Here is a 115,343-nt window from a genome sequence, read left to right as displayed (position 1 = left end):
CCGAGAAATCTTCTAGCAATACAGGAACCGGTTTACTTACAACTTGCTCAAATTCAAACCGCTGTTCAAATTCAGTAATATCTAACGCTCGTTGTATTTCCCCCAGCTTTGTTAGCAACGGGATGCTTTCACCTTGCTCATCCAAAAGCTCTAGCTTAAAAGGAATATGCAGTGGCGCTTTTACGGGGTCGCAATCGGCATGGCTTTGGCTCACCGTAATTGCGTATGTTTGTGCCAGTTCGTCATACTCGGTAGCCACTTTTACTCTTGGCGTGCCGAATTGCTCATACCATAGTTTAAATTGCGTTAAATCAACACCAGAAGCATCCATCATTGCATTAACGAAATCATCGCATGTCACAGCTTGTCCGTCATGACGATCAAAGTAAAGCTTCATCCCTTTTTGGAAGTTTGCTTCCCCCAATAAGGTATGCATCATACGGATCACTTCAGCGCCTTTGTTATAAACAGTCACGGTATAGAAGTTATTCATTTCAATAACTTGCTGCGGCCTTATTGGGTGTGCCATTGGCCCCGCATCTTCCGCAAACTGATGCGTACGCATCGCCATTACTGCGTCGATACGGTTTAGTCCACGAGAACCTAAATCGCTGCTAAATTCCTGATCTCTAAATACAGTTAGGCCTTCTTTTAAACTAAGCTGAAACCAATCACGACAGGTAACCCGGTTTCCAGTCCAGTTATGGAAATATTCATGTCCAACTATCGACTCAATGGTGTGAAAGTCTCGGTCTGTCGCAGTCTCTTGGCTTGCCAACACACAGGCACTATTAAAGACATTCAGCCCCTTGTTTTCCATTGCCCCCATATTGAAAAAATCAACCGCGACAATCATGTATATATCGAGATCGTACTCCAAATCAAACCTTGACTCATCCCATTCCATGGACTTTTTTAGTGACGTCATAGCATGGGGCGCTTTATGTAAGTTGCCTTTATCAACAAACAGCGCCAACTTCACCTCTCTACCCGATTTAGTGATGTAGTTATCCTCTAATACGTCAAAGTCGCCGGCAACTAGTGCAAACAAGTAGCTTGGTTTTTTATGCGGATCGTGCCATTTTGCAAAATGCCTGCCATCACTTAGGCTCCCTTCTTCAATTTTATTACCATTTGAGAGTAAGTAGCGATACTTAGACTCACCGATGACAGTGACCGTATAGGTCGTCAGTACATCAGGTCTATCCATGAAGTAGGTGATTTTTCTAAAACCTTCCGCTTCACATTGCGTGCAGTAAGCCCCATCAGAGAGGTATAAGCCTTCTAGCGACGTGTTTGTTTGCGGCGAAATTTTAGTGACAATTTTGAGCTCAAAGGTCTCTGGTAAGTTGGAAAGTATCAGTTTAGAATCTGATTTTTCAAGACTTTGCCACTCTTCACCATTTATCTGACAAGACTCTAGCTCTAGATCAACGCCATCTAATACCAGTTGTGTCGCCCCGCTCACCGCGACAAACTGGCTTACAGCAGTCACGATTGTATTTCTTGGGCTTAACTCAAAGGTCAAACAAAGCGCATCAACAGTATGGCTTGGTGCAAGGTAATCTTTAAGAAATTTAGCTTGTGGTTTTTGAGTCATATATAGTCCTTACAAAAACGCCCCAATAAGGGGCGAGTGATAAAACAAATTTGATACCGCCAATGCTAATGATAGGCGTATTATTTCTATTTGACCTGAGCGAAAGCGCCTGAGCGAGATAGCAAATGCGATATTTTACGCTCGGTCCACTTTCTCATTTTGATTCTTCCGCGTTTATCGTCGGTGGCGTTATCTTAAGGATCTTGATACCAAGATACGCGTAGATGACAGCCAGCACAGGATTGATCAAGTTAAAGAATGCGTACATGGCATAATCAAACGGATTGATCAGTAGTACACTTTGCATATATGCGCCGCAGGTATTCCAAGGGATCAATGGACTAGTGATTGTGCCACCATCTTCCAGCGTACGTGAGAGGTTTACACTCTTCAAACCGCGCTTTTTGTATTCTTCTTTGAACATACGACCAGGGACAACAATCGCGATGTACTGATCCGCTGCAACTAGGTTTGTACCAATACAAGTTGCGATAGTCGAAGCAATTAATGAGCCCGTGCTCTTTGCAATTTTAAGAATGCTGCGTACGAAGACATCAAGTAAGCCGGTTTTTTCCATAATGGCACCGAACATCAATGCTGTCATCACCAGCCAAGTTGTCGTTAGCATTGATGACATGCCACCACCACTTAACAGGTCGTCCATTTTTGCATCGCCTGTTTGCAACGCAAAACCGTCAAAGAAAGTCGCCCACACCAATTTAACGTAGCCCACTAACTCACCTTGGCTAGCATCGATTTGACTTGCAATTAGATCACCTTGGAACAACACAGCCCATATCGCTCCCATCACCGCGCCGATTGAAATTGCAGGAAAAGCAGGCATTTTCTTGATAGCTAGCCCAAGCAGCACCAGCAAAGGAACTAGCATTAACAGATTAATGTTGAAATTAGTTTGAAGTATCGAAACAATTTCATCTATTCGCCCCGCCTCGCTTGACGCTTCAGCATTAAAGCCCATGACAATAAATATAATAAGTGCGATTACAAAGCTAGGTACAGTGGTCCAAAGCATATGCTGAATATGATCAAATAAATCACTACCAGCGACTGCAGGCGCTAAGTTTGTGGTTTCAGATAATGGGCTTAACTTATCACCAAAATAAGCACCTGAAATGACTGCACCCGCGGTTACGACCTGATCTAAGCCAAGCCCCGTCGCCACACCTAATAGCGCCACACCTATGGTTGCGGCCGTCGTCCATGAGCTACCTATACTCATCGCCACAATCCCACAAATCAAACAACTCGCGGCATAAAACCAACTTGGATTGATAATTTGTAGTCCGTAATAAATCAGTGTGGGAACTGTGCCAGACAACAGCCAAGTACCTATTAGGGCACCTACCATCAATAAAATGATAATGGCGCCAAGAGAGATAGTTATCCCCTTTATCATCGCTTCTTCAAGCGTCTTCCATGTAAAACCATTTTTTAAACCGACGAGTGCAGCTGTGAATGTCGCAAAGAGCAAGGCAATTTGGTTTGGGCCAGATGACGAACTGTCACCATAGAGATACACCGCGGCACCGAGCAAAGCGACCAATAATGTGATCGGAATAAGAGCGTCAATAAATGACGGCTGTTTTTGTTGTTTCAAAAGGAATACTCCTACGCACGACGACCCATGCTTATAATTATTTTATTTGCAGTATACCGTTTTGAGCCGTTTTGAGTAGTTAGGTTGCCAGTGGTCGAGCCACGCACCATTCTCAAAAAGCCTCAAAAGAGTATTAGCTTAGAAAATCTGGCTGATGATAACAAAATTTGTAAAGTAAAAGTAAGTGTAAAAGGCATAATAAAAGGCGCTTGAAGCGCCTTTTATTATTTATTAACTTCGTTTTTGGCTATCCGCCCGTATGAAATTAGATCCTGCGTGATGAGCGCGGCCTCTTCAAGGTAAGGGTCTAACTCCGAAATAACCTCTGGTGCATCGTCCAAATCTTTAACTGGCTCTAAACCAAGGCGCTTCAACCTTTCGTTTGTTCGTTTCAATACGAGGTCATCGCGCTCTTCACGCTCTTTAATACGCTCGGCTTCAACTAACGAGATCGCCTTATCGTCTTTGCGCGCTTTGTATTCTTCAATATCTTTATAAATATATTCGAATTCTGGCTCTGCTTTTACTCGCTCATCATGGCGCTTGCTCAAGTATTGGATAGTTGGCGATAAGTTATCTAGACTCGCGTATTTTGCACGAACAATACTATCCCAAGGTAACGCATTATCCTCTTGGCTCTCTCCCCACTCTTCAGGGTTGATTGCCGATGGTAGCAAGATATCAGGGATCACGCCTTTATGTTGTGTACTGCCTCCGTCGATACGATAAAACTTCGCAATAGTATAAGTTACACTTCCCAAGGGATTTTCGAATAAATCGTAGTTTTTACCGAGGCCACGATGTTGTTGCACAGTGCCTTTACCAAAGGTTTGCTCACCAATCACCACTGCTCGGCCATAATCTTGCATCGCAGCAGCAAAAATCTCGGATGCCGACGCACTGTAGCGGTCAACTAACACAGTCAAAGGTCCATCATAAAAGGTAATACCATCTCTATCTTGCTGACTTTCAACACGGTTATAGGCGGTATGGATCTGAACAACTGGACCTTGGTCAAAGAATAAACCGGATAGTTGGGTCGCTTCGTAAAGCGAGCCACCACCATTTTGGCGTAGATCTATAATAACCCCGTCTACTTTGGCTTCTTTAAGTTTAGCAATTTCAGTTTTTACATCTTGAGAAAGATTATTGTAGAAACTGGGGATTTCTATCACGCCTATTTTGCTTTGTAGCTCAGAATACTTGGCTTCAAAGACAGAAGACTTAACTGCGCGATCTTCTAATTTTACTTTGTCACGGACAATTTCAACGACTTTAGGCGTACCGTGACTATCAGTGCCTTTAAGGTATTGAAGTCGAACTTTGGTCCCCTTAGGGCCTTTGATGAGATCGACTACATCATCTAAACGCCAGCCGATAACGTCTACAAATTCTTTATCATCTTGTGCTACGCCGATGATTTTGTCGTCTGGCTTAAGCTTTTCGGTTTTGTCCGCAGGGCCGCCAGGAACTAAACTCCGGATCACGGTGTAATCTTCGTCGTAACTTAATACCGCACCAATACCTTCAAGCTCTAAGTCCATATCCATTTTGAACTGTTCAGCACGGCGTGGCGAGAGATAGGAAGTGTGTGCTTCAATACTGCGTGCAAACGCATTCATGATGACTTGGAATGCATCTTCACTATTCGTTTGAACTAGACGTTTCTGCGCATTTTTATAACGCTTGGTAAGAATTTCCTTAATCTCTTCCCAATTTTTGCCAGTCAACTTTAAGCGCAGCGCATCAGATTTCACGCGCTGGCGCCAATATTCATCAAGTTCACTTGTCGCGGTTGCATAACTTTGCTCTTCTCTGTCAAAAATGAATTCATCCTTTTTGTCAAAATCCATTTCTTTGTCGAGTAAGCCAATCGCAAAATCATAGCGCTCAAAGCGACGCTTCATGCTTAGATTAAACATATCATAAGCAAAACCCAGTTTTCCTGAGATCAATGCATCATCAAATTGTTTACGATATTGTTGAAAACTATCGATATCCGACTGTAGAAGCAAAGACTTGTTATAGTCGATGGCTTCTACGTAACGATCGAAAATTTTATCTGATAAGCTGTCATCAAAGCTGAAGCGTTTATAGTGTTGTCGAGTAAATAGGTTAGTCACTCGTTTACTAGCCGTTGTGTGTTGCGCTTCTGGTTTGAGAACCGGCAAGTCCTTAATAGTGACTGTGCTTGTTGAAGCTAAAGTAACACTCGATACGAACGCGGCGACTAGGGAAATGAGTGGTAACTTTTTACTCATATACAACTCCTTACTGGATATATAGGCTATCTGCTTTAGTTTTAACTTGCATTCCTGTTACAAGCTCTACGTGCACTTCGTCATTTTTGACTTCTGTGATAGTAGCGTTAACAAGCGCTTGACCAAGTTTAACTTTAACTTTGTTATTAACCTTGACCTGTTCAGCCGGTAAAGGTTCAACTTTACCACTACGCTTTGGCTTAACTTCAGCAGGTTTATTACTCATTTTAGGGCGTTTTTGGTCTTGGCGATCCCTAGAGTGAGGTTTCTTTTTGTAAGATTTTGTTTCGCCATCGCGATTGTTTGGACGCTGGGGCTTTTTACGTTTAGCCATTTTTGCACGGCTCTCGGCCAGTGCTTTTTCTGCGTGCTCAACGTGCTCTTGCTCAACCTTTTCTGCTTGATTGCCGTCTAGGTCTACACGAAACTCGTTCTTGGTTACTGCTTCTAGATAACGCCAGTTCGAAGTGTACTTACGAAGCGCCTGACGCACTTGAGTTTTACTGACTTTGTCAGAGCCCTCAATACGCTCAGCGATATCTTTGAAAATACCGACTTTAAGTGGCCTAATCCCATCCTTTTGCTTGAAGCAGTTAGGAAATTCTGAAAATAAGAAGTCTAATACTTCATTTGTGTCTTTTAGCTTGTTTGTGGTTTCCATTTTTAAACCTATTAATTACATCTGCTCATCGAGCGACGAGTTTATATAGTGTGTAACCCAGTCAATTAGCTCTTCTATATCTGCTTCAAGAAGCGCTAAATCACCGCGAAGATGTTCCCAAATACCTTCTATGAGCCTATCTATTGTGTCACAGTCTAAATCTTCGGGAAGTAAATCCCATGCGTGATGAATAAGTTCATTTAAGCGTTCTGCAACAACTTCTTCTTCGCCTTCCCAATCACCAACATCAGCGTAGGAAAACAAATAATCTTGTACTTGAAGCATATCTTTCATTAAAGCGTTTCCTCAAACACTTTAACTAACGCTTCTAACCCGATCTTATCCTGCTCGTCAAATCTTGCCAGACTAGGACTGTCGATGTCTAGCACGGCAATCACTTTATTGTCTTTAAAAACTGGGATCACGATTTCTGAATTTGATGCTGCGTCACAAGCAATATGGCCAGCGAATGCATGAACATCCTCAACCAATTGCGTCTCACAAGTTGCAGCTGCCGTGCCACACACACCTTTACCTACAGGAATTCGGATGCAGGCTGGATTGCCTTGGAATGGCCCAAGAACCAACTCTTCAGCGCTATCCATAAGATAAAAGCCTGCCCAGTTGATATCTTCAAGCGTTGTAAATAAAAGCGCACTCAAGTTTGCCATATTGGCAATCACATTGTGTTCGCCACTGATTAACCCTTGAGCTTGTTTAACTAAAGTCTGATAAAAGTCTTGCTTTTGCATTACCATCAAATTCACGAATTGAACGACAAAAGCTAAAGGTACTCTTTCGGAGAAATAATTAAAACCTTTTCGGCTGAAAAAGTATTAATTATCTGTAAAACTGACACTGCTCGCTTAATTATCACCCAGTTTTATGATTACCTACCCTTAAACCAAACAGGAAAAGCCCAGCAGCGAGCATTGACATTAAGGTGTTAACAATAAAACCAACACCAGATTGTGCAGCAAAAAGATAGCTGAATACGGCACCACCAAGTAAGCCCAATGTTAACAATCCGCCATATTGTACCCTGTTGTACCTGAACATAAGGATATATCCGGGAACAACGAATAGACACATAGCAAGACCAACGATGTAAGCGTTCGAAATTGCGCTAAGTAGTAAGTTAAAAAACATCTCACTACGACCGAGTGTAAAGCTGTAGTAAACCCCAAGCACACCACCCACGATTAATGGTGACAGTAAAGAGAACCCTACCCCTTTGCCAACTTGCTTCATATTCAACACTCTCTACACTTAATATTAATTCTACAATATTGAGTATTGTGCAAGCAGTGCCTCGGCACTAGCCGACTTTGGTCTAATAGGTATTTTTACCGTGAGTATATCGGTGAAATCGCAAGACGGGAGATTTTTGATATCAGAAACAAAAAAGCCCTCAAACTTGAGGGCTTTAAATGTGGCGGAGAGATAGGGATTTGAACCCTAGATACGCTATTAACGTATGCCGGTTTTCAAGACCGGTGCTTTCAACCACTCAGCCATCTCTCCAAAACCTTTGTTCCACGCTTAACAGCGTGAATCTAAAATAAGTGGCGGAGAGATAGGGATTTGAACCCTAGATACGCTATTAACGTATGCCGGTTTTCAAGACCGGTGCTTTCAACCGCTCAGCCATCTCTCCGCAGCGGGGCGAATAATAGAGAATCCCCATGCGCTTGTGAAGCTTTTTTTTCAATTATTTGATCGTTTGCGTAAAAATTAGCTCAATCGTCTAAGAACCAGTCAAAATCATGCGTATTTTTGATATTTCAGCGAACTTTTGAAAATATTCAAAGTCTTAGAAAACAGCTGCTATTTATAGAGGCAAGCTAAATATCGACGATATTGATCCAGAAATCATTGCCCCAACATATAACAATTGATACTCTTATCTCAGTTATTTTTGGGATCAGCATGTTTTATTAAGGAGCTTGAATCATGGCATTCAATCATTCATACAACACTGCAAAACCTGTCATGTCGACAATGGAAACAAACAAAGTGTTGAAAAACACTTACTTCCTATTGGCAATGACATTAGCGTTCAGTGCAGTAACAGCCGCAATTTCAATGACAATGGCATTACCAGCGTTTACCGGTATTGTTTGTTCATTAGTTGCATTTGGTTTGCTATTTGTTATCGGTAAAAAAGCAAACTCATCTTCTGCTATCGGTCTTGTATTCTTATTTACTGGTATTTTAGGTTTCGGCCTTGGGCCTATGCTTAATCACTATGCTGCACTACCAAATGGTGGCATGTTGATAGCGCAAGCACTTGGCACAACAGCGTTAATTTTCTTCGGTTTATCAGCTTATGCACTAACCACGAAAAAAGACTTCTCGTTTATGGGCGGCTTTTTAACGGTTGGTTTAATCGTGGTTATTATCTCAAGCCTAGTAAACTTATTCATTGGATCTAGCATCGCGTTTATGGCAATTAACGCGGCAGTCGTTTTATTAATGTCTGGCTTTATCCTTTATGATACAAGCCGCATCATCAACGGCGGCGAGACAAACTATGTGCTTGCAACTGTGAGCTTATATTTAAGTATTTATAACTTATTTACCAGTATCCTTGCCCTTTTAGGCGCCTCGGATGACTAACTCAGAATTTCTGATAAAATAAGCCCCATTACGGGGCTTTTTTTATGAGTAAAATTTGAGTCAAATAGCCATATCAGTGCACTTTGGCGTTGCTGCACAGTCAAAGTTAACGTTACTAGAACGGTATGTCGATGCCGTTATTGCAAGTGACCATCACATCGCGTGCATCTTTCTATATCAAGATGGTGTGTATCACGCCAGCCAAAACATCGTACACGCTTCTGACGAATTGCAGGTCAACGCGCTTTGGCAACGCATTAGAGATAAAGGGATCCCCCTGTTGCTGTGTGTCACCGCTGCGGAAAAGCGCGGCGTTAATATCGAAGACGTTAGCCCTTTCACCATTGCCGGCCTTGCGGAATTTGCCATGATCTCGAGTAAGTCTGATAAATGGATGCAGTTTAAATGAGTAAAAACGTGTTAATTATTTCTCAAACCAGTCCTTTTGACCAAAATAGTCTGAAAGAAGCGCTCGATGTCGCATTAATCTATGCGGCGATTGATCAACAAGTAAGCTGGCTTTTTACTGGTCCTGCTGTGCTATCACTCCAGAAAACCCTCAATGCTCCACTACTGGGTTTAAAAGACATGTTTAAACAATTAAAAACTCTGGAAATTTATGATGTCGAGCGGGTTTATGCCTGTCAGTCAGCGATGGATGAGTTTAACATATCGCCACACTCCCTTGCTGTTGATACTGAAGTCAAAAATCAACAGGAAATCCTTGCATTAATCAAACAACATGACTTTGTGGTGACACTATGAGTACGCTACATATTATTTCTAGTATCAAAGCATGCGATCAGCTGCAGTTTGTATCCCATCAAGACACTATTTTGTTATGTAATGATGGCTGCTTTGGCCAAACACGTATCTCAGCTGGGGATGCAAATGTGGTGATGCTGCAAACCTGTGCAAGTGCCAGAGGCATTGTCCCAGAAGCCGGAGTAAAGCTTATTTCTGACAAAGATTGGGTTGAGCTGACCATCAACATGAAAAATTCAATTACTTGGTAATCATCATGCTAGAATTTAACAACCAAACTATCGAGACAGATAAACAAGGCTATTTGCTAGATCATACTCAATGGACTAAAGATTTAGCACCACTTCTTGCCGCAGAAGAAAATATTGAGCTTTCAGATGCACATTGGGAAGTCATTGAGTTTGTGAGAGGTTTTTATCTCGAATACAACACCAGCCCAGCGATCCGCATGCTGGTAAAGGCAATGGCTAAAGCACTAGGCGAGGATAAAGGTAATAGCATCTATTTATATAAGTTATTTCCAAAAGGTCCAGCCAAACAAGCAACAAAAATAGCAGGATTACCAAAACCCGCCAAATGTATTTGATAATACTTGATAAAAAATATGAAGCTTATTACTCCATAAGCTTCATATTTAATCATAATAAGTTAAAATTAGTTTGAAGCAATTAGCCCATCAAAAACTTTATCAATCATTACTTGAGCCAACCGTTCATCTATAGACAATGGTTCAGGCACTGCATAGTCAATATCCACAACGCCATTGTCCGTCAATACCAACTTAGATGCTATTTGATATTTTGAAAAGCTTCGTGAGCTATAGTCATAGACATACACCTTTTCTCCTAATTGTCCCTTATGTGCTTTGATTGCCTCACTTTGTTTTTTTAGCTCGGAGCACATATGACAGCTGGTTAAGACATTATATTTAGCTTGAAAACCACAGTATGCTATAAAGCTCACTAATGAGAGAAATATTAATAGTAGCCCTAAAAGGTATTTTTTCATACTAGCTCCTAATTAAGCATTTGGAATCAGTTTTCTTAGTACGTTTCCAACACGTTATGCTGGCTATCGTAAGCTTTAAGTACTTTAAAATCCTCGCCGTCACTTTGCTCACTTTCAACCGCAAGCACATAACTTCCATCGGTAAACACTAATTTATGAAGGAGCTTTAAATCTACAAGTTCATTGCTATCCATATCCAAAATATCTCTAATTGAAATTAGCAAAGGCTTGATACGATTTTTTAGATTAACAATAATTTCCTTATTTAAGCTACTTCTCATCGCCGATGTTAAGATAAAATCATTTGCATTATCCTTGCTCCACTCCCCTTCAACCTGATGAGCTGCTATCAAGTAGGGAGACTCGCTCAAATAGCTACCATAATTCAAGCTTTCCAGAAATAATGATTCTAGTGGTTGAAGCGCCATTGACTCTTTTTCAGTTAATGAAAGCACTCTGTATTGTGGTATGTACACTTGCTCACCCTCAACACTCGCTTTATCATGATAAATTTCGACCTTGCTCAAGTTTCTATTTACAAAATCATAAATAAAAACAATGCCATTATTGCCTATACCTAATATTTCTATTGCAACACTTCTAGCCTCAGTATCTTGGCATCCATGGCAACCACCTAATAATCTAAATTGATTACTATTCAGTTTCTCTGTGCTTGAATGGCAAATAAAACTGAAAAGTAAGATAAATACAAATGAGATCTTAAAGCTAATATTCATAATTATTCCTTTTTATATATAATATTAATGAGTCACAAAGTCCCTGACTAACTACAAACCGCTAAACAGGTCATCCGACTATTGTCAGAGGAAATAGAGCAAGTCGTCTTTATTCTCGGGCAAGAACGAGACAATTCAGCTTGTCGCATTCTTAGGCCTAGCTCTGACATATACTCTTTAAAATTTTCATAACGAGCCCATTGCCTATGATGATAATACTGTGGTGTATTAGGGGGCGTGACAGGGATGGTGTTGCCGTCTCCATCTTTAACTTCAACTATGTTATAGGTTTGTCTATGTAGGATAGGTTCAACTTTTACATATGAGCCATCTGGAAAAATGATATTAAAATCAAACTTCTCTGAAAGTATAGCAAACCTTTTTATGTTTAGAGCAGAAGTAATCCTATTAACTAAGGTTGACACTCTATTGTATCCAAGCCGAAATTGCGTATCAAATAACTCATCTCGCATTTGTGAACTCCGAACAAAGTCATAAGCGTTATTACCATAAGGACTCGAACTAACAACTATATCTGTATGGAGGGCACCTTGGTAAACTTCATAGGTTAATGAGCGCTCTTTAAAATTATTAAAGACTTGAACAATATTTTGTCCATACTCTCTTTCTCCAGACGATAATACTTCAGCTCTCACTCTTTTTATTGGGACTCGCTGGTAAGGGTCAACTTGGAGCCACTCATAATATACATAATACTTTTTAAGTGTTCTTGCAGGGTAATTAAATACGAAAACAGTGCCACTGTCCCCCGGCTCCCATGCACTTTTAGCGGCCGATTGACTAGACCTTTCATTACATCCATGGCAGGCTGTCATAAGATGTTTAAGATCAGTGTTTAGTTCAGAGTTGGCCTGAGTATTACAGCTGAAGACTAATGCAAAAGCAAACTAATGCAAAAGCAAAGTAGATTAAAAAATTATTGATTTCAAATGTTTTTTTCATATTTTATCCTTAAATATTTATTTTAAAATCAGATTAAAAATAACTCAAAAACCAAACAGCGCCAACATTAATAAAAAGAGAAAATTAAAGGTTTGTTATTTTTATTTTTATTTTTATTTTAGTTTACACAATAATATGATTAGGATGGATATTTAAACTCTTTGTCGCGACGCCTAATAATCTCAATCTAAAATTCGCTATATACTAATAACAAAAAGAAACAGGCACCTATATAGTTGCTTTTCAGGCTAATGGAAAAGTGCGCAAACTGGGAGGAAAGTCTAAGCAAATTGCGCACATAAAACAGGCGCTCAATGCAAGGCCGAAAAAATATCTAGAGTTTAGGCAACCAGCGGTAATATTCTATGAATTACGCAAAGCAGCCTAATTTAGCGAGTAGTGCACTTCGGACTTGAATTCGCGAGTACAAAAATCTGTTTGAGAAATAGCAACACCATGCAGAGTTATTCATAATTTAAAAAAGCCTAAAACCTTAGATGATTTTAGGCTTTTTAAGCTACTCTTGACGACGTTACTTCGTATACGCTCTTGGCATATCAGAATCTGTCGTGTATCTATCTCTTAGTTTATCGTGGCGTGATTCAGTAGACACTTCCTCACCGTTAATCCAGATTTTATCGATAGTGGTGCTGAATTCGAAAGGATCTGCACTCCACATTACAATGTCTGCACGTTTACCTGCTTCAATCACACCACCATCAATACCCAATGCTTTCGCAGGGTTAGCGGTAACTGCCTTAAGTGCACCTTCATGGCTCATGCCATTTGCGACAGCAACACCTGCATCAAAGCGTAGCTGATAAACATTATGACTACTGTCTCCACCAATTGATAAAATGACATCGACACCCGCTTTCTCAAGCTTACCTGCGTTATCTAGACTTGCATGCATTGAGTCAAAGCTAGCAGGCAGGTTTGACACCGCACTCAAAATGACGGGTACTTTCGCCTCAGCTAGCTGCTCAGCTACCACGACCGCATCGTCAGCACCCTTGATGATCAGATCTAAACCAAACTTTTCTTTTAGCTTGATTGCTTCCAGAATATCTGACGCTCTTGAAAGCGTTGCAATCACTGGCATATCCCCGCTAACACTTGAGTTAACACTTGTTCTTCTGAACTCGGCTTTCCCTCTTCTTTTTTGTCTTTCTTAGCGAGCTTTTCTTGCTGTGCTTCAAGTTTTTTAACGACATTATCCAGCGCTTTCGCACGAGACCCTTTGCTTTTGGCACCTAGATGGATAATTAACGCCGTTTGCTTGTCGGTCACGCTGTTAAACTCACCAGATAAATCAACAACAAAGCCAAGCCCTGCAAACTCACTTTTACCACCCCAAGGTGCGACAAAGTTTTGCGTTATTCCGCCTTTTCTTGCATAGGCAATTAGGCTACTGCGTGGATTAAACGCGGTACTTGCGTCAAAATCTACGCCAGCATCGTCATCACCAGCATCACGAGACGCCGCAACAGCACCAACTTCAACTAAGCCTAGTTGGTTCATTGAGCCGATAAAACCTGGAGTGACAACCTTACCGCTGGCGTCAATCGTTACATCAGCAGATACATTATCTGGGTTAATCGCTTTTATTTTACCGTTTTCGATAACTAGGGTCGCACCTTCCAATACGCCAGCATCCGTCGCGGTATGGATAGTCGCATTGGTAATTGCTGTAACATTGGCAAAAGCAACAGAGTGAGCTAGCAATGCGCTAGTGATCATGGTTAGTTTCATGGTTTTCATCTCATCAACTCCTTACTTTTGACCTAACATAAAATCACTAACCGCTTGATATTTTTCATCATGACGATCATAGACTTTACCACCATCCACAAAAACCTGCTCTGCACGAGAGTAAACGCTAAACGGGTTGGTGTTCCAAATTACGACATCGGCTTGTTTACCTTGCTCGAGCGATCCTGTTTTATCCTGAATGCCTAACGACTTCGCGGCGTTTGAGGTGATCCACTTAATTGCATGCTGCTCGTTGATGTTAAAGCCGGACTGGTTAGCCGTGTTCATCACTTTTGCGGCTTCATGATTCAATCGTTGGATTGTGGTATCTGAATCAGAGTGAACAATTGCACATGAGTTTTTCACTGCATCGACAATTGCAACATTTTCCTGAACCATATCATAGGCTTCCATCTTAAAGCCCCACCAATCTGGCCAAAGCGCAGCACAGTTCCCATTTTCACCCAATAGATCTGCAATCTTGTATGCTTCAATACCGTGGTGGAAAGTCCCTGCGTGATAACCAAACTCTTTAGATAAGTCGATCATCATTGCCATTTCTTCCGCTTTGTAACAATGGTTATGGATCAAGATTTCGCCATCTAGCACACCACGAAGTGTGTCAAATTTGATATCGCGTTTTGGTGCATCCGGATTCAATCCAGCAGCGTATTCGGCTTCGTACTGTTCCCAGGCGCGCTTATATTCTCCAGCTTCGATCCAAGCTTCACGATAGCCAGCCATGTTACCCATACGAGTATAAGGGGCTACACCTTTTGAGCCATATACACGTTTTGGATTCTCACCACATGCCATCTTTAATCCATATGGAGCATCTGGGAATTTCATTGCTTGCATCGTTGGTGCAGGCACGTTCTTTAAGGTAACACCACGACCACCAAATAGGTTTGCAGAACCAGGTAAGATTTGTAGCGTGGTGATACCACCCTCTCTAGCTCGGTTAAAACCTGGGTCTTGCGGCCAGACAGAATGTTCAACCCATACTTGAGAAGTATTAGGGTTAATCATTTCATTGCCATCACTGTGAGATTCTACACTTGGGCTGGGGTATGCCCCTAAATGAGAGTGTACATCGATAATACCAGGTGTTACCCACTTACCTTCAGCATCAATGGTAACATCGGCCGTTACAGATAGATCCTTTCCAACTTGCTTGATTTTACCGTCAACAATAAATACATCACCTTGTTCTATCTTTTCACCCGTTCCGGTCAAGACGGTAGCATTGGTGATTAAGGTTGATTGAGAAGGTACAGGCTTGTAAGTGCTTGGGTATGGGTTTTTCTCTATGGTAACTTTTTCTTTTTGTGGGCCGTTATCCTGACAACCCATCAAAGCTGCGGCAATGCCAGCTACGACTATGGAGGGAGCAAATTTATACATTTTTGTCATCTCTTTTGTTTTTTGTGACTTTAACTTATGCGCTAACAATTTACGCAATTATGAGCTTCAGCCACAAGTAATTACGACGAACGTCTGGATATTATAACGCATGTGGTCATCAGTGAGTAATTTGAAAAGGCTTGGCTGCCACTGCAAAGTGTAAATTGGAATCAATATTGACACGTTTTGACACATAGTGATGCACAAGTAGCAGATAAGAAGTAAATGTAAGAATGAAGTGTTAAATTATCGATAATAGTATTTTGTAGTGAAAAAAGTTTTTGCTATTTGTATCTATAGAAACAAAATAACTTAATGTTTTACAGATAGATAGAAAACCTGTACACATTTGACATACTCTATTACATTCGGAATTACTTGATTTACAGCATTACGCGACGACTTTAGCAATACTAAGAACGTGTCCTAGAGATAGCCAAGGAGCTAACCATGAAACTGTTCAATTTAGTATGTGCAACCTCGCTTCTAATCGCAGGTACGGCATCTGCGGCAGACTTTGTTGCTGCCGATAATAGTAAAGCGACTAAAGTTTGTATGTCGGTAGTCAAAGACAATAAAATTCACTTGTTCCACACCATTAAAGACAATCACCTAAAAAGACGTGTTGTAGAAGAAAAACTACACTGCAATGATATGCCAGTCGGAAAATTTGCAGCAACCTACGGGTTTAATAAAGCTGCGGACTTCCTTGGTATTGAGAGTAATGTAGAAACCAGTATTAAAGACATCGCTAAACTAGATAAAAAGACCATTTTTGTCTCAGGTTCTAAGTAGTCGTGTCGACCTGTTTGTAAACACAAAGCAAGGCGCAGCAATCCCTGACTGCGCCTTTTTCTCAGCTCAACTATATAACTGCGGCCAATAACCCGAATAGGCCCCCAAAGACCCCCCCCCACACAACTAACCAGCCTAAATGGGTCTTAATCATGTTTTGTACAATTTCCTTTACCATTTTCGGCGTTAATTCATTAAGTCGCTCATCTACCGCTTTTTCAATGGTTTGATGTAAATCATCACCAAGTAAGCCATTACTGAGCGCCTCACCAACTGCAGCGTCAAATTCAGGCTGCTCGCCGAGCTCCACTATTGCCAATCGCATTTTCTCAATAAATGGCTCTCGCAGCGGTTGCACAGCTTCAGCTCCACCAAACATCTGCAGCATCGCACCAAATTGCGACGCTTCAATCACACTTAACAAACGATCGAATGCAGGATTTAAATCGACTTTGTTGGCAATCGGCGCCAAGTCAAACTTTGGATGTTCCTTGCCAAGGAACTTTTCTAGTTTTTCTTTACTAAAAAACTCGCTCAAAATGAGCGCTCTAATCGACGCTTTAAACGATTCGAATTTGAGCGTAATAATCCCCGAGCCATAGAGGAAAGGCACTTTCTCAAATAACATATGTACCGCTAACCAATTCGTCATAGCGCCAGATAGAGCAAACAATCCAACCGAAAACAACACGTCGTTTTCTAGTACGAATCCAGTACCTGTGAGCAGTATCGCGAGTAAATTGGTGATGATATTTTTATGCAATGTACTTCCCTTGGATAAAATGACAGACGCGATATTTTATTTTTTTTATAAAAAGGCCTCAAGTATTTGTGATCTTGAGAATTTCAACCATATTTTAGAGTAAGTGAATATGTTGGATCTAACTTATGTGGAACAAAGTCAACCAACAAATCTCTGAATCTCTCCATGACGCTTTTGAGTTTTCTTCAAAGCAAACCTTAAAAAGTTATGGGTCTAAAAAACTTTATAAGATTGCAGATGATACCCATCAATTTTTGGTCAAAGTAGCGCCTATTCAAGCTTTAGAGCGATTTGAGTGTGAAGCATCTAATCGTGAAAAGCTTATTCGCGACTCTGATTTTCTCGTTGCCGATACAATAACACTGGGTACGAGTGTCGAATTTTGTTTTATCGTGCTGGAATGGTTAGAGCTTGATCATCGCAATGAAAACTGGCTTGAGTGCGGTCAAAGCCTCGCTAAAATGCACCAGCGCCATGAGCAAGAAATGTATGGGCTAGAAGAAGATAATTACATTCACGAACTTCCGCAACCAAATCAATGGCACAAAAAGTGGGAGGTCTTCTTCGCCGAGGAAAGAATTGGTTGGCAACTTCAACTGCTTGCCGAAAAAGGCATTAGCCTCACTGATATTGACACATTTGTGGAGCAACTTAAGCCTCTTCTGCCACACCAAGTTCAACCCTCTCTGGTTCATGGTAATTTTTGGCATGGCAACATTGGCTTTAGCCATCAAAAGCCCGTACTGTTTTCTCCTGCTTGCTATTATGGTGATAGAGAAGTTGATATTGCTATGGCTTCGTTATTCGCTCCGTTACCAAATGACTTTTATCGTGGTTACGAGTCAATATACCCACTCGTAGAAAACGCTTCTAAGCGATTAGATATTTACCGTTTGTACCCACTTCTGGTTCAAGCAAATTTGTTTGCTGGCAAGTACATACGAGATGCTGCTGAACAAGTGCAAGCACTGCTCAAATAACTGCAATATTTTTGTCACGATGCGCTATAGTTAAAGGGTATTTAGTTTGGCCAATTCAGGTGGAGGGCCAATGAAAAACCTATATCAACAACGTATTGAATGTCCTCATTGTGGACACCATATTTTTGTCAATCTCGATACCAGTGAAGGCGATCAGGACTACTACGAGGACTGTGCAGCTTGTTGCAATCCAATACACCTAAATATGCACTTAGACCAACTGCACAATAAGCTTGAGCTTAGGGTTGATAGCGACGACGAACAAGTGTTTTAGTCAAAGCAGAAGTACCATATAGGCAGCTCATTTGCGAGCTGCCTATCAAGTTGACAAAAGCTCAGCTTACACTTTTTGTTTCTCGAGATAGGCAAAGAAGGTTCTACTAGGGCCAACTGTCCCTTAGCTATGCTTTAATAACGTTTGCTTCTTCATATAGTTTTCAACAGTATTAATAATTGTGTAAGTCTGTTGATCAATCTCAATATTCACACTATCCCCCACACGCATCGAACCCAAGTTTGTAAGCGCTAGTGTTTCAGGTATTAGGTGTAACCAAAAGCCGCTGTGATCAAGCTCCCCTACTGTCAGACTTGCGCCATTGACCGCGATAAAACCTTTGTACATAACATACTTATGCCACGCTTCTGGCAACGCTAGATGCATCCTACAGTTGCCTTCGTTCCGATGTATTTCACTAATCTTTGCGCTTGTTTGAATATGGCCTGAAATAATATGTCCGCCGAGTTCTGTACCGAACGTCATCGAGCGCTCAAAGTTTACCTGTGACCCTCTATGTACCTCACCCAGATTAGTAAGCCTCAACGTTTCATCAATCACATCAAAACAAACTTGCCCTACCACATCATTTTCTGGTTGTTCGAAGTGAACTACCGTTAGACAACATCCGTTAATTGCTATGCTCGCGCCCAAGGTAAGTTTATCGAGATATTCAGCACCAACAGAAATAACTAATTTTAAAATATTGTCGACCTGTTTTGCGGACACCACCGTCGCTTTTGTTTGAACAATTCCTGTAAACATATCTACCCTCTTAATTTATCCTTGAGATTGTAGCGAAATTGCACTAGGAGATGTACTTAATTTGTATCGTATATCCGATTAAGTCAAAATGGTTGAGGCTGCTGGCCGCAAAATTTTGCTAAAAACAAAGCACTAAAATAAACTATCGCTTTTACGCCTTAAGTAGTATCTCACCATGAATTTTTCAACTTGGGAAGCCAGACGCTTGCTTCAACTTGCGATCCCCGTTTTTCTCGCTCAAGTTACTTTAGTCTTAATGACCGTCGTTGATACGATGATGGCGGGCCAAGTCAGTGCTGAAGACTTGGCTGCACTTTCGATTGCTACAGGTGTTTGGAACCCTTTGATTTTTAGTTTACAAGGGATATTACTAGCACTTACAAGTATTGTTGCCCATTGCCATGGTGCTAATGATACCGCAGGGATCAAACGATTTTTCCAACAAAGCTTGTATCTTGCTTTGGCGCTTTTTTCTGTCGGTTTGATTTTAGCAAACTTTACTTCTGTGGTTTTTTCAAATATTGGGGCTAGTGAAAATGTTCAGACCCTTGCCCAAGGCTATATTGATTTTGTGAAATGGGGTCTATTGGGCTTTTTGATCTTTACGGTGTACCGTAATGTAACAGAAGGGGTAGGACAAACAAAACCTGCTTTTTATATCAGTATTGTTGGTCTTTGTATCAATGTCGTTGCTAACTATATTTTCATCTATGGTAAATTTGGGGCGCCAGCGCTTGGGAGTGCGGGCTGCGGCTTAGCTACATCCATCGTGCTCTGGTCAATGGCGGTTGCACAGTGGGTGTACAGCTTAAAGAGTAAGCACATAGACGGAAAGACGCTCATTAGCAGTTTTACCAAACCAAGTCTATCGATAATGAAATATGTTGCAGCACTTGGTTTTCCAATTGCACTTGCAACCTTCTTTGAAGTTACACTGTTTGCTTGTATTCCATTATTTATTGCTGATTTGGGGCCTATTTCTGTATCCGGTCACCAGATTGCGGCCAGCGTCACCACAATGTTGTTTATGATGCCATTAAGTTTGTCGATGGCTATCGCCATACGGATCGGTAACCTAACTGGGCAAGGCGCCTTGGACCAGCTTAAACTTTCAGTGAGTACTGCGTTTATTTTGGCCACCTTAATTGCACTATTTGTGGCTCTCGTTACGTATATAGGAAGAGACCAAATTGTTTGGCTATATACAAACAATACCGAAGTCGCCGCACTTGCAACCAGTATTATGGTGTCGGCTTGTTTGTATCAATTACCCGATGCGTTACAAGTCTCAGCGAATGGTGTGTTAAGGGGGCTCAAATATACTAAACCAATATCTTGGGTTACGTTTGTGTCATACTGGCTAATTGGGTTTTCATTAGGCTATGTATTAGCGAAAACCGATTTGATAACGCCAGCGATGGGTCCTCAGGGCTTTTGGATTGGTATTATTATTGGTTTAAGTACAGCGGCAGTATTATTGGTGACATGCGTAAACAAACGGGTGAAATTTGAGATTAGTCAAGCGAGTAGCTAGTGCTCTATTACTTTTTACTATGGCCGGCTGCAGCCAGCAGCCGAGCGATATAGCTATTGAATATCAACAACGACTGGCGAGCGCAACTGACGTGGAGAGAGTACACCCCGCGCAACTTCACAATTCGGAAATTCAAAAAGTGCCATTACCTACAAGTGAGCTAACTATCTCTATGTTGGACATCGCAACCGCCGGACACTGTAAAGTCACAAATCTTATCGCTGCGCAAAATAATCAATTAGGTAAAGTAAGTTACCCAAGCGAGCGCTTGAAATACAACATCTCATTTATTCAGCAAGCGCCTCTCTGCATCCAACACCCAAAAACGAGCGATGAGCTGAAACAAACGTTAATCCAAGCAGTACAGGAAAAGAAACAACAGCTTTCACGTTACTTCCTTCATATGATGACATTTGAAAGAGAGCTGACCGGTTTGAGCTTGTTAATCGCTGAAGAGGTGCCGCTTGAGCTACCTGCAGCGCACAGTCGTATGTTAGAAGCTGTTAATGAGCTGGCAGAGCTGGCAATAAACATGGATACGCCAGAAAATCTCAGCCCAGACACGCTCACACCCGCTTTAAAAGTGCTTTCTCAGCGATTTGTCTCATCTTTGGTTACAAGCGTTCGTAAACAGACTCAGCTGAATAATGCGACTACACGCCAATTACAACAACTTAGTCTAAGAGACGATATTTGCAAAAATGGCGGAAATAAAAAGCAGGCAGAGATCATAAACAATATCTTCAACAAATATTATTTATCCATTCTTCAACCTTATCAAGCGATGCTCTCTCTTTCCATGGAAGAATTAATCAGTGCCTGGCAACCTATTCACCAGTTGTATCAAAAAAATAAAATTGTCGATCCGCTTACCCTCCAGCAACACCTAGATAACCTTAAAGATTCAGCTAAAACACACGTAAAATGGTGGCAAAAATTTTACGAGTTGTGTGAAATCCCTCCAGTATGAACAAAAAAAAGGCAAACAATCAAAAAATTATGGAAAGCCGCTTGATCCATTGACTGAGTCACTATATATTACAACGCGTTGACAGGAACAGACCTGAAAACAATCAATAAGCAAATGTTATTGTACGACCGTAGCTCAGTTGGTTAGAGCACTACCTTGACATGGTAGGGGTCGGTGGTTCGAATCCACTCGGTCGTACCAAAACCATATAATACAACCGTAGCTCAGTTGGTTAGAGCACTACCTTGACATGGTAGGGGTCGGTGGTTCGAATCCACTCGGTTGTACCACTCTTAGATCTTTACAACCCAACTAAATTCGAAAAAAGAAAAAGCACTACCTACTCTCTATAACCCGCACCAAGGGTCGGTGGTTCGAATCCACTCGGTTGTACCACTCTTAGATCTTTACAACCCAACTAAATTCGAAAAAAGAAAAAGCACTACCTACTTTCTATAACCCGCACCAAGGGCCGGTGGTTCGAATCCACTCGGTCGTACCAAAATTATATTATACAACCGTAGCTCAGTTGGTTAGAGCACTACCTTGACATGGTAGGGGTCGGTGGTTCGAATCCACTCGGTTGTACCACTCCTAAATGTTCAGTCTTATCTAATAAGAATCCATTCGATTGTACCAACCTTATACCAATTAGCTTAATTAAGTGATCTATTTTGAGGCGAGAAAATCTTGTTGATAACTAGGCGAAAATTTTGCTATTTAGTTGTTCTAAATGAGAAATTTTTAACGCAGTTAGCGTCAGATTTGTTCCTTCAAATTGAGCAAGTATTAAGACTAATTGGTATTAGATCTAATTCAAATAAAGAAAAAGCACTACCTACTCTCTATAACCCGCGCCAAGGGTCGGTGGTTCGAATCCACTCGGTTGTACCACTCCTAATCCAATTTAATCTGCTAAGAAAAAGTACTACTCCTTTATGTTCCAAGCAAAGAGTTGATAATTCAAATTTTAGAGCTTTTGACGTGATCTACTGTGAACTTCTTTGTCATTCCTTGATTCGCTAGTGATACTAAGCGGTAACCCAGTTTTTCATAAAAAGCTGGCTCGTCTGCAATCATTGAAACATAAGAGCCCGGCAAAACAGTTGATGCTAAGTAACCATCAATATATTCCATTACCATGCGCCTCAATCCCTGCCCTTGATAATGTGGATTCACAGCAACGTCAACGATTTTGAAATTGCACGCTCCATCTCCAACCACACGGCCCATCGCCACAAGCTGTTCGTTATGTCTAATGACAACCCCATACAGTGAATTAGACAGGCCTTGGGTCGCTGCTTCTAGAGGTTTTGCAGATAATCCTGCAGCTATTCACAAACCACAATATTCCTCTGGCCAAGGTACCTTTTCTTCAATCTTGAATTCCAAGATGTTTACTCCTTTACTGCTTAAGAAGCATAAAGTAACAACTGTATAAATAAACACTCAACTAACTGTAACGATAACCTTGCCGAGATTCTGATTGTGCTCGAGAATATCGTGGCCTTGCTCAATGTCATCCCAACATAGCGTCTTATATATCGGAATTTTCATCGTTGGATCCGAAAGGTCTGCACCAAATTCGTTCAGGAACTCTTTCACTAATTCCCTTTTATATTCCACGGAGCGATTTCTTAACGTGCTACCATGCAAGTTAAATCTTTTCGCGAGTAACTTGGCAAAATCTAGTTCGGTATATCTCCCGCCTAGCATTGCGAGCATCACACAGTGGCAATCCATTGCTGCGACTCTCAGATTTGCTCTGAGGTATTCCCCGCCTACTGGGTCAAGAATAACATTTGCCTTCAATCCTAGCTTTTTCATTTCTTCAGCAAAGTCACAGTCTAAATAATTAATCGTGTGGTCAGCCCCCAGAGATTTTGCATACACAGCCTTTTCCTGGCTACTTTGAGTGGTAATGACCGTTGCACCTAGTCTCTTTGCAATTCTAATTGCGGCACTACCAACACCTGAAGCACCTCCATGACATAGTAAAACTCCATTAGCGTCTAGCTGCCCGGTTCTTACAATTGCATCATAGGCCGTAAGATATACTTCTGCTAAGCCTGCGGCATAGCTCAGTGACAAGCCTTCAGTGAGTGGCATGAGTAACTCACTTTCCGCTACCACATATTCAGCATAACCACCACCAGAGGTTAAACAAAACACTTGATCACCAAGTAGATGTTCAAGCTCAGAAGACGCCACTTGAACTATCGTTCCAGACACTTCCAAGCCCAATATCTCACTATCGCCTTCAGGCGCCGGATACTTCCCTTGTTTTTGCAAGATATCTGCTCTATTTACCCCAAATGCATGAACTTTGATTAGCACTTGCTGTGCACTCAGGGTTGGTGTTTCGGTATATTGGATTTGAAGATGAGAAGATGCGTGACTAATATAACGCATCTTCTTTGGGATCACTGAACTTTTCTCCATACTTCCTTCTCGACGAACTTACCATCTTCATATAATTCATGATGCCATAAATTACCATCAATTTTGTAGCTAAATGTCATCGTTCGACCGAGTAACGTAGCAACATTTCCATATTCATAAGTTTCGATAAATCTATCCCCCTCTATTTTATAACTACCTCCACCAGCATACTTAAACTGGCCTTCACTTTGCGTAATGTAGCTATGATGAGTTGGAGTGATTAGCTTTATCGACGTCAAGCTGGGCGCTTGAGCTGATACGATGCCATCAACGGTTGCATATTTTCCTTCAACAAACTCCCAAGTACCTAAAAGTGGATTTGCCAATGTGACTGGACTCAATAACAATAAACTAAGCGCGGTGACTTTCATCTTATTTCCCTTTAACGTTGTTTTATTCAGTTTTACACAATCACCCAGTGAGGTCAGTTGAGATAATCTCAACATCAAGAATGAAATGATGCCTTCTCGGGTCTATTTACGAAGTAACCCTTGTAGAGAAAATAATGAAATTATTAATGCTAGTACTGTTATTCAGTTTAATTGCATCCACACAGGCAACCGAAATTGAAATCGAATATAAGAGCTGGATAAGTGACAGTGATAGACAACATGTGGAAACTTGGCTAAAACGCGGTGTTGAAGCAACTGAGCATTCCTTGGGAATACTACAACAGCAAAAGCTCATGTTTACCATTGAACCGAGTTTATTCGCATCTGAGCCAGTGCCGTGGGGCACAGTTCAACGTGGCAAACCCGATGCCATTTTACTGCAAATTAAACGATTTACCTCAAGCCGAGTGCTGATTAAAGATTGGACCTTATACCATGAAATTGCTCACCTTTATCACCCTTTACTTGATTACTCAGATTTCTGGCTTGCAGAGGGACTTGCTACCTATTTACAAAATATCATTATGCTAGAGAACGATATTTTTAATGTTGGAGAGTTTCACACAAGATTAATCTCAGGGCTCAGCCGAGGCGCAAAAAACACACTAATTAATAAGGGACCGCTTAAAGCAGTGAGCGAACAAATGTGGACATTAAACGCACATCAAAGAGTCTATTGGAGTGGAGTTGCATTCTTTATAGAAGCAGAAATTGCACTAAAGGATAGGGGCAATAAGAACACAATCAGAACGCTCATTTCTTCATTTCAACAATGCTGTAAAAACAGTGTAATATCGGGAACCAGTCGCAGTGGACGCTTATTTATTACGAGCCTAGATAAACTATCCAAAACGACCATATTTTCAAATCTATATGCTAATTATAAGCAGCGGAAGGATTTCCCCAACTGGACTAAGGATCAAATCTATGGCCTGCAGCCATTAAGATAAAGTGTTTTATAGAATCCTTGAACGACCACCCTATCTGTTATTAATATCGATTAGGCGTAGAAAACTAAGCTTGTTTTGTTTCCTGCTTTTCTGACTCAATCGCAGCAGTCATCGCGTTGAGTAATTCTGTTATTCGTTCGTCGATACACTCAAGTTGCTTGTTCTTTAATTTAACATCCAACTCGTTTGCTATCTTATGGATATCGATGCAATCAAACATTGCGGCTGTACCTTTAATTGCATGAATGGTCTTTGCCAAAGCTTCGTAATCCTGATACTTAGCTTGATTCTTTATCTGAATGATTTGCTCATGCAGCCCGGAAATATACTGGTGTTTTAACTGATAAAACTCGGCTTCAGGCAGATCAACGTCCTCATCAACCTGGATATCCAAATAATAGGCTATTTTTTGGCTGAACACGACTCTATCAATAGGCTTTGCAAGATGATCACTAAATCCAAGTTTTAAATAACGTTCAATTTCATGCTGCATGGTGTTAGCTGTTAACGCGATCACAGGCGTGCTACACCCTGTTGCTTGAATAAAACTAAACGCCTGCTCACCATCCATTACCGGCATTTGGATATCCATTAATATCAAATCAAAATCACCATCTAGTATTGCCTGTACCGCTAGTTGACCATTTTCAACCGCCGTCACAGATAACCCCATACGCTCTAAAATACGCTTAATAAGCTTACTATTGTCTGTGTTATCTTCAGCTAATAGCACCTCTCCTTTAAGCTCTTGATTTATTTCGTCGGATACTGGACCTTGTTCACGAACATCGCCAATTTGAGCGAGACTTTGCACCCACTTCGTTTTCTCGGTGGTATATAGGCCCACGGTAAGAGTAAAAGCAGTACCTGAGCCGACTTCACTTTCTACCGAAATATCGCCATCCAGCTTTCTCGCTAAGCTTTTAGAGATATTTAGTCCAAGTCCAGTCCCGCCATATTTTCTTGAAGTAGAAGAGTCAGCTTGATAAAACGCACTAAATAATTCTTTTTGCTCGTTAGCTGTCATCCCTATCCCAGTATCTCGTACCGTGATCATCAGACGCTCGTTCTGACACGCCACATCAATTGAGATTTTACCAACCGTCGTAAACTTCATCGCGTTAGATGTGAGATTTAGTAATATCTGTCGCAATCGAGTGGGATCAATAACCACAAAATCAGGCAACGGAAAGTGATAATTCAACGAAAACTCAAGCCCTTTATCTCTAATTTGTTTACCCAATAAAGAATCGACATGCGCAATCGCTTGAAATAGGTTTGACTCCACCAACTCGACTTCTAGTTTATTGGCCTCAATTTTGGACATATCCAGAATGTCATTAATTAGTCCAAGTACATGACGCGAGTTTTGTAAGATAACTGAGATGGCGTGATTACGCTCATGTGGCTTAATATCTCCGAGCATAATGCCATCGGCATAGCCAATAATTGACGTCATTGGTGTTCTTATTTCATGACTCATGTTCGCCAAAAACCGACTTTTTGCTTCGCTAGCATCTCTAAGCTCAGAGGCCACCTGCTCTAACTCATAGGTACGTTTTAACACTTTTGCTTCAAGGTTTTTATTGAGCTCTATATTTTCTTCACTGGTAATTCTAAACTTGTCCGCAACCGCGAAAGCCAGCAGTAATGCATCAAGCGCAGTCCCTATTAGACCGTAAAGATATAAGTTACTCGACGATTCAGGCAGCAAACTTAAGTTAGTTAAATTGCCCACCATATTTGGGATCGCCATCGCAACATATGCCATTACAAAATAACGAGCGGGTTTAAAGCCCTCACTCCAACGCTTAATACCTACGAATAGTCCGAAACAAAGTGCTAACCCCGTTACTAAAGTCGCCCAAATGAAGCCAAAACCAGGGAAGAGAATACAAAACGGTAGCCCAAGCGCAGCAATCACTCCGAGCCAGATTGAAATCGACACATAGCTAGGGTGAACATCCTTGAGTTTTAAAAGATGGATATAAAATAACGCGTTAGTTAATGGTGCAAGAGCAAAACCTAACCAATGTAAGTTTGCAGAGTAAAATCCGAATAGCTCGTCAGGAATATGAAAGAAATGGCTCCATGCAAATACCCACACGCAAGTGAATAATGCGTAATAAAAGTGAGTGACATCTTTAGAGCCGATGTAGATTAATAAATTGTATAGCCCTAAAACAACGCCAACACCAAAACACAGCGTCATGATAAGGTTTTCATAAACCACTTTCTGCCGAAAATCTCTCAGAGGCTCGATAGTCAATTTTACTGGAGTGTAAAAGAAATCACTCTCGAAAAGCGTAACGATATAATAGTCTTGGTTAGGTTCTAACGTGACTTGATTACCATAGTGAAATGCAAATTCATTTTCTACCTTACCTCCAGAAAAGACTCGATGAACCGCTTCCGGTGTATATATCCTCGACTCAATTTTGCTTAATACCGTATTGTATGGATAAAGCACAAATTCATTCAATGGCGTTTCATTTCTGACTTTCGTCACCAAGAAATAACGACCAGAAAACAGCGCTCTCTTCTTTAGTGGTTCATGAATAGATTCCCACGTACTCAACTCATCCCAGCTTTGAGGAAACCTTGTGCTGGAACTTGCTTTATACGCCTTTCCGACATGGTGTAAATTTTGATATTGCCAAGGCTGCGTCAATTTCAACACAGTTGGATCTGAATAGGCAGAACTAGAAAACAGAATGATGCTGAAAATGATCAGTAGTAAACGCATTCTAGCCAGTTACCTTAGCAAAGTTACCTGTGGTTCGGTATTTTATCTGCAAGTTTTCTACTCCCAAATCAGGTGACTTATCTCTGTATTGTGCCTAAACAAAATCAAAAACGATATGTTACATCCATGCCTATCCTTCTTCCCTCACCTTTAAAGTCTTCCAACATTCCCAAAAAGCTACTTAGGTCAAATTTAAGATGGCTATACTCTTTGTCTAAAAGGTTTTTACCCCAAATTCCTAGCTTCCAATCTCTATACTCCACCTGTAGATTGGCACTCCAAAGCATATAACTGGGTTGCTTCGCATAGGGCGATTCGTTTTGGTCAAAGTAATATTCGCTTTGATAATCAAATGCTATTTTACTTTTTATACTAACTTCATCCCAATTAAATGCATAATTTATATGCCCAGATATATTCCATTCAGATGTAAATGGTAAGCGGTTGTCGGTCAATACAACGCCAACTGGATCGATAAACTCCTCAAAATTAGCTTCTGGTATATAACCTATGTCCAACCCTATCTGAGTTTGTTCCGATAGATACCAAGTGTTTTCTATCTCAGCGCCATAGATTTTTGACTTACCTACGTTCTCAAGTAATTGAAAAGGTGGTGCGCCAGGTACCTCAGAGGCCTGATTCATAAATACCTGTTGATCTTTATAATCATAGTAAAAAGCTGCAAAATTTGTACGAAGTTTAAGATCATTAAATAACAGTTTGCCTCCTACTTCATGAGCGATTAGTTCTTCGGGGCCATAACTCGCCTGTATCGCCGCATCCTTTGAAATAAGGAACCCACCATTATAGCCGCCGCTTTTTACACCATTAGATAAGCTATAATAAACACTTTTATCCGGTTCAATTTTATGGATAACCGATAATTTTCCAGACAAATTACTATCGGACTCTTTTCCCTCAATGTCGTAGGCAGGAACTAAAATGCCAGCGAGATTATCGCCAAACGGCACATTTAGATAGGAGAAAGAGTCATAATTCACCTCTTCATCGCTGTATCTTACTCCCACAAGTACATCTGTATGCTCGCTAACTTCATATTCATATTGACCAAAAAAGGCTTGCGACTTTACTTTGATATCATTGTCGTAGAAAAAGGTCGCCGCACTGGCACCATTAGGAGTTCCCCTAAAATCGCGTAGTAAATCATTGAAATTATCTTGATAAATACGCTCTTCTAGCTGAAATAAGCCTATCGTTAGAAAGCCAGCCTCTAGACTTTGTTCAAACCTAAGCTCATTCACTAGCTTTTCATTTTTAAGCCCTAGCTCACCTTCACATAATGAAAATGGACTTCCGTCACAATTAAATCCATGTGACCTATCTAAGCGATTGAAAGCCGAAAGATAAATAAGTTGAGACTGTTCATCCAACGCATAGGTAATTTCTGTGGTAACGCCTTTGCCTATGCTATGATGTTTTTGATAATTATTGACCCGCACCGCCCAAAAATCGTCACTGCCAATATTAAAACCAAGTGCATCAACGCAGTTGCTTGTACCCGCTTGCGCTGGAGAACACAATGAACCATCCAAAGGGTTAGAGAATAATCCAATATTCCCTACCGGCTGAACCTGTCCATTCCAATGACCATAGTCTAATTTCACAAAAACACTGAAGTTATCAAACTCGCCAAAATAACTTAATCGAACATCATTTTGTTCCATATATGCTTCAGGCGCGTCTGGCTGGAGGTTATAAGTCGTGTACTCATAGTGATTGTGGCCAGCTGCAAGTCGCACCGCGCTATTTTGATCTAGACTATAATTGAGCGTTGTCCGTGCTCTTGTTAAAGAATCAGAACCAACCCCCACACTGATGGAAGCAAAGTCACCATCTGTTGGGCGCGCCGTGCGCACTAAAATTGCTCCCCCAGTGGTATTTCTACCAAAAAGTGTACCTTGTGGACCTTTCAATACTTCAACCTGTTCAATATCAAACAAATTGATAATTTGGTTATTCGCCGATCCAACTGATATACCATCTAAATACACCCCAACTGGAGAAGTGTTCGCCGTATTGTAATCAACTAGCCCAACACCTCGGATGCTGACTGCTGGAGGGGTCCCCTCGGCTGCATTTTGACTGATTTTTACATTCGCAACTAAACTACCCAGTTCAGTTGTATCCTTCAGTGCGGCGTCAGTGATGACTTGTCCGGATATAGGTTTAACAGCGATAGCAACATCATTGATAGATTGCTTTCTTTTTTGAGCGTATACCTCAATGACTTCGATTTCTTCTTCGACTTGTGCTGATGTTTCCGTCGAGACTACAGAGAGTAATGTCAGTGTTATCGTATTTAACAGCACATTTGGATGTGGCATAGTTTGAATCCCGAGCTATATCATGCAATTACACTATCAGTATAGCTGAATTAAAAAGACCTCCAAACAAATGAGCCTGATTACCGTTTTAAGGTTCAAGTTATTGATCACAACACATGCAAATTATACTAATGTAGGATTCAAGCCCTACATTTTGTATGGCTTGAAACGTGGTTAAGCTATTCAATCAGTAAGGCTGACGCTCAAAGATAAAGCGCTTATTTAAAGCCTAAGAAGTGATAATCAGGCTAGTTAAACGGCTCAAACCCCAACTCTCCACTAATGCTTTGAGGATATCCAGTGATGGCTCTACTTGTTTGCATGCCAGCCATCACAGCAGCTTCAACACAACCTGCATTGACACCAGTTTTAATCCAATCTCCGGTAATGTAGAGGTTATTGAACGCGCTGCCGTCAGTCGGCAGTCGAAATTGACTGCTATCAACAACGCTTAACACATACCGCTCACTGGGGTCGACATTCACCCTCCAATACTGAGTATTGAACCTAACTTCGCCTTCATTATCAGCGATATCAAACAATACGTTCCAGTCGAAGTCATCGTCATGATAAGCCTCTGGCCACAGAGGCTGCATCTGCAATTTAAGTTTTTGCAATGCGTTTTCTTTTACCTGAGCTTTCATTCGTTCAGGAAACTCATGATCGCTCGGAGGTGGGTAATCTGCGCAAGTAAAAGCACTGCAAAAATATGCGATGTTCTTGGGCTGTGTATTTGGCCAATCTTCAACCTCAAGTAAATTAGACATCGCAGCCCAAGTGTCAAAAGGTTGAGAAAATGCGCTTAATATTGGTCGTTCAGTACTGCCTGAAGGGTCGTGAAAACCCAGCTCACTGTTGGTTTTCGTGAGCCACAACTGTAAGGCTTGAGTCGCAACGGTTTTGACCTTTTCAGCTTGCAGTTTTAACTTGCCATCCACAGCCAGCAATTGTTGGCATAGTAGCTCAAGACCCGCTACTGAGATCCCAAAAATCACTAAATCGAAATCAGCGCCTTTATTGAGTGTTTTTCTCGGTAACATCTGTCCGAATGCTTGTTGGTAAACCGCCTCCCAATTAGACCAGTAAGACTCTAGATTAATGTCATGCTTTTTAAGCAGTTCCACTTGCTGCGGGTCAATTTGCTGCCACAGTGGCGAGCTTGGCCAACATGGCAAACCTTTTACTAATTCCAGAGGCTCGTAACATTGCGCCTCTTTTAGCGTGACCTGTTGAATTAGTTGAATACTATCAACATGATGACCGTCGTCATCTTGTGCACAGTGTAGCGACTCAACCTGATGAAAAAACGCAAACTTAACGCCTCGGTGCTTGAGTAGCTCATAGATAGGAGAGAAAATAATATCTCCCATACCCGCTTGCATTTTCCACATCACACCACCGCGATAACACAACATAATCCGAAGCATAGCCAAAGCCGCAACTCCTGCTTCAACATTCGGCTTTTTAAAATCACCATCCTCATAGCCAAAAACGAGGTCATAAAAGCCGCGAACAGGCGCAGACTCCACAGACAGCGATTCATTTGCGCCATTGCGCTTGAGCCACTGTTTAAAATCGTATCGATCAAGATAACCAAACCCACGTGAATAGACCTTGTCACGCAGCATGCCTATGGTCATCGCAACGCCTAAATCTATGCATATATACAGACGTCTAATGACTGGGTTGTCATCAATTAAGTCGTTTACTTCGGACTGCAACCAGCGCCTAATTTTTCGAACCATATACCAAACGACTAAGTGATCTTTCTTATTTTCTAAACGATGATCAGCTTCACGTACCGTTAAAAAATTACTGAGTTGCGTTATTAACAGTTTTGGTGTGGATACGACCTCTTGGACATGGTTTTCAGCGTCATCAAATAAGGTCTTGGCTTTATCTTCGATACTATCAAAAAAGCTTTTAACTTCCTGCCCCAAGTGAGCAAGCAGCGTTTTATCTCTTTCTTTTTTAGTTTTGAGTTGTGTGGATTTGTGCGTTTTCTCTACCTCGCACTCTAAATCCTCAACCCACTTGCGTAGCCAAGCTGCAAGCAATTTTAAAATCTGCCAAAAATGCAAATCGAGTGTGCCATTTGCTGGATTGCCTGGGATCTCTGGGAAATCTACCGACCAAGTTTGCCATTGCTGGTCGATATACTCTTGCAATACGACCAAACTATGCGGCTTTAGTGCCTGTTGCCAAGTGTGAATGGGGATATCACTTGAGCGTTCAAGCTTATTATAAACGGTCTCTATCGCCCTAAAAGAATTGACATAGGCACCAAACCATACGTGAAGGCCGTGCTCCTCGATACGTTCACCGTATTGCGCATTACGACCACTCGCCCCCTTGCCTCCCAAACGCCAACCTTGCTGATAAACGGTAATATCATAGCGCTTTTGCCAATCTTCTTGTTCAGTCATGTATACCGCAGCTGTCATCGCCGAAACGCCGCCGCCAAGTATTGCTACTTTTTGTTTACTCATAAATCTTCCTTTTCTAACATGTTGACGAGCAACATCTAAAGCCACATAGGAAGACAACTAAACATGCAAATATCGCTTTAGTAAAAATCGTGATTTTTATGCCAAAAATACACTAACGATGGAGATTAGCCATACTCTGAGCACTGGAAACAATTTCTTCCACTCCTGCCTGATCGAAGTCCATTTTCACAAAGTAAGGGAGTTTGACCTCGCTTTTGCCTAATGGAATGCCAAACATTTTATCGAGTGGAAACGCATCCATTCGTTGTAGAATCAGGCTTAAGTCATCTTTGATAAAACCAATTTTGTGGATTTTCTTGACCTCTGAAGGGGAATGTACCACCGCCGAATATACAGACTTCTCGGCATGGCCATCTGGAAACTGCTTAAATAGTATTTGATCCATTTGCGGGTGGGTAAACCCCGATAAGAACTGCTTAAGAAATTGGCTATCGACGTTTAAATCAGACATTGAATCTTTGAAAAGCTCAGCAATTTCTTCACCCACTTCCAACACTTCTTTTAACCATGACTCCCCGTCATCCTCAGGTTCAATGGATAACAATTCATGCCATGCCATTTTGACATTGGGCTCAAACTCCTTAAAGGTTTCCAGAGAGAGGGAAAAATTCAGTCGTTCGCCAAAGCTATCAGGCATTTCGTAGCGACATAAATATTTGTTGTAGCCCCATATTTCTCGACCATTTATCAGCGCGTTAACGTTGTTGACCGAGATAAAGGCAGGATACCAATACAGATGCTCAGCTTTTAACGTTTCGAGATTGACTTGCAGAATTGGCAACCAGATAATGACATCGGTTTCTTGCATATATCCATAATTACTAAATGGCGGCACTTTTGATGCGATATTTTCAATATCTGTAAAGGTCAGTAAGCACCAATCCGTTAAGGCCCTGAATACAAATTCACTACTAGAAACCGAATTAAGCGTTTTATCAACATAGGTTTGGATTGTTGATTTCTTTCCTTTGACAAAAAAGCCATACATTTGTGCATTTAACATTCTGCATGGAGGTTTGGCGATCGGATTACTATAAAAATGTTGATAATCAGGCAACTCGGGATACATCTTTCACTCCTTAAAGTATGATAAGCTAGTGTTTAGTGTAGTTCGCTCAAGCCGCTTTTGCGTATGTTGTTATGAAAACTCCGCCTCTCGTTGCACAACCTCGATATAGTTACGTGCCTCTCGCTGGCAAAAATACTGATAATGCGAGTATGCGTACTCATCAAAGTTACCCGAAAGCTTGTTCATAAAACCGTGTAAATATCGCGTACGGATACAATCTAGCCCTTTTTTATCTTTTATATGTTCAATGACAGGTTCAACATCAAAATGAGATTCAACTTGAGCAAAGAAGATAGACACATCGCAGCTGGGCTTAATATTTAGGTGGTTACGTATTTGACTAGGATAAAATGCGATAAGTTGCTCAACGGAGTTAGATGCACCTTGTTCGGACAATGCAACCCATGCAGCTGCCCCGCCTGCACTAAACCCAATAATGAGTTTTGGCTGGAGTTCAGCAACCGCTGCTGATACTTTGTTAGCATATACGGGATGGCCACATTGTGCCAAAAACAGCTCATAGCACTCCGACTCAGAGACACTGTTTGGTTCTTCTATAAATGGTGAAAGCACCTGCACGTTGCTTCCAAGCGATTTCGCAAAACGGTCAATGTGATCCGTATGACCGAAAATATCAGTAACGATTAATATAGCCATTGGTTTTCCTTATTAATAATTTATAGTTATTGGCTTGTATGACTTTCCCTGCCATGCGGCCTTATATACTTATGTCTGGATGAATCAAACACTGCATTCAAACTCAATGTTCAATCGCTCCATCGGGCGTTAATTAGCGCTCTTTTACCCAAAACTAAAACCTCTTTTAAAGCTAGCATAACGCCAACCTCTGTAAACATTAAAGACAAATTAAATAAACATTAATTTAATCACCAATATCGCAATCAATGCTAAGCTTATTGTAAGTTCAGCAAGAGTGACCCAATTTGATCAAAATCACCTTACTCCTCTTCATTGCCTTTCAATCCAATTTTATATTTGCAAAGCAAATAACTTGGATTGCGATAGACTTCGCGCCTTATTATATCCTTTCTGACAATTTGGAAGGACAAGGACGTGACGAGTTATTGATAAAACTCATTCAACAACAGATGCCTGACTACACCTTTAATTATAAAGTGTTCCCCGCTTCTAGGGCGATACATGAGCTCTCTAATTTCAACAACCAATATTGTATGATCTCCCTCTATAAAACACCCGAGCGCCAAAGACATATCGCTTTTAGTGATGAGTATTCTACCATTGGATTGTCAACCTCTGCCGCACTAAGGAAAGATGTCGCACAGTCGCTTGGCATTACCAACAGCGCAATTGATTTGGAAAAGCTCGTAACTGAGCATGGGCTAACCGTAGGTGTGGCGGCAAATCGGTCGTTTGGTCATGAAATTGATGCGTTATTGGCGAGTTTGCCTACCAAGCAAGTGCTTGTAAGACCAGGAAGAGATACGTTAGAGAGTTTAACCATAATGCTACTCAAAAAAAGAGTCGATGTTATACTTGGATACCCGAGTGAACACCACTACCACAAATTACATGTAGATAAGCAAGATGAATTGACACAAGTCAGATTGAGTATCGCCTCGCAGATAACGCCTGGATATGCGGGCTGCAATAATAATGCGATTGGTAAGGAACAGATAGCTGCAATTAGCAAAGCGTTAATAAAAGCACATAAAAACGAGCAGTTCAGACTCGCGATGTCTCGTTGGTTACCAGAACAATTTCAACCACAGCTAGCCAGTATTTTTCAAAACTGACTTTCTAAAACTTATCTTTTGATTGAAAAAGTGGACTCCATCTAGAATATAAAGCACAGCACCACGTGTGTAGTAACACGTGGTGCTAGTAGAAATTACTTACGAATACCTTCCAAGTGCAAACCAATAGTAACATGCGTTGATGCCGGGCCTAGATCATAGTCGATATTATAATCAGCAAGTTTTAACTGGGTTTCACCTTCAAAGCCAACTCGGTATCCACCCCATGGATCTTTACCCTCACCCACTTTTTGAACATCAAACTCGATATTCTTTGTTACCCCATTGAGTGTGAAACTTCCTTTCACCTTCGCATTTGTATCATCGCTAAAAGTAATCGAGTCACTCTTGAAAGTCGCCTTAGGGTTTGCTTTTACGTTTAAGAAGTCGTTACCGCGCAAATGTTTATCGCGTTCTGCATGATTCGAGTCAATAGAAGCAGTATCGATCACTACATTGATTTTTGATGTATTTGGATTTTTTGCATCATAGCTGAAGTCGCCTTCAAAGCTATTAAATCGACCATGCAACCAGCTGTATCCTAAATGTTTAATTTTAAAGTTTACAAAGGCATGTGCACCCTTAGTATCAATTACATAATCCGCAGCATTTACTCCGGCTGATAAGGTCATAGCCGCCATGCTTAATGCAATGATTGTTTTTTTCATGTTTTAATCCTCAACTTTTGTAGCGTTTGGTACCTTGAGCATTCGAACTAAGGTACGATCTTTATTAATAAAGTGGTGTTTTAGCGCTCCCACAATGTGTAGCGCTACTAATCCAATGAGTCCCCATGCAATGTATAAATGCACAGTGCCTGCAATATCGCTTTGTTCTTCAAACAGCTCCCCGAGACCTGGAACAGAAAACCAGTTAAATACCTCGATTGCTCTGCCATCCGAGGTAGAGATTAAGTAACCTGTGACAAACAGCCCAAACAAGCCAAGATACAAAACGACGTGAACGACATGCGCTATTATGTTTTGCAATTTATCCATGGGAGTTGCTTCGCTTTCGGGTCTCACTTTAGGGTTAGTGAACTTCCAAATCAGCCTAAGTACTATCAAAGCTGCCAGCAGTATCCCGATGCTTTTATGAATGTGTAAGCCGTCACGGTAGAAAGGATCGTAATAACTGAGTTCGACCATGTACAACCCAAGGCCAAACATGCCAAATACCACGAGCGCACTGAGCCAGTGAAAGATGATGGCTAACAAACCATAGTTTTGTGATGTATTTTTAAACATAATATTCAGCTAATAAAACTCATTCTCAATAAGAGTAAGCTTATATGCTAAAAGTTCAGAGAGAAAGCCATAAATTTAGCGTCAGATTGTGCATATATGCACACAAAAAAGGCGCTTCATAATCCAAGCGCCTTGAGTCGGGAGGAGTGTAAACTAATTTTTATAGAAGTAGCTGTCCTTGGTGATGCTAATCTTGGCGTCTTGCTGCGATTCTATCGTGAATTGGATTGGAGTCCGCTTACCTTTTAGCTCATAGCCATCAGCTGTCACCGTTACTGGGATTAATGCCATATCGCCGCCGGCGATATGCGTAGTGATTGGGGCTGTTAGTTTCGCATCTGGTAGTCCCTTTAAGCTCACGGTGTAAGTTAAATCATGCTGTGTTTTGTTTATTACACTTAAGGTATATGGATTCTCGACTAACCCCTCATAATTAACGCGATAAAGCGCATTTCGGTCGCGAATGACAGAGGCTTCTATTGGCGTACGATTGAATGCCCAAATCACCATAGTGACTATTATCAATACGGTAATTGCACCATAGCCTACTATTTTTAACCTAAATGGATTGGACTTTTTACCTGCTTGTTGATGCTCACTTTGATACTTAATCAAATCTGGCTGATAGCCGAATTTATTCATCGTTTCGTTACACGCATCGATACATAAACCACAGTTAATGCATTCATATTGCAGGCCATTACGAATATCAATACCAGCAGGGCACACTTCAACACATAAATTACAGTCTACACAGTCCCCAAGCCCCAGCTGTTTTGGATCTTCTTTGCGTTTGCGACGACCTCTATTTTCACCACGTTCACTGTCATAGGTAACGACCAATGTATCTTTGTCAAACATGACCGATTGGAAACGAGAGTATGGGCATGCCACGGTACACATTTTTTCTCGCAGAAAGCCCGCGTTTCCATAGGTGCAAAGTGCGAATAAAAATACCCAGAAGGAAGTAAGGCCTGTCCACTCGAGCGTAAACATGTCGAGATACAGTTCTTTTGCAGGAATAAAATAGGCCATAAATGAAGTGGCGGTAAACACCGAAATTATCAACCAAATAGCGTGTTTGGCTGTTTTCTTAGCGACTTTTTTGCTATCCCAGTTTGATTTGTCCAACTTTATTCTTTGGTTACGAGTCCCCTCCACTCGGTGCTCAACCCAAGTGAACATCAGCATCCATATCGTTTGTGGACAAGTATAACCGCACCAAACGCGACCCAACCAAGTCGTAACAAAGAATAGAGCAAAGGCACCCACCATAAAAATCCAGGCTAGAATCATAAAGTCTTGAGGGAGAAAGGTGGCACCAAATATCCTAAATTGCTGCTTACCAAAATCAAGCAAGATGGCCTGCTGCCCGTTGTACGGGATCCAAGGAATGAGAACGAAAGTTAACATTAAAAACCAGCCAAGGTTTCTTCTTATTTTTTGGAAAAACCCTTTTTGCTCTCTGACGTATATGGGCCCCTCTTGTTTATAGGGCTTAATGATCATGTCTTCTTCTTTGATATCAAACTTCATGTTATTTGCTACATTGGTAATACACGAACTTGATACTGCAACTTTCAGACCAATCTGAAACTTTATAAGACTATGTTTTATATGGAATTTATTTCACGAAAAATCAATGTATCGCGAAATATCACGATTACTCGCGAAATATCACGAAAGTTTGGCAATTTTTAGTTTTTTCATTTTCGACCTCAGCGTACTTTCGGGTAATCCTAACTTATCAGCCGCCCCATTGCTGCCAGCGATCTTCCAGTTACTTATTTCTAGCACTCTTAATATGTGCTCAGCTTCCGCTTGCGCCAAAGTCAGTTCACCATCTTCAGATTTATGCTGTTCATTAGCGTTAAGTGCTTGAGATATATCAAGTAAACGACCTTTAGATAATATCGCTTCGCGCTCCAACACGTTTTGGAGTTCTCGAATATTGCCAGGCCAATCATAACGCTGTAGCGCATGGATAGCCTTTTTTGAGATCCCGCGTAGTTGCTTACCCAGCTTTTTGTTGAGCTGCACGATGAGATTGTTGGCCAATACGGGTATATCCTCTATACGCTCTCGTAGTGCAGGCACTCGAATAGGAAAAACGTTTAAACGATAATATAAATCCATTCTAAACTCCCCCTCCTCAACCATTTTCCATAAATCTCTGTTAGTCGCCGCGACTATCCGTATATCTACTTGAATCGACTTACTTCCCCCTACACGTTCAAACTCTCGCTCTTGTAATACACGTAATAACTTGCTTTGCGCCTCTAGCGGTAACTCTCCAATTTCATCTAAAAATATGGTCCCTTTATCCGCCAGTTCAAAACGCCCTTTACGCCTTTCATTCGCTCCAGTAAATGCACCTTTTTCATGTCCAAACAATTCAGATTCAATCAAGGTTGGTGAAAAGGCAGCGCAATTTACTTTAACGAAAGGTTGCGATGAACGCTCACTAAGGCGGTGCAGATTTCTGGCAACAAGCTCTTTACCCGTGCCGTTTTCCCCTAAAACCAATACCGTACTGTCGGTCTGGCTAACCAGCTCTAGCTGCGCTAACATGGCCTGAAATATTGCGCTACTACCCACCAAACCCGAGTCTTGCCAATTTTCATTTAATGTTTCTAGCAGGTAGGCATTTTCATCTTTAAGTTGCTCAGTAAGTACTTGAACTTTGTTCAACGCCTCTCTTAGTGCATTTTCAGTTTTGTGCTGTTGCGACACATCGCGAAATATCGCGACTGCACCGATAATTTGCTGATCTTTGAAAATTGGCGTAGAGGTATATTCCACAGGAAAACAGCTCCCATCTTTCCGCCAGAACACCTCATTGGTTACCTGTCGTGTTTTACCATCAAACATTGTTTTGTAGATGTTACATTCATCAGCAGGATACTCACTCCCATCTGCATGACTATGATGATGGTACTGATGTATTTTTTTCCCCAAAAGCTCATCACTTTGCCACCCAGTCATACGCTCTGCGGCCGGGTTTACAAAAACAGCGTTACCAGAAAGATCAAAACCATAGATCCCCTCTCCAACCGCATTCAATAATAATTTAGGGTCCGCCAAAAAGTGTTTGATAATAGACATAGCAATCCTCGCGATATTTCGCGAGCATTATATAACCATAGACTTTTACTGTCAGCCATGAGTTTTACTTAATAATCACCATTGTCACAACAACTATGCATTTTTCACCCGTGAAAGTGTAAAATGAGAGAAAGCTTATAACCTGAGTAACTGCGTGGACAAATCAACTTATATTCCCAGCGCGTTTCTGGACGACATAAAAACCTACTTACCAGACCACCTTAGCATCGAAGACTTTATAGATAAGTGCCAGTCTCCTTTACGCCGAGCAGTCAGAGTCAATACCCTAAAAATGTCTATCACGGAATTCTTAGCCTACTGCGAAAAAAGTGATTGGCAGGCAGAACCGATCCCTTGGTGTGAAGAAGGGTTTTGGATAGCAAGAAGTGAACAAGAAGAAGCTAATCTTGCTATCGGCAACACAGATATCCATTTAAGTGGCTGCATCTATGTCCAAGAAGCAAGTTCCATGTTGCCGCCAACAGCATTGAAATCGACTATCAGCAGCGATGATATTAATTTGGATATGGCGTCAGCACCGGGTTCAAAAACTTCGCAACTCGCAGCTTATATGGATGGACGTGGCGTACTAATCGCTAATGAGCTATCGTCATCTCGACTCAAAGCGCTTGCGGCAAATATGAAACGTATGGGTATACGAAATGTTGCGTTGTCTCACTTTGACGGCTGTATCTTTGGCGATTATATGCATGAATGTTTTGATAACATCTTGCTTGATGCGCCATGTTCTGGAGAAGGCACGGTTAGAAAGGACCCAAATGCCCTTAAAAACTGGTCAATTGAGTCTAATGTTGAAATTGCACAAGTGCAGAAGCAACTGATAGATAGCGCATTTCAAGCCTTAAAGCCAGGTGGTACCTTAGTGTATTCAACTTGCACGTTAACACCGTTGGAAAATCAGCAAGTATGCCAACACCTTATTGATAATTACCCTCAAGCAGTAGCTGTCGAAAACCTATCGACTTTATTCGTGGGTGCTGAAAAAGCAACAACGTCCGAAGGATACTTGCATGTGTGGCCTCAGCTATATGATAGCGAGGGGTTTTTCATTGCTCGATTTAAGAAATTACACTCTGTTGCAGTTAAAAATCCAAAGCAGAAAAAAGGCGCTTTCCCTTTTGAAGAACTAGACAAGAAAAGCACTCAACTATTGTTATCCGTACTAAAAAAGCAGTTTGGTATTAGCCAACTTGACGGCAAGTTGATGCAACGCGACAAGGAAGTTTGGCTATTTCCTGACAAGTTTGAAGCAATCCAAAATAAGATTAAATATTCTCGCATAGGGATTTTAATCGGTACTACCCATAAAAATGGGGTGAGACTAGAGCATGAGTTTGCCACTACTTTCGGTCATTTAGCATTTAAAAACACTTTAGCGCTAACAAAAGAGCAAGCTAAAGATTACTTTAATGGCAAGGATATACGCCTAGATGAGGTGACAAAACTAACGGGAGAAGTGATCCTCACGCTGTGTGGCAGTGCCATCGGATTAGGAAAATGGCAAAAAAACAAAGTTAAAAACAGTTTGCCTCGGGATTTAATTAAAGACGGCCTGTTGATAACTTGGGTATAACCTGAATATACCCTTTTGATATTTTTAAGACCGATTATGAATATAAAGAGCAACTCTTTGTTTTATATAAACTTAATAAATCATTCATTTATTTGTAAAAAGAATGAAAGGTTAACTAAACTTAACAGTACTTTCTACTTCTCCCTACAGTCTTAGAAGGTGTTTTTAGTTAGCGCACGGCTCAATCTTGAGCCTTTCCCTAAGCCCAGAACTTAGCAGGTAAGTTTCTGGGCGTTTTTTTATTAGTTAACCTGAGGTTAGTTAGGTTAACATTTCGAGTTCAGTGATGATCTGCATCGCTGCTTCATTGCTGTCACCGCACACATCTTCCATGGCCTTAAATTGCAAACACACCTGTGGGCGCTCTGGCTGGTTAAACAGTTTACACAGATTATTTTCATCTAGTTGAATACACCGCTCCCCCGCAGGCTTACCATTTGGCATACCGGGAATGGGTGTTGAAATACTTGGTGCTATACAACAAGCGCCACAACCAAGCCTACAATCCATTCTGTTTCTCGCAATTTTGACAATAAGTGGTGCATCTTATCGAAAAATCGACTACACGTAAAAGCATCAATCGCTTTTAAGAATGTAACGATAAATTTAGGTACGCAAAGCTTTGTTACATATTCAGCCTGGATTTAAACACCTCGACATAACTATTCGCGTATTCTTAAGCTTATCGATGATCTAGAGCCGTTAATCTGGGTCATCAAGAATCATTCAACAGGAAGGATTTTAACGTGGCTAGTAAAAAACAAATAATTCTACCAATTGCCGTTCTTGCGGTGGGAATTGCAGCGGCCGTTGCCATGTCTGCAATGAAACAACCTCCAGAAGAGAAGAAAGAAGAAATAGTACATCCTCTCGTACAGGTTCAACCTATTCATATTGACCAAGTTAGGCTGAACGTATCGTCATACGGTATCGTGATGCCAAAATACAGTACTGAGCTTGTTGCTCAGGTCAGTGGTCAAGTTATTTCATTGTCTGACAAGTTTGTCAAAGGTGGCTTTGTCAAAGAAGGTGACGTACTTGCTCGCATCGACCCAAATGACTATGAAGCATCGCTGATTGAAGCCGAAGCGGCTTTAGCACAAGCCAGCTCAGCGCTAGAAATAGAACAAGCTCAGGTGCAAGTAGCAAAAGCAGAATGGCAAAGGATTAAAGCAAACGCTAACGAAAGAATACCTTCCGAGCTCTATTTAAGAAAACCTCAGCTCGCTGAAAAGTTAGCAAGCTTTAAAGCTGCTCAGGCTGCAGTGAAAAGAGCGAACCGAAATTTGGAGCGTACTTACATCAAAGCGCCTTACGATGCGATTATAGAGTCTCGTACCGTAAGCCTTGGTAGTGTAGTCAATCCCGGTAATGGCTTTGGTAAACTCAATGCGACATCTGTTGCTGAAGTACGCCTCCCTGTTGCCGATAATGAATTGAAATACCTACCGCAACAAGGTGTTGGCACCGATGTCGTGATCACAGCAGAAGTCGCAGGTCAACCGATGAGTTGGAAAGGTGAAATAGTCCGCAGTGAAGGCGTTATCGATAACAAAAGTCGCATGACCTACCTTGTTGCTCAAGTCGAACAGCCTTATCACAACAACGTAAAACCACTACGTTTTGGCGCTTATATCAATGCAGATATTCAAGGTTTGTTAGTGCAAAATGCCACTATGCTTCCTCATCACTTAGTGAAAGAAGGTCGCGTTGCAACATTGGATGATGATAACAAGCTGAGCTACAAAAAGGTCAATATTATTAGAGAGTACAATGGCATGGTCGTCATTGATAACGGCGTTGAGTCAGGCCAACAGATCATTACTTCTGCACTGGACTACCCTTCTGAAGGGATGCAACTACGTACAGATGATACTCCTTCGCAAAGCGCTAACACCCAATTAGCGCTCAAAGAGGAGTAAGGTTTATGCATAGTCAAAGTACAGAAAAAGGCTTAATTGCTTGGTTTGCGCGTAACCCAGTTGCAGCAAACTTATTGATGATATTTATTATTGTGGGCGGCTTGCTTACAGCGTTTTCAATCCGCAAGCAAATGTTTCCACAATACGATAGTAACTGGATAAGTGTTCAAGCTGTGTATCCGGGCGCGGCACCTCAAGAGGTCGAAGAAGGGATCACGATTAAGATCGAGGAGTCCATGGAAGGTCTCGAAGGGATCAAACGCTTGATCACCTACTCTAATCGCGGTTATTCGCAAACTTGGATAGAAGTAGACGAGCAGTACAACACCAAAGAAGTACTCGACGAAGTCAAGATGCAGGTGGACTCCGTTTCAACTTTCCCATCTGGAATGGAACGCCCTATCGTGCGTCACGACAAGGCAACCCAAGAAGTAATGTGGTTGTCACTCAATGGCGACTTAAGTCCCCATGATCTTAAAGAGCTTGGTAATCGCATTCATGAAGAAATGCTGTCGTTACCCGGCGTTAACCTTGTACGCTTTGATGGTGGTCTGAACTACGAAATCTCTATTGAGATAAGCCCTGATAAAATGCGCGAGTACGGCCTAAGTTTTAGAGCAATTTCGGATGCGGTAAAGAGCTTCTCAGCGAACATGTCTGCTGGCCAAATTCGCTCCGAAAATGGCTATATTTCAATGCGAGTTGAAAACCAAGCCTATCGCGGTGACGAGTTTAGAAAACTCCCCTTATTAACGCTGCCAGACGGCGCACAGGTTAGCTTAGGTGATGTAGCCACCATTAACGATGGCTTTGAAGAAGGACTTCAATACTCTAAATACAATGGTAAGAACTCACTGGTTTATGAAGTTAGCGCGTCAAAAGACCAAGACATCACCAAAGTTGCAGATATCATTAAGAACTATCTTGAGGCCAAGAAAGGCTCACTACCACAAGGCGTAGAACTTGAACCTTTTATTGACTTGACCTATTACCTCAATGGCCGCCTTAACATGATGCTAGAAAATATGGCGTTAGGTGGCGTATTAGTTATGCTAATGCTTGCTCTATTTTTACGTGTGCGTTTAGCATTTTGGGTCATGATGGGGTTGCCAGTTAGCTTCTTAGGTGCATTTTTAATGATGCCAATGGGCTATTTAGACGTAACGATTAACTTAGCCTCACTCTTTGCCTTTATTTTGGTGTTGGGGATTGTCGTTGATGACGCGATAGTCGTCGGTGAATCCGCCCATGCGGAAATAGAAAAACATGGTCATAGCCTCGATAATGTCGTTCGTGGCGTAAAACGTGTTGCTATCCCTGCCACTTTTGGTGTGCTGACTACTGTTGCTGCTTTCTTACCGCAAACATTAGCAACCGGCCCAACGGCAGCATTTTCTAAAGCAATTGGTGGCGTAATAATTCTGTGCTTATTATTCTCTTTGGTTGAGTCTAAACTGGTTTTACCTGCGCATTTAGCAGCGATGAAAGACAAGCCAAGCAACCCTAAAAATCCGTTCCACCGTCTCAGAGAAAAAATGGATATCGGCCTTCAATCATTCATTGAAAACACGTACCGACCATTTATTGTACGCTGTATTCACTACCGCTATACCGTTATCGTTGGCTTTTTAACCATTTTAATTGTCAGCGCAGGGATGTTTGCCGGTGGCTTAGTGAAGTTTGTTGCTAACCCAAAAATTCCCCATGATTTTCCACGTATCTCGATTGATATGAACTTATCCTCGTCAGAAAACGCGACGCTTGAGTCAATTCAAAAGATCGAGCAAATGGTACTGAATGTCGACAAAGAAATTGAGGCTGAGTATGGCAAGAAAATGATCCGTGATTACATGGTGAATATGAACGGCCGCACAAGCGCAAATATTATGGTGATCTTGGTTGAACCTGATGCCCGCCCAATCGATACCTTTGCACTCAGCGCCCGCTGGCGTGATGCAATGCCTGCGCTGCCAGGTGTTAAATCGCTAAACATTCAAGATAGCATCATGAATGGTGGTCGTGATGACGGAGACATTAGCTTTAGGTTAGAAGGTAAACACAAAGAAGAGCTTCGCGAAGTCGCGCAGAAACTAAAAGACAAGCTAGCAACTATTGAAGGTGTTGGTGATATCAACGACTCTATGCAATCAGCAACCGATGAAGTGCAGCTTGAGCTTAAACCATTAGCGTATAGCCTTGGACTGACGTTGGCGGATGTTGCATCTCAAGTAAACTTCAGTTATTACGGCCTTGAAGCACAGCGTATTTTACGCGATGGTGAGGAGATCAAAGTAATGATCCGTTACCCTAAAGAACACCGTGATGCCATTAGTGACATTCAGGACGTGCGTATTTTAACGCCTCAAGGCGCAGAAGTGCCGTTGGTAGAAGTGGCTGATGTAAAATTGGTAGACGGTGTTAACCGAATTCGCCGCGAAAATGCCAAACGCACTATTAATGTTTGGGCATCAGTTGATACAGAAATCGCACAACCATTTGAGATAGCAAAACAGGTTCGTGACGAATATCTTCCTAGTCTATTAAAGAACTATCCTGGCGTTCAAAGTGCAGTAGCTGGTCGCGTACAAGAAGAAATGGACAGTGTTGCTGAGCAAATTCGTGACTTTGCCCTATCATTAATGATTATATTCGCACTACTGGCAATTCCATTACGTTCTTATTCTCAGCCTGTCATCATCATGTCTGTGATCCCATTTGGTGTGGTCGGCGCGGTATTCGGTCATATGATCTTGGGAATGACGATGAGTAGCTTGTCTTTCTTTGGTATTATTGCCGTAGCAGGGGTTGTGGTGAACGACTCTTTGGTTATGGTGGATTTTGTCAATAAAGCACGCGAAGAAGGCATCGATTTAAAAGCCGCAGCCGTCGAGGCCGGATGTAAACGCTTTAGAGCAATCTTGCTCACTTCGTTGACCACCTTTATCGGACTTGTACCAATCATTATGGAAACTAGCCTACAAGCTAAAATTGTTATTCCAATGGCGGTATCGCTTGCATTTGGTGTGTTGTTTGCCACAGTGATCACCCTCGTACTTATCCCTTGTCAATATGTGGCACTTGAAGATGTTAAACGCGTTGGCCGCAAATGGTTTAAAGGTAAAGACTCGGCTGATAGCCAACAAACGACACCGGAGCTAAATTCTAATACTCACTAAGTAACAAATTACTAGCCCACAAAAAAGCTCGGAAACTTCCGAGCTTTTTATTTTTTTACACCGATTTACTGGCTGTAATGCGTAAAAAAGCGCTTTACTCTATCCATTGCGGGCTGTAAATCATCTTTATGTGGTAAAAACACTAATCTAAAATGATCCGCACTGGGCCAATTAAAAGCGCGTCCGTGGACAAGTAGAATTTTTTCTTCTTTGAGCAAGTCCAGCACCATGCGCTCATCATTCTTAATATTAAACCGCTTCACATCCACTTTTGGAAACGCATAAAGCGCGCCCTTTGGCCTTACACAGGATATCCCTTCAATATCGTTTAAACCTTTAAACGCAATATCACGCTGCTCATACAAACGCCCACCCGGTTCAATGAGTTGGTCAATGGATTGTATGCCTCCAAGCGCTTGTTGAATAGCAAACTGTGCAGGAACATTGGCGCATAATCGCATAGACGCAAGCATTTCTAAGCCTGTGATCAAATCCCGCATCACTGAATGCTTACCACTGATCACCATCCAGCCCATGCGGATCCCGGCCGCACGATAGGTTTTCGCTAAACCATTAAAAGTAATAACCGGGATATCATCGCAAAGACTCGCAATTGAAAAATGCTCCGCATCGTCATATAAAATCTTTTCGTAGATCTCATCACTCAGTATTAATAGCTTGTGTTCTCTGGCAACGTCAATTAATGCCTCAAGCAATGCTTTGTCATATACAGCACCGGTCGGATTATTTGGGTTGATCAGCACCAATGCCTTTGTACGGCTTGTGATTTTACGCTTGATATCTTCGATATCTGGAAACCAGTCTTGCTCTTCATCACAAAGATAATGCACGGGATTACCGCCAGATAATTTAACAGCGGCAGTCCATAATGGATAATCAGGTGCGGGGATCAACACTTCGTCACCATCATTGAGTAAGGCTTGTGCCGTCATTTGGATCAATTCGCTTACGCCATTACCAATGAAGATATTATCGACACTAATATTGGGAAAGCCCTTTTGCTGATAATATTGATACACGGCGACTCGGGCAGAGTACAATCCTTTTGAGTCACAATACCCCTGTGCAGAATATAAGTTTTTTATGATATCTCGGTGCATGTCTTCTGGCATATCAAAGCCAAATGCCGCAGGATTGCCAATATTTAATTTGAGGACTTTCATGCCCTCGTCTTCCATTTTTCTTGCTTGATCCAATACTGGACCACGAATATCGTAACTCACCCCGTTGAGCTTATTACTTTTTGTTATTTGTAGCATCTATAACCCCCTCATTTTGCTCAAGCATATATCACAATGCCGTCTAAATTCTATGCTTGTGATAACTTTTTATGCTTCAAAAAAGTAACTAACAAAATGAAGTGGTTAGGAGGGGGTGAGTTCATATTTCAGAGAATAAAAAAGGCCGTATAAACGACCTCATTTCCAGCTTTTTGGCTTATACTAGATTTAGGATTGTGCACTTACCCACTGCTGCAGTTTCGCTTTTGAACCTGCAACTTGCGCTGCAAGCTTCTCAATAGAGTCATCAACAATATCCTGCTTCCCTTGCATGAGAGCATGCTCTATCGTCTTAGCTAAATCGCTCAAACTAGCAGCCCCAAACTGAGCAGCGTTAGATTTCAAACTGTGAGCATGACGAACGGCTGCTTCTTGATCCTGATTCAAATTCAGCATCAACTCCGATTCTAACCGCTCGAATTCAGAACAACAAAAATGAACCGTCTCTTCGAATTGCTCGCCCAGCAACATTTGCATGTTTTCTAGGGCACCTTCATCTATTACGATGCTCATAATTTTCCTTAAATTTAATATTCTATTACTTATGCTAGCCAAATCTGGTTTCTTGTGCAAAGTAAATGCGGGCAAGATATGATAAAATTTGACTTATATTAAGAAACACCTCGTCAATCATGAAACGTAATAGCTGTCCAGTCTGTCAATTTCCCACAAAAACCTGCGTATGCCACTATGTTGGTAACGTGATACCAAATACAACTCAAGTTATTATCATGCAGCACCCGAGTGAAGTAAAAGTCGCCAAAAATACGGCAAAACTCCTCGCCTTGCTGTTAGATAGATTTGCGCTCTATGTTGGAGAAAATACCGCTGACTTTGAAGAGTTGATCAACTTTTGCAATTCAAACCATGTCGCATTACTCTACCCAAACAGTCACGCTAGGACCTTAACGACAGGATATCACCACGCTCAAAAGCTTGATGCCATCATCTTATTAGACGGCACTTGGAAGAAAGCCACTAAGCTTTATAATCTCAATCCATGGCTAAGCCAGTTGCCCAGTTTTCAGTTCGATTCGGTAAATGCGAGTGAATATACTATTCGTAAATCTAAACATGAATACAGTTTATCAACACTTGAAGCCGCGGCTCAATTTCTCGAGATTGTAGATCAATGCGAAACTTCAGGTCTTTACAAACTTCAAACGGGCATGGTGAACGAACAGATGAAGCTAATGCCTGATTATGTTAAGGCTCGGTATTAAAGGAACAAAATGCCAAGCTCAAGACTACAGTGCGGTTACGCTCGCCGAGGACCCGATTATCGATTTGGCGATCAAGTTGATTTTAGTGAAATCAAACAGACCTTTGGCTTTAAAACCATGACCATTGGTCATTGGGTTACTCCTAAAGAAACCCGTTTAGCCGCCAATTTTATTTATGATGCCCTTGCAGATCTAGCCCAAATACTACAAGTACCGCCACAGGTCATTGGCCTTAGAGGGACGCTTAATTTTGCTTTTGGTACAGGCGGTCAACAAGGTGTTCAAGCGCATTACGCCGCAAATACCAGAACACTCGCCTTGGCAAAAAATGCCGGTGGTGGCGCACTTGCCCATGAATGGTGGCATGCATTTGATCACTATATTTGCCAGCATTTAATAACACAACCAAAAAAGCCTTTTGCATCATCAGCTTGGTTACTTTCTCATGAAACCGTACTACACCCATTGAACAATGCCTTAGCTACATTTTTTGCCCATACGTTTTTAGATGAACACCATCAAAAGCCAAATCGGTATTTTCATACCGCCAAGATTGCTGATAGTGCAAACAAACAGATTTATTACGCACTGCCCGAGGAGCTAACAGCACGTATGTTCGAGGCCATTATTGCGTACCACAGCGACATATCAAATTCATTTTTGGCTGAGGGAATTAAGGGTTCAGAGCAAGAAAAGCTGGGAATTTACCCGGCAAGAGCACATAGAGAACGATGCGCTGCGCCCATTTTTCATTATTTCAGCGAACTAGGAAAGATTTTATATCGCCAGCATAAGTGACTTTACTTAGCCAACTCTTAAATTCGCTAAACGGTAACGGACGTGAAATAAAATAGCCCTGTGCAAAGTCGCAACCATAGGCCTGCAGACGAATATAGCTATTGATATCTTCAACCCCTCAGCCACCACTCTTGAGCCTAAGCTATGTGCCATATCACACGTCGCCTTACAAATAGTTTGATTGCTCTTGGATGTCTCAATATCCATCACGAAACTTTTATCAATTTTAAGTTCATCAAATCCAAGTTTACTCAAGTATGCAAGTGAAGAATATCCAGTACCAAAGTCGTCTATCGCCACTTTTACACCGATTGAACGATAGTCATCTAACACGCCTTTAAGCTCAGCTTCTTTTCCAATCGTTACAGATTCCGTGATCTCTATCATTATTTGAGAAGGAGCGAGTGATAATTCATTGATAAGTGTAATAAGCTGTACCGACAATTCTCTTCTACTCAAATCACGGCCAGATACATTGATTGAAATAACGTGCTCAGGCAGTAACTTTGTTATCTCAGCTTGATAATTAAGTGCATGTTCAATCACCCATTCTGTGATCTCGTAAATTTGCCCTGAAGACTCCGCAATCGGAATAAATTCATCAGGTGGTATGTAACCAAGCTCAGGGTGAAGCCATCGCAGTAACACTTCCGAGCCAAATACCCTTCCAGTCCTGAGATCTACCTGAGGCTGAAAGAATAAACTAAACTGTTCATGTTCTATGGCACTTTTAAGAAATGAGGTGAGCTTTAATTGTCGCTCAGTAGAAATCGAGCTTTCAACGTCAAATAGATGCCAGCGCTGACCATTATGTGACTTAGTATTCAGTGCCTGCAGTGCGCGCTGGATAAGCTTTTCAGTGGATTTTGCATGCATTGGATAATTCGCCACCCCGACTTCTAAACTATCGACAATCTGCGTGTCTTTGTACCCAACCCCTTCTTCGAATACAGCAGATAAAATGCATACATATTGCTCGACCTGACTAACCTCAATTTTACCATCAAGCACAATGGCAAACACTTGATCTTCGAGGCGATAAATGGGTGTGTTCCCTTTATTTGCGACGGCAGCGCTACCATAAGTATTGATCTGCTCGGAGACCTCTTTGAATAGCTTATTGATGTGCTGATTTGCAAAGGTTAAACCAAAGCTCAATCTTATTGATGGCAGGATCAGTGGTTTAAAAAGTAACAATGTGTGCGCCTTATTTTGCTCCTCAAACTTAGCGAGCGAGCTAAACAAGGCGAATTTATTAGGCAGCGCCGTTTCTTTATCAAACTCAGCGTAATGAATATACATACGCCGCTTTTCCGCATCATGCCAAACCACAAACAGTAACAAGAGCATTAAATGTAGGCTGATCAACACATGGTTTATGATTGATATTTGCTCACTTGGTTGTATTAATTGGCTCCCAGCAAAGCCAATTAATACCGCCACCATCGGAGACCAAATTGCACAGCAAAAATAAACCTCTTTATGACTGTCTTTATCTTGGCTTACCAAGATCATTGTACTTAATACAATCGCACCAATAACCATTATTGATTGTAGCGCAAACGGTAAATCCACTTTCGCAAACGCCACTACAATACCGCTGAGTAAATAAACATAAGCAGTCGTCTTGATGGTTAGCTTAATCTTTCTATCAAGCCTATTTTTAGTCAGGAAGTGATGAAAAAACAAAAGGCTGAAGCCAAGTGCGAAACACACAAAGCTCCCACTGTAATGTAAAAAATGAATACTATTTTGGTAGCTGAAAAAGATATCAGCAAGTCCTTTATGGGTTACATATAAACAGGCTAATGACAGCAAATAACCACTAACGGAAAGCAAGCTCGCGCGTTTCGAAATAATGCCAGTACTGAGCATGAAAATACTCAGCAAAAACATTATCCCTAGAAATAACCCAGTTAAAAATAGATGGGCATTAGTATCTTCTATATATGCTTCGTATGGCTTGATACTCACTCTAGACAAGGAAACATAGGGAGATTGAACTTTAACAATTATCGGCTCAAGGTGACTATTTGCATCAATCACTAAATGGGGGGAAAAGTGTGATAATGATGTATGAATATTGCTTGTAGAGATTTGAATTAACTTTCCACCAGAATCAATCGTGAAAAACTCAACACTCCCCATAGATGGCCGTGCGACTGTCAACACTTGGTCTGACATATTGCCGCGAACGAGATTTGTTACTCGAAGCCAAACTGCAACACCCTTCGGAATAATTACGGTCTCTTGCGATGCAATGAATTGGGCTTTGGAAAAGTCGCCATAGCCTACTGAAATTAATGGCCTTGCCTCTAAGACTTCTGCGGCCAACTGGGTTTCAGCAGAAGCCAACATCGCAAAGATGCAACACATAATTATCGTAAACATCAGCGTGGCATACCTAGCAGCGCTAAGCCACATACCCATTCTCCTTGAATCGCTTTGACGGTGATTTGTCAGCCTATTCATTATGCAAAAACCAAGCGATAACGCTCAAAAAACACCAACCCTCACCGTTGGCTATTAGGTTGTTTTTGTCCATCAAGAGGCAACGTCGTTCGCGCACTAATATCTATTGCACTTGTCTCTTGCATCTGATTAGTTTCACAGCGCTTTGGCTCGACAACATAAAAAAACGCATCACAGTAAGTATGGTTTGGATCAAAGCAAATGCAAAAATATTATTGAATTTAAATCGTTATGACTATTTGGTGGGGGATCAAAAATATAGAGATGGCTAGCCGTTTAGGTAAGCTGAGGGACTAGTCTAAACTCGGAATAACAACTTGTTCTCTAGCCGCTGTTATTCCCAAGCTAAGCGTCAGATTTGTTTGTAATAGGCCAACCATTTACACACAAATCCTCTCGCCTACCTATTCAATTAACTGTCGTCACTAATTCGAGAAGCAACAGCACTATTTTGATCCTTATACTTAGCGTCTTTACGCTCGTTATAAGGGAATTGCGCAGCACTTGTCATCGTTTCAAAGCTCATCGCACCTATTTTCATGTTTGGCCTCAGTGCCAAAGGCAACTTACCTGAGTTATAAAACTCTAATACAATATTTCCAGACCAACCTGGGTCAATACGATGCGCGGTAACGTGAACCATTAAACCTAATCTTGCAAGCGACGAGCGGCCATCTAACCAACCAACCAGATCGGCAGGTAGCGTCACCTTTTCATACGTCATTGCGAGTGCAAGCTCACCAGGATGCAAGAAAAACGCTTGCCCATCTTCTAGCACAATTTCATCACTCATGATGGATTCCATCGCAGCATTGATCTGATCTTTAGGACCACTGAGATCAACATAAGGCGCAGCATGGTCCTGAAACACTCTAAACTTATTACCTAGTCTTAAATCCACGGTAACGCCTGAAATCATATCTGGTTTAGGTGTAGGTTCGATGATTATGCGTTGTTGTTCAATCGCTTCTCGAATATGGGTATCCGATAATCTCATTCTTAGTCTTCCGTCATCACAATCTCAACACCCGATGTTGAGTCTGATTGGTAATATAACATACTGGCAATCAGTTGGGCACAATCAACATAGTGATCTGCTATACCATGATTGTCAGTCTTACTTTCTGAATTAGGCTCGCGAGTCGCGGCAATGATATCTGCCCCCCGCTCTGTTGCGGTTCTGATTTGGTCGTTAAGCGGTACTTCCGCAAGCAAAGGTACGCCATAGCGACTTGCCAATGTGGTGCCACCAGAATGACCAAAAATATGGTTGCGACTGCCACATTGCTCACAATTAAAATAACTCATATTTTCGACCAAGCCTAAAATGGGAAGCTGCACTTTTTCAAACATCGCAATGCCCTTTTGTGCATCCGCGAGCGCCAAGGTCTGCGGCGTGGTGACAATCACCGCACCGCTCGCCGGCACTTTTTGCGTCATAGTAAGTTGGATATCTCCCGTGCCTGGTGGCATATCAACAATCAGATAATCCAGCTCACCCCAATCCGTTTCATTTAACAATTGAGTAAGCGCTTGAGAAGCCATTGGTCCTCGCCAAACAGTGGCGTCCTCTGCTGGGACCAAAAAGCCGATAGACATGGCTATAATGCCCGACTTTTCAATTGGTAGTAGGGTTTTATCATCTTTCGCCTGAGGCTTTTCGTCCTCTAGAGCGAGTAAACTAGGTAGCGAAGGGCCATAAATATCAGCATCTAGCACACCAACCTTAGCACCTTGAGCGCGCAGCGCATACGCAAGGTTAATCGCTGTGGTTGACTTACCCACACCGCCCTTGCCTGAGGCAACAAGGATAATATGTTTAATGGTTTTAAATTTTGGTCGACCGACAACGACAACTTTCGACGTCACCTCAACGGGCTTGCCTAAGTGTCGTTGCAGATAGCTGGCAATGTCTTGGTCACATTGGATGGCAAATGGAAAATTAATTTGTACTTGAATTTGCGTTTTTGACTCTTGTGTTTTGATCACCCAATTTGCGTCAATTCCCACTGGTAATGCGGCACTACGATAGCCATTTAAAAGCTCAATGATTGCTTGTTTGGTGTTTTTTCCCTTGGCAAACCATTTTTCCAGTCCAAACATACAAATTAAACTCCTCTGGGTGATGAAAATAGCCACGGAATTATGTAACATTCAACTCATTAAAACCAGTCAATTCGCGGTTCATGGTCTGAACAAAGGTAAGTCACTCAGCACGCTTGTCCATTCAAGTGTCAACTCGGTGAATAATCAACCAATTCAACACCATCAATTAGAAAGATCGCGCTAAATTCATGGAATCGTTATGACGAAGAGAAAAATTCTCATTACCAGTGCATTACCATACGCAAATGGCCCAACACATTTAGGCCACTTACTGGAATATATTCAAACCGATATTTGGGCTCGCTTCCAAAAACTACAAGGCCATGAAGCCTATTATGTATGTGCAGACGATGCTCACGGCACGCCAATCATGCTTAATGCACAGAAGCAAGGTATCACACCTGAAGAAATGGTGAAGCAGGTGAGCATCGAACGTCAGCGTGACTTTGCCGACTTCCATATCGAGTTTGATAATTATCACAGCACACACAGTGACGAAAACCGTGAACTAAGCGAGCTAATCTACACTCGTTTAGACGAAAAAGGTTATATCAAAAAGCGCACGATTTCACAGCTATTCGACCCAGAGAAAAGCATTTTCTTACCCGATCGCTTTGTTACTGGCACTTGCCCAACTTGTAAGTCTGAAGATCAAAATGGCGACAGCTGTGATGCCTGTGGCGCAACCTACAGCCCAACAGAATTGATTGAGCCAAAATCGGTGATGTCTGGTGCGACACCCATCTTGAAAGATTCAGAACATTACTTCTTTGACTTACCTGCATTCGAAGACATGCTAAAAACATGGCTGCGCTCAGGTAGTTTGCAATCAGAAATGGCAAACAAGCTCGACGAATGGTTTGCAGACGGCTTGCAGCAGTGGGATATCAGCCGCGATGCCCCTTATTTTGGTTTTGAAATCCCTGGTGCGCCTGGCAAGTATTTCTATGTTTGGTTAGATGCGCCAATCGGTTACATGGCGAGCTTTAAAAATCTTTGCGAAAAACAAGGTCTAAACTTTGACGAGTTTTGGGGTGAAGGCTCCGACGCTGAGCTTTACCACTTTATTGGTAAAGACATCATCTACTTCCACAGCCTGTTTTGGCCTGCAATGCTAGATGGCGCCGACTTCCGTAAACCAAATAACGTATTCGCTCACGGCTTTGTCACCGTGAATGGCGCAAAGATGTCTAAGTCAAAAGGCACTTTTGTAAAGGCTCGTACCTATCTTGAGCATTTAGATCCTGAGTATCTAAGATATTACTACGCAGCTAAACTAAACAGCGGCGTCACGGATTTAGATCTTAACCTAGAAGATTTTGCGGCACGCGTAAACTCAGACTTAGTGGGCAAAGTGGTAAACATCGCGAGTCGCTGCGCAGGCTTTATTACTAAGAAATTTGACGGCAAGCTAAGCGGCTCTGTCATGGACGAAGCGCTACTAAATAGCTTTGTTGCTGCAAAGAATTCAATCGCGACACACTTTGAAAACCGCGAGTACAGCCGCGCAGTGCGTGAGATCATGACACTTGCTGACAAAGCAAACCAGTTTATTGATGCCGAAGCGCCTTGGGTGCTAGCTAAGAATGAAGAGACGCTTGAGCGTGCACATCAAGTGTGCTCTATGGGTCTTAATCTATTCCGCGTATTACTGACTTATTTAAAGCCAATCCTTCCAGGTATGGCGAAAAATGTAGAAGCTTTCTTGAACACTGAGCTAAGTTGGGAAAGCGTTGACAACGCCCTTGTTGATCATGAAATCAATAAGTTTAAGGCACTGATGCAGCGTGTTGAACTTGATAAAGTGAATGCGATGATCGAGTCGTCTAAAGAAAGTCTTGAAAAGAAAGTGGGTGGTCAATCTGTAGCAGCAGCTCCGAATAGCCCACTTGCCAAAGAGCCAATCGCTGCGGAAATCGAATTCGATGATTTTGCCAAAGTTGATCTGCGTGTCGCAAAAATTGCCAACGCAGAGCATGTTGAAGGTGCAGATAAACTTCTTAAACTTACGCTTGATTTAGGTGGTGAAACGCGCCAGGTGTTTGCTGGCATTAAGTCTGCTTATTCACCTGAAGATCTTATCGGCAAGTTAACAGTAATGGTTGCAAACCTAAAACCTCGCAAGATGCGTTTTGGTATGTCAGAAGGCATGGTGTTGGCTGCAGGCCCTGGTGGTAAAGAAATTTACATCTTAAATCCAGACGAGGGCTCACAGCCTGGCATGCGAGTGATGTAATCACCCTATTACTTGTATACAAATAAAGGCAGGCTTCTATTTAGAAGCCTGCCTTTATTTTTGCTCAGATCAAACCTTCGCGCCAAATTTCATTATCGAAAATTAACCAAGCCGCGACCAGATACAAACAGCCGCCGTAAAACCGATTCAACCATTTATTATAATTTGGGTCATTCGACACTCGCGCCAACAAATCACCAGCTTTAATCCACACCAAATGCACCGAAATGTTGAGTATCGCAAGCCATAACACCAGAATTAAATTGCCCAACACGCCGAAGGTATCATTTGCTTGCCCACTAAAAAGCGTAAACATAATAAAGACTAATACCCATCCTTTGCTATTCAATATTTGCAGCAACGCCCCATCTATAAAACCTAGTTTTTTGTTATCATTTGCTGAAATGTTCTTGGTCGCGGCAAAAAACTTCGTTGCCAGATAAATAAGGTATATTGCACCTATCAATTGCGTAATATTCAAAGCCATGGGGTGAGACTCAACGACTTTGCCAAGACCATACCCCACCAGCAGCGACTTTAGAATATACACAATGTCAACTCCGGCCAAGAGTCCTAGTGATCGCCTCACTCCGACATTGGCACCTGATGCGGCAAATACGATATTTGCAGGTCCTGGACTAAAAACTAACGGGAACATGGCACTAAACCAAATGATAAACAAACTCATGGTTGAAACTTCTCCTTTGTGAAAGCACACAAAGTACAGAAATCGCAAGGCATGTTCTTGTACAAAATTGAAATAAGCCAAAGGCCTAGATATCAGCACCTGTAATTAGATGGTGATACCCCATATGCCCGCTTAAAGTTGCGACTAAAATGGCTTTGATCATAAAAGCCACAGGTTAGTGCCGTGTCTACACACGTCATGCCCTTAGCAAGCAGCAGCTTGGCTTTTTGGATTTTAATTTGCAGGAGGAATTGGTGTGGAGTCAGGCCAAATGCAGAATTAAAGCCTTTAATTAATTGAAACTGAGTGCTGTCCGTTAAACACTCTAACTCATCGAGTGAAATATTTTCTTGCCAGTTATCAAAAAGGTAATCTCTTGCACGAAACACGCTGTGAGTATCAATAAAAGCAGTGTTTTCAGGGTTTGTCACTGAGCCATACTGAGTAAACACCTTTTCTAAAGTCATCAGCAACAACGACTCTTTTGTCAGTGTGAAACTGGCTTGCTCCATGGCTTGATGAAGCTGCAATAAACCTAAAAATAGACGATTATCATCAATGATGGTGCGATTAACAATGGGCTCTAAGTGCACACTCATATTGTCAAAAAGTCGCTGTAGAAATGCGAGATCAAAATAAAACATTCGATAGCGCCACCCACTTGGCACACCAGGGAATCCGGTGTGCACTTCAGAAGGGTTGATAGCAACAACGTGATGTTTAGGCACAATTAACTTTTGCCCGCCATAGAGAATACCTTCAGCACCTTCTTCTATCACGCCAATGGCCAACTCATCATGCCAATGTTTAGCAAACTCAAACTTAGTATATTGTGCTGATAAAAGCTCGACACCCTCAACAGACTTGTCTTTCCAGATTTTAGACTTTTCCACGTGTAACTCTACTACATTGGTTTACCTTGTTTGGTCACCCTTGACTACTCTACTTCTCACTCGCGATAACTTTTCCAGCCAATCCCAGCAGCAATACGCCCGAGACACCTTCAAGAGCACGAGAGTACCGCTTAGCATTAGGACGATTGAATAGCCAGCTTCCGGCTACCGCGTAGATCAAGTTACAAAGTGTCGCCAAGGCACTAAACAACATGCCGAGCATTAAAATTTGCAGCGAGGTGGACTGTGCTGAAAGGTCAACAAATTGTGGTAAAAAAGATAGGAAAAACAGCGCCACTTTAGGGTTTAAAACACTCACTAATACCCCCTGCATAAAGACGTTGCCTGCTGCAACCTCGGTTTGCTTTACCTGCAGTTGGCTATCGCCACGCCACATTGATAATAACGACTGAACACCCAAATAAACTAGGTAAATAGCGCCGAGCCACTTCACCACACTAAACGCAAAAGCTGAGCTCAAAATAATCGCCGATAACCCTACACAGGCAGCGATAGTATGAATGAAATAACCGGTGCCTAAACCCAGCGCAGCCTTTAGCCCTGCTGACATTTTGCCTTTCATTGTGTTGGACACAATATAGATCACATCGGGACCAGGGATGAGGTTAATCGCGAGACACGCTACCGCAAACACGGCGAGAGATTGCAAGTCCATCAAAATTTTCCTTTTAAAACAACACTTCACTGTAAGCTATCAGTACCTACATATTTACACAACTAATCTAATCGCTTTTTAAAGCGCATCGTCGCAATCATAAAGCCAATCACACTAAAGGCGACCAAACAGAGTAAATCAAAATACAAATCGCTAAAGTGCGCGCCTCGAAGAACTACAGCTCGGATCGACCTTACATAATGTGTGGCAGGTAAGATCTCTGCAAGGTATTGCGCCGCTCTTGGCATCGCGGCAAATGGGAACATAAACCCTGATAGCAATATTGCAGGCAGTAACACAAAGACCGTCATTTGCATTGCTTGCAATTGGTTTTTGGCTTTAGTGGAGATCAGCAGTCCCAAGGTAAGGCTCGCGGTGATAAACAACAACGTCACGATAAGTAGACTTGGCATATCAAAATTGAGCGGTACATCAAATAGCCAATGTCCTAAAAATAGTATTATCGCCATTTGAATAAAGCCAACAAGAATGTAAGGTAGAATTTTACCTAACATTAGTTCGGTTGGCCGAACCGGTGTGGTGATAAGAAATTCCATATTACCCTGCTCACGCTCTCTAACCAGCGCTGAGGAGGTAAATAGGATCATCGTCATCGTTAATATAATAGCAATCAAACCGGGAATAATATTAACTGACGAACGTTTCTCTGGGTTAAAGTAATTTTGCAGCGCAAAAGCTGGATCTGGCAGTGCAGGCATAGGTAACCTTTTGATGCTAGTTGGCAACTTGCTGAGCCCTGCCACGGCACCACTTAATAACGGATCGGAGCCGTCAATCAACCACTGCGCAACGCGATTCTGCGCTGTACTATTACCCACCTTATAGCCACTTAGTTGATAATCACGATTTAGCTGTCGACGCACAAAATCAGCAGGAATAACCAACACGGTATTCACCTTTCCTCTAGTAATGGCCTGCTCAGCCGCTGCAATTGAATCGTAATAGCCAATAAAGTCAACAACTTGAGTGTTGGCTGCGGTTTGGATCAACTGTCTGGATTGATAAGTCTGACTAAAATCTACAATACCTGCGGAAACATGTCTTACATCAGTATTAATTGCATAACCAAATAGCAACAGCTGCGCCAATGGCAACATCACAATCATCGCAAAGGTAATACGGTCGCGTGCCAGCTGCATAAACTCTTTACTGACGATGGCATTTAACCTACGCAAGCTCAGCATAGCCCCTCCCAGTGCTCGTTACAAACACATCCTCGAGGTTAGCGCGAGTGAAATCCACTTCGTAACCACCTCCAGATTCAGCTCGCAATAATGCCAAAGGTTGTGATTCTTTTTTGTTTATCAACACCCTAAGGCGAGCTCCTATTTGGGAGACGGAAATCACACTGGGTAATGAAGCTAGACGTGTTTTTAACTCCGCGACGTCGTCACCCACAACTTCGCACACAGAAACCTTTAACTGTTCCATCAGTGCGATCGGACTATCATCCGCACGCTTTACGCCTTGCTCTAAGATAGCAAGGCGGTGACAACGCTCAGCTTCGTCCATATAGTGGGTAGACACTAAAATGGTCGTGCCCTGTGCACTTAAACTAAATAACTGCTCCCAAAATGCGCGTCGATTTTCGGGGTCAACCGCTGACGTCGGTTCATCTAAAAAGAGCAACTCTGGTTCATGAATAACTGCGGCAGCAAGTGCAAGTCGCTGTTTTTGTCCACCACTCAACGCACCGGACTGCACCGATTTTTTATCTTCTAATTGGTATTCCTGTAGCAGCTCAGCCACTCTATGCTTAACATCATTGCGTGATAAACCATAAATTTTCGCCACAAACTCGAGATTCTCCAGCACACTTAGCGACTCATATAGGGAGAATTTTTGCGTCATGTAGCCTAATCGATTACGCAAGCTTTCACCATGTGCCTGGACATCCTTTCCCATAATACTGACATGACCTGTAGTTGGCGTTAACAGTCCAGTCAACATCCGGATTGTGGTTGATTTTCCACAGCCATTTGGCCCTAGAAAACCGTAGATTTCCCCCTGTTTTACGGTAAGATCTAGGTCAGAAACTGCCCAATAGTTGTTAAACTGCTTACCCAAACCTTCACTTTGGATCACGATTTCCTTAGTCATTTTGCAGATTCACCCATACCGGCGTGCCTGAAGGGACAGTCACTTTATCAGTGAGCACCACTTCCACCACATACATCAAACGTGCTCTTTCCTCTTGTGAAAGTGCAAAATAAGGCGTGAAGCTCGCGCTTTGGCTAATGTAGCTGACGGTGCCTTGTAGACTTTTATCACTGCCATCGAAATGCACGTTTAGCACACTTCCCAAAGAGACTTTAGCAAGCTGGGTTTGCGGTAGATAAAGCCGAGCGAATGTTTTGTCGTCAGCAGCCAGCAAAATAATCGGTGCACCTTTAATGGGACGCTCACCAACAAGCCAAGGTAAATCTTCGACAATGCCGGAAGTGGGTGCTTTAAGGGTAAGCTCAGCGAGCTGTTTGTTGGCAATAATTAGCTGTGTTTGTGCTTCTGCAATTGCGATTTTTGCTTGCTCAATTGTCTCCTCTCTCGTACCATTTTCAAGCTCTTTCAGACGTTCTTGGGCCTCTTGCAAAATACCAAGTGTCGACTCAACATTGGCAGAGGCGGTATCCACCCTATCTTGAGAGGTCAACTTGTCTTTGATTAACTGCCTCTGTCGAACAAGTTGCCGCTGAGCTTCTTCCCAAGCGGCTTGTGCTGCATGCACCCTTGCTTTGGCTTGTTTGACTTGCTCAACTCGGGTGCCTGAGAGTAACAATCGATATTGCGCTTGCAAGCGCGAGATTTGCTGTTCAATGGCATTAACCTGTTGTTGCTGCACCACGTCATCGATTTTCGCCAGTGGCTGTCCTTTTACCACTTTATCGCCGCGCTCTACCAGCAACTCAACTAATAACTCTCCGGTTGGGCTGCTGATCTGCACCTGAGGTCGTTCGATAATGCCGAAGATTTTACGCTCGGGTTTAGAGCAACCAACCAAAAGCGTCAGTAACACAAAACTAATGATGTAAAACGGTGTTTTCATGATGTTTTCCGTTCAATATGCTGGGATAGAAACACGTTAAAAATAGCTTGCTGATGTTTGCCAAGGGTGCGCCACAGCTCAGTATCCGAGTTTTCGATACCAAGTAGCGGCTGCATCACAGGTGGCACCAAAAAAGGAAACGCCGACAAGCCAAGGCAGGTTAAAAGTAACCATTCAGCTCGAATGGGCTCTACAGGCGAAAGCGTTTGAAAGGTCGAGTTTAAGGTACTGACACCGTTCTCTACATGCTCAAAGAAAATCTTTTTTATGATTTCATGCTCTTTAGAGTGTGTATCATGTAGTGCCATAAAAATGATCTTAGGTAGCGTTGGGGATTGGCTCATCACCTGAAAGTAGCGCTCTATAAACTGAGTTAAAATGAGCGGTGAGAGTTCGCGTAACTGTGATTTTTTCATCCCTTCAAGCAAGCTCAGTAGAGGTGCTGCAACTTCGCGAAAGACCGCTTCAAACAGCCCCGCTTTATCGCCGAAGTAGTACTTAATCAAAGCAATGTTAACCTCTGCAAGGTCCGCAATTGCTCTGGTCGTGACTCGATTATATCCGCGGTTAATAAACAAACATTTACCAGCGGTGATGAGCTTTTCTCTCGGGGTAACAGCGGCTTCCGTTAGCTTATTTGTCATGTTTCAGCTCCATTAATCACTTGATTAATATACTAGGACAAATGCGCAAGCTTCACGACAGCTTTCGTTAATCAAAAAAGAGGAAATGATTAATCACTAATCTACATCAAGCTTTCATTGGTTATCTGACCTTTTCGTGGACAGGCACACAAATTGAGTAACTTATGACGTGATTACAAGTCCATTATCGTGGATAGTCACTTAATAGTTGATATTCAAATAGCGAAGTAAACACAGCAAAAAGCCGAATTTCATCGGCTTTTGAAATGCTAAAAATTGCTTCACTTAGCCAGAGAGTTTTGGCGATAACTCTGCTCTCGTGCCCTTCTATCACGCTGGTACCTAGCTCCTGTAGGCAAGGCGCATTTACACACCAATAGCTGGCTATTGGACGTGAATTCAACGCAGTTAGCGCTAAAACTGGTTGCTAGAAAGGCATTAATTATCTGAAGTTCAGATTAACTTAGTGCAGTTTCATTTTTGGCCGTACCACTCTTAGCACCTTTTCGCTTATCCATAGTGCAAAGGTTTTTGCGATACCATGAATTGCGCGCTGATGCATTCTATACAGTGAGATATACATAAAGCGCGCTAGTGTACCTTCAATAAAAAAGCTATTGCTGGTTAGATTCCCCATTAAACTACCTACGGTGCTATAACGAGATAAATTTACTAGGGAACCGTGATCGCTATAGGTAAACTTATTTAAAGGTTGATTTTTTAGCGTTGCGATAAGGTTTTTCTCTACACATTGCGCCATTTGATGCGCAGACTGAGCGCGCGGTGGCACTTGAGTGCCATCTTCTTGAGTAAACGCACAGCAATCACCGATGACATAAATATGTTCATCTACACTGCTTTGTAAGTATTGATTTACCTTAATTTGATTATTGCGAGTAAGTTCGAACAGCCCAATCTCTCTAATAAAGTCGGGTGCTTTTACCCCCGCAGCCCACACCTTGATGTCGGCCTTTAGCTGTTCCCCTTCTTTAGTGATAAAACTATCTTCCGTTGCTTGTTTTACTTGAGTACCTTCTCGCACCGTGACACCTAGCTTCACAAGCTCCCGCTTAGCTGAATTGGCAATACGCTCAGGTAGTGCTGGTAATATTCGAGGACCGGCTTCAATTAAATCGATACGAAGGCGTTTGGCGGTCATTTTACTCAGCCCATACATCTTCAACATGTCAGACACATGATATAGCTCTGCAGAAAGCTCAACGCCTGTGGCACCGCCACCAACAATGCCAATGGTTAACGAGTGCTTCAGGTCATCGTCTTGGTGTAAGCGTGTAAAGTTGTCGAGCAGTGCATGCTGAAATCGCTCAGCTTGCTGATTTGAATCGAGAAAGAAGCAATGATCCTTTACTCCTGGCGTATTAAAATCATTGCTAATACTACCAATGGCAAGCACTAAATAATCATAGCTGACTTGGCGCTCAGGGAGAATACGATGACCGAGTTCGTCTTTTAATTCGCTCAACGTGATGATGTTATTAGTTGGGTCTACACGGCTAAAACTGCCGAGTTGAAACTGATAATAATGCTTTGCTGCATGGGCAGAATAAACCACTCCATCTAAGTCAGCATCAATAGACCCAGTCGCGACTTCATGAAGCAACGGCTTCCAAATATGGCTGCGATTTTTATCAATTAATAAGATTTCTGCTTGGCGTTTTTTTCCGAGTTTATGTCCTAACTGTGTTGCCAGTTCTAAACCACCAGCACCACCGCCGACTATCACGATTTTAGGAAGTTGCGTATTCATCATGTTGCCCTTCAAAGTATAATACTTAAGTACTCTTAGGGTCTTAAAAAAGCACTTAGGTATTTCAAATCCATCATGAAATACCTTGTCTGGCAACACCTTTCATTGTGCGCCTTTTTAGCGCGTTTGTCAGGGGATAACGCCAAAATTGATCGACAATTTTCCCAACTCTCTGTACCAACAAATGCGGTTCGTATAACGGCTAAGGTCACCCCCCAGCCGGTCAATTTTACATTCAGTTCTAGATAATTGTTGTACTAACCTTTAAGGTTGAATGCACTTTCTAATATAGAGACTAGACTGAATGTAAGCATACTCTGAGCCGAGAATAATATCTCTGCACTTCACGGGTTATGTGTCTTTTTGTATCAGCTATTTAAAGGAGATAAACATGGCATTTCCAACTGCAGTAAATAGTCAAGTTACCGATTCAGTGTCTCAAACAAACGCTAAAGTGCTTGGAGACTCACCTGCATTAGCAACAAGTAAGCTCATGCTTGCCGTGAGCCAAGCATTGTCAAACGCTGCATATAACGCTATCAATGCGCAACAAAATAACAATGTCACTGCTCAAGCGGCTTTGACACAGGGAGTGAATACCCTAATGAATGTGGATACTGCAGCATCAATGGTTGTTATGAAAATTTACAGATAGTAACAAACACGCCCTATTCCCCGAGTCAATGTAAGGTAAAACTATGGGCAATGCAGGAAAGCTTCCTTATAACCTCTAAGGCAGCCTAGCAAGCAAAAGTGAGGCTAAAAAAGAATTCCAACCAGCTTCTCATAACGTCTACGCAGAACTTAGAACAAGTTCTGCGCTAGTCTCTAGATTATTGCTTTTCTATTTGGCCATCTTTCATCACAAAGATGACGTTTTCCATCACACTAATGTCTTTTAGTGGGTTGCCTTTAACCGCAATAATATCAGCAAGTTTCCCCACCTCAAGTGAGCCTAATTGTGTATTTTGCTTCAGTAACGTCGCCGAGTTAATAGTGGCAGATTGTAAGGCTTGTAGCTCAGTCATGCCAAATTTCACCATGCGACTAAACTGCTTACCATTGTCACCGTGAGGATAAACGCCAGCATCAGAGCCAAACACCATATTCACGCCTGCTTTTACCGCTTTTGTAAAACTAGCACGCTGAGTTGCACCGACCTTACGTTCTTTATCCAAACTTTCAGGCAAAATACCTGCCTTTTCGCCCTCGCCAAGGATATATTCCGTATTGTAGATGTCCATAGAAAAGTACGTGCCTTTATCTTTGGCTAGCTGAATGGCTTCATCATCAACAAAACTTACATGCTCTACTGAATTCACACCTGCTTTAATTGCAGACTTGATACCATCAGTACCGTGCGCGTGGGCAGCAACCGTTAAACCGCGTAAATGCGCTTCGGTCACAATCGCCGTCATTTCCTCTTGAGAATATTGCTGAGCCCCCACTTTAGTACCTTTGGATAGTACGCCACCCGTTGCACAGAACTTGATTAAGTTAGCGCCATATTTAATATTTTCACGTACTTTTTGCCTTACTGCCCAAGGTCCATCAGCCACCCCTTCTGAAAAGACCTTATGCTCATGAGTTAGGAGGTTGTTGTCACAATGGCCGCCAGTGATCCCAAGTGAAGGGCCTGCTGCGTTTACACGTGGGCCTGATACATCACCATCAATAATGGCATCTCGCAGCGCGATGTCAGCATAGCCGGCAGCACCGAGGTTACGAACAGACGTAAAGCCCGCATCAAGTGTGCGCTTGGCGTTTCTAACGCCAGTAATTGCCGCACGAGGTGCAGTGCGTTGCAACCTTTTGTAGCCATGAACATGTGCGTCTGAAGTTAGGTGGACATGCATATCAAATAGACCGGGTAATAATGTGTGGCCACTTAGGTCTATCACCTCTGCATCTTTTGGATAGGCTTTACGATTTGATTTCCCGACTGAGATAATTTTATTGTCTTCAACGACCACAGTTGCAGGTGAGATAAGCTTGCCTGACACCACATCAATCGCAGAGTCAGCATTTAAAACATACGTTTGCGCGTACACACTGCTGGAAACAAAGAGCGCCGTGCTTATCCATATTCTCTTATTCATGTTACTTCCTCATTTTTTACTTGAGTGTAGAAAGAATATGGCCTGCAAACAAACCGATCGCGACCAACAACTGTTCCCATTTCAATAAAGCTATGTTTTTCTATCTATTATCACTTTATGAAACCAGAATAATGCAATGGCGGTTATAAGTGCGATAGCTGCAAATAGTCCCCACATTAACTTTGGTGCCGACATTTCTTGCACCAACACTTTATAGCTCCAACCTGATAAAAATCCAGCAAACAAAAATCCCAGCGCCATAGAAACAAAGTAGTATCCCATATACAGTGCAGTTTGAGATTGAGGCGCGATACTCGCAACATATTCTTGGCTTTTAGGAGAGGCAAGCATTTCACCAAGCGCGATAAGCAGTATGAAAGTGACAATGAGCTGACCGCTGAGCCAATCGCTATCGCTAAGTAATGCGATAAACGCAACCGTCATCACCACTAAGCCAGTGACTAACACATAAAATGGTCTAAATCGCTGACAGAGAAAGCTCACCAAAATTTGTGCGACCACAATCGCTGCAAAGTCTAAATTAATGAGATACTCAGGATTGATTTGACGATATTGTACGAGTTGTTCAGCAAGGGCTTGCGCTTGATGCTGAGAAAGTGCCTGGCCATTATCGTGAAGCGCATTTAGCGTTTGCAGTATCAACTGTATTTTCTCATGGGGGACATTCACTTTAAGATGAACCCATTCCAGCCTAATGGTTTCTATGGATACCGCACCGCTTTCCTTAAGCTCGTTGAACAGCACAAAAATGGCAGCAGTTAACTTATCAATATCAACGTGCGCTAAAAACGCGACACCGGAATCACCAAACAACGTCAATATATCGCGGGTATCTGCATAATCACGAATATACACAGGTAAGGTGTAAAAAAGCTGATTATAAACAGTCCAAAACCCTGCAAGGATTAACAAATATAACGCAAATGGCAGGTTACTTACCTTCATCGGTTGTTGCCACCAAGCTTTATTCGGCGCTCGATTTATTAGGATTCGGTCCCACACCCAGTTGGCCGCAAACCATATTGTAATCCAAGTAAACGCATGACTGTAGGCAGTAAAACCAACCCCTGCTGACATCAATAGCGCCAGTGCGACAAACAGCGTAAGTGCTAAACGTGTATTACCCAGCACCGACTGTGCGGTTTTTAATACTTGAGTAAAAGATTGCTTGGTTTTAGGTAATGTTTGCGGGTCTTTGTAAAATAACATCAAGGGAATAAAGTTTATGGCAATCCAAACTGCCGACATCATAAATACCGCATCCCAGCTAATGGCGCGCATATATCCCGCAACCAATGGACCTAAAAATCCACCAATATTCACCATGGTATAAAAGATCCCAAATCCAAGGCCACGATTACCATCGTTTGTACTGTGGCTTACGGTGCCAACGACCACAGGTTTAAAGCAAGCAGCGCCCAGCGCAACAAAGCTCAGCGCAGCAAAAAACGGCCAAAAACTCTGTGCCTGTCCCAATAAATAATAGCTTGGCGTCATGATCAAAAATGCAAAAAAGAACATCCTTTTATACCCGACACGATCTCCTAGCGCACCAGTTACAACAGGCAAAAGATATAAAAAGAAGGGAATAATCCCCTGTACGGCGCCACGCTCTATATCAGTAAAGCCAATACCGCCTTGCGACTTTGGTGTTGTCATATAAATTGATGACACGGCGAAGAAGCCATACCAAGCGAGCCGTTCAAATATTTCCATGATATTCGCAATGTAAAAAGTTCGACCAAACCCAGACGGCGACGTTGAGCGATTTGCCTCATTGAGATCTGGTTCACACCACTGCTGCTGATTTTGCATAATGACAATACCTGTTATCTTTGTTATTTTATATTGCATACAATATACACAAATAATAACGAGAGAAAAGTATCATGTCTTTATTTTATCTATTCCATACCTTTTATTGGCGAATACCCTCTATCCAAAAGCCGCGGCTAGGATTTGCTCCTCTAATTGCAATACTTGCTTTACTCTGCGGATGTAAAACTACGCGAAGCGATATTGCCGCTATTCCTAGCCCCGCTGATATGCGCTCTGAAATAAGCGTTAATGGCCGAGTTAGTACCTTGAAACACATCGATATCCAACATATTGGTAAACAAATTCCGCTCACTTATAGCGATGGAAAAATAGCTAACTCGAGGGGATATGACTGGTGGGTGAGTAAACATTTCGCGTTAAAAAGTGACTTTCCTGAGGACAAAGTAAAACTCTATTTAGAATTACTAGAAATGTCTTACCCTCACTATGTTGAATTGTTTGGTATGGCGCCTGCAGCGATTGATAAAAAGAGAATTGCTGTCGTTTATGGCAGTTCACGCCAACGTACAAAAGAAGCCATGCTGGACGACGGTTTTTTGCGCGGCGTACATAAAACGGCTGGTGGCGAAACCATGTTTTATAACCGCGCAGGGTACAACTTTCCGAGTCATCGCCAGCATCACCAGCGCTACATCGTGATCCATGAAACCATGCATGCGTTTCATATGGCTCTGAACGGTCACTCAACTTGGGCACCTAATTGGATCACTGAGGGGATGGCAGATGCCATTGCAAGCCACGTATATGATCCAAATAAAAAGCAGTTAACTGTGATGGTTTTCGACCGTGCTCCAATGAATTATCTGCACTTAGGTTTACAGCAGTATCACCAAAATGGACAGCCATCTTTCGAAGCAATCAATGATGACCCATCACTCAAACGCGGACTCAACTTTTTTATCGTGCATTTTTTATTGAGCGATCCTGAGCGATATCAATATTTTAAACGCTTTATCGGCAAATTAATGGACGTAAACCCTCACTCTGAAAACACCTTGCCAACTGCCAATGCACTCTTAAAACAGACCTTCCCCAATTGGCTCCAGCTTGAACAGCAGTTTGCAGCATTTGTGCGCTCTGCCACGCCAAGTTTTTATATTGTCGATGGGCCTTGGGAGCAAAACGGTGCCACATATTGGCTCAGAAATACCGAAAGCAAAGCACTTAATCGTCTCGACATTCATCCACACTTTTCTTCCACACATGCCGTGATGGATTTTCCCGCACCAGATAAAACACCTCTAATCAACTCACTTGATGAGAATAATGTTGCGGCACTAATTGACTTCGAGCCGGAGCAGATTAAACGTGGTGAAATTGGCGTTGCGTTAGTCGCTGATTTAACAAGTCAAAGCTTAGATGCGCGTCTTGGACGCGCTAAAGTTGAAGAAGTTGATTTTAGTAAAGATAACTTGCTGCAATTTACCCTTCAAGAAGGAGTAAAGTTAACGGTCTCAAGCAATCAAGCATTGTTCCCCGCAAAGTCTATCGCACTGCTGCCGCAATTACGCATGGATATCAAGCAGTATCATCAACTTGCGCTCACGCTTTCAAAGCAGGACGATGTGCTAGTTATTAAAATGAAAACACAACACCATGAGCAACTGGCTAGATTACAATTGAACCAAATCGACATTTCAGCGCTCAGCTTGCAAAAAATCAGTCTTCTTGGCCGAAATAATAATCATAGAATAGCACCCTACTTTGCCGCGCATGATTACTTGATCACGAATGAACAAACCGCTAATCCCTGGCACTTTAAAGGTGCATCATTACTTCGCAGAGCCTTTAACACCTGTGTGAAATATAGCGCTCAGTTAAATGACTATATGACCCCACTTCGCGAAATATTTAGCAAACAGAAATCAAGGACAGTCACTGAAACTGAGAATAAAATCCTCAATCACTTGATGCAAAGTTGGCAATCAACACTTGGCGACGATGCGCTATTTACGCTAAGTGGTATCAACACCCAAAGCTATTTTTCTGATGGAATGCACTATCTTTACGTCAACAACCCCAGTAAGCATGCTGTTGCGCTAAGTTACGGTAACTACAAAAAAATTCTAGCTTCAGGTGAACATCGTGTTCTATTGCCAAAACATACTTTTCAGAACTTAGTGATTAGTTGGAACGGACTAACACAACAAAAGCCTCTTCTAACGTCAGAGAAACCTTTTGATGGGGTAAAAATGGAAGTCACTGTTCGTGACAATATTACCATCACGCTAACCGGTCCCTATTCAGGTGCATCGAGTGGTATATTACGCGTCGATTTTACTCCATTTCAATCATTTCAAAATGAAGGTTCACTTTGGCAGCAGCCTGTTACTTTCTTACCTTATCAAACACAAGTAATTGAAGTAGATAAGTTACAAGGATTGAAAAATGGATTACTTGAGATCACGGGTGAGTTTGACGTTGATGGTGAACCGATTAGGCTGGTTAAAATAATCAATTTGTAGAAACAATTAATTGGAAGTCTGAAAAGCCAAATAAAGTAGGGCTGTTAGTGTTAGGTCTTATCCATTGTCCTCACACTAACAGCTATAAAGATCTGATTTATGCGAACATAAGTTAACTAAAGTGGATGTCCTTCAAAGTGCGTTTTACAAATGGTGCTTTAGCTTTTCCATACTCATCTTGAGAAGCTATACCTTGCGCTATTACTAATTGCTTCTGAGTTTCATACTCCGCACGCGCGTCAGGATTACTGAGCATATAAGCTTTAAACTTTTCTTGCTTTATATGTTCTTCACTCCCTTTTTCAATGGCATGAGCATGCACTTGAAACAACTCACCTTGATACATCACCGCGATGTCTTTTCTCGGACGAGTATCAGGAAATGGATTATCGCTGTGCTGATCTTTAAAGCCTAAATTTTTAAGATGTTCAACAGCTTGTGTTAATTTCCCGGGTTTGTATAACACAGAGATATCTATAATCCCTTTGCCAGCAACCTTAAAAGAGCTTGAACCAAAGTGTAGAAATTCAAGTTCAGGGTGTGCTAATGCCACCATCACTTCTTCTGCCACTTCAACAAATATTTCACGCCATGGATTAAAGCTAGCTGGGACTAATTGGTAAGGGACGAATTCAATTTTTGACATGCCTGTCCTTTTAAATTTTTATATAAAATAGTTAGAACCAATAAACTGGGTAATGCCGTTTGGGGTTGCGCGACATATTGTTCACAGACAGCGCGACCAATAGCATCAGCAGAGCCCCCACCAACACGGGATAAAATGCATACATATATCCCAAGTTATGAACAGACTCACCACCAATAATGGCGATTAACGCGGTCGCTCCACCGGGTGGATGCAAGGTTCGAGTAAAGTGCATCACAACAATTGAGAGCGATACCGCAAGCGGTGCTGCAAACAGACTCTCTTCTCCAAGCAAAATAAAAATGCTGACGCCGAGTAAAGCTGAAAAGAAATGCCCGCCCAGTAAATTCCTCGGTTGAGAGAACTCTGCCATAGGAGCGCCATAGAGTAAAACGGCAGTTGCACCAAAAGAGCCAATGAGCAATGCGCTGCCAACACCATATGGTAAAGCGAGGTTAGAAATCACCGTAATCAACAAGATCCCCACCATTGCACCAACCCATGACCAAAGGATTTTCTTAAGCGGTTTTCTCGGAGGACACACACCTTTGGAGGCCATTCTTTTAAAGTAAACTTTCATGCTTCCTAACAATCTTCGAGATTTATCAATGTCATTTTGCCAACGTTTGTATCGCGTGTACCGCCCGCTTAGCATCATTTACGGGTACGAAAATATGATCATGATAGAAGCCTGCAATTACATTCGCGCTAATATCAACATTTTTCAGTGCATTAGAAAATGCAGCAGTTAACCCCACGGCTTCTAAGCTCGAATGCACTTGCAAGGTAATTTTATTCATCACACAGCTGTAATCCAATCCATGTTCGTCTGCTATTTGCTTGGTGACTACCAGCGTTAACCCCTCGCACTCCATAAAGGTCGCAATTGGATCGAAAATCACGCACTCAGCAAGGCTTTTTTGCACTGTACAAAATACATAAGGTGTTTCATCAAGCGTCGGTGAAATGTCTTTTAATAATTGAGATAAATCGCTAATACTCGTCATACATTGCCTCCCGATATTGTTGATAAATCGCGGCTAGGTTCAAATGCATCGTAACGAGGAAGCGGCGCATCTAGGTCCTCCCAGTTGGCTTTTGATGAGACAAAATTATGTGATATTGGCCGCTCTTTGACATCCGAGTCCAAAATACCAAGCCTTAATCTCACCCGCTTTGGATCGCTTTCGTTAGAGCTAAATATTGGACTTGCACAATGTTTGCAAAAGTGGCGCTTCCTTCCAGGTTTAAACTCGAAGATGTTTAGTGTCTCTTCGCCGCTTAGAATCACAAAATCACTCCGCATCACAAAGCCATTGGTCGCATAAGCCGTGCCCGTAGATTTGCGACACAACGAGCAATGACAATGAATGATATCGCTGATTGGCCCACGGATCTCAACTTGAACCGATTTACACAAACAACTCGCCTTGTAAACCATACCTACCCCTTTGTGTTTCTGGTGATCCAAGTATCCAATTGATTGGCAAAGTTTTGCTTATCAGCTTGAGACAAAGGCGGTGGCCCTTGAGTTTGTACGCCGCTGGCACGCATCGTGTCCATAAAGTCACGAATATTTAAGCGAGATTTTATGTTTTCTTTCGTCAGTAATTCACCGCGCGTATTGAGTGCCGTGCACTTTTTCTCAATGACTTCATCTGCCAGTGGAATATCGCCAGTAATAACCAAATCACCTTCATTAACGCGCTTCACGATTTCATTATCCGCAATATCAAATCCCTTTGGGACCTGAAGCTTTTGAATAAAAGGAGACGGAGGCGTCTTTAGATATTGATTTGCAACCAATGTAACCGTGGTAGAAGTACGCACCGCAGCGCGAAACAGCATTTCTTTTATCACCACGGGGCAGGCATCGGCATCTACCCATATTTGTTTTACCATAACAACTCTTTTAAATTTAAATTGGCTAGAGAATACTAAATTTAGGGATTAGGTTCACGCCTATAATGAAACTCATATTCATCCTCATCAAACTGCACAAATCCTAACTTTTCGTATAAACGCTTCGCGGGATTCGCTTTTAGCACGGTCAATATCCAAGGCAATTTCGAGTGGGTTTCTATCAAGCTTTTAATGACTTGAGCACCAAGCCCCTTGCCTTGTTGCTGCGGTTCTATTTGCAGCTGAAAGAGGTAATAGTCATGTTCACGTTGCTTAAACTTAGCCAAGCCAACACGCTTTTCATTCACGTATATCAAATGTGAGCTAGAGAGCTCGTATAATACTCGGGCTTTATGTTCTGCCTCAGTCAAAAACAGTCCTGCATTTTCTAAATGCGGTACCATAGTGGCTTTACGCAGCGCCACTAGATAATCAAAGTCACTATCTTTTGCTTTTATAAAGCGAATATTATTCGTCATCAATTTCGAATATCCCTTTTGCGTAAAGTACACCAAACCCAGATACCATGACATTCGTATCCGTCACTTCACAAAACAGCTCACCGCCACGTTTTGAAGCCTGATGTGCATGAAGTTTCTGTTTGTTTAGCGCTTTTGCCCAGTATGGCGCTAACCCGGCATGAATTGAACCGGTAACCGGATCTTCATCGCCCCCATTGGCGGGCCAAAAGTAGCGCGACACAAAGTCAACGTCATCGCCTTTGGCTGTCACCACCACATCAAAAGGCGCAAGGATTTTCAGTTTATCGCTGTCGTACTCACAGCTGCGTACTTGCTGCTCAGTCTCAACAATCACAAAATACGCTTGGCGATTTTTAAGTATCCGCGTCGGTGTTACGTTAAGCCCTTGGAGTAGTGCATCGGGGGCTTCAGCTAACTCAGGGGCCAAGTTCGGAAATTCCATCACAATACGACCATCAGCCACTTGCTTAACCCTAAGTGTCCCGACTTCTTGGGTTTGAAATTTTATCTCACCTGATTTTCCCTTGTGATTAAAAAGCACATACGCAGCACCAAGCGTCGCATGACCACAAAAGTCAATTTCAGTAATTGGAGAAAACCACCGGATCTCATAATGATTGTTACCAACTGGCTTCAAAAAGGCGGTTTCGGAAAGGTTATTTTCGATGGCTATCTGCTGCATTAGGGCGTCGCTAAACCAATTTTCAACCTCAATGATTGCAGCATTATTGCCGCCAAAACGTTTACGCGTAAATGCGTCAACCACAAAATACTCAACTTGCATCTTTTACTCCTTTCAGAAACACCTAAAAACACAGTATAATTTACTGTAATTAGAAGCGAATACAACTTAAATAAACGTGTATTGAGGTTGATCTGTGTGACCATGATGCACGTAGTTAAAATGAGTAGAACCAAGTCGAGGCTTATATGTTTACAGATGCTACTTTATCAATCTTATGTCTATATTCATTAGCAATGTTTGTCACTAGCCTGCTGATGATAGCGACAGCACCTAAAACTGATGATGAGAAACGCAAACAGACCGTCACTGAGTACACGATGTTTGCACTTGCATCTGTTGCGGTATTTTTTGTTTCTTTTTATACACTGTAACTGCCCGTTGGGTCATCTCGATGATGACCCAGGACAATATCCGTTAAGACCTATTTTCCACTTTCAACCATCGTTTTTATCTTTAACGCCTTTTCGAAGTGGTCTAATTCGTGAGTTTGTATCCACCAAGTTGCCGCTTCCATGAGTAGTGCAGGATCTGTGTTTTTATTGGTAAAAAAAGCGTAAAACGACACGCCAACATTATCCCCTTTTTGTGCAATTTTTTTATCACATACTGCTATTATGTTACTTCTAAGTGCCGTGCGCATTTTTCGTTAAATCCATACATCATTATCTGCGGTCAGTGTACCACCAACATCACCGGTATTTACCACACCACATGGCTCAACAATCATAACTTGGCACTCATGCTCAGCAAATGGCTTATGCTCTACACCTTTAGGTATTACAATCATTTCACCTGCGCACAAGGTTACTACGTCATCACGAAATGCAATATTAAGCTCTCCTGCTATCACGATAAAAACCTCATCCGTCTGGTCATGCTGGTGCCAAACAAATTCGCCTTCGACTTTTACAAGTTTAAATTGATAATCATTCATCTGAGCGATGACTTTTGGCGACCAGTGCTCAGAAAATAACGAATACTTTTCGTCAAGATTAATCTTCTTCACGAGCTTCCCTCTCTCTTACATCCAGTTCGGTGAAACTATTTCTAAACGTAAAGGCATAAGCCGAATCTCCAAAACGCCGCAGGTAATCGAGTCTTTCTTTGGCCTCATCTAATGTCGGGATATGGCCATCTTCAACCCACCACAATACGTAGGTTTCCTGTTCGGCGCGGTGAAACCATTCCTTTTTGCGAGCCAAAAACTCTTTATGCGCGGTTTTAAACATAAAATCTTTTAGCGCTTGCTCTGACTGCCATACGGACATGTTCACGATAATATTTGGATCATCAAACGCCTTAATCTCTGTTGCATTACCCGTTTCATCTTTTAAGCGCCAAATGAAGCCTGAGCTTTGCTCTGCGAGTAAATTAATACGGTCTAAACTTTCTACAAAGTATTGAATTTCTGGCGCATCCATTTGGTATTTAGCGGTGGCTATATTGAGTTGTGCTAATTGCATCGACGGCTTTTCCTTGTGGTGAGTTGCTATATTCTCCCAAACTTCACAATCATACTACTGTTTGCTCGCCGTCAAGTTAAGACAAAATTTAACCAAATTTAGATTTTTTCATCCGCTAAACCTCTGGGAATGGATTCATATTAATATACTGCACTATGCGAGGTGCGTTTGCTTTATTCGCACTGCCACCATGGGGTAAAAATTGATGCCAAATCACCATATCTCCCGCATTGGCTGCAATTGGTTTGGAACCCAATTGATGTAAGTACTCAGTGTTTGGTGTACATGGATCCCACGGGGCAGTTGCAAGCCACGACTCTAATTTTGTATGAAATCCTGGCACAACCGTTGTTGCGCCTTGTTCTGCTTCAGTATCAGATAGATACAAAATCCCTTGCGTGCCAAACTTGAGTTGCTTAGAGAAATCTAAATCCCAATGTAGGTCAGGACCTTGAAAGCTACATTGCGCAGTTTCAGGCGGGTTGAAACCACACTGATCGGCTGAAACTATCAGTTGTTCGCTTTGCCATAACTGGCTAAAGGCCTTATGAATTCTCATTGAATTCCGATTGTCTTCCAGTGCTTTATGTTGTACCAAATGCACCATACTGCGACTCATTTTTTCTTGGTTAACCTTATACCACGTCTTTGGGTCTGCTAACTCAATCTCCAAATAGTCTCGGATGGCGTTTCTCGCATTGGCACAGCCTTCAGCACTCACTGCATTTTTAACGATGACATAGCCGTTGTCTTTCCAACACTTCAGATCGTCTTCAGTGAGTACATTTGGCATATTCTGAACAGCAGCTAGTTTTTCTTGATAACTGTCGGGACAAGGCAAATGACAGGTGACATGTTTTAGCAGTGCTATTTTTTCATTACTCGGCTGAGCAATTGTGACAATCGCATCAATAAAACTATCGTAATCATGAGCATGTTGAAACTGTAGCTGATGTGCTTGAGTGAGACTTAGGCCTAGTATGTCAAAAGTCGCTTTATATAACTCGAACTCAACCGGCGTTTCCTGCTGTTTATTGGTAAAAGTGTTGTTGGCCTGAAGCCAGATTTTCTTGAGTGTAGATAAATGATAAAGCGTTAGAGCAAGGTTTACATCACACATTATTTTACAACCATCCCTTAAATTAGAGTTGTGTGTTCCCACCTTAATACTTTATTACAAAGACGTTTTTTTTCAATTTTTACCGCTTACACCCCATTACACTATACACATCACTAAACATGAGGATTCAGAAATGAAAAGAGCAGACTACTTCAATCAGGCACCTGAGCTTATTCAGCACTTATTGGACCAAGAGGAATTATTAAAACAGCAGGCCCATGCAACTTTTGGAGTCGTTATCTGGGAGCTTGTTAAACTTAGAGCATCACAAGTCAATCAATGTGCTTTTTGTATTGCAATGCACACTAAACAGGCACTAGAGTATGGTGAAACCACTAATCGTATTATTGGGTTAAGTGCGTGGCGAGACATGCCGTTTTACACCAATAAAGAAAAACTAGCATTAGCGCTTTGTGAAAAGCTGACGAGCGCACAAATGATTGACGACGCTTTTTATCAAACACTTAATGTAGAATTTGATGACAAGGCTTTGGCTACCTTAACAATCGCTATTAATGCCATCAACAGCTGGAATCGGATCGTGAAAATGTTTAAGCCCAATGTAGAGTTCAATGAGCACAGATCTAACGCTTGAATTGATAAACCCAACAGGTGAAATCGCTAACTATGTGCAAGCTATCTGGTTTGCACGATCACACAAGCGCGGAGAAACTTGGCTTCCAAGCGACGGGGCAACTGGATTTATTTTCCCCTTAACAGGACTTGTAGCAATTGATGGAGAGGTATTAACACATTCAGTTTATATGCAGTCTACCGCCACTCAATCTACAAAGATCAGCTACTCCGCAACGGCACAGTTTTGCGGTGTGCGCTTTCACCCAGGCGGATTCGCACATTTACAGCATGTTCAACACCCACTTACATTGCCAGAAGAGCTAACTACACTTGCAAAAAAGCTGCAGGACAGATCCGATTTTCTCACGTTCAAATCGTTACTTACGCCCAGTTTAAATACGCTTGTACCACATCAAAGCTCCACATATTACACTCAAAAGCTCGTTAAACTACTCACTGCGTATGTGCCACTAAATGAGGCTTATAATCAAGCTCCTTTAAGTGCCAGACAACTGGAAAGAAATATGAAACAGCTATGTGGTATCACTCCAAAACAGCTAGAGCGAATTTATCGTGTCAGACATGCCAAAAAAAGGCTACAAGCAAATCCGAGACTCGCACTCTCTCAAATAGCACAAGAATGTGGATACTCAGATCAGTCACACTTTATCAGAGAGTTTGGCACTATATTAAAGATCACTCCCGCAAAGTATAGAAAGCTTATTGAGTGTCCGCTCAATAATAAAAATGGAACATAATCATTCAATTGGTATACAGTTTCCTTTTCTAACCAAGCAAAAATACCATTATAAAAATCGCGACAAAATTGAATCTCCTCTAAAAAATTGCTCAATAATTGCACTTGATGATTTTTACACTATTATTAATTGAAACTGAACAAAAACTAAACTGCTTATTTTAGGCAAGGAGATCTATATGGACGTTCAGCGCCTTACGGTTGGTCCAATCGTCGGTTACACTTCAGGAGATCAGGTTCGCATTTTTGGTCGAGCCGAGTTATCAATCGCTGACCACAGACCAAGAAAAGCACACGGTGTCATTAGGTATAAAAAGCGCTCTAATGCGAAATACTCCTCCCCAGTATATTTTAAGATGAATCCAAACTTTGACCTCACAGGTGTAATAGTAATACCCAACCTTGATTCTAATACCAAATATGAATATCAAGTTGGGTGGTTTTTTTCCGATCTAGATACAAACGAAATTAATGTTAAGAAGATCCTTAATTGGCAAAATATAGAATCTCACCAATTTAAAACAGCCTCAACCAACAATACAGCTAAAAGAAATATTGTTTTTGGCTCTTGTCGATACGCTTTACGCCTATTTGGAGGTATGTGGTGGGACGACAGAGGCGACAGGACATTCCGCTCTATATTAGCGCAAATAGACGAAGGCAAAGAAGTCGATCAGGTTATCATGTGTGGCGACCAAATTTATGCCGATGACCTCAACTTTGTTGGTGCTGATACTTGTGTCGATGAATTTAATAGCAGGTATCGCGTAGCATTAAACACTCCATATATACGTAAACTAATGTCTTGCACTCCGACCTATATGATACTTGATGATCACGAGATAGAAGATAACTGGCCGTCATCAGCCAACAAAAAGGATTGGGTCACAAAGTTTCCTGCAGCAATACACGCATATACAACCTATCAAGCTAGCCACAGTCCACTTTTTTCTTTAAAAAATAATAGAATTACGGGAACGCCAACTCACCTTTGGTATAGCTACCAAGATGGTTGCTGTGACTTTTTTATATGTGACACTCGTACAGAAAGAGATATTTCACATACCAACAAAGAAATTATAGGTCCTAGGCAAATGACCGAGCTGCTCAGCTGGTTGAACAATGGAAATGGTCAGGTAAAAGTCATTGTAACTAGTGTTCCTCCCTATGAGTCTGAATCAGAGGATAAGTGGCATGGATTTATCAATCAAAGAGATGAAATTTTCGAATGCATAAAAAGCCAGCAAATTCCTAAGGTGCTGTTTCTTTCGGGAGATGTCCACGCCTGTATGGCATCTCAAGTAAAAATCAATAATGACATTAAAGTTACCTCAATCGTTTCCTCTGCATTTTTCTGGCCATACCCTCATCCAAATCGAAAAGGCTTTAAGCTCAGTGGCGTGTTGGATACCACTACGGCCAATGAATACAAAGTAGAAAACGCTAGTGATGTCTACCCTGAAGATGCCTTTACACGTCTTTGCATTTCTACAGACAAGGTAAAAGTTGAGTTTTACTCTAGGAAAGGAAAAAAATTGGGCAGCACAAGCTATCAATTTTGACAAAAGATGCGGGAGTGCGAGCACAAACCGATGGGTTCGTTTTTTGCTCGCAATCACTTTTAATTACAATGTTATTCCACCCAGCGCTTTGTTCGCTTTAACCAAACGTACCGCCAAAAGCTTACTTGCCGCATCCCGATATCAATGCTCCGCTTTCGCATTTGGCCATCACTAAGGTGTCTACATCAACTTAAACAAGGCAAAATTTTTGTTAGTTTTTCTACATAAGATATTTTTAACGCCGCTTGCGTCAGATTTAATCTCTCAAATTGAGCAGGTATTCAGTCAAATCGGTACTACATTAATCTACTTTAAACCGTAAACACTTGAGGCTGCTTTGCTCATCAATGTCTTTAAATTCAGGTGGGTTTTGTAAACGTTCAACAAACCTGAGCGTTGGTGCCTCTCTGGTCATTTCATCAATGAGGAATTGGCTTGAAACATCGGGAGAATTCACACACGCCAACACTTGGGCATTTGGCGTAAGTAACTCAGGAAGCTTTCTTAAAATACGTTGATAGTCTTTGGTCAGTGCAAAGCTGCCTTTTTGAAAGCTTGGCGGATCAATTACGATAAGGTCGTACGGCCCATATTTACGTACTTTTCCCCAAGATTTAAACAAATCATGGCCTAAAAAAGACACCTTGCTGAGGTCGTGTTCATTGAGTTGGTGGTTGACTCGGCCTTGCTTGAGCGCCGCTTTTGCCATATCTAGATTCACAACATGGGCAGCACCGCCCGCAATTGCCGCGACGGAAAACCCACAAGTATAAGAAAACAGATTAAGTACCCGAGCCCCAGCAGACTGAGCTTTAACAAACTCACGACCCAAACGCATATCTAAAAACAGTCCCATGTTCTGCTTCACACCAAGCTTTAAGCCATATTTAAGTCCATTTTCTTCAACGATAGGCATAGCAGTTAATTCACCATACAAGATCTCGAGATCTGAGTCAGGCAAATAACGATGTTGCAGCAAAATAGCAGAGAGTTTTCCGTTAAATGCTTCTGTCTCCACAAGTGATAATAATGCCTGTTTTAACGACGCTATAAAGTCAATGTCGTGCTCCTTGAACAAAGAGACTAAGAGCTGACCTTGTAACCAATCTACTGTGATTTGTTCAAGCCCTTCATAGCAACGTCCACGTCCGTGAAATAGACGCCTAAGCTCGTTTGGTACCGCTTGGGTTTGCAGATGATTAAGTAGGGTCGATACAGGATTTATTGCTGTCATGTCGGTGTCTGGTTATGCGTAAAGTTCGGCATTTTACTTGTTACTTCACAGCAAAAGCAAATGCTTAAGGTTTGCTTATCTTTCACGTTTATTCTTTGCAGCAAAGGAAAACGGTTTTACGGACGCCACAACATCGTTGTCGCCCCGCTAAAACCGATTAACCAATTGAGATAAGAAAAATCTTCGTGATGGGAGGCAACAAAGCCCATTCTCATATAAAGCTTTTTTGCTTGAGGATTAGAATCAATCACATCAAGTCGTAAAGCGTGAAACCCGCTTTGTTTGGTATAACGCTGCAGCGCCACTAAAAGCGCAGTGCCAACACCTTGTCCTCTGACCGATTTTGCAACAGCGATGCCGTCCATCACTACTTCATTGGGCGCAGGCTTTCGCTCAAATAGGGTAAACACCATTGCGGCTTTAATGCCACCCAATAAGCCTAATTCATCAATGAGTCCAGTAAAGCCCATATTCGATGTAAAACCGCTTTTGCCATATTGAAAGCCCGCAATCCCCACTAACTTGCCGTCTGCAAAGGCAGCAAAAGAGTATTCTGAAATAAAGCTCTTCGCGATAATAGTGATCAGCTTATTGCGATCCGGCACTGCGGCTTTGAATTTGCTACCAAACGCGTCAACATAAAGCTCAGCAGCCACTTGTGCATGCTCCATGTCCCATCCTTGTGTTATTTCTATTTCCATACCTTTCCTCAAGCTAACGTATCAGCTTCAATATTAGGTCAAAATTAGCTTAGGTATGAAGTTCGAATTTGTAAAAAATTCGAGTCGATTATGCATGTAACTTAATCATTAGTTTACGCCATACTCGTTCAACGGGCCCCACCTTATAGAATCGCCCGTAAATCACATTTAATAGCAGCTGCCCTGCCATAATAACAAGCCATAAGAGCAAAAGCTCACTGCGACTTAGCGTATTATGTAATCCAAAGCCATAAAATATCACCACCAATAACAAAGACTGTCCAATGTAATTGCTCAGTGCAAATCGACCTACTTGATTTATCGCCTCAAGGAATTTGAACCGATGCAACCAACGGTTATATAGCAAAGATAACAAAATCAAGTAAACAATCGCTTGCAGCTCCCGGTTAAGTACGATGACCATTTGTTTAGCGTAAGACAACACTGGGATATGTGAACTTTGCAGCCAATGAAAATAACGAGCTTGAGTGGCATAACACGACACCGCAATCAAGCAAAGCAGGGCCACAACCGCGAGTGGGCTAAGCTTAGTCTTTGAGAACAATCCCCATTGAAACAACTGCGAACCTATCAACATCATCATTAACGTAGACCAAAAAATACCGGAATAAAACAACTTACCTTTATGTACCTGTGGGCTGTCAAAGTTATCCTGCCAGTACTCAATTAAGCTTGGCGTTTCTTCCAAAGTACGATGGGTAGGTGTCCTTGGTTCGGTTTTATTCTGCCATCGGTTAATCGCTTTTTGCTGGTCTCGTGTGCGAGACGCTTCGTCCACATTGAGTGCTGCTTGGTAAGCATCGTATTGGGCGATAGTGCGCTCTGCTCTGCCAAAACCTGCAACTAACATAAACGCCAAACAAATTACTATGCTGGTTTTGATGGTCCGAGTGCCAAGTAATATGATGGTGACGGCAATCATTCCAATCATGGCATAGTGATAGAGAATGTCGCCACTCCAAATGCAATAAGCATGAACAAGGCCGAGTATAAATAAAGCCACTAGTCTCGCCGCACTTAATTTAATAGCAAATTCAAGCGGCTGTTTTTGAAGAATAATGGTAAGACCAGCACCAAATAACATCGCCAGCAGTCCGTAAAATTTGCCCTGAGCAAACACGTAAACCCAGTACCTTACTTCACTGTCTATATCCGCCATAAAGCCATATTGGTAACTTCCCCATGGATTGGGATAGGCAAAGCTTTCGATGTTGATAAGTAAAATACATAGGATTGCTACCCCGCGAATAAAGTCGAGGCTGTTAATGCGATTTTTTTCAGCACTAGTCATCGGCATTACCCATGCTGCCCGACTGTCCTTCATTGTGAGCTAGTTTTGTGTTTTCGCTATCGAGCAGTGTGGTAATTTGTGCTACCTGCGCGCTAAATTCGTCAAGTTTCGCGTCACTCAGCTTAGTATTTTTAGGTTGTTTTAGGGTGAGTGGATTGATGGCTTTTCCGTCTTTATGCACCTCATAATGTAAGTGACGCGCCTGCGACAGGCCGGTATTACCAAGATAACCAATCACATCGCCTTGCTTTACTCGCGTCCCAGCCTTGAGGCCGTTCGCAAAGCCATTTAAGTGAGCATAAAGTGTTTGATAGCCTTTACCGTGTTCTAACACTACGCGATTACCAAAGCTGCCGCCCCACCCGGTTTTGAGTACTTTTCCTGCGCCCGCAGCCATAATAGGCGTACCAACAGGCGCTCCAAAATCGATCCCTTTGTGCATTCGGGTATAACCTAATACTGGGTGATGACGTTTACCGAAGTTTGACGATAATCGAGCACCGTTAAGCGGCGTTTTCATTAAAAAGCTTTGCGCGAGGGTACCATCAGGGTGGTAGAAAGCGGTTGTTCCGTCATTATCAGTAAATCGGTATAAGCGGTATTTTTCTTTTCCTGAAAGTAGCGCTACATGTTGTAATTCTGAAGCCTTTGAGATTTGCTTGAGTAACTCTGTGGCTGCTACAATCTGCTGTTCTTGAAAGACAAAATCGATTTGGTCGCCGGCATATACCTCTCTTTGAAAATCGACAAGGTGAGATAAGGCCACAATACTTTGATTGATAATGTCGTTAGGTACTCCGATTTTGCTGGCGTCCACGAAAAAACTAGAATCTATGCTTGTCGATAAACGCTTTGTTTGCGTGACGGTTTCAAGCTCACTTAGCGATGCATGCCACTGTTCATCTACTCTTTTAATCTCAATAACCTGTGCAAATGCATATTCAAAGCGGATCTGCTGTACTTGTCCGTCTACAAGCTCTGCTTCTATTAACTGTCCAGCCCTAAGTTTAGTCAGTGATGTCCACGTACTCACGGCTTGCTCCACCAACCAACTATCGCGGTCACTGAATGCAAACTCACTTAAGAGATTAGCTAAACTCTCACCCGATTTAAGTTCAAGTAAACGAATATCCTGAGCTGGCTTTATTTCCTGTGTAATTTGTGAAGCGACCGAATTTTCAGCGGTTTCATTATGTACCACAGCTTGGTCTCGATCTGGTTGCGCCGATACAAGGGTGCTCTCTTGCGCTTTATTATCCGAATGAGTCTGCTCGGGTTGTTTCGAGCAGCCAAAAGTTGCCATCATTGCAATGGCGATAGAAAGCTTTTTAATCATGTTAATTTTCCAATAAGGTCAGCGGATCAATGCGCGTGTTGTTATGCAGAGCTTCTAGATGTAAATGTGGACCAGTGACTCGACCTGTTTCACCTATGGTACCGATCACTTCCCCTTGCGATACTTGCTCACCCACTTCAACATCAATGCTATCAAGGTGTGCGTAGAGACTTTGATAACCATTGTCATGATGGATCAACACCACTTTACCGTAATTCTCAGGCAAGGTTTTATCATCAGCAATCGTGACCGTGCCGCTGGCAACCGCCATCGCAGGTTCGCCAACACCACCGGCTAAATCCAGTCCTTGGTGTGCTTTATTGTGACGAAAGCTCGATACATGCCCAAACTTTGATGTTATTTCAGGACTGGCGACTGGGTAGGTCCATGTTTTACTGACCTTTGCCGTTCCCATTGTCCACTGAATATTGCCATAGGCTAAACCTGAACTAAGCAACACAAAAAACCCTATCAACACCAGGTTATTTGGCTTCTTTTTAGATGTAAGAATAACGCTAAAACGCTTTTTATAGTCATCTAAAGTCAATGAATTAGACGCAAAACTTGCTGTCATATTCATCGTTTTCGGCTGCGCAGCAGCCCGTTTTAAAGAGTTCATTAATGCTTTACTATAAGTCAAAGGCTCAAGGCTATGCTTCGCTATCGTTACCTCATCACAGCGATATTCCATCGCTCGAATAAAGCCCTGTTCCATTTTTGCAATAAACGGATTAAACCAAGCAAGCGTCGCGAGTATTCGCCAAATTACGACGGCAATATGATCGCCTTTATCTATGTGAGTTAACTCATGCAGAATAAGTGCTTGCTGCTCTGCCTCTGGTAACGTGTCAAATTCCACCGGCAAATACACTTTAGGTTGCCACAGTCCGAACACAAAAGGAGAGTAAGTAATTGGCAATTGATAGCAACTCCGTGCGCCGAGCTTTATTTTTGAGGCGGTACTACAGAGGCGTTTTACTCGCCAATACTGTCGCCCAAGTACCAAAAAATGAGCAATAAGTCCAACGCAATAGACTATAAATAAAGCCATGAGCGTCAGGTTTAGCCAGTCAGACCCAACTTGAGTGCGCTTCGTCATTGCCAGCAGCGGCTCTGCAAATTGTTGTAAATTGGCATTAAACAATACGGCTGGAATGACGTTGTGTTGCTCCATGTGTTCAAGTGGGATCCAAGGCACAAAAGTCACTACCAGCACGCCCCACCAAAGTCCTTTATTCTGTACATACCGAGCGGAAAATTTCACTCCAAGCGCGTACGTTAAGCCACTCAGCGCCACCCACAGCAAGACCGAAAGTAATATTAGCTCCATACCCTACTCTTTATCACCTTGCGTCTTAGCCAACGCATCTAACATGGCTTCCAATTCATCTAATTCATCCGCTGCAATTAACTTACTATCTGAAAACATAGCGACTGGAAGTGGCTCATCTAACTCCATGATTTGCTTTGCAAACTCTTGTGCATAAAGTGCGAGTGTCGGTACCTTAGCTAGGACAGCTGAGTATATTTTTTTATTGCCTTGCATTTGCTCGGCGAGATAACCCTTTTCACACATTCTTTCAAGGGTTTTTCGAGTTGATGAGTAGCTCCAGCTGAGCTTTAATCCTATTTCTGTGTGAATTTCTTTGCCCGTTCTTGGCTGTTCACGCCAAAGGACCTTCAAAATGATTAGTTCGGTTGAGTTAGGTTTCATTGTTTTTTTCTCACAACTGCGACACGTGTCACACACTAACAAACAAAAAATTGCGACACAAGTCGCACATTGTGATTTTTTGAATCTTCACAACAAAAAATGCCGACATTGACAACTGTACTTATACTCACTCAAGTTAATATTTAAAAAATGAGTGCTCTGAATGTACGCATATTGCAACGGTTCAAAGCGCAATAAATCAAGGGATGGTTTTAGTAATGATAGCGACACTCAGCCATTTGCGTCTGTTCGTTTATAGAGCACTGACAATAAAAGATTTATTCGAGTCAAAGATGAAGGCATCGGATCGGTATGAGTAATGAGATCCTGAATCGGATCTTTGAGCCCTTTCACACCACAGCTCGCCAACATGGTCATGCTGGGCTTGGACTTTCCGTCACCTATAATCTCGTCAAAAAATATTTAAACGGTGACTTAAAAGTCAATTCCAAAGCTGGAAATGGCGCCACTTTTACCACCTTGTTGGCGAGCTAAACGTTAGCACAAACCGCCTAAGCGACTTGTGCCCTAATAGCATACTTAACGCGTGACAAAGCCTCCGTTAACAAACAACGTTTGCCCAGTCGTCCAGCGTGATTGCTCCGACGCAAGATAAAGCACCGCAGGGGTAATATCATCCACTTGCCCCAGTCGGTTCATTACACTTGCTGACTTTAAGTAATTCACGGTTTGCTCATTTTCTTCACCATGGAAAAAGTCAGTGTCAATTGGACCTGGTGCAATGATATTGACCGTTACCCCTCGATGCCCGATTTCTTTCGCCAGCGCACGAGTGAAATGCTCAAGTGGTGCTTTTGAGCCAGCATAAAGTGCATAGTTGCCTGTAAATGCTGCCAACAACGAAGTGCCCATATTAATAATCCTACCGTTGTCACGAATATGTTTAGCGGCCTCTTGCATCACAAAAAACGCCCCTTTACAGTTGATCCCAAATAGCCTGTCAAAGTCTTCCTCGCTATATTCAACAAATGGTTTTTTGCTGATAGTCCCAGCATTGTTTATAACGATATCTATGCCTCCAAATTCACTAATAATATGCTCAAATATATTCATTACCTGCGCTTTATTGCTAACATCTCCGTGTACCAGAGTCGTCCTAACACCTAATGCTTCAACTTCCTTCTGGGTTTCAAGTGCTTGTGGTTTAGAATGCGCACTATGATAGTGAATAACAAGATCAGCGCCTTGCTTTGCCAGCGCAATGGCAAAATCCTTTCCCATATTTTTGGATGACCCAGTAATAAATGCGACCTTACCTGTTAATTGCTTAGACATACGTATTGCTCCTACTTGAAATATTCAATTGACTTTTAGTGTAGCTAGGTGAAACGGATACAGGTATAGTGATTTTAGTCATTTACTAATTGCATTTTTTACATCCGCTATGAAATCGATTACTGAAGAAGATTTGTTTGTACTCACCGTTGAATCTGGCAGCCTCAAATCCGCGGCTGAAGTGATAGGTACCGATCCCTCTTCAGTAAGCCGAAAGCTCGCAAACCTAGAAAGTCGATTAGGCGTAAAACTGTTGCAGCGCTCCACCAAGCAAACGGCCGCAACTGAAGTTGGGCTTGAGTACTATAAAGGCGTAAAACAATTACTAGATGAAAAAAGGGAATTAGAAGAGTCGATTTCAGGCACCTCAGCACTGCCTTCTGGTACATTAAGGGTTGCAGCTCCACACGACTTCGCCGAGCGCTTCATTGCACCTGTGGTACAAACCATGGTAACCACCTATCCAGACCTCAATATCGAGTTACTGCTCGGTAGTCATTTTGAAGATCTCAAGGCTAAACAAATCGATATCGCAATCAGGATTGGTAAACTGGATGACTCCTCCTTGATTTGCCGACAACTAGGCCATGTACCACGGGTCTTGGTGGCCTCTAAATCGTATATTGAACGCATGGGACAACCACAACGCTTCAGTGATTTAAGCAAACTGGATTTTATCTTTTACAATAAACCTAAGCTTGGTGATCAGCTCATTCTTGGTAAAGGCCTGCATCGTGAAGCCGTTGCGGTAAGTGGTAAACTCATCGCCAACAGTGTTGCAGTAGTAAAAAATTGGGTAACCGCTGGCCTTGGTGTGCATTACGGGCCACTATGGGCATTTAAAGATGAATTGACTATGGGCAGTTGTGTACAGCTACTACCTGAACTACACGATGAAAGTTATCCTATTCACGCACTGTACTTGTCAAAGCAATATACTCCCGCAAAGGTAAGGGAGTTTGTTGCGCTATTGACTTCAACCTATCAGCAATACCGCTTCGATTGAATTATCTCTACCAATTTCAAACGAAGTTACCCCGAATACTCGCGCTAATGGTAAATCTGGGCGTTCACCGGTGTACATTCTCGCGGTTTCAAAAGAAAGTTATCATCACACTTCCTAGTAGTGCTAACGCCGCCATATGGGGCGCACCGTAGCGCACCATAGCGCTAGCGTAGGTGCGTCCGCCAACAGCCACTTGATACTTATTGAACCTTCTCCCCGAAGTTTAGCGAACAGCTAAACTTCAAGGCGACCAAACCAAAAGGAGAAAGCTCAATGAAATCCTATACTACTTTTCACAAATATTATTGTGGAATTGACCTGCATGCACGCATTTTATACGTTTGCATTCTTGATGAGCGTGGTAATAAAGTGGTTCATCAGAAAATAAAAGCTGATAAACATGAATTACTCAAACTGATTTTGCCTTATCTCGAAGATATTGTTATTGGGGTCGAGTGCATGCATTGTTGGTATTGGGTGAGTGACTTATGTGCTGAACATGATATCGATTTTGTACTTGGTCATGCGCTTTACATGACAGCCATTCATGGTGGCAAAGCCAAAAACGATAAGATTGATTCTTATAAAATTGCCAGTTTGCTGCGTGGTGGCAACTTCCCGCTGGCTTACAATTACCCTGCTAATATGCGTTCAACCCGTGATTTACTGCGTAGAAGAACGCGGCTGGTTCAGCATGGTGCACAACTGAAAGCGCATATAGTTAATACAAATAGTCAGTACAACTACCCACCGCTCGAATTACACATGAAAAACAAATGCGTTCGACAAGAATTCCAAACGCGCTTTGACGACCAAGCCGTTCAACTCAATGTTAACTTTGACTTGGCCATTCTAGATGCTTACGCAGAAGAGCTTAAAAAGCTTGAATATTATTTAGAAAGCAAAGCTAAAAAACATCAACCAAACTATTATGCGCAGCTTCGCACCATACCAGGCATTGGCCTTATTCTAGCCATGACAATTTTGTATGAAATTGGTGACATTAACCGCTTTGAGTCTGTACAAACGTTCGCATCTTATTGTCGGCTCGTTAAGTGTAAAGCAGAATCTGCTGGCAAAACCTATGGCACCAGTGGCAATAAAATTGGTAATGGCCACTTAAAATGGGCATTCAGTGAAGCCGCAGTGCTTTATTTACGTGGCAACGACAAAGCTCGGAACTACTTAAACAAATTACAAAAGCGCATGAGTAAAGCCAAAGCACTCTCAGTGCTCGCCCATAAGCTCGGGCGCTGTGTTTATTTTATGTTGAAGAATAAAACGGTATTCGATGATGAACGTTTTTTAAAAAGTTAAGTCGCACAATGGGGTGAGCTATACACCTAACTAGATAAGCATGAACAACCATGTACTATTTGTGTTTTTGTCAGCAAAAGCTGAATTTTACAGGTAAGTGTTGTCGAAGTAATAAGCTATTTCGCCTTGATTAGACACCCCATTGGTGCGCATTAATTTAAGCAATGAGTTAAATCGTTTACACCTTAGCTGAGCCTTTAACTAACTGGACGAATGAGCCATCCCCTTGAGTAGCGCCAAATTAAGGTTAACCGATGAATGTCTAGTGGCCCTAAACGATGAGTTGTATCGACTGATTTAGGCAGCGATGAGATCGCATTAAGAGATTACGGCGTAACGCCCCTATATGTGTTTGCCGTAAACGATTTAAAGGCTAACCGACATAGCGAAGTGAACAGATTTAAGAATTGCAGGTACAAATTAGCTGCTTAAAAGCAGCTAAAAAGAATCGTTATGCTTACTTGACCGGAGAAGGTTCATATGTGTTAGGTTTTGGTTACACCTAGCTATATGATTTACCGATATTAAGCTCTAGATTATCAGGCTTAATTGATACATTTGGCAATTCAATTTCATCTAAATGTTTGTGGTAACCATCTAAATCACAATTAGCCACTTCAATTAATTTTGAAGCTAAAGCCAACAAGCCACTTTTGTCGCCTGACAAGTAAACCGTGTTGTTATTAACATCTAGCTCGATGCCACCTGTATGTTCTTTTTCGCTAAACGGAATACCGTTTTTATTGATAAAAATTTGTGGGTAAACTCGACTTCTTTCATTAGAAACCTAACATTTTAGTATTTATGCGACACGCAGTTTGTGTTGCATAATCGCTTGTTGGACTGAGCCGCTACCTACTCGGTGTGACAGAGTTGGTGTTGTTTATGCTATAGGAGTTTGCTTTTTGGAGGCTCTCACTTTCTTAGCTAGTGTAATCAGTTTAGCTAGTGTTATGTAAGCTTTCCCTGCATTGCTCAGCGCTTATTATGTATTCATTACACCTCAATGGGAGATAATGAGGTAACAACTTACTTGGATCATATCGTGCTCAAAGGTAATGTAGCGCCTCGAACTCAAGCAACTGCATTAAATGCATTAGTCTTTCTATACAAACACATCATTAAGAATGAGCTTTCTCTAAACTTGAATTTCGTTCGCTCTAAAAAACAACCCAAATTACCCGTGGTGATGACGCCAGATGAAGTAAAACAACTGATGAGTCATCTGTCCAAACGGTATTACCTAATTGCAGGGTTAATGTACGGTAGTGGTTTGCGGGTTATGGAAGCTGTGCAACTTAGGACAAAGGACATTGATTTTGACTATAAATGTATTCAAGTATGGAATGGAAAAGGCAACAAGCATCGAATTGTTACATTGGCTGCTGAGTTGATCCCATTACTTAGGAACCAAATACTTCAGGTGGAAGAGTATCTAAAGTTGGATTTACAGAATGAGCAATATGCAGGTGTTTGGATGCCAAACGCGTTGGCTCGTAAATATCCATCGGCTAACAAGTAACTGGCTTGGCAATAACTATTCCCGTCTTATAAATTAAGCGCCGACCCTGAGACTGGCGAGATCCGGCGCCATCATTTTCATCACACTTGTGTTAGAAAGGCGGTGAAAAATGCGCTTAAGCAGACAAATATTACTAAGCTTGTAACGCCCCACACTTTTCGCCACTCTTTTGCTACACATCTGTTACAAAGTGGGGCAGACATTAGAACAGTACAAGCTCAGTTAGGCCATTCAGACGTTAAAACCACTCAGATTTATACCCATGTTTTACAGCAAGGCGCAAACGGTGTTGTTAGCCCTTTGAGCAAAATTTTCTAGCTTGTTTTTTGGTCAGGACTGAGTTAGCTAAATGTTTACATTAAAGAAATAAAACTCATCAGTAAAGCGGCCGTCCGTAGTTCGCACATGACTACCTGCAAGCGCTGTCTGAACTAATTCAGATTATCTCATCCCTTTGAGAATTTCGACAATTTCTAGGGTGTTTTCAAGTACCCTGATGACCCTGCCTTCAACGCTTATCGTTACCAAATCCCGATCTCTGTCGCGATAAATCACTTTGCCATGGTCGTAGATATCTGGATCTAAGCGTTCTCCAACTTGGAGCTTTTTTTGCCAACCCGGTGGAAGTGGCTTGCCCTGCTGCAACTTTTTCTCAAGGCCCGGCGGTAACTTCTCCGGTTTTGCATTCGCCTGATTTAAACCTAAAGTCAGACTAAAGGTAAGTAGGGAAAGTACAATAACTTTATTCATAACAACCTCTCTTTTAGAGCGTGGCATCATGCGCTTTGTGAACACAACGCCACCATAAAGTGTTATTAACAGTCTGAAATAAAGTTTATTGACATAAACTGAACAACAATCACTAATATTTAGATTGATTTAGTTTTGTTAACGCTTTAACGGAGAAACGTTCAATGGCAAGCCCCAACTGAAGTCCAAACTTCTCAGCAACGCCTTTTTTAGCCTTATAAGCCACCTTATAGAGTTGGTGACTTTCATTTAGTGACATGAGTAAATCATCACTGGTTGAGATTTCATCGACTAGTTTAAGTTCTAACGCTTGTGTACCAAACCAATGTTCTCCAGTGGCCACTTTCTCAATATCAAGGTCAGTACGATTGTCAGAGACAAAGTGTTTGAACAGACCATGCGTTTCTTCAATCTCCTCTTTAAACTTTTCTCTGCCTTTATCCGTATTTTCACCAAACAGCGTGAGTGTACGCTTATACTCACCAGCGGTTACCATTTCAAAGTCAACGTTATTCTTTTTCAATAAACGATTGAAGTTGGGGATCTGCGCAATCACACCGATTGAACCAATAATTGCAAATGGCGCTGCAATAATCTTATCTGCAACGCAGGCCATCATATATCCACCACTTGCAGCAACCTTGTCTACACAGACCGTCAGTGGAATACCTGCTTGCTTAATGCGCGTAAGTTGCGATGCACCAAGTCCATAACCGTGAACAACCCCACCACCACTTTCTACAGACACTACAACCTGATCCTTTTCTTTATCTGCAATCGTTAAAATAGCGTTGATCTCTTCTCTTAAACCCTCGACTTCGTGCGCGTCCATACTTCCATTAAATTCAAGATAAAAAACATTTTTCTCTGTATCTTTATCTTTATTTTTTTGCGCTTTTGATTGTGACTTATTTAGGGCTTTTAACGCCTTTTTATCAAGCGTTTGCTGCAAAAACTGTTGTTTAGATTGCGACAGACTGTCGCTTAAATCGGTAACTTCAATTTCGCCCTTTTTCGATTTCGGTTTTGAGCTTGCTCCCACCATCAAAATAATGACTACTGCAATACCAAAGATAATGGTTACTGTCTTGGCTAGAAATAACCCATATTCAAACAAAAATGCCAAGTCGTTCTCCTCATTTAGCTCATAAAGGGGCCCATTTAACTCAATATTAAATAGACACAAAAAAGGCCGCTAGTTGCGGCCTTTTATAGTCTCGAAAAATGTCTTAGTTTGCAACAACATCCGGGTTAGATACTTGCAAAACCAAACCCTTTGACTTCAAGAAGCTTGCAACTTGTGTTTGCATTTCGATTGACGCCGCTGCGTGTCCCGCTGCTGTGCCACCGGCTTTTTCATCAAAGCCTGTCGTCAAGATTGAACTATGGTGACCCTGAGAGAACTTCACTACATAACTTCCAGGTGTTCCGTCTTGACTCATTTGTGTTTCACTTGCAGGCATTAAGCCCATGAAACCAGCAAGTGGTAAGCTACCAGACAAGAAGCTACGTTCTGTTGTTGGAGGAATAACCAAGTCAGCTGCATTGCCATCAACACCACCCGTAACAACGCTCATATATACTGGCGTTTGTAGCGCTTTCACGGAAGCTGCATAGTTAAGTGGATCGGCACTACCTAATGCGGTTTGTGCTGCAAAACCAAACTGCGTCACCGTACCATCAATTAGTGCTAATGTCGCAGTGTCTCCAGCCGCTTCTAAATTCGCTCTAAATGTTCCATATGCACAAGAAACATATTTGCTTTGATCCGCAGCAAACGTACCACAGTCAGCAATTGCGCCTTCTTGCAGATAGGCATTAAACGCTTGCGATGCTAGGTTACCTGCAGAGCTTAACACTGAGCCTTGAACAAACGGGCCAAATGATTTTGACTCAATCAAGAAATTAGCAATGCCCGAACCACCACTTGCAAGCGCTGCTGACTCAACTTTAAAGAAGCCATCAATTGCTGGATTTAATGGCGCATTGGTTTGAGCGAGGAAGCTTGGGCCTACAATAGAACCTAGTGAGTGACCTAAGTAACTAACTTGCTGGGTATTAAAGTTAACTTGACCGCCAGATGCTAGATTGATGAAGTTTAAGCCTAAACGTAAACCCATTAAATCTGCTGCTGATTGCTTTAAGTTATCACGCGCAACCAACAACGATGTTAGGTTCATGTAGGACAACACGCTACCTGTCGAGGCATTAAAATCATCAGTGCCATCACCATCGATATCTAAACCGCGAGCACCGTGCATTGGGTGATCGATCGCAACTGTGGCAAATCCAGCTTGTGTTAATGACAACGTCAAGCCAAGCATGTCTTCTTTTTTACTAGTGATACCATGTTGCAAGATAACAACAGGCCAGCCGCCTTCAGGGCGCTGAGACTCATCCGCAGGCATTGTGATTTGCACAGGAACATTAGCAAGCCACTGCTCTTTAGGAATTGGATTGTACTTAGTCAAGAACTTAGTACCATCTAAACCTAAATCTCTCAACTTTCCACCGGAAAGTGTATTACAAGCGATATCATTTGGTTCTGTAGGCTCTGGTAAACCACCAGCTTGCGCTGCATATCCAGCGACAGCCACCGCGCTGTCGCAACGTGCTTGCCAATAGGTATCAGCTAGCGCAGAGATATCTTTATTTTTTGGTTGTGATAAGTATTGAGGTAGTTGTATTTGACCTTGCAATAAACGCACGCTTCTAAAAGCAGGTAAAATAGCATCAGGCACTTTTCCTACAAGTGCATCTGCAACGGTGATCATCGGTTGTGCAGGTACAGCAACAACAGGGTTAGCACCGCCTTGTAGTTTAGCGGCTAACAATTGCTTAGTCGCCGCCAATGCGTGACCTGTCGACTGTGTCGTCATTGCAGCTGTATATATAATCTCTTCTTTGCTCACCGAGCCCGCTGCAGTTACCGCCTCTTCATAGCTACGAATAACAGCCTGTAGAGACTTCTGAGCATCAGTTACCAATGGCGCGTCTTGGCGCAACAACGTGTAAGTCGAAGAAGCATCTACACTTTGACCTTTTGAGTCTTTAAGACCTTTGGTCAAAACAGTGATATACGTAGTTTCTGGTTTAAATGGTTTTACTGGAATAATAACTAAACCATTACCTGTGCTATTAGCCATGGTAACGAAATCACCATCAGGGCCAAATTGTAATTCAGCAATTGGCTTACAAGCGATACCTGAAGGCACCTGAGCACAGTCTTCGTCGGTTTGTAATGGTCCACCCATTGCAACTTCAAAAATTCGTACAGCGCCCGGAGTCATGACGCTTTGCGCATCAAGTGTCAAACCATTCGGTGTCGTCATATCGATAACATAAGGCATTTGTGTCGACCAACCATCTAAGGCGCCAATCACAATACTTGGGTTTGCGTAGCTTGCACGCGTTACCAGCGGGTTACCTTCACCATCTTTCACTCCTAACATTTCGTCAGGTAGATTTAAGGTACCGTCTTGAGTGCCGGATAAAAGGATATCGTTTGGAACTGAGATCACACCACCGGATGGATCAAATTTAACAGAAATCGTTGGAGAAACGGGTGTAGTATCATTTTTTACATCTTCTAACGTTTCACCGCCTCCACAGCCAGCGAGTGCTGCTGATACTGCGAGTGAGAGTAGCATTTTTTTCATTGTATAGGCTCCGACATAATCTTATTATTATTGTGATAATTCTCGTTAAATCTATGTAATTGCATTTTTAATAAGACATTAGACCAGTTAAACTTAACTCAAACTTTGTTATTTCGCCAGCCATATTTACAATAAATTCGCTAACTTGCTACCGCATTGTGATAAAATAGCTCAAACATCTTAATTGGAGTCCAGAATGCAGACTTATCAAGCTCCTGAAAACGCACTTGCGAATAAAACGATACTAGTAACAGGTGCTGGCGACGGCATCGGCCGTGTTGCGGCGATTAATTACGCAAAATATGGTGCAACGGTCATTTTATTGGGCAAAACCACCAGTAAACTAGAAGCGGTTTATGATGAAATTGTTAACGCCGGTTACCCACAGCCTGCAATTGTACCTTTAGATTTACGTGGTGCAACCAAACAACACTTCCGAGACTTGGCAGCCACTATCGAGCAGCAATTTGGTAAGCTAGATGGCTTGCTAAATAATGCTTCTATTCTAGGCTCTTTAGGACCGATGGAGCACTTTTGCGTTTCAACCTTTGAAAATATAATGAAGGTAAACGTAACTGCTCAAGCAGTGATCACTAAATCACTATTCCCTGTCATGAGAAAAGCGCCTAACGCTTCTATCGTCTTTACTTCATCGGGTGTAGGACGTAAAGGTCGTGAGTTTTGGGGAGCATATGCAATCTCTAAATTCGCAACCGAAGGTATGATGCAAACTTGGGCCGAAGAAGTAGGTAAAACCAATATTCGCATCAACTGCATTAATCCTGGTGCAACAAGAACAAGTATGCGTGCATCAGCATTCCCAGGTGAAGATAAAGATAAACTCAAAACACCTAAAGAATTAATGCCAACATACCTGTACTTGATGTCTGATGACTCAATCGGGGTTAATGGCCAATCTTTAGATGCCCAAACCTACTAACTAGTACTTAAAGGCTGCAAACCCACAATTGCAGCCTTATATATTATTCAAGCTCTAGGCAAGGTTTCAAACGCCAGCACCCGTTCTAATTTTTCATCCCACTTTGCTTTGCTCGCGATAAATAGGTGTGCAGTTGGCGTAATACTCGGCGCATCATCTAAACTACCGGCAGGTACGACTAAACCAACAGACTGCTCGTTTGGTAATGCAGAACCACAACAAGCGCAAAAGGCTTTAACGTGCTTGGTATTCGGTAAAGTAAAGCGCGTGATTAGCTTTTCTCCCGCGAGCCAAGTTAGCGCAGCATTTTGAAAAAATAAATTCGCAGCATGTGCAGAGCCGGTGTCTTTTTGACAATACTCACAATGACATAAATAAAAGCCCTGCGCGTTGCCCTCTACAAGATACTTAACCTGACCACACAGACAACTACCAGAAAACGTCTCTTTCATTTGCATTTCCTTATCAAATACAAAAACACCAGCTAGGCTGGTGTTTTAAGAAAGCTTAAATTACTTTCTTCTTGGGGTTTTGACCCTTTGATTATGCTTTTTCACCGCTTTGCGGATCTTATTAATTTTCGCGCGCTTGTCTTTACGCTTTTCTGGCATGACCGACAACTTAGTTTGCTGCTCGGCTCTCATGCTTACCGATTTACGTAAGTAGTTGACATCTTCCAATTTTAATTCTTCCCACCCACCTTGTGGCAAACGCTTGTTTAGCTCTAATTTACCATAACGGATACGGATCAAACGCGACACTTCAACATCTTGTGACTGCCAAAGGCGCCTGACTTCACGATTACGCCCTTCCGTTAGCGTTACATTGAACCACTTATTCAGACCTTCACCACCAAGAGGCTTAATCTTAAGGAATTTTGCAGGGCCGTCTTCTAGCTCAACGCCTTTGGTTAATGTACGCAACGTTTGGTTTGTTACTTCACCAAATACGCGAGCAGAGTATTCACGTTCGACTTCGTATTTTGGGTGCATCAAGCGATTAGCTAGCTCACCATCATTGGTAAAGAGCAACAGACCTGATGTATTGATATCTAATCGCCCAATTGCTATCCAACGGTCACCGTCTAACTTTGGTAGCCTATCGAATACAGTGCGACGACCTTGAGGGTCGCGACGAGTACACAACTCCCCTTCAGGCTTATGATACATGAGTACGCGACAGATGCGCTCTTCTTGCTGCTCTATTTTAACAACATGTCCATCTACACGGATCACCGAAGTCTCTTCCACTCGGTCTCCTAGCTTGGCAACTTTTCCATCTACACTTACGCGGTTAGACTCAATATACTTTTCCATTTCACGTCTTGAGCCAACGCCAGCTCTTGCCAATACTTTTTGTAGTTTTTCACTCATTCAGATGGTTCTCTCACAGAAGGATCGTTTAATAACTGTTCTATTTTCTCATTATGTTGTTCAGGTAATCGAGGTAATTCCCCAAGACCAGATAATGAGAAGTAATCTAAAAATTGTTTTGTCGTTGCATACAATGCAGGCTTACCCGGTACCTCTTTATAACCCACCACTTTTATCCACTCGCGATCTATCAAGCTTTTGATAATATTGGAACTCACGGTGACGCCGCGAACTTGTTCAATTTCACCTCGAGTGATCGGTTGTCGGTAAGCAATCAATGCTAGAGTCTCAAGTGTAGCACGTGAGTATTTTGGTGCTTTTTCCTGCCACAGTTTACTTAGCCAAGGGCTCAAGCTAGGGCAAGCTTGAAAACGATATCCGGTACCAACCTCAACCAGCCTTACGCCGCGAGTTTGATAATGATTTACCAGTGTTTCCAGTGCCTGTTCAATACGCGGTGATGACACGCTGATATCTTCCAGCACCGTTTCTTTTAAGCGCTTTTTAGATAACGGCTTATCTGAAACGAAAATCGCTGCTTCAACCAATTCAACCAGTTGTTCATCGCTAACGCGTCTTTTCATATTTTATGCTTGAAGATAAAAATGCGGAGTATAGCAGAGGCTGCAGCCATCCCCTAGCCTTTTAAATGCAGGTAAATCGACGCTGCCGTTGCTGATTGAATATAGTCAACCAATTGTTCCTTAATGAGTTCGAGCATGGCAATAAAAGTAACCACCACACCACTGCGCCCTTCGTCCAAGGTAAAAAATCGCGCAAATTCTACCGGCTTATTCTGTTCTCGTAGCAATTGCAATATAAAGCTCATACGCTCTCGAGTCGAAAGTGCTTCTGCGGATATATGATGGTGCTCAAAGGTCTTGGCTCGGGCCATCACTTCCGACAGCGCCAAAAGTAATTCCCTCAGTTCAATGTCTGGGAATTCTGGCTCAGAGTCGATACTACTGTCTACCAATGCATGAGCGACAAAGATATCACGCTCAACACGAGGGATATCATCTAAGTTCTCAGCGGCTTGCTTAAATTGCTCGTATTCCTGCAAGCGCCTCACTAGCTCCGCTCTGGGATCTTCCTCTTCCTCTAACTCTTCGTGTTTTGGTAGTAGCATTCTTGATTTTATTTGTGCCAGCAAAGCTGCCATCACTAAGTATTCACCCGCAAGTTCGAGCTGCATGTCCTTCATCATTTCAACATACTGAACATACTGCTGAGTAATACTAAAAATCGGTAATTCTAAAATATCTAATTTATGTCTTTTAATAAGATAAAGCAGTAAATCCAACGGGCCTTCAAAGGTCTCTAAGATAACTTCTAAGGCTTCGGGGGGTATATAGAGATCTTCCGGCTTTTCAATTACCGCTTCACCGTGTAAAAATGCCAGCGGTAACTTCTGTTGGAGTGCTTCTGTCATCTCAGCATGCGTTATTCAAAAGGCAACGTATCGCCACAGCCACGACGCAAAATTTCAATGGTGTCTTCGGACATATCAATAACGGTGGTAGCTTGCTCGATTAAATAGCCACCATGAATGATCAAGTCTACGTGCTTCTCAAGACGCATGCGGATATCATCCGGATCAGACTCGGTAAACTGCTCTCCCGGCAAAATCAAGGAGCATGACATCAAAGGTTCACCCAGCGCTTCCAACAAAGCGCAGGTAATTGGGTTATCAGTAACACGGATCCCGATGGTCTTTTTCTTTTCATTGAGCAACCGGCGAGGAACTTCTTTTGTTCCTTTAAAGATAAAAGTGTACGGACCCGGCGTATTATTCTTAATCATCCTAAACATTTGATTATCGACACGGGCATAGGTCGAAAGCTCAGACAGATCTCGGCATAAAAGAGTGAAGTTATGGTGTTTTTCAATGCCGCGGATCCGCTCTATCCGCTCCTTAGCTTGCTTATTACCGAGGTTGCAACCAATGGCATAGCCGGAGTCGGTTGGAAACACAACCACGCCACCTTGTTCAATAATATCAGCCGCTTGGCGAATTAAACGCGTTTGCGGGTTATCTGGGTGAATATGAAAAAATTGACTCATAAGCTTATTCCTCTTTGCCTCCCCAATGACGCCAAACTCCTTGACAATCTTTAGGTAAATACAAGTTACGACCAAGGTCGACCCAAGGCATTGGGAAGTGGAAATCTGACCCTTGGCTTGCTAACAATTCAAACTCTTGACTTAGTCGCCCCAAAAATTGGCGCTCTGTAGGCGCTTGCTGCGGCTGTGCAACTTCCATTGCAGCTCCCCCAACCGCTTTAAATTCAGCAATTAACTTTCTTAGCCACTTATTCGACATTTTGTATCGAGCAGGATGCGCCAGCACACTTACCCCACCCGCTGCGTGAATAGCAGCGACGGCAGTTTGTATGTCGCACCACTGGCTTGGCACATATCCGGTCTTGCCACGTGCTAAAAATTTATTGAAAACGCTTTGCACATTTTTAGCTACGCCCCGTTCAACCAGCACTTGAGCAAAATGCGCCCTAGTGATCTGCGCAGTTTGGGCAAGTGCAAGGGCATCTTCGTAAACATGTTCATAGCCCTTTTTGGCTAAGCGCTCGCCGATTTCTTTTGCTCTGGCTTCTCGCTTTTGCTGCTGTTCGTGCAGCAGCTTTGTCAATGCTTCATGCTCAGGGTCAAAGTTTAATCCAACAATATGGATTTCAAAGCTTTCCCATTTTGTGGAAATTTCAACGCCATTAATAAGTTCTAACGTGAGATTATTTTGGTTAATGTAGTCACGGGCAGGCTGGATCGCTTCTATCGTGTCATGATCGGTAATTGCAAGAATATCAACGCCTTTTTCCGTTGCTCGCTCAAGCAATTCATCAACAGCTAAGCGGCCATCGGAAAAAGTAGTATGGCTGTGGAGGTCATATTTAATCAAAATGTATTAACTATCTCTATGAATTATCAACGTTTTGATTATATCACAAGTTAACTGATACGACCTTAGGTTATTTTCTGATATTTGCCCTTGACACTTGTAGCAAGAATAGGGTTTACTGTAGCTAATTTAGATTAAACAACGAAATATTCACAAATGAACAAACAAATTCAAAAAAACATTTGGTGGTGGCACTCGAATTAAGCGGGTGTGTTTCGTTATGTCTACGATTTATCAACCCGCGCAATGTCGCGGGTTTTTTTATACTTTTTAGAGGCTTATATGAACAACAATATCACAGTAAACACAATTTGGTGGTGGTGGATGCCCTAGCGGGACGGTATTGTTGTGTCTGAACAATAACCCCCGCAGAGCTCAGCTTTCGGGGGTTTTTTATTTTCTAAACAGAATATCTAGAAATTAAGAGGAATGAGGTTTGATTTTTAGTCACATAACGACCACACCAGGTGAGGTCACCAGCATAAGTCAAAGGCGCGATTATATTGCCAGCCCACTGTCTTTATACGCAGGTTTAAACAAAGCAAACTCGTTACTGCTCGAGTCAGCAGAAATAGAGTCTAAAGACAATGTGAAAAGTATCGTGCTTGTGGATAGTGCAATTCGATTCGAATGTAACGGCGCCCAAGTCATTGCCAAAGCCTTGTCTAACAATGGTGCTCAGTTGCTACCGTACCTTGCGCAAAAGGTCACTAATTGTGACGTGATCCTCAATGATAATACCTTGACGCTCACGTACAACGCATTGGAAAGTGACATTGATGAGCATACAAAACTAAAAGCGGATAACGCCTTTAGTGCGCTCAGAACCTGTATCAATGAAATTAAACGTAACTCAGACACGCCGTTTTCCGTCTTTTTAGGTGGTGTATTCGCCTATGATATGGTGGCAAACTTCGAGCAACTTCCTGAAGTACCAGATGGGGATAACGACTGTCCTGACTATGTTTTCTATCTCGCTGAAACCTTAGTTGTGATCGATCATCAAGCACAAACCACTGAGCTCATTGGTAATGTTTTCAATGGCCCTGAGGTTCACGCCAATTGTTTTGAAGTAGGCAAACAGTTGGAAGAATTAAACAGTCAGTGTAACCAAATCACTGAATTTCAGTTTGAGCCGCTAAACGGCAGCCCAGACGTCAAAGTCAATGTGAGTGACGACGAATATTGTCAACACGTTGAAAAGTTGAAAACCAACATTATCAACGGTGACATCTTCCAAGTCGTTCCCTCTCGCAATTTTTCACTTCCTTGCCATAACTCACTCGCCGCCTATAAACAGCTCAAACTACAAAACCCGAGTCCCTACATGTTTTATATGAAGGATGAACGTTTTGTGCTATTTGGCGCATCTCCAGAGTCGGCACTCAAATATTGTGAGCAGAGTAACCAAGTTGAAGTCTATCCCATCGCGGGGACGAGACCACGAGGTAAGTTTGCTGATGGGTGTATCAATCCGGATTTAGATAGCCGCATTGAGCTTGAGCTACGCAACGATCAAAAAGAACGTGCAGAGCACCTTATGTTGGTTGACCTTGCCCGTAACGATGTCGCGCGGATCAGTATTGCAGGTACTCGACACGCAAAAGAATTATTGAAAGTGGACCGCTACTCACAAGTCATGCATTTAGTATCACGCGTCGTTGGCCAATTAAAGCCGGATTTAGATGCCCTTCACGCCTATCAGGCTTGTATGAATATGGGCACTCTCGTCGGCGCACCAAAAGTTAAAGCCGCAGAACTTGTTCGCCATACAGAAAAGCAGCGTCGTGGTAGCTATGGCGGAGCGGTAGGTTATTTGATGGGCAATGGCGCGATGGACAGCTGCATCGTAATTCGCTCCGCGTTTGTAAAAGATAACGTTGCTTACGTGCAAGCGGGTGCAGGTGTTGTGTTTGATTCAAATCCACAAAGCGAAGCAAATGAAACCAAAGCTAAAGCTATGGCAGTGATTAAAGCAGTACAGTCCACGTATGAAGGAGCAAACCATGACTAAGGTATACTTTTTAGATAATTTTGATTCTTTCAGTTATAACCTTGTGGATGAGCTGAGTTTGTTAGGGCTCGACTTGGTTGTTTATCGTAACAATATCTCTGCCGAAACTATTTTCAATAAAATGTGTGCCGAAATTGACCCTGTAATCTTAGTTTTATCACCAGGGCCTGGCGCGCCATCAGAAGCAGGCTGTTTGCTCGCGCTAATTGAGCTATGCAAAGGTAAATTCCCCATGCTGGGGATTTGTCTCGGTCAACAAGCCCTTACCCAAAGTTATGGTGGTGAAGTTGGCAGAGCGGGTGAAACGGTACATGGTAAATCTTCTATTATTGAAGCGGATGAGCATCCGGTATTTGCCGGACTCGGTACGCAATTTCCCGTGGCGCGTTATCATTCTCTGATGGCAACAAGCGTACCACCAGCACTGCAAGTGATCGCGAGATACCAGGCCATTCCGATGGCAATCTATCACAGTGAACACAAAGTGATTGGCTACCAATTTCACCCAGAATCAATATTGACCCCCAATGGCGCTCAGCTATTACAACAAAGTATCGCGTACCTTAGCGCTTAGGAGATCACGATGGAAAAGTTACAACCTCTATTACAGCAACAAGATTTATCGTTCGACGCCGCCAAATCCTTGTTTAGCGATATTATGGCTGGGCAGCTGAGCGACATCGAACTTACCGCAGCGCTACTTGCGCTTAAGTTTAAAGGTGAAACAGCAGTGGAGATAGCTGGAGCAGCTCAGGCCATGCGTGATCATGCCACTGCGTTTAATAAGCAAGGCCTACTTGCAGCAGACAGCTGTGGTACGGGCGGCGATGGCACAAATACTATCAATGTGAGTACCACGGCCGCCATTGTCGCAGCGGCATGTGGTATTAATATGGTCAAACACGGTAATCGCAGCGTGAGTAGCAAATCAGGTTCCGCAGATTTACTAAAAGCACTTGGGATCAATATCGATATGACTCCAGCGCTCGCCGAAAAGTGCCTAGCAGAGACCGGCTTTACCTTTTTGTTTGCACCGCATTACCACGCAGGTGTAAAACATGCTATGCCGGTTCGTACACAACTAAAAACGCGCACGATATTCAATATTCTGGGGCCATTGGCAAATCCGGCCAAGCCTGAGGTGCAATTACTCGGTGTTTACGACCCTGCACTTGTTTTACCCATGGCAGAAACGCTAAACCGCTTAGGCACGAAACGCGCGATGGTCGTTCACGGTAGTGGCACTGATGAAATTGCCCTACACGGCGAAACGCTAGTCGCAGAAGTGAAGTATGGTGAAGTGACACAATACACTATTACCCCAAGCGATTTTGGACTAGAAAACTATTCACTTGAATCTATTGCTGGTGATACGCCAGAATATAACGCGAAAGCAAGCCTTGCGATTTTAAATGGTGAAGGCGAAGCAGCACACAATGCAGCGATCATCGCAAACGTTGCAGCCTTGTTGGTCTTAACCGATAAAGCCACAGATTTTAAAACCGCAAGCCAGCAAGTACGCGAAGTGCTTGCAAGTAAGAAAGCCATGACAACCTTGGCTAACATTGTAGAGGTGAGTAATGGCTAACGTATTAGAAAAAATTGTTGCCGATAAAGTCGAAGAATTAAAAGCGCGTAAGGCGCGGCGTCCGTTAAGTGATTTTATCGATGAAGTAACTCCAACCACGTTGAACTTCACCGGTGCACTGGCGCAAGCTGGGACACAATTTATTTTAGAGTGCAAAAAGGCGTCTCCTTCAAAAGGCCTTATTCGCTCACATTTTGATTTGACTGAAATTACCAGTGTTTATCGTAAGTACGCGACATGTATTAGCGTGCTAACCGACGAAAAATACTTTCAAGGCAGTTATGAATACCTTGCCACGGTGAGAAAGCTGGTTGATCAGCCTCTGATCTGTAAAGACTTCGTTATTGATGAATACCAAGTTTATCTCGCCCGCTTACACGGTGGCGATGCCATTCTTTTGATGTTGTCTGTATTAAATGACGAAGAATATTTGGCACTAGCGAGCGTGGCCAAATCACTTAATATGTCGATTTTAACGGAAGTAAGCAACGAAGAAGAAGTGACACGAGCGCTAGCGCTAGACGCTGAACTTATCGGTATTAACAACCGTGATCTTAGAGACTTATCAACAGATTTAGCAACTACAGAGAAGCTGCGAGCGTTAATCCCAGCAGACAAAGTGGTGATTTCAGAGTCTGGCATATACACGCACCGCGATGTGAAACGCTTATCACCGATTTGTGACGGCTTTTTGGTTGGCAGCTCACTGATGGCTGAGCAAGACTTAGAACTTGCTTGCAGACGCTTGATTTTGGGCGAAAACAAAGTGTGTGGTCTTACTCGAAGCCAAGATGCGCAAGCAGCTTATGAAGCTGGAGCGGTATACGGCGGTCTTATCTTTCATCCAAAATCGCCTCGTTATGTCGACATTGACTGTGCGAAGGCCGTCGCCGATAGCGCGCCTCTCAAGTATGTTGGCGTATTCGTTAACGCACCGCTTGAGCAAGTTGTTGAGTATGCGCAAATATTAAAACTTAGCGCAGTGCAATTACATGGCAATGAAGATGAGCTATACATTGATGCCTTGCGTAAACAACTACCACTAACATGCCAAATTTGGAAAGCACAAGGTGTGGACACGACACTGCCAAGCCCCTTCGCTGGCGTAGACAAGCAATTGTACGATACCAAAACCGATACCGCATTTGGTGGTACGGGCCAAGTGTTTGATTGGCAGTTATTAAATAGTGGCTCGAGCAATTATATGTTGGCTGGCGGCCTAAACCCCGACAACATTCACGGTGCCGTTAATATAGGTGCCGATGGTCTTGACCTAAATTCAGGCGTTGAGCAATCGCCTGGTAAAAAATGCGCTCAAAAAATCGCTAACGCGTTTACACAAATTCGAAAATATTGAGGTGGACATGAGTAATTCAGCTTATTTTGGTGACTTCGGAGGCATGTTTGTGCCCGAGTTACTCGTACCTGCGTTAAAGCAGTTAGAACAGGAATTTTATAAATCACAAAAAGACCCAGAATTTCAACAGGAGTTTTATCAACTCTTGAATGAATTTGCGGGTCGCCCAACCCCACTGACTAAAACTCGCAACTTAGTTAAAAACCCTAAAGTCAAACTGTACTTGAAACGTGAAGATTTACTTCATGGTGGGGCACACAAAACCAACCAAGTATTAGGTCAAGCGCTCTTAACTAAACGTATGGGTAAAAAAGAAGTCATCGCAGAGACAGGGGCTGGACAACATGGTGTTGCAACCGCACTAGCCTGCTCTTTACTCGGCTTAAAATGCCGGGTATACATGGGTGCTAAGGATGTTGAACGTCAGCAGCCAAACGTATTTAGAATGCGTTTGATGGGTGCAGAAGTGATCCCGGTTACTGCGGGCTCGGGTACCCTAAAAGATGCCGTAAATGAAGCATTACGTGATTGGTCTGCAAACTACAAGACGGCGCATTATTTACTCGGAACCGCTGCAGGTCCCCACCCGTTCCCGACGATTGTCCGTGAGTTCCAAAAAATGATTGGCGAAGAGGCGAAGCAACAAGTACTAAAAGCAGAAGGTCGTTTGCCAGATGTGGTTATTGCTTGTGTGGGTGGCGGCTCAAATGCTATTGGTATGTTCGCAGACTTTATCGATGAAAAAGACGTTAAATTAATCGGGGTGGAACCGGCTGGTAAAGGCTTAGATACCGATGAACACGGCGCAGCATTATGTAAAGGTACTAAAGGTATTTTGCACGGAGCCTATACCTATATCATGCAGAACCAAGATGGCCAAATCGAAGAATCTTATTCTGTGTCAGCAGGCCTTGACTACCCAGCTGTTGGTCCACAACACGCCTACCTTCATGAAACGGGCCGCGCGCAATATGTTGGCATTACCGACACTGAAGCATTAAACGCCTTCCAAGCGCTTGCTAAACACGAAGGTATTATTCCTGCCCTTGAGTCGAGTCATGCGCTGGCGTACGCACTAAAATATGCAGAAGCGCAAACCGAAGAAACGGTAATTGTTGTAAATTTAAGTGGCCGCGGAGACAAAGACCTAGCTCACGTCCACCAAGTACTATCTGAGCGAGGTGAACTATGAAACGTTATGACGCGATGTTCGCGCACTTAAATGAAAAAAAACAAGGTGCATTTGTTCCTTTCGTGACGATTGGCGACCCCGATAAAGCACTCAGTATTGAGATCATCAAAAGCCTGATTGACGGTGGCGCTGATGCATTGGAGCTCGGTATTCCATTCTCAGATCCCATCGCGGATGGCCCTGTTATCCAAGCTGCCAACATCCGTGCATTAGAGCAAAACGTTAATACGCAAGACTGTCTTGAGATCATTGCTGAAATTCGTCGATACGACAGCGATATTCCGATTGGTCTATTGCTTTACTCAAACTTGATTTTTGCGCGTGGTATTGAGCAGTTTTATCAAGATGCCAAAATTGCGGGTGTGGATTCTATCTTAGTCGCTGATGTGCCACTTCACGAAGCCAAACCGTTCAGGCTCACTGCAATGGCAAACGATATTGCGCCAATTTTCATTGCAACGCCAAACGCGTGTGATGACACCCTCCGTGAATGTGCAACCCGTGGTCGTGGCTACACCTATTTACTTTCGCGTGCAGGCGTTACTGGTACAGAAACAACGGCACAAATGCCAGCAACAGAAATAATCACCAAACTTATTGAGTATCATGCCGCGCCGCCGCTGTTAGGTTTTGGTATTTCTGAGCCTGAGCATGTAAAGCATGCTATTCGCTCAGGTGCGGCAGGCGCGATTAGTGGCTCTGCGGTGGTGAAAATCATCGAAAAACATTTGGATGACCCAAAAACCATGTGCTTTGAGTTAAAAACCTTTGTCGAGCGTATGAAAGCAGCAACGCAGAAGTAATATGACTGTCAAGCCAGTGTCAGCCACTGGCTTTTCTTATAATTAGCGCAAGTTATCTTTTAACGCTTTGGCAGGCTTAAACAATACCTTGTTCTGTCCCTCAATAGTGATGGTCTCTCCGGTTTGTGGGTTGCGCCCTTGCTTTGGGGGATGATAGCTTAACGCGAATGTGCCAAGCCCATTGATTTGCATTTGATCACCTTCTGACAAGCGTTTTTTAGTGGCCTGTAAAATGACATTTAACACCGCCTGTGAATCTTTCTTTGTTAATCCACTAATTCCCGCCATTTTTGTAACTAAATCGCTCTTATTCATGCAAATACCTCTGAACCATTGAATGAGCGCAGCAGGCTATGGGTTTCATGGGTGAAAGTCAATATTGATGTTCTCGCCGTATCTTGGTAAAACCCTTACAACCAACTTTGTTAGGATAAAAAATGTCATTTTTAATTGAGTACTTACCGCTTATCCTGTTTTTTGCGGTTTATAAGTTTGTAGATATTTTTTGGGCAACCGGTGTGCTAATTATCGCCTCTCTTATACAGGTCGCACACCAATACATCACTAAGCGAGAAGTCGCAAAACGTCATTGGGTATTCCTAGCGATTGCACTGATCCTTGGTGGGATGACGATTTTCTTCCATGATGAGCAATTTATTAAATGGAAAGCCACTATTATTTATGCCATTTTAGGTGCGGCACTGCTCATATCCAGGTACCTGTTTAATAAAAACTTGGTAAAAGGCGCACTCGAAGGGGTGTTAAAGTCAGTTGCTGAGAAGGAAAAAAGCGAGATTGATATTGATTTACCAGCAAAAGACTGCGACCAATTAAACCTCTTTTGGGCAGTATTACTTTTCTTCATTGCAGGCCTCAACCTTTACGTTGCGTACCACTTCTCTCTTGATTTTTGGGTGAACTTTAAAGTCTTTGGTCTAATTGGGATCACCTTCGTTGCACTCCTCTTTACCATGTTTAAAATTCAAAAATATTTACCTGAAGAGTAACCATTCAAGGTTCATCTGTAGCTGCTATAGTTAACAAATCACAGCTAACTATAGCGGCTTACAGCCGCCAAACATTTTGGGGAACCAGCCTTGAACGCAAGCCAATATCGGTGGTGTGAACTTGTTTTTGTATTCTTTATCCTGCCCATTGTCGCTTATCAATTCCGTGCTCACCTCAATAATTGGCTTTTTCCAGCACTGATTATTTTAATGGCAGTCTGTACACATTTACTGCTAACCGATCCTCATTTCAAACGCTTTAGGTTAACCAGCTTGGGGAATTTTCTTCCGTCAAAAAACGTTTATTCACCACGTTTTTCGCTGGGGCGATGTTTTCAGCCATGCTCTATGGTTTAGTTAGCCAAGGAAATTGGTTTTCCCTTCCGCTCAATTCACCCAGAGACTGGTTATTATTATTAATTGCTTACCCTATTCTTTCCGTCTTACCACAAGAGTTAATTTTTAGGAGCTACTTCTTTCATCGCTATAAACGGATTTTACCCAACAAAAACAACCGAGTTTTGTTAAGTGCATTGGTTTTCGCACTCGCTCACTGTGTATATGACAACTGGATGGCTGTGGCGTTGTCTTTTGTTGGAGGGCTACTATTTTCTTATACTTATGCACACAGCCGCTCTCTTGCCGTGTGTGTGTTAGAGCATAGTCTGTGGGGACTGTGGATGTTTACGATAGGAGTTGGTCAGTACTTAGATTCGGGCGTAAAGTTTTAGTATTTGGGTGGAGCATAAACATCGGCGCATTAATACGCCGATGTCCACAGAACTTTAGAACTTTATTTAGCTAGAAGCCAAAGATACTGAATGCAAAATATTTGGTTGCAACGGTATTAATGAAAATCGCCAATAGGATCACAGGGATGAATGTAGATAGAGAGAAATTAATATATTTCTCAGTAAAACTGCCAACATACCCTTCAGAGCCTTGTGCAAGTTCCTCATTCAAACCAGATTTTTTCCAGCGATAAGTAACGAATAGACACAATAACAGACCATTCAACGGTAAAATAGTATCGTAAAACACGTCGTAGATTAGGTCAAAGAAGCTCTTCTGCGCATCGCCATAACTTACAAAACTTGTAAGCCAATCCACCATCCCAAAAGACATGGTTGATAACACAGTTAAAATACCTGTGGTCAACGCTAAGATAATCAATGCCTTTTTACGTGAAATACATTTTTCTTCCATCAAGGTCGCGGTAGGCACCTCGACAATAGACACTAACGACGTTATCGCAGCAAAGAAAACCAGCAAAAAGAAAGTTCCAGCAACGATTGAGGCACCGACATAGCCAATATCATCTTGCAAAGCCAATAACAATTTAGGTAAATAATCGAAAATCATAGATACTGAAGAGTCCGATAACTTACTTGGATCTGTATTCGGATTGAAACTAAAGATAGCCGGAAGTACCATTAGACCCGCAATAAATGCCACTAATGAATCTGTGATAGCGACCATTTTAGAACTGCCGACAATATCGTCTTTCTTAGAGATATATGAAGCATAAGTGATCAATATACCCATACCCAAAGACAGTGAAAAGAATGCTTGTGATAATGCGCCATTTAATACACTTGCATTCATCTTTTCAAAATCAGGCACGATATAGTAACGAACACCTGCCATCGCGTTATCAAGGGTTAATACGTATGCAACGAGACCAATCAACATGACAAATAACGCTGGCATGAGCAACTTAGCCGCTTTTTCTATCCCTTCTTTTACACCGCCAACCAAGATAAGGTTAACGATCACGCCCACTATCAACATATAGATGAAGACGTTGGTATCATTGATAAACGTACCAAAGTACTTCGGCGAAGCGAGTACATCTAAGTTACCTAAAGCTGTTTGCGCCAAAAAGCCGAAGATCCAAACGGTAATAACCATATAGAAGACTGCAATCATAAACGGCGTGAGTACAGCCAAAAACCCAGCTATTGACCATTTTTTATCATGATTAGATAGCAGCTTATATGCGCCAAACGGGTCTTTTTGGGCTTTCCTACCCATTGCCATTTCGGCCATCATGACAGGTAAACAGATAAACACTACAAATAGTGCATAGATTAGTAAAAATGCCCCACCACCATTTTTTGCGGCGGAAACAGGAAAGCCGACTAAGTTACCAATACCAACCGCAGAACCCGCAGCGGCAAGGATAAACCCTAATCGGGAGCTAAAATGCTCACGGTTTGCACTCATTGCAATCAACCTTATTATTATTTTCTATAAATATCCGAAGGACTCTACCAGTCAAGCTGAGTGTTTTTCAAGTTTAAATGTCTAATCACGTAAAAACTCTGTGTACATTTACTTTTGCACTGAGGGTGTTTTATCGTAGTATTGATAAACGGCCCTGAAAAGCCGGCAAAATACGTAAAAATAACAATAATAACCTAGAAACCAATCCGGAACTAATACTTATGCTTTACATGATCTATTCAACCGACGCTGAAAACTCACTAGAAAAGCGTCTTGCTGCACGCCCCGCTCACTTAGCGCGTTTAGAAGAATTAAAACAACAAGATCGATTGTTTGCAGCAGGTCCATTACCCGCGATTGATTCGGACGATCCTGGTGAAGCTGGTTTTACCGGCTCTTTGGTTATTGCTGAGTTCGAAAACTTAGAAAGTGCGCAGCAATGGGCGAGCGTCGATCCCTATATTGATGCTGGTGTCTATACTGCAAGTATTGTAAAACCATACAAACGAGTTCTGCCATAAAAAGTTTACTGAACGTTAAGTTCAGCAAAGGTTAATTACAAAAGCACTAAATTTGTTTGAGATTTATGAAGTTTAGACACTTAGTATCTATGAAACTGTGGAGCTTAAAATGCGATTGCAACTCACTCTCTTAGCGTTGATTTTGGCGTTCGCTTCGAGTGTAGCAGACGCCAATAGCCGCAATGATAAGAATGTAAAGACAATTACAAAAAAAGAAGCGGTGTCTTTGGCACTTGACAAATATGCAGGACGGACGCTTAAGATTTCTGAAGAAAATCAGTTTTTTGTGGTAAGAATTCTCCAACCAGATGGTCGAATTGTTGACTTAAAAGTAAACAAGAAGACAGGTGAAGTAAATAAGGACTAAGGATGCGTATTTTAGTTATCGAAGACGATATTCAACTAGCAGAAAACCTGCGAAATGCACTAGAGAAAGAAAAATATAGCGTTGACTTGTGTCACGATGGTGAGTCTGGATTATTTCATCTCGAAGAATACCCGTTAGATATGGCAGTAATAGACCTCGGTTTGCCAAAACTTGACGGTATTGAAATTATCCGTAGAGCACGTGCTAACGGTATTAAGATCCCTATTTTGATCTTAACGGCGCGTGACCGCTGGCAAGACAAGGTGGAAGGCCTTGATGCCGGTGCTGATGACTACCTCACTAAGCCGTTTCACGTTGAGGAACTGATTGCGCGCTGTAACGCACTGATTAGACGTAGTGCTGGACAAGCGAATCCAGAGATTAGCATTGGTCCAATTAAAATTCACACTCGCTCACAGCAAGTCTGGGTCAACGATAACGAGCTATCACTAACAGCCTACGAATATAAAGTTTTAGAATACTTAATGGTTAACCCACAAAAAGTGATTTCTAAATCTGAGCTCACCGAGCATATATACGATCAAGACTTTGACTTAGACTCTAACGTCATTGAAGTGTTTGTCTTAAGACTGCGTAAGAAGCTAGATCCTGATGGCACTCTGAACCCTGTTGAAACCCTTAGAGGACGTGGATATAGGTTCAAAAATCAGTGGTAAACAGCTCTCAAATTTCACTTAAAATAAGACAAGGATTTATCCTTGTCTTTGTGCTTATTATTGCCCTTCCCGCGCTGTTTTTCTCCGTGGGCAGGGCTTATTATTCTTCTTTGGTCGATGCAACTGAAAAAACATTAGAAGCCCATCTCTACTCACTTATCTCTGAAGTCGAATTTGTCTCTAACGGACTCGAAATGCCTCGCAGTATTCTTGCACCTGAGTTAAACAGACTGAATTCAGACACTTATGCACTGGTCTATCAGGATAACTCCCTCGTTTGGTATTCCGAGTCGGCTGTCAATCTCTCAATTTCACCTGACTTTTCAGAAAACCAGGCTGGAGCATCTGAGTTTAAGCGAGTTGAATATAATGGTGTACTATTTTGGCAACTTAGCCTAACCGTTATTCTGGGAAATGCAGAGCAATCGCAGCAAGCCCGCTTCGTACTTTTAAAGAAAAATGATGCGTTGATGGAGTTGATGTCAGGGTTTAGAAACACCCTAGTCAATTGGATGCTGGTCATGGGTGTGGTCATCGCTGGCTTAATGGCGTTTGGGTTTGTCTGGAACGCAAGGCCGCTGCAACGACTCGATAGAGAAATCAAAGAGATTGAGGCTGGCGAGCGCGATAAAATCACGGGTCTCTACCCCGTTGAGCTCCTAACAATTAAATCCGACTTAAACTTACTTTTAGAATCTCAAAAGCGCCAAAAAGAGAGGTATAGGGCTTCACTTAGCGACCTTGCGCACGCGTTAAAGACACCACTTGCTGTGATCAAATCCAGTCCGCTGGCAAAAGATGCTGACGCTCAGGAACAGCTAGACAGGATCAATGCGATGATCGAACATCAATTGAAACGTGCTGCGACGGGGGCATCTGATACATGGAAGAAGCAAACATCGGTAAAACCTGTACTTGACTCTATACTAAATGCCATGACTAAAGTGTATCACGACAAGCACATTCAATTTTCGTCCGAATGTGGTGAGGAAGTTGCATTTCTAGGTGATAAAACGGATTTAATGGAAATTCTTGGTAATATTATAGATAACGCCTGTAAAGCATGTGCCTCCTTGGTCGATATAAAAGTGAGTGCACCTAAAAAGCGCCTACTGATCATAGAGATCGAAGATGATGGCCCTGGTATTCCAGAGCATCGCCGCTCAGAGCTGCTGACCAGAGGTGCTAGATTAGACACCTATGAAGCTGGCCACGGCGTAGGAATGGCTATCGTATCTGATTTAGTTAAGTCGTATCATGGCTTGATGCAAATCGGTACTTCCAAACATGGTGGCGCGAAATTTACGATAGAGTTTAACCATGAAAAGAATAATTAGTAGCCTATTGGTATCGGGATTAACCTTTTCCGTGATCGCAGACGACGATGTCATGCTACAGGACTGTACAAAGTATGAGTCAACGCATCCGGAAAAAGCAAAAAAGTTCCTGATGTGTCTTGATAGCAACATCAACTTACTTGAACGTCATCGTCAAACCTGGATCACTAAGTTATTGCTAGATACTAAAAAGTATCAATCAGACACAGGTAATACTCAGATCTTGCCAATTATGGAGCGTGCCCTTCGCAATCAGGAAGAATATATGGAAGACAGCTGCCGGTGGCGATACTTACTAGACATGCCAAATGCAACACGCTCAGCGACGGCTTACAAAAATTGCAAAATCGCATTTTTAAAAGCACACATCATCGAGCTCAAAAGCAGTAAAGTATTGAAAGAAGATTTGAGTCTCTAACACATTTTTTATTAGATTATTAGGTGTCGAGCCTCAGTAATCTGAACTTCAGATAATAACGAATAAAATGCTTAGAAAAGGAGCTGCTTATAGCTCCTTTTTATTTGCCGAATCTCAGCGTTACTAAGTTTGCTTACTCTCAGATTGTTCTGAACCGAGAAGGATTGCAAGCCATCTCCCCTCCTCGCTCGTTTCCAGGGCAATCTTCACAACCATGGTAAGCGGCACAGAAAGCAGCATACCCACTGTTCCGAGTAACCACCCCCAAAAGATTAACGAGAGAAACACTACCAAGGTCGATAAACCTAATCCTCGGCCCATAAACCTCGGCTCAATAATGTTGCCCATCAAGGTATTAATACAAATGTAACCCACAGCAACAATACCGCTTATCAAGGGTCCTTGTGTCACCAAGGCCAGTAAAACAGGAGGTACAGCCGCAATGATTGAACCGATATTGGGAATATAATTAAG

The 115,343-nt window shown here is 42.3% G+C and carries 111 protein-coding genes, 5 tRNA genes and 3 pseudogenes (2 of these 119 running past the window's edge); 44 read left to right on the top strand and 75 right to left on the bottom strand.

What is annotated here, in order from left to right; translation table 11 throughout:
* The 9 genes from pepN to B1L02_RS07485 all read right to left on the bottom strand — a co-directional run.
* On the bottom strand, positions 1-1,600 hold the 5' portion of the coding sequence (pepN, locus tag B1L02_RS07525) for an aminopeptidase N (RefSeq protein ID WP_088530535.1). The gene continues 986 nt to the left of window position 1, outside the view; 1,600 of the gene's 2,586 nt are visible here — the first part of the coding sequence; the start codon lies at positions 1,598-1,600; its stop codon lies beyond the left edge, outside the window.
* Positions 1,601-1,754: 154 nt separating this feature from the next.
* Positions 1,755-3,218, bottom strand: a complete 1,464-nt coding sequence (gene nhaC / locus B1L02_RS07520) for a Na+/H+ antiporter NhaC (protein ID WP_088530534.1) — start codon at positions 3,216-3,218, stop codon at positions 1,755-1,757.
* Positions 3,219-3,442: 224 nt separating this feature from the next.
* The gene (prc, locus tag B1L02_RS07515; RefSeq protein ID WP_088530533.1) at positions 3,443-5,479 is read right to left on the bottom strand and encodes a carboxy terminal-processing peptidase; all 2,037 of its coding nucleotides are present in this window, start codon (positions 5,477-5,479) and stop codon (positions 3,443-3,445) included.
* Between the two features lie 10 nt (positions 5,480-5,489).
* Entirely contained in the window at positions 5,490-6,140 is a 651-nt protein-coding gene (gene proQ, locus B1L02_RS07510; RefSeq protein ID WP_088530532.1) for an RNA chaperone ProQ, read from the bottom strand.
* A 15-nt stretch (positions 6,141-6,155) separates the two neighbouring features.
* Positions 6,156-6,434, bottom strand: a complete 279-nt coding sequence (locus tag B1L02_RS07505; RefSeq protein ID WP_010371557.1) for a hypothetical protein — start codon at positions 6,432-6,434, stop codon at positions 6,156-6,158.
* Positions 6,434-6,892, bottom strand: a complete 459-nt coding sequence (locus tag B1L02_RS07500; protein WP_010604624.1) for a GAF domain-containing protein — start codon at positions 6,890-6,892, stop codon at positions 6,434-6,436. The genes B1L02_RS07505 and B1L02_RS07500 overlap by 1 nt, the downstream gene beginning before the upstream one ends.
* A gap of 121 nt (positions 6,893-7,013) precedes the next feature.
* Complete coding sequence (locus B1L02_RS07495; protein ID WP_088530531.1) at positions 7,014-7,391, bottom strand: hypothetical protein; 378 nt, start codon at positions 7,389-7,391, stop codon at positions 7,014-7,016.
* 182 nt (positions 7,392-7,573) lie between these two features.
* Positions 7,574-7,664 (bottom strand) — tRNA-Ser (locus B1L02_RS07490).
* Positions 7,665-7,706: 42 nt separating this feature from the next.
* A tRNA-Ser gene (locus B1L02_RS07485) sits at positions 7,707-7,797 on the bottom strand.
* Between the two features lie 296 nt (positions 7,798-8,093).
* Between B1L02_RS07485 and B1L02_RS07480 the strand changes: the two genes are divergently transcribed.
* Genes B1L02_RS07480 through B1L02_RS07460 form a run of 5 tightly spaced genes read left to right on the top strand, consistent with a single transcriptional unit; the run spans position 8,094 to position 10,110 of the window.
* Positions 8,094-8,759, top strand: coding sequence for a Bax inhibitor-1/YccA family protein (locus B1L02_RS07480; RefSeq protein ID WP_010604622.1), 666 nt, complete (start codon positions 8,094-8,096; stop codon positions 8,757-8,759).
* Positions 8,760-8,814: 55 nt separating this feature from the next.
* The gene (gene tusD / locus B1L02_RS07475; protein WP_088530530.1) at positions 8,815-9,168 is read left to right on the top strand and encodes a sulfurtransferase complex subunit TusD; all 354 of its coding nucleotides are present in this window, start codon (positions 8,815-8,817) and stop codon (positions 9,166-9,168) included.
* The gene (locus B1L02_RS07470; protein WP_088530529.1) at positions 9,165-9,524 is read left to right on the top strand and encodes a DsrE family protein; all 360 of its coding nucleotides are present in this window, start codon (positions 9,165-9,167) and stop codon (positions 9,522-9,524) included. Before tusD ends, B1L02_RS07470 begins: the two co-directional genes overlap by 4 nt.
* Positions 9,521-9,775, top strand: a complete 255-nt coding sequence (locus B1L02_RS07465) for a DsrH/TusB family sulfur metabolism protein (RefSeq protein WP_088530528.1) — start codon at positions 9,521-9,523, stop codon at positions 9,773-9,775. The genes B1L02_RS07470 and B1L02_RS07465 overlap by 4 nt, the downstream gene beginning before the upstream one ends.
* Before the next feature lie 5 nt (positions 9,776-9,780).
* Entirely contained in the window at positions 9,781-10,110 is a 330-nt protein-coding gene (locus B1L02_RS07460) for a TusE/DsrC/DsvC family sulfur relay protein (protein ID WP_088530527.1), read from the top strand.
* Between the two features lie 68 nt (positions 10,111-10,178).
* On the opposite strand, the gene B1L02_RS07455 is transcribed toward B1L02_RS07460, so the two are convergent.
* The 5 genes and pseudogenes from B1L02_RS07455 to B1L02_RS07435 form a co-directional block, all read right to left on the bottom strand.
* Positions 10,179-10,532, bottom strand: coding sequence for a hypothetical protein (locus B1L02_RS07455; protein WP_088530526.1), 354 nt, complete (start codon positions 10,530-10,532; stop codon positions 10,179-10,181).
* A 35-nt stretch (positions 10,533-10,567) separates the two neighbouring features.
* On the bottom strand, positions 10,568-11,269 hold the full coding sequence (locus B1L02_RS07450; RefSeq protein WP_088530525.1) for a hypothetical protein: 702 nt from the start codon (positions 11,267-11,269) through the stop codon (positions 10,568-10,570).
* Between the two features lie 47 nt (positions 11,270-11,316).
* Entirely contained in the window at positions 11,317-11,925 is a 609-nt protein-coding gene (locus tag B1L02_RS07445) for a hypothetical protein (RefSeq protein WP_151208249.1), read from the bottom strand.
* Positions 11,926-12,764: 839 nt separating this feature from the next.
* A pseudogene (locus B1L02_RS07440) lies at positions 12,765-13,993 on the bottom strand (amidohydrolase family protein).
* A gap of 12 nt (positions 13,994-14,005) precedes the next feature.
* Positions 14,006-15,388 carry an amidohydrolase gene (locus tag B1L02_RS07435; protein WP_088530523.1) on the bottom strand — a complete coding sequence of 461 codons (1,383 nt, stop codon included), beginning with the start codon at positions 15,386-15,388 and terminating at the stop codon, positions 14,006-14,008.
* Positions 15,389-15,838: 450 nt separating this feature from the next.
* Between B1L02_RS07435 and B1L02_RS07430 the strand changes: the two genes are divergently transcribed.
* Positions 15,839-16,183, top strand: coding sequence for a DUF3718 domain-containing protein (locus B1L02_RS07430; protein WP_088530522.1), 345 nt, complete (start codon positions 15,839-15,841; stop codon positions 16,181-16,183).
* A 70-nt stretch (positions 16,184-16,253) separates the two neighbouring features.
* On the opposite strand, the gene B1L02_RS07425 is transcribed toward B1L02_RS07430, so the two are convergent.
* Positions 16,254-16,946 carry a DUF445 domain-containing protein gene (locus tag B1L02_RS07425; RefSeq protein WP_088530521.1) on the bottom strand — a complete coding sequence of 231 codons (693 nt, stop codon included), beginning with the start codon at positions 16,944-16,946 and terminating at the stop codon, positions 16,254-16,256.
* Between the two features lie 125 nt (positions 16,947-17,071).
* Here B1L02_RS07425 and B1L02_RS07420 point away from each other — a divergent pair, with 125 nt between their 5' ends.
* Positions 17,072-17,926, top strand: a complete 855-nt coding sequence (locus tag B1L02_RS07420) for a fructosamine kinase family protein (protein WP_088530520.1) — start codon at positions 17,072-17,074, stop codon at positions 17,924-17,926.
* A gap of 70 nt (positions 17,927-17,996) precedes the next feature.
* Positions 17,997-18,200 carry a CPXCG motif-containing cysteine-rich protein gene (locus tag B1L02_RS07415; RefSeq protein WP_010604612.1) on the top strand — a complete coding sequence of 68 codons (204 nt, stop codon included), beginning with the start codon at positions 17,997-17,999 and terminating at the stop codon, positions 18,198-18,200.
* 123 nt (positions 18,201-18,323) lie between these two features.
* Here the strand turns inward: B1L02_RS07415 and B1L02_RS07410 are convergent, their stop codons facing one another.
* Positions 18,324-18,965 carry a riboflavin synthase subunit alpha gene (locus tag B1L02_RS07410; protein WP_088530519.1) on the bottom strand — a complete coding sequence of 214 codons (642 nt, stop codon included), beginning with the start codon at positions 18,963-18,965 and terminating at the stop codon, positions 18,324-18,326.
* Positions 18,966-19,140: 175 nt separating this feature from the next.
* Here B1L02_RS07410 and B1L02_RS07405 point away from each other — a divergent pair, with 175 nt between their 5' ends.
* From B1L02_RS07405 to B1L02_RS07385, 5 genes are all read left to right on the top strand, one after another.
* Entirely contained in the window at positions 19,141-20,499 is a 1,359-nt protein-coding gene (locus tag B1L02_RS07405; RefSeq protein WP_088530518.1) for an MATE family efflux transporter, read from the top strand.
* Positions 20,500-20,518: 19 nt separating this feature from the next.
* Positions 20,519-21,469 (top strand): DUF3080 family protein, encoded by a 951-nt coding sequence (locus B1L02_RS07400; RefSeq protein ID WP_232003161.1) that lies wholly within the window; start codon positions 20,519-20,521, stop codon positions 21,467-21,469.
* 124 nt (positions 21,470-21,593) lie between these two features.
* A tRNA-Val gene (locus B1L02_RS07395) sits at positions 21,594-21,670 on the top strand.
* Between the two features lie 12 nt (positions 21,671-21,682).
* Positions 21,683-21,759 (top strand) — tRNA-Val (locus B1L02_RS07390).
* 224 nt (positions 21,760-21,983) lie between these two features.
* Positions 21,984-22,060: transfer RNA gene (locus B1L02_RS07385), tRNA-Val, on the top strand.
* Between the two features lie 372 nt (positions 22,061-22,432).
* On the opposite strand, the gene B1L02_RS24345 is transcribed toward B1L02_RS07385, so the two are convergent.
* The 3 genes from B1L02_RS24345 to B1L02_RS07365 form a co-directional block, all read right to left on the bottom strand.
* Positions 22,433-22,744: a GNAT family N-acetyltransferase gene (locus B1L02_RS24345; RefSeq protein ID WP_223229864.1), complete on the bottom strand. Its 312-nt coding sequence runs from the start codon at positions 22,742-22,744 to the stop codon at positions 22,433-22,435.
* 174 nt (positions 22,745-22,918) lie between these two features.
* Positions 22,919-23,911: an NAD(P)H-quinone oxidoreductase gene (locus B1L02_RS07370; protein WP_088530515.1), complete on the bottom strand. Its 993-nt coding sequence runs from the start codon at positions 23,909-23,911 to the stop codon at positions 22,919-22,921.
* Complete coding sequence (locus tag B1L02_RS07365; protein ID WP_088530514.1) at positions 23,893-24,282, bottom strand: hypothetical protein; 390 nt, start codon at positions 24,280-24,282, stop codon at positions 23,893-23,895. The genes B1L02_RS07370 and B1L02_RS07365 overlap by 19 nt, the downstream gene beginning before the upstream one ends.
* A 134-nt stretch (positions 24,283-24,416) precedes the next feature.
* Here B1L02_RS07365 and B1L02_RS07360 point away from each other — a divergent pair, with 134 nt between their 5' ends.
* On the top strand, positions 24,417-25,253 hold the full coding sequence (locus B1L02_RS07360; protein ID WP_088530513.1) for a hypothetical protein: 837 nt from the start codon (positions 24,417-24,419) through the stop codon (positions 25,251-25,253).
* A 64-nt stretch (positions 25,254-25,317) separates the two neighbouring features.
* Here the strand turns inward: B1L02_RS07360 and B1L02_RS07355 are convergent, their stop codons facing one another.
* The 5 genes from B1L02_RS07355 to B1L02_RS07335 all read right to left on the bottom strand — a co-directional run bounded on the left by B1L02_RS07355 (position 25,318) and on the right by B1L02_RS07335 (position 34,580).
* Entirely contained in the window at positions 25,318-27,999 is a 2,682-nt protein-coding gene (locus tag B1L02_RS07355) for an ATP-binding protein (protein WP_088530512.1), read from the bottom strand.
* A gap of 104 nt (positions 28,000-28,103) precedes the next feature.
* Positions 28,104-30,344, bottom strand: coding sequence for a TonB-dependent receptor (locus B1L02_RS07350; RefSeq protein WP_088530511.1), 2,241 nt, complete (start codon positions 30,342-30,344; stop codon positions 28,104-28,106).
* A gap of 248 nt (positions 30,345-30,592) precedes the next feature.
* The gene (locus B1L02_RS07345; RefSeq protein WP_088530510.1) at positions 30,593-32,833 is read right to left on the bottom strand and encodes an NAD(P)-binding protein; all 2,241 of its coding nucleotides are present in this window, start codon (positions 32,831-32,833) and stop codon (positions 30,593-30,595) included.
* A gap of 112 nt (positions 32,834-32,945) precedes the next feature.
* Positions 32,946-33,923, bottom strand: coding sequence for an acetoacetate decarboxylase (locus B1L02_RS07340; protein ID WP_088530509.1), 978 nt, complete (start codon positions 33,921-33,923; stop codon positions 32,946-32,948).
* Positions 33,924-33,992: 69 nt separating this feature from the next.
* Positions 33,993-34,580, bottom strand: a complete 588-nt coding sequence (locus B1L02_RS07335) for a hypothetical protein (RefSeq protein WP_088530508.1) — start codon at positions 34,578-34,580, stop codon at positions 33,993-33,995.
* Positions 34,581-34,867: 287 nt separating this feature from the next.
* On the opposite strand from B1L02_RS07335, the gene B1L02_RS07330 reads away from it, so the two are divergent.
* A complete protein-coding gene (locus tag B1L02_RS07330; protein ID WP_088530507.1) occupies positions 34,868-35,698 on the top strand; it encodes a TIGR02285 family protein in 831 nt (276 codons plus the stop codon).
* A 95-nt stretch (positions 35,699-35,793) separates the two neighbouring features.
* Here the strand turns inward: B1L02_RS07330 and B1L02_RS07325 are convergent, their stop codons facing one another.
* From B1L02_RS07325 to B1L02_RS07310, 4 genes are all read right to left on the bottom strand, one after another.
* A complete protein-coding gene (locus B1L02_RS07325; RefSeq protein WP_088530506.1) occupies positions 35,794-36,366 on the bottom strand; it encodes a YceI family protein in 573 nt (190 codons plus the stop codon).
* A gap of 3 nt (positions 36,367-36,369) precedes the next feature.
* Entirely contained in the window at positions 36,370-36,945 is a 576-nt protein-coding gene (locus B1L02_RS07320; RefSeq protein WP_088530505.1) for a cytochrome b, read from the bottom strand.
* 153 nt (positions 36,946-37,098) lie between these two features.
* Positions 37,099-38,481, bottom strand: coding sequence for a cytochrome c oxidase accessory protein CcoG (gene ccoG / locus B1L02_RS07315; protein WP_088530504.1), 1,383 nt, complete (start codon positions 38,479-38,481; stop codon positions 37,099-37,101).
* A 141-nt stretch (positions 38,482-38,622) separates the two neighbouring features.
* Entirely contained in the window at positions 38,623-40,050 is a 1,428-nt protein-coding gene (locus B1L02_RS07310) for a sigma-54 interaction domain-containing protein (protein WP_088530503.1), read from the bottom strand.
* Between the two features lie 154 nt (positions 40,051-40,204).
* Here B1L02_RS07310 and rsmF point away from each other — a divergent pair, with 154 nt between their 5' ends.
* Entirely contained in the window at positions 40,205-41,644 is a 1,440-nt protein-coding gene (rsmF, locus tag B1L02_RS07305) for a 16S rRNA (cytosine(1407)-C(5))-methyltransferase RsmF (RefSeq protein ID WP_088530502.1), read from the top strand.
* Positions 41,645-41,905: 261 nt separating this feature from the next.
* On the opposite strand, the gene B1L02_RS07300 is transcribed toward rsmF, so the two are convergent.
* Complete coding sequence (locus tag B1L02_RS07300) at positions 41,906-42,154, bottom strand: YkgJ family cysteine cluster protein (protein WP_010371625.1); 249 nt, start codon at positions 42,152-42,154, stop codon at positions 41,906-41,908.
* 236 nt (positions 42,155-42,390) lie between these two features.
* Between B1L02_RS07300 and B1L02_RS07295 the strand changes: the two genes are divergently transcribed.
* On the top strand, positions 42,391-43,566 hold the full coding sequence (locus B1L02_RS07295) for an efflux RND transporter periplasmic adaptor subunit (protein WP_088530501.1): 1,176 nt from the start codon (positions 42,391-42,393) through the stop codon (positions 43,564-43,566).
* A gap of 5 nt (positions 43,567-43,571) precedes the next feature.
* The gene (locus B1L02_RS07290; RefSeq protein WP_088530500.1) at positions 43,572-46,742 is read left to right on the top strand and encodes an efflux RND transporter permease subunit; all 3,171 of its coding nucleotides are present in this window, start codon (positions 43,572-43,574) and stop codon (positions 46,740-46,742) included.
* 65 nt (positions 46,743-46,807) lie between these two features.
* Here the strand turns inward: B1L02_RS07290 and B1L02_RS07285 are convergent, their stop codons facing one another.
* Positions 46,808-48,022, bottom strand: a complete 1,215-nt coding sequence (locus tag B1L02_RS07285) for a pyridoxal phosphate-dependent aminotransferase (RefSeq protein WP_088530499.1) — start codon at positions 48,020-48,022, stop codon at positions 46,808-46,810.
* A 189-nt stretch (positions 48,023-48,211) separates the two neighbouring features.
* On the bottom strand, positions 48,212-48,556 hold the full coding sequence (locus B1L02_RS07280; protein ID WP_088530498.1) for an Hpt domain-containing protein: 345 nt from the start codon (positions 48,554-48,556) through the stop codon (positions 48,212-48,214).
* A gap of 119 nt (positions 48,557-48,675) precedes the next feature.
* Here B1L02_RS07280 and B1L02_RS07275 point away from each other — a divergent pair, with 119 nt between their 5' ends.
* A complete protein-coding gene (locus tag B1L02_RS07275; RefSeq protein ID WP_088530497.1) occupies positions 48,676-49,266 on the top strand; it encodes a tRNA-uridine aminocarboxypropyltransferase in 591 nt (196 codons plus the stop codon).
* Positions 49,267-49,275: 9 nt separating this feature from the next.
* The gene (locus B1L02_RS07270; RefSeq protein WP_088530496.1) at positions 49,276-50,064 is read left to right on the top strand and encodes a CLCA_X family protein; all 789 of its coding nucleotides are present in this window, start codon (positions 49,276-49,278) and stop codon (positions 50,062-50,064) included.
* Between the two features lie 6 nt (positions 50,065-50,070).
* Here B1L02_RS07270 and B1L02_RS07265 read toward each other — a convergent pair whose 3' ends face one another.
* The 3 genes from B1L02_RS07265 to apbC all read right to left on the bottom strand — a co-directional run bounded on the left by B1L02_RS07265 (position 50,071) and on the right by apbC (position 54,639).
* Positions 50,071-52,488 (bottom strand): EAL domain-containing protein, encoded by a 2,418-nt coding sequence (locus B1L02_RS07265; protein WP_232003159.1) that lies wholly within the window; start codon positions 52,486-52,488, stop codon positions 50,071-50,073.
* 460 nt (positions 52,489-52,948) lie between these two features.
* Positions 52,949-53,533 carry a dCTP deaminase gene (dcd, locus tag B1L02_RS07260; protein ID WP_010371648.1) on the bottom strand — a complete coding sequence of 195 codons (585 nt, stop codon included), beginning with the start codon at positions 53,531-53,533 and terminating at the stop codon, positions 52,949-52,951.
* Between the two features lie 2 nt (positions 53,534-53,535).
* On the bottom strand, positions 53,536-54,639 hold the full coding sequence (gene apbC, locus B1L02_RS07255; protein WP_088530495.1) for an iron-sulfur cluster carrier protein ApbC: 1,104 nt from the start codon (positions 54,637-54,639) through the stop codon (positions 53,536-53,538).
* A gap of 202 nt (positions 54,640-54,841) precedes the next feature.
* On the opposite strand from apbC, the gene metG reads away from it, so the two are divergent.
* A complete protein-coding gene (metG, locus tag B1L02_RS07250; protein WP_088530494.1) occupies positions 54,842-56,878 on the top strand; it encodes a methionine--tRNA ligase in 2,037 nt (678 codons plus the stop codon).
* 64 nt (positions 56,879-56,942) lie between these two features.
* Here the strand turns inward: metG and B1L02_RS07245 are convergent, their stop codons facing one another.
* The 8 genes from B1L02_RS07245 to B1L02_RS07210 all read right to left on the bottom strand — a co-directional run bounded on the left by B1L02_RS07245 (position 56,943) and on the right by B1L02_RS07210 (position 64,611).
* Entirely contained in the window at positions 56,943-57,566 is a 624-nt protein-coding gene (locus tag B1L02_RS07245; RefSeq protein WP_088530493.1) for a LysE family translocator, read from the bottom strand.
* A gap of 92 nt (positions 57,567-57,658) precedes the next feature.
* Positions 57,659-58,459 carry an AraC family transcriptional regulator gene (locus B1L02_RS07240; RefSeq protein ID WP_088530492.1) on the bottom strand — a complete coding sequence of 267 codons (801 nt, stop codon included), beginning with the start codon at positions 58,457-58,459 and terminating at the stop codon, positions 57,659-57,661.
* A gap of 49 nt (positions 58,460-58,508) precedes the next feature.
* Positions 58,509-59,135: a LysE family translocator gene (locus B1L02_RS07235; RefSeq protein ID WP_088530491.1), complete on the bottom strand. Its 627-nt coding sequence runs from the start codon at positions 59,133-59,135 to the stop codon at positions 58,509-58,511.
* A gap of 62 nt (positions 59,136-59,197) precedes the next feature.
* Complete coding sequence (locus B1L02_RS07230; protein WP_088530490.1) at positions 59,198-60,340, bottom strand: ABC transporter permease; 1,143 nt, start codon at positions 60,338-60,340, stop codon at positions 59,198-59,200.
* Positions 60,324-61,256, bottom strand: a complete 933-nt coding sequence (locus B1L02_RS07225) for an ABC transporter ATP-binding protein (RefSeq protein WP_088530489.1) — start codon at positions 61,254-61,256, stop codon at positions 60,324-60,326. The genes B1L02_RS07230 and B1L02_RS07225 overlap by 17 nt, the downstream gene beginning before the upstream one ends.
* Positions 61,249-62,199 carry an HlyD family secretion protein gene (locus B1L02_RS07220; protein WP_088530488.1) on the bottom strand — a complete coding sequence of 317 codons (951 nt, stop codon included), beginning with the start codon at positions 62,197-62,199 and terminating at the stop codon, positions 61,249-61,251. Before B1L02_RS07220 ends, B1L02_RS07225 begins: the two co-directional genes overlap by 8 nt.
* Positions 62,196-62,843, bottom strand: a complete 648-nt coding sequence (locus B1L02_RS07215) for a TetR/AcrR family transcriptional regulator (protein WP_088530487.1) — start codon at positions 62,841-62,843, stop codon at positions 62,196-62,198. Before B1L02_RS07215 ends, B1L02_RS07220 begins: the two co-directional genes overlap by 4 nt.
* 463 nt (positions 62,844-63,306) lie before the next feature.
* Complete coding sequence (locus tag B1L02_RS07210; protein ID WP_088530486.1) at positions 63,307-64,611, bottom strand: NAD(P)/FAD-dependent oxidoreductase; 1,305 nt, start codon at positions 64,609-64,611, stop codon at positions 63,307-63,309.
* 391 nt (positions 64,612-65,002) lie between these two features.
* Here B1L02_RS07210 and B1L02_RS07205 point away from each other — a divergent pair, with 391 nt between their 5' ends.
* Complete coding sequence (locus B1L02_RS07205; RefSeq protein WP_039495664.1) at positions 65,003-65,266, top strand: RebB family R body protein; 264 nt, start codon at positions 65,003-65,005, stop codon at positions 65,264-65,266.
* Positions 65,267-65,444: 178 nt separating this feature from the next.
* On the opposite strand, the gene B1L02_RS07200 is transcribed toward B1L02_RS07205, so the two are convergent.
* Both B1L02_RS07200 and B1L02_RS07195 read right to left on the bottom strand, forming a co-directional pair.
* Positions 65,445-66,710: a metal-dependent hydrolase family protein gene (locus B1L02_RS07200; RefSeq protein ID WP_088530485.1), complete on the bottom strand. Its 1,266-nt coding sequence runs from the start codon at positions 66,708-66,710 to the stop codon at positions 65,445-65,447.
* A 90-nt stretch (positions 66,711-66,800) separates the two neighbouring features.
* Positions 66,801-68,546: an MFS transporter gene (locus B1L02_RS07195; RefSeq protein WP_088530484.1), complete on the bottom strand. Its 1,746-nt coding sequence runs from the start codon at positions 68,544-68,546 to the stop codon at positions 66,801-66,803.
* Between the two features lie 74 nt (positions 68,547-68,620).
* Between B1L02_RS07195 and B1L02_RS07190 the strand changes: the two genes are divergently transcribed.
* The gene (locus B1L02_RS07190) at positions 68,621-71,035 is read left to right on the top strand and encodes a hypothetical protein (protein WP_088530483.1); all 2,415 of its coding nucleotides are present in this window, start codon (positions 68,621-68,623) and stop codon (positions 71,033-71,035) included.
* A gap of 112 nt (positions 71,036-71,147) precedes the next feature.
* Here B1L02_RS07190 and B1L02_RS07185 read toward each other — a convergent pair whose 3' ends face one another.
* The 11 genes from B1L02_RS07185 to B1L02_RS07130 all read right to left on the bottom strand — a co-directional run bounded on the left by B1L02_RS07185 (position 71,148) and on the right by B1L02_RS07130 (position 77,393).
* Positions 71,148-71,681 carry a GrpB family protein gene (locus B1L02_RS07185; protein ID WP_010371739.1) on the bottom strand — a complete coding sequence of 178 codons (534 nt, stop codon included), beginning with the start codon at positions 71,679-71,681 and terminating at the stop codon, positions 71,148-71,150.
* Between the two features lie 31 nt (positions 71,682-71,712).
* Positions 71,713-72,261 carry an HPP family protein gene (locus B1L02_RS07180; RefSeq protein ID WP_010371740.1) on the bottom strand — a complete coding sequence of 183 codons (549 nt, stop codon included), beginning with the start codon at positions 72,259-72,261 and terminating at the stop codon, positions 71,713-71,715.
* A gap of 31 nt (positions 72,262-72,292) precedes the next feature.
* The gene (locus B1L02_RS07175) at positions 72,293-72,688 is read right to left on the bottom strand and encodes an ACT domain-containing protein (protein ID WP_088530482.1); all 396 of its coding nucleotides are present in this window, start codon (positions 72,686-72,688) and stop codon (positions 72,293-72,295) included.
* Positions 72,685-73,122: a GFA family protein gene (locus B1L02_RS07170; RefSeq protein ID WP_088530481.1), complete on the bottom strand. Its 438-nt coding sequence runs from the start codon at positions 73,120-73,122 to the stop codon at positions 72,685-72,687. Before B1L02_RS07170 ends, B1L02_RS07175 begins: the two co-directional genes overlap by 4 nt.
* 2 nt (positions 73,123-73,124) lie before the next feature.
* Positions 73,125-73,583 (bottom strand): YaiI/YqxD family protein, encoded by a 459-nt coding sequence (locus B1L02_RS07165; protein ID WP_088530480.1) that lies wholly within the window; start codon positions 73,581-73,583, stop codon positions 73,125-73,127.
* Between the two features lie 41 nt (positions 73,584-73,624).
* On the bottom strand, positions 73,625-74,062 hold the full coding sequence (locus tag B1L02_RS07160; RefSeq protein ID WP_232003158.1) for a GNAT family N-acetyltransferase: 438 nt from the start codon (positions 74,060-74,062) through the stop codon (positions 73,625-73,627).
* Positions 74,052-74,849 carry a PhzF family phenazine biosynthesis protein gene (locus B1L02_RS07155; RefSeq protein WP_088530478.1) on the bottom strand — a complete coding sequence of 266 codons (798 nt, stop codon included), beginning with the start codon at positions 74,847-74,849 and terminating at the stop codon, positions 74,052-74,054. The genes B1L02_RS07160 and B1L02_RS07155 overlap by 11 nt, the downstream gene beginning before the upstream one ends.
* A gap of 382 nt (positions 74,850-75,231) precedes the next feature.
* Positions 75,232-75,450, bottom strand: a complete 219-nt coding sequence (locus tag B1L02_RS07145) for a DUF6500 family protein (RefSeq protein WP_088530476.1) — start codon at positions 75,448-75,450, stop codon at positions 75,232-75,234.
* 6 nt (positions 75,451-75,456) lie between these two features.
* Positions 75,457-75,816, bottom strand: coding sequence for a cupin domain-containing protein (locus B1L02_RS07140; RefSeq protein ID WP_223191893.1), 360 nt, complete (start codon positions 75,814-75,816; stop codon positions 75,457-75,459).
* Positions 75,803-76,273, bottom strand: coding sequence for a DUF3291 domain-containing protein (locus B1L02_RS07135; protein ID WP_088530475.1), 471 nt, complete (start codon positions 76,271-76,273; stop codon positions 75,803-75,805). Before B1L02_RS07135 ends, B1L02_RS07140 begins: the two co-directional genes overlap by 14 nt.
* 115 nt (positions 76,274-76,388) lie before the next feature.
* Complete coding sequence (locus B1L02_RS07130; RefSeq protein ID WP_088530474.1) at positions 76,389-77,393, bottom strand: phytanoyl-CoA dioxygenase family protein; 1,005 nt, start codon at positions 77,391-77,393, stop codon at positions 76,389-76,391.
* Between the two features lie 133 nt (positions 77,394-77,526).
* On the opposite strand from B1L02_RS07130, the gene B1L02_RS07125 reads away from it, so the two are divergent.
* The 3 genes from B1L02_RS07125 (at position 77,527) to B1L02_RS07115 (ending at position 80,288) form a co-directional block, all read left to right on the top strand.
* Entirely contained in the window at positions 77,527-77,988 is a 462-nt protein-coding gene (locus B1L02_RS07125; protein WP_088530473.1) for a carboxymuconolactone decarboxylase family protein, read from the top strand.
* On the top strand, positions 77,966-78,727 hold the full coding sequence (locus B1L02_RS07120) for an AraC family transcriptional regulator (RefSeq protein ID WP_088530472.1): 762 nt from the start codon (positions 77,966-77,968) through the stop codon (positions 78,725-78,727). Before B1L02_RS07125 ends, B1L02_RS07120 begins: the two co-directional genes overlap by 23 nt.
* Before the next feature lie 178 nt (positions 78,728-78,905).
* Positions 78,906-80,288, top strand: coding sequence for an alkaline phosphatase D family protein (locus B1L02_RS07115; RefSeq protein WP_088530471.1), 1,383 nt, complete (start codon positions 78,906-78,908; stop codon positions 80,286-80,288).
* A 301-nt stretch (positions 80,289-80,589) separates the two neighbouring features.
* Here the strand turns inward: B1L02_RS07115 and B1L02_RS07110 are convergent, their stop codons facing one another.
* From B1L02_RS07110 to B1L02_RS07085, 6 genes are all read right to left on the bottom strand, one after another.
* Positions 80,590-81,522 carry a class I SAM-dependent methyltransferase gene (locus tag B1L02_RS07110; RefSeq protein ID WP_088530470.1) on the bottom strand — a complete coding sequence of 311 codons (933 nt, stop codon included), beginning with the start codon at positions 81,520-81,522 and terminating at the stop codon, positions 80,590-80,592.
* A 116-nt stretch (positions 81,523-81,638) separates the two neighbouring features.
* The gene (locus B1L02_RS07105) at positions 81,639-82,223 is read right to left on the bottom strand and encodes a GNAT family N-acetyltransferase (protein WP_088530469.1); all 585 of its coding nucleotides are present in this window, start codon (positions 82,221-82,223) and stop codon (positions 81,639-81,641) included.
* Positions 82,224-82,311: 88 nt separating this feature from the next.
* Positions 82,312-83,568: a DUF418 domain-containing protein gene (locus B1L02_RS07100; protein WP_232003157.1), complete on the bottom strand. Its 1,257-nt coding sequence runs from the start codon at positions 83,566-83,568 to the stop codon at positions 82,312-82,314.
* Positions 83,528-84,871: a M23 family metallopeptidase gene (locus tag B1L02_RS07095; RefSeq protein WP_088530467.1), complete on the bottom strand. Its 1,344-nt coding sequence runs from the start codon at positions 84,869-84,871 to the stop codon at positions 83,528-83,530. Before B1L02_RS07095 ends, B1L02_RS07100 begins: the two co-directional genes overlap by 41 nt.
* Position 84,872: 1 nt before the next feature.
* Positions 84,873-86,201 carry a M23/M56 family metallopeptidase gene (locus B1L02_RS07090; protein WP_088530466.1) on the bottom strand — a complete coding sequence of 443 codons (1,329 nt, stop codon included), beginning with the start codon at positions 86,199-86,201 and terminating at the stop codon, positions 84,873-84,875.
* A 3-nt stretch (positions 86,202-86,204) separates the two neighbouring features.
* Positions 86,205-86,585 carry a BlaI/MecI/CopY family transcriptional regulator gene (locus tag B1L02_RS07085; RefSeq protein WP_088530465.1) on the bottom strand — a complete coding sequence of 127 codons (381 nt, stop codon included), beginning with the start codon at positions 86,583-86,585 and terminating at the stop codon, positions 86,205-86,207.
* A gap of 312 nt (positions 86,586-86,897) precedes the next feature.
* On the opposite strand from B1L02_RS07085, the gene B1L02_RS24340 reads away from it, so the two are divergent.
* A complete protein-coding gene (locus tag B1L02_RS24340) occupies positions 86,898-87,080 on the top strand; it encodes an ATP-binding protein (RefSeq protein WP_223191896.1) in 183 nt (60 codons plus the stop codon).
* A 45-nt stretch (positions 87,081-87,125) separates the two neighbouring features.
* Here the strand turns inward: B1L02_RS24340 and B1L02_RS07075 are convergent, their stop codons facing one another.
* Positions 87,126-87,881, bottom strand: coding sequence for an SDR family oxidoreductase (locus B1L02_RS07075; protein ID WP_088530464.1), 756 nt, complete (start codon positions 87,879-87,881; stop codon positions 87,126-87,128).
* A 109-nt stretch (positions 87,882-87,990) separates the two neighbouring features.
* On the opposite strand from B1L02_RS07075, the gene B1L02_RS07070 reads away from it, so the two are divergent.
* Entirely contained in the window at positions 87,991-88,887 is an 897-nt protein-coding gene (locus tag B1L02_RS07070; protein WP_088530463.1) for a LysR family transcriptional regulator, read from the top strand.
* Positions 88,888-89,160: 273 nt separating this feature from the next.
* Positions 89,161-90,204, top strand: coding sequence for an IS110 family transposase (locus B1L02_RS07065; RefSeq protein ID WP_088530462.1), 1,044 nt, complete (start codon positions 89,161-89,163; stop codon positions 90,202-90,204).
* 502 nt (positions 90,205-90,706) lie between these two features.
* On the opposite strand, the gene B1L02_RS23715 is transcribed toward B1L02_RS07065, so the two are convergent.
* Positions 90,707-90,871: an Imm32 family immunity protein gene (locus B1L02_RS23715; protein ID WP_232003156.1), complete on the bottom strand. Its 165-nt coding sequence runs from the start codon at positions 90,869-90,871 to the stop codon at positions 90,707-90,709.
* Positions 90,872-91,210: 339 nt separating this feature from the next.
* Between B1L02_RS23715 and B1L02_RS07060 the strand changes: the two are divergent.
* A pseudogene (locus tag B1L02_RS07060) lies at positions 91,211-92,044 on the top strand (integron integrase).
* 123 nt (positions 92,045-92,167) lie between these two features.
* Here the strand turns inward: B1L02_RS07060 and B1L02_RS07055 are convergent.
* The 3 genes from B1L02_RS07055 to B1L02_RS07045 form a co-directional block, all read right to left on the bottom strand.
* Positions 92,168-92,476, bottom strand: coding sequence for a hypothetical protein (locus B1L02_RS07055; protein ID WP_088530461.1), 309 nt, complete (start codon positions 92,474-92,476; stop codon positions 92,168-92,170).
* A 112-nt stretch (positions 92,477-92,588) separates the two neighbouring features.
* Positions 92,589-93,602 carry a protease SohB gene (gene sohB, locus B1L02_RS07050; protein WP_088530460.1) on the bottom strand — a complete coding sequence of 338 codons (1,014 nt, stop codon included), beginning with the start codon at positions 93,600-93,602 and terminating at the stop codon, positions 92,589-92,591.
* A 103-nt stretch (positions 93,603-93,705) separates the two neighbouring features.
* Positions 93,706-96,135, bottom strand: coding sequence for a VolA/Pla-1 family phospholipase (locus tag B1L02_RS07045; protein WP_088530459.1), 2,430 nt, complete (start codon positions 96,133-96,135; stop codon positions 93,706-93,708).
* A gap of 196 nt (positions 96,136-96,331) precedes the next feature.
* On the opposite strand from B1L02_RS07045, the gene B1L02_RS07040 reads away from it, so the two are divergent.
* Positions 96,332-97,075, top strand: coding sequence for a YciK family oxidoreductase (locus tag B1L02_RS07040; RefSeq protein WP_088530458.1), 744 nt, complete (start codon positions 96,332-96,334; stop codon positions 97,073-97,075).
* A 47-nt stretch (positions 97,076-97,122) separates the two neighbouring features.
* On the opposite strand, the gene B1L02_RS07035 is transcribed toward B1L02_RS07040, so the two are convergent.
* The 6 genes from B1L02_RS07035 to rnm are packed head-to-tail and all read right to left on the bottom strand — an operon-like array spanning position 97,123 to position 101,362.
* Complete coding sequence (locus tag B1L02_RS07035) at positions 97,123-97,527, bottom strand: GFA family protein (protein WP_088530457.1); 405 nt, start codon at positions 97,525-97,527, stop codon at positions 97,123-97,125.
* 60 nt (positions 97,528-97,587) lie between these two features.
* Positions 97,588-98,448: a 23S rRNA pseudouridine(2605) synthase RluB gene (rluB, locus tag B1L02_RS07030; RefSeq protein WP_088530456.1), complete on the bottom strand. Its 861-nt coding sequence runs from the start codon at positions 98,446-98,448 to the stop codon at positions 97,588-97,590.
* Positions 98,445-99,032 carry an SMC-Scp complex subunit ScpB gene (scpB, locus tag B1L02_RS07025; protein WP_088530455.1) on the bottom strand — a complete coding sequence of 196 codons (588 nt, stop codon included), beginning with the start codon at positions 99,030-99,032 and terminating at the stop codon, positions 98,445-98,447. The genes rluB and scpB overlap by 4 nt, the downstream gene beginning before the upstream one ends.
* Positions 99,033-99,085: 53 nt before the next feature.
* Positions 99,086-99,880, bottom strand: coding sequence for a segregation and condensation protein A (locus tag B1L02_RS07020; RefSeq protein WP_088530454.1), 795 nt, complete (start codon positions 99,878-99,880; stop codon positions 99,086-99,088).
* An 11-nt stretch (positions 99,881-99,891) separates the two neighbouring features.
* Positions 99,892-100,512: an L-threonylcarbamoyladenylate synthase gene (locus B1L02_RS07015; protein WP_088530453.1), complete on the bottom strand. Its 621-nt coding sequence runs from the start codon at positions 100,510-100,512 to the stop codon at positions 99,892-99,894.
* Between the two features lie 4 nt (positions 100,513-100,516).
* The gene (gene rnm, locus B1L02_RS07010; RefSeq protein WP_088530452.1) at positions 100,517-101,362 is read right to left on the bottom strand and encodes an RNase RNM; all 846 of its coding nucleotides are present in this window, start codon (positions 101,360-101,362) and stop codon (positions 100,517-100,519) included.
* Positions 101,363-101,798: 436 nt separating this feature from the next.
* On the opposite strand from rnm, the gene B1L02_RS07005 reads away from it, so the two are divergent.
* From B1L02_RS07005 to trpA, 6 genes are read left to right on the top strand one after another with little or no spacing between them, the layout of a single operon-like run.
* On the top strand, positions 101,799-103,376 hold the full coding sequence (locus tag B1L02_RS07005) for an anthranilate synthase component 1 (RefSeq protein WP_088530451.1): 1,578 nt from the start codon (positions 101,799-101,801) through the stop codon (positions 103,374-103,376).
* The gene (locus B1L02_RS07000) at positions 103,369-103,950 is read left to right on the top strand and encodes an aminodeoxychorismate/anthranilate synthase component II (RefSeq protein ID WP_088530450.1); all 582 of its coding nucleotides are present in this window, start codon (positions 103,369-103,371) and stop codon (positions 103,948-103,950) included. The genes B1L02_RS07005 and B1L02_RS07000 overlap by 8 nt, the downstream gene beginning before the upstream one ends.
* Positions 103,951-103,959: 9 nt before the next feature.
* Positions 103,960-104,964: an anthranilate phosphoribosyltransferase gene (trpD, locus tag B1L02_RS06995; protein WP_088530449.1), complete on the top strand. Its 1,005-nt coding sequence runs from the start codon at positions 103,960-103,962 to the stop codon at positions 104,962-104,964.
* Entirely contained in the window at positions 104,957-106,321 is a 1,365-nt protein-coding gene (trpCF, locus tag B1L02_RS06990) for a bifunctional indole-3-glycerol-phosphate synthase TrpC/phosphoribosylanthranilate isomerase TrpF (protein ID WP_088530448.1), read from the top strand. Before trpD ends, trpCF begins: the two co-directional genes overlap by 8 nt.
* A gap of 7 nt (positions 106,322-106,328) precedes the next feature.
* Positions 106,329-107,513 carry a tryptophan synthase subunit beta gene (gene trpB, locus B1L02_RS06985; RefSeq protein ID WP_088530447.1) on the top strand — a complete coding sequence of 395 codons (1,185 nt, stop codon included), beginning with the start codon at positions 106,329-106,331 and terminating at the stop codon, positions 107,511-107,513.
* Positions 107,510-108,316, top strand: a complete 807-nt coding sequence (gene trpA, locus B1L02_RS06980) for a tryptophan synthase subunit alpha (protein WP_088530446.1) — start codon at positions 107,510-107,512, stop codon at positions 108,314-108,316. The genes trpB and trpA overlap by 4 nt, the downstream gene beginning before the upstream one ends.
* Before the next feature lie 42 nt (positions 108,317-108,358).
* On the opposite strand, the gene B1L02_RS06975 is transcribed toward trpA, so the two are convergent.
* The gene (locus tag B1L02_RS06975) at positions 108,359-108,631 is read right to left on the bottom strand and encodes an HU family DNA-binding protein (RefSeq protein WP_088530445.1); all 273 of its coding nucleotides are present in this window, start codon (positions 108,629-108,631) and stop codon (positions 108,359-108,361) included.
* A 122-nt stretch (positions 108,632-108,753) separates the two neighbouring features.
* Here B1L02_RS06975 and B1L02_RS06970 point away from each other — a divergent pair, with 122 nt between their 5' ends.
* The gene (locus B1L02_RS06970; protein WP_010374069.1) at positions 108,754-109,323 is read left to right on the top strand and encodes an inner membrane-spanning protein YciB; all 570 of its coding nucleotides are present in this window, start codon (positions 108,754-108,756) and stop codon (positions 109,321-109,323) included.
* A 90-nt stretch (positions 109,324-109,413) separates the two neighbouring features.
* Positions 109,414-110,054, top strand: a pseudogene (locus B1L02_RS06965) (CPBP family intramembrane glutamic endopeptidase).
* A gap of 70 nt (positions 110,055-110,124) precedes the next feature.
* On the opposite strand, the gene B1L02_RS06960 reads toward B1L02_RS06965, so the two are convergent.
* The gene (locus B1L02_RS06960; protein ID WP_010374065.1) at positions 110,125-111,549 is read right to left on the bottom strand and encodes a sodium-dependent transporter; all 1,425 of its coding nucleotides are present in this window, start codon (positions 111,547-111,549) and stop codon (positions 110,125-110,127) included.
* 221 nt (positions 111,550-111,770) lie between these two features.
* Between B1L02_RS06960 and B1L02_RS06955 the strand changes: the two genes are divergently transcribed.
* The 5 genes from B1L02_RS06955 to B1L02_RS06935 all read left to right on the top strand — a co-directional run bounded on the left by B1L02_RS06955 (position 111,771) and on the right by B1L02_RS06935 (position 114,869).
* Positions 111,771-112,070 carry a YciI family protein gene (locus tag B1L02_RS06955; RefSeq protein WP_088530444.1) on the top strand — a complete coding sequence of 100 codons (300 nt, stop codon included), beginning with the start codon at positions 111,771-111,773 and terminating at the stop codon, positions 112,068-112,070.
* Positions 112,071-112,179: 109 nt separating this feature from the next.
* Positions 112,180-112,437: a PepSY domain-containing protein gene (locus tag B1L02_RS06950; RefSeq protein ID WP_017219141.1), complete on the top strand. Its 258-nt coding sequence runs from the start codon at positions 112,180-112,182 to the stop codon at positions 112,435-112,437.
* A gap of 2 nt (positions 112,438-112,439) precedes the next feature.
* Positions 112,440-113,114, top strand: coding sequence for a response regulator transcription factor (locus B1L02_RS06945; RefSeq protein ID WP_088530443.1), 675 nt, complete (start codon positions 112,440-112,442; stop codon positions 113,112-113,114).
* Positions 113,108-114,451, top strand: coding sequence for an ATP-binding protein (locus B1L02_RS06940; protein ID WP_088530442.1), 1,344 nt, complete (start codon positions 113,108-113,110; stop codon positions 114,449-114,451). The genes B1L02_RS06945 and B1L02_RS06940 overlap by 7 nt, the downstream gene beginning before the upstream one ends.
* Positions 114,435-114,869: a hypothetical protein gene (locus tag B1L02_RS06935; protein ID WP_088530441.1), complete on the top strand. Its 435-nt coding sequence runs from the start codon at positions 114,435-114,437 to the stop codon at positions 114,867-114,869. Before B1L02_RS06940 ends, B1L02_RS06935 begins: the two co-directional genes overlap by 17 nt.
* 123 nt (positions 114,870-114,992) lie before the next feature.
* Here the strand turns inward: B1L02_RS06935 and B1L02_RS06930 are convergent, their stop codons facing one another.
* Positions 114,993-115,343, bottom strand: partial view of an AI-2E family transporter gene (locus B1L02_RS06930; protein WP_088530440.1) — the end only. 687 nt of this gene lie beyond the right edge of the window; only the last 351 of its 1,038 coding nucleotides appear in the window; the start codon falls outside the window, past its right edge — the gene reads right to left on this strand; the stop codon is at positions 114,993-114,995.

It is taken from the genome of Pseudoalteromonas piscicida (assembly GCF_002208135.1).
GTDB lineage: Bacteria > Pseudomonadota > Gammaproteobacteria > Enterobacterales > Alteromonadaceae > Pseudoalteromonas > Pseudoalteromonas piscicida_A.
The sequence above is the reverse complement of the archived record's forward strand: the minus strand, read 5'-3'. Positions and strand labels throughout refer to the sequence as shown.

Bases quoted from the DNA above. Each gene is read 5' to 3' on its own strand.
- prc (WP_088530533.1), bottom strand. From the start codon at position 5,479: ATGAGTAAAAAGTTACCACTCATTTCCCTAGTCGCCGCGTTCGTATCG.
- proQ (WP_088530532.1), bottom strand. From the start codon at position 6,140: ATGGAAACCACAAACAAGCTAAAAGACACAAATGAAGTATTAGACTTC.
- B1L02_RS07505 (WP_010371557.1), bottom strand. From the start codon at position 6,434: ATGAAAGATATGCTTCAAGTACAAGATTATTTGTTTTCCTACGCTGAT.
- B1L02_RS07500 (WP_010604624.1), bottom strand. From the start codon at position 6,892: ATGCAAAAGCAAGACTTTTATCAGACTTTAGTTAAACAAGCTCAAGGG.
- B1L02_RS07495 (WP_088530531.1), bottom strand. From the start codon at position 7,391: ATGAAGCAAGTTGGCAAAGGGGTAGGGTTCTCTTTACTGTCACCATTA.
- B1L02_RS07480 (WP_010604622.1), top strand. From the start codon at position 8,094: ATGGCATTCAATCATTCATACAACACTGCAAAACCTGTCATGTCGACA.
- B1L02_RS07470 (WP_088530529.1), top strand. From the start codon at position 9,165: ATGAGTAAAAACGTGTTAATTATTTCTCAAACCAGTCCTTTTGACCAA.
- B1L02_RS07465 (WP_088530528.1), top strand. From the start codon at position 9,521: ATGAGTACGCTACATATTATTTCTAGTATCAAAGCATGCGATCAGCTG.
- B1L02_RS07460 (WP_088530527.1), top strand. From the start codon at position 9,781: ATGCTAGAATTTAACAACCAAACTATCGAGACAGATAAACAAGGCTAT.
- B1L02_RS07455 (WP_088530526.1), bottom strand. From the start codon at position 10,532: ATGAAAAAATACCTTTTAGGGCTACTATTAATATTTCTCTCATTAGTG.
- B1L02_RS07450 (WP_088530525.1), bottom strand. From the start codon at position 11,269: ATGAATATTAGCTTTAAGATCTCATTTGTATTTATCTTACTTTTCAGT.
- B1L02_RS07435 (WP_088530523.1), bottom strand. From the start codon at position 15,388: ATGTATAAATTTGCTCCCTCCATAGTCGTAGCTGGCATTGCCGCAGCT.
- B1L02_RS07430 (WP_088530522.1), top strand. From the start codon at position 15,839: ATGAAACTGTTCAATTTAGTATGTGCAACCTCGCTTCTAATCGCAGGT.
- B1L02_RS07420 (WP_088530520.1), top strand. From the start codon at position 17,072: ATGTGGAACAAAGTCAACCAACAAATCTCTGAATCTCTCCATGACGCT.
- B1L02_RS07415 (WP_010604612.1), top strand. From the start codon at position 17,997: ATGAAAAACCTATATCAACAACGTATTGAATGTCCTCATTGTGGACAC.
- B1L02_RS07410 (WP_088530519.1), bottom strand. From the start codon at position 18,965: ATGTTTACAGGAATTGTTCAAACAAAAGCGACGGTGGTGTCCGCAAAA.
- B1L02_RS07405 (WP_088530518.1), top strand. From the start codon at position 19,141: ATGAATTTTTCAACTTGGGAAGCCAGACGCTTGCTTCAACTTGCGATC.
- B1L02_RS07400 (WP_232003161.1), top strand. From the start codon at position 20,519: ATGGCCGGCTGCAGCCAGCAGCCGAGCGATATAGCTATTGAATATCAA.
- B1L02_RS07370 (WP_088530515.1), bottom strand. From the start codon at position 23,911: ATGGAGAAAAGTTCAGTGATCCCAAAGAAGATGCGTTATATTAGTCAC.
- B1L02_RS07365 (WP_088530514.1), bottom strand. From the start codon at position 24,282: ATGAAAGTCACCGCGCTTAGTTTATTGTTATTGAGTCCAGTCACATTG.
- B1L02_RS07360 (WP_088530513.1), top strand. From the start codon at position 24,417: ATGAAATTATTAATGCTAGTACTGTTATTCAGTTTAATTGCATCCACA.
- B1L02_RS07355 (WP_088530512.1), bottom strand. From the start codon at position 27,999: ATGCGTTTACTACTGATCATTTTCAGCATCATTCTGTTTTCTAGTTCT.
- B1L02_RS07350 (WP_088530511.1), bottom strand. From the start codon at position 30,344: ATGCCACATCCAAATGTGCTGTTAAATACGATAACACTGACATTACTC.
- B1L02_RS07345 (WP_088530510.1), bottom strand. From the start codon at position 32,833: ATGAGTAAACAAAAAGTAGCAATACTTGGCGGCGGCGTTTCGGCGATG.
- B1L02_RS07340 (WP_088530509.1), bottom strand. From the start codon at position 33,923: ATGTATCCCGAGTTGCCTGATTATCAACATTTTTATAGTAATCCGATC.
- B1L02_RS07335 (WP_088530508.1), bottom strand. From the start codon at position 34,580: ATGGCTATATTAATCGTTACTGATATTTTCGGTCATACGGATCACATT.
- B1L02_RS07325 (WP_088530506.1), bottom strand. From the start codon at position 36,366: ATGAAAAAAACAATCATTGCATTAAGCATGGCGGCTATGACCTTATCA.
- B1L02_RS07320 (WP_088530505.1), bottom strand. From the start codon at position 36,945: ATGTTTAAAAATACATCACAAAACTATGGTTTGTTAGCCATCATCTTT.
- ccoG (WP_088530504.1), bottom strand. From the start codon at position 38,481: ATGAAGTTTGATATCAAAGAAGAAGACATGATCATTAAGCCCTATAAA.
- B1L02_RS07310 (WP_088530503.1), bottom strand. From the start codon at position 40,050: ATGTCTATTATCAAACACTTTTTGGCGGACCCTAAATTATTATTGAAT.
- B1L02_RS07300 (WP_010371625.1), bottom strand. From the start codon at position 42,154: ATGGATTGTAGGCTTGGTTGTGGCGCTTGTTGTATAGCACCAAGTATT.
- B1L02_RS07290 (WP_088530500.1), top strand. From the start codon at position 43,572: ATGCATAGTCAAAGTACAGAAAAAGGCTTAATTGCTTGGTTTGCGCGT.
- B1L02_RS07285 (WP_088530499.1), bottom strand. From the start codon at position 48,022: ATGCTACAAATAACAAAAAGTAATAAGCTCAACGGGGTGAGTTACGAT.
- B1L02_RS07280 (WP_088530498.1), bottom strand. From the start codon at position 48,556: ATGAGCATCGTAATAGATGAAGGTGCCCTAGAAAACATGCAAATGTTG.
- B1L02_RS07275 (WP_088530497.1), top strand. From the start codon at position 48,676: ATGAAACGTAATAGCTGTCCAGTCTGTCAATTTCCCACAAAAACCTGC.
- B1L02_RS07270 (WP_088530496.1), top strand. From the start codon at position 49,276: ATGCCAAGCTCAAGACTACAGTGCGGTTACGCTCGCCGAGGACCCGAT.
- B1L02_RS07265 (WP_232003159.1), bottom strand. From the start codon at position 52,488: ATGTGGCTTAGCGCTGCTAGGTATGCCACGCTGATGTTTACGATAATT.
- dcd (WP_010371648.1), bottom strand. From the start codon at position 53,533: ATGAGATTATCGGATACCCATATTCGAGAAGCGATTGAACAACAACGC.
- apbC (WP_088530495.1), bottom strand. From the start codon at position 54,639: ATGTTTGGACTGGAAAAATGGTTTGCCAAGGGAAAAAACACCAAACAA.
- metG (WP_088530494.1), top strand. From the start codon at position 54,842: ATGACGAAGAGAAAAATTCTCATTACCAGTGCATTACCATACGCAAAT.
- B1L02_RS07245 (WP_088530493.1), bottom strand. From the start codon at position 57,566: ATGAGTTTGTTTATCATTTGGTTTAGTGCCATGTTCCCGTTAGTTTTT.
- B1L02_RS07235 (WP_088530491.1), bottom strand. From the start codon at position 59,135: ATGGACTTGCAATCTCTCGCCGTGTTTGCGGTAGCGTGTCTCGCGATT.
- B1L02_RS07230 (WP_088530490.1), bottom strand. From the start codon at position 60,340: ATGCTGAGCTTGCGTAGGTTAAATGCCATCGTCAGTAAAGAGTTTATG.
- B1L02_RS07225 (WP_088530489.1), bottom strand. From the start codon at position 61,256: ATGACTAAGGAAATCGTGATCCAAAGTGAAGGTTTGGGTAAGCAGTTT.
- B1L02_RS07220 (WP_088530488.1), bottom strand. From the start codon at position 62,199: ATGAAAACACCGTTTTACATCATTAGTTTTGTGTTACTGACGCTTTTG.
- B1L02_RS07215 (WP_088530487.1), bottom strand. From the start codon at position 62,843: ATGACAAATAAGCTAACGGAAGCCGCTGTTACCCCGAGAGAAAAGCTC.
- B1L02_RS07210 (WP_088530486.1), bottom strand. From the start codon at position 64,611: ATGAATACGCAACTTCCTAAAATCGTGATAGTCGGCGGTGGTGCTGGT.
- B1L02_RS07205 (WP_039495664.1), top strand. From the start codon at position 65,003: ATGGCATTTCCAACTGCAGTAAATAGTCAAGTTACCGATTCAGTGTCT.
- B1L02_RS07200 (WP_088530485.1), bottom strand. From the start codon at position 66,710: ATGAATAAGAGAATATGGATAAGCACGGCGCTCTTTGTTTCCAGCAGT.
- B1L02_RS07195 (WP_088530484.1), bottom strand. From the start codon at position 68,546: ATGCAAAATCAGCAGCAGTGGTGTGAACCAGATCTCAATGAGGCAAAT.
- B1L02_RS07190 (WP_088530483.1), top strand. From the start codon at position 68,621: ATGTCTTTATTTTATCTATTCCATACCTTTTATTGGCGAATACCCTCT.
- B1L02_RS07185 (WP_010371739.1), bottom strand. From the start codon at position 71,681: ATGTCAAAAATTGAATTCGTCCCTTACCAATTAGTCCCAGCTAGCTTT.
- B1L02_RS07180 (WP_010371740.1), bottom strand. From the start codon at position 72,261: ATGAAAGTTTACTTTAAAAGAATGGCCTCCAAAGGTGTGTGTCCTCCG.
- B1L02_RS07175 (WP_088530482.1), bottom strand. From the start codon at position 72,688: ATGACGAGTATTAGCGATTTATCTCAATTATTAAAAGACATTTCACCG.
- B1L02_RS07170 (WP_088530481.1), bottom strand. From the start codon at position 73,122: ATGGTTTACAAGGCGAGTTGTTTGTGTAAATCGGTTCAAGTTGAGATC.
- B1L02_RS07165 (WP_088530480.1), bottom strand. From the start codon at position 73,583: ATGGTAAAACAAATATGGGTAGATGCCGATGCCTGCCCCGTGGTGATA.
- B1L02_RS07160 (WP_232003158.1), bottom strand. From the start codon at position 74,062: ATGACGAATAATATTCGCTTTATAAAAGCAAAAGATAGTGACTTTGAT.
- B1L02_RS07155 (WP_088530478.1), bottom strand. From the start codon at position 74,849: ATGCAAGTTGAGTATTTTGTGGTTGACGCATTTACGCGTAAACGTTTT.
- B1L02_RS07145 (WP_088530476.1), bottom strand. From the start codon at position 75,450: ATGCGCACGGCACTTAGAAGTAACATAATAGCAGTATGTGATAAAAAA.
- B1L02_RS07135 (WP_088530475.1), bottom strand. From the start codon at position 76,273: ATGCAATTAGCACAACTCAATATAGCCACCGCTAAATACCAAATGGAT.
- B1L02_RS07130 (WP_088530474.1), bottom strand. From the start codon at position 77,393: ATGTGTGATGTAAACCTTGCTCTAACGCTTTATCATTTATCTACACTC.
- B1L02_RS07125 (WP_088530473.1), top strand. From the start codon at position 77,527: ATGAAAAGAGCAGACTACTTCAATCAGGCACCTGAGCTTATTCAGCAC.
- B1L02_RS07120 (WP_088530472.1), top strand. From the start codon at position 77,966: ATGAGCACAGATCTAACGCTTGAATTGATAAACCCAACAGGTGAAATC.
- B1L02_RS07115 (WP_088530471.1), top strand. From the start codon at position 78,906: ATGGACGTTCAGCGCCTTACGGTTGGTCCAATCGTCGGTTACACTTCA.
- B1L02_RS07110 (WP_088530470.1), bottom strand. From the start codon at position 81,522: ATGACAGCAATAAATCCTGTATCGACCCTACTTAATCATCTGCAAACC.
- B1L02_RS07105 (WP_088530469.1), bottom strand. From the start codon at position 82,223: ATGGAAATAGAAATAACACAAGGATGGGACATGGAGCATGCACAAGTG.
- B1L02_RS07100 (WP_232003157.1), bottom strand. From the start codon at position 83,568: ATGAAGGACAGTCGGGCAGCATGGGTAATGCCGATGACTAGTGCTGAA.
- B1L02_RS07095 (WP_088530467.1), bottom strand. From the start codon at position 84,871: ATGATTAAAAAGCTTTCTATCGCCATTGCAATGATGGCAACTTTTGGC.
- B1L02_RS07090 (WP_088530466.1), bottom strand. From the start codon at position 86,201: ATGGAGCTAATATTACTTTCGGTCTTGCTGTGGGTGGCGCTGAGTGGC.
- B1L02_RS07085 (WP_088530465.1), bottom strand. From the start codon at position 86,585: ATGAAACCTAACTCAACCGAACTAATCATTTTGAAGGTCCTTTGGCGT.
- B1L02_RS24340 (WP_223191896.1), top strand. From the start codon at position 86,898: ATGAGTAATGAGATCCTGAATCGGATCTTTGAGCCCTTTCACACCACA.
- B1L02_RS07075 (WP_088530464.1), bottom strand. From the start codon at position 87,881: ATGTCTAAGCAATTAACAGGTAAGGTCGCATTTATTACTGGGTCATCC.
- B1L02_RS07070 (WP_088530463.1), top strand. From the start codon at position 87,991: ATGAAATCGATTACTGAAGAAGATTTGTTTGTACTCACCGTTGAATCT.
- B1L02_RS07065 (WP_088530462.1), top strand. From the start codon at position 89,161: ATGAAATCCTATACTACTTTTCACAAATATTATTGTGGAATTGACCTG.
- B1L02_RS07055 (WP_088530461.1), bottom strand. From the start codon at position 92,476: ATGAATAAAGTTATTGTACTTTCCCTACTTACCTTTAGTCTGACTTTA.
- B1L02_RS07045 (WP_088530459.1), bottom strand. From the start codon at position 96,135: ATGAAAAAAATGCTACTCTCACTCGCAGTATCAGCAGCACTCGCTGGC.
- B1L02_RS07040 (WP_088530458.1), top strand. From the start codon at position 96,332: ATGCAGACTTATCAAGCTCCTGAAAACGCACTTGCGAATAAAACGATA.
- B1L02_RS07035 (WP_088530457.1), bottom strand. From the start codon at position 97,527: ATGAAAGAGACGTTTTCTGGTAGTTGTCTGTGTGGTCAGGTTAAGTAT.
- rluB (WP_088530456.1), bottom strand. From the start codon at position 98,448: ATGAGTGAAAAACTACAAAAAGTATTGGCAAGAGCTGGCGTTGGCTCA.
- scpB (WP_088530455.1), bottom strand. From the start codon at position 99,032: ATGAAAAGACGCGTTAGCGATGAACAACTGGTTGAATTGGTTGAAGCA.
- B1L02_RS07020 (WP_088530454.1), bottom strand. From the start codon at position 99,880: ATGACAGAAGCACTCCAACAGAAGTTACCGCTGGCATTTTTACACGGT.
- B1L02_RS07015 (WP_088530453.1), bottom strand. From the start codon at position 100,512: ATGAGTCAATTTTTTCATATTCACCCAGATAACCCGCAAACGCGTTTA.
- B1L02_RS07000 (WP_088530450.1), top strand. From the start codon at position 103,369: ATGACTAAGGTATACTTTTTAGATAATTTTGATTCTTTCAGTTATAAC.
- trpD (WP_088530449.1), top strand. From the start codon at position 103,960: ATGGAAAAGTTACAACCTCTATTACAGCAACAAGATTTATCGTTCGAC.
- trpCF (WP_088530448.1), top strand. From the start codon at position 104,957: ATGGCTAACGTATTAGAAAAAATTGTTGCCGATAAAGTCGAAGAATTA.
- trpB (WP_088530447.1), top strand. From the start codon at position 106,329: ATGAGTAATTCAGCTTATTTTGGTGACTTCGGAGGCATGTTTGTGCCC.
- trpA (WP_088530446.1), top strand. From the start codon at position 107,510: ATGAAACGTTATGACGCGATGTTCGCGCACTTAAATGAAAAAAAACAA.
- B1L02_RS06975 (WP_088530445.1), bottom strand. From the start codon at position 108,631: ATGAATAAGAGCGATTTAGTTACAAAAATGGCGGGAATTAGTGGATTA.
- B1L02_RS06970 (WP_010374069.1), top strand. From the start codon at position 108,754: ATGTCATTTTTAATTGAGTACTTACCGCTTATCCTGTTTTTTGCGGTT.
- B1L02_RS06960 (WP_010374065.1), bottom strand. From the start codon at position 111,549: ATGAGTGCAAACCGTGAGCATTTTAGCTCCCGATTAGGGTTTATCCTT.
- B1L02_RS06955 (WP_088530444.1), top strand. From the start codon at position 111,771: ATGCTTTACATGATCTATTCAACCGACGCTGAAAACTCACTAGAAAAG.
- B1L02_RS06950 (WP_017219141.1), top strand. From the start codon at position 112,180: ATGCGATTGCAACTCACTCTCTTAGCGTTGATTTTGGCGTTCGCTTCG.
- B1L02_RS06945 (WP_088530443.1), top strand. From the start codon at position 112,440: ATGCGTATTTTAGTTATCGAAGACGATATTCAACTAGCAGAAAACCTG.
- B1L02_RS06935 (WP_088530441.1), top strand. From the start codon at position 114,435: ATGAAAAGAATAATTAGTAGCCTATTGGTATCGGGATTAACCTTTTCC.